This window comes from Gordonia phthalatica (genome assembly GCF_001305675.1).
Lineage (GTDB): Bacteria > Actinomycetota > Actinomycetes > Mycobacteriales > Mycobacteriaceae > Gordonia > Gordonia phthalatica.
Map to the genome: position 1 here is coordinate 3,313,564 of NZ_CP011853.1, position 115,343 is coordinate 3,428,906.

The following is a 115,343-nucleotide window of genomic DNA, read 5'->3' on the forward strand; positions in this document are numbered from 1 at the left end:
TTCACCGCCGGCGACACCGACCTCGTCGAGTTCGTGCTGCAGAAGCTGGCGTCGATGCGGTCGTACATGCGCGATGTGAACCTCGGGCGGGAGACCAACCCGAAGATCCCGGAGAGCGTCGGCATGACCGAGGAGGAGATGTACGAGATGTACCGCCTCCTCGCGATCGCCAAGTACGACGAACGGTACGTGATCCCGACGGCTCACCACGAGCAGGCGCACAAGCTGGAGGAGACCGCCTGCCCCGTGGACTACGACGACGAGTTCAGCCACTACGGTTCGGGTGCGTTCGGGGAGATGAGCGGGCGCTCGGTGCCGGTCTCGGTGGAGACCTTCGAGGCGCTCAAGCAGCGGCAGACCACCGACGTCCCGGCGGGCGACTCGGTTCTCCGCGGCCGCACCAACCTGCTGAACTGGGACGGCAACGGTGTCCCGGACGGCATGTTCCCCCACGATGGATCGGCAGCGAACGGAACGAAACCGTGAAACTCCTGTCCCGCCGCCGTTCCCCCGCCCGCGTCGACTGGCGCGTGGTCCATCAGGTGTCCGCGTGGTGCCTGGGCTATCCGGACGACAACCTGTTCGGTCGCCTGGATCTGATGCGGGCCGCGCTCGACGAGCAGCCCGGCACTGAGGCCGCGACGGCGCTGCGTCGATTCCTCGACCACGTCGCGGGCGGCGACCGCGCCGAACTGGCGCAGCACTACACCGACGTCTTCGACATGTCGCGCAAGCGGACCCTGTACCTGTCGTACTGGGCCGCGGGCGACACCCGCCAGCGCGGCGCCGTGCTCGCCGAGTTCAAGCAGCTCTACCGCGACAGCGGGTTCCTGGTGAACCTGCAGGGCGAGCTGCCCGACCATCTGCCGATCGTCCTGGAGTTCACCGCGCTCGCCGACCCCGAGCGCGGCATCAAGGTCCTCACCGACAACCGCGCCGCCATCGAGCTGGTGCGCTTCGGCCTGATCGACATGGACTCCCCGTACGCCGACGTCCTGGCCGCCGTCTGCGCGACGCTCCCCGGCCAGTCGCCGCCCGACCGTGCGTCCGCGATGGCGATGAGCTCCGTGACACCGGCGGTCGAGGCCGTCGGACTGGAGCCGTACGGCACGTGGGCGCCCGGCACCCGCGACGACGGCTCCCAGGCGCCGCGCCTGCTTCCCCTCTTCACCGAGACCGAGCTCACCGACACTCCGGAGGCCTTCCGATGAGCATCTTCCTGTGGGGCGTCCTGCCGTACATCACGCTGCTGTGCGTGATCGGCGGAACCATCTGGCGCTACCGCTACGACAAGTTCGGCTGGACCACGCGCTCGTCCGAGCTGTACGAGTCGCGTCTCCTGCGGATCGGGAGCCCGCTGTTCCACTACGGCATCCTGGCCGTGATCGCCGGGCACGCGATGGGCCTGATCATCCCCGAATCGTGGACCGACGCCGTCGGCATCAGCGAGACCACCTATCACTGGATCGCCGCGGGCGGCGGCATCGTCGCCGCCATCGCCGCCGTGGTCGGCGTCGCGATTCTCATCTACCGGCGACGGACCATCGGACCGGTCTTCGTCGCCACCACCCGCAACGACAAGCTGATGTACGCCGTCCTCGTCGCCGCCCTGATCGCGGGCACCTACATCACGATCGTCGGCATGATCGACCCGCACGGCGAGGGCGTCAACTACCGCGAGACCGTCTCCCCCTGGTTCCGGTCGGTCTTCGCCTTCCAACCCGACATCGACGCGATGGAGGCCGCACCGCTGCGGTTCCACATCCACGCGGTGATCGGCATGATCATGTTCATCCTCGTGCCGTTCACCCGGCTGGTGCACATCTTCACCGCACCGCTGCACTACCTGTTCCGCCCGTACATCGTCTACCGCAGCAAGGACTCCCGCTCCGCCCCCGGCAACGCACCGAGCCGCCGCGGTTGGGACCCGATCGGAGTGAAGGACCGCGACTGATGACTGCCGCCGCCCAGATCGACAAATCCGCCCAGACTCGCAACCTCGTCCTCGCGACCGTCGCGTTCACCATCACCTTCTGGGCGTGGAACCTCATCGCCCCCCTCGCCACCTTCTACGCGGGCAGCGAGCAGATGTCGCTCGACGCCACCCAGAAGTCCATCCTGATCGCCGTGCCGATCCTCGTCGGCTCGCTCGGCCGGATCGTCGTCGGTGTGCTGACACCGCGCTTCGGCGGTCGTGTCATGTTCACGGTGCTGCTGCTGATCTCCGCGCCCTTCGTCCTGCTGGTCGCCGTCGCGGGCAGCCTGAAGTCGTTCCCGATGATGATCGTGATCGGCTTCTTCCTCGGCATCGCGGGCACCAGCTTCGCCGCGGGCATCCCGTTCCTCAACAGCTGGTATGAGGCGCACCGCCGCGGTTTCGCGACCGGCATCTTCGGTGCGGGCATGGGCGGCACCGCCCTGTCGGCGTTCTTCACGCCGCGCTTCCGCGAGTGGTTCGGCTACTTCCCCACGCACGTCGTCATCGCCGTCGCCCTGGTCGCGATGGCCGCCGTCTGCTGGACGTTCATGCGCGATGCACCCAGCTGGTCGCCGAACACCGAGCCGGCCTTCCCGAAGCTCTTCGACGCCATGAAGCTGCCGATCACCTGGCAGATGTCGTTCCTGTACGCGGCGGCGTTCGGCGGCTTCGTCGCCTTCTCCACCTACCTGCCGACCTACCTGGCCGACGTCTACGACATCGTCGACCTGAAGTCGGCGGGCGCCCGCACCGCCGGGTTCGCGATCGCCGCCGTCATCGCCCGCCCGCTCGGCGGCGTGCTGTCGGACAAGTTCGGCCCGCGCATCATCACCGCGATCTCCTGCGGTGGCGCCGCCGTCCTCGCGGTCTGGATGATCTCCAAGCCCGACGTCCACACCGGTCTGGCCGCCGTCGACTTCATCCTGATGGCGCTGATGATGGGCATGGGCTCCGGTGCCGTGTTCGCGTGGGTCGCCGTCGCCTCCCCGCCGGCCCGCGTCGGTGCGGTGACCGGTGTCGTCGGTGCCGCAGGCGGTCTCGGCGGATTCTTCCCGCCGCTCGTGATGGGTGCGACGTACAACGCCGACGCCCACTCGTACACCATCGGGCTCGCCCTGCTGGTGGCCTTCGCCGCCGTCGCCTGCCTGTTCACCCTGTTCGGCATTCCCCGCAGTGCCGACGAGAAAGAGAAGGCCGCAGCATGACCGATGTGAATCTGACCGAGCTCACCGCGGAACTGCTCGACGAGGCGCGCGCCGCGAAGTCCGGTCGCGCCGCCCAGACCGTCCGCGGGCACACCGAGCACCGGCTGCGGCACACGGTGATCGCCCTGACCGGCGGCTCCGAACTCGCCGACCACGAGAGTCCCGGCGAGGCCACCCTCCAGGTGCTGTCGGGCTCCGTCCGCATCACCGCACCCGACGGTGAGTGGTCCGGCGCCGCCGGCGCCCTCGTCGACATCCCGCCCGTCCGCCACGGCCTCATCGCCGACGAGGATTCGGCGGTCCTGCTGACGGTCGCGCTGTCGGAGTAGCACCCGAATCGGAGACACCTCCGCCATTGCACTTGTATCTGAATCCACCTACAGTTACAAGTGAAATTGGAGGCGGGCGATGACGACGATCCCAAACAGCTCTGCGACATTCACCTCGCCCGAGCAAGCAGCCCAGGCGCGACGACTACGCCCGGCGTTGGCGAGCGCCCACAACCCCGAGTTCACGCTGCTGACCTCTGCCGAATCGGCACCCATTGCCATTCCAGAGGACCTCGCCACCGTGTTACGTTCCGTCGTCGATGCGATGTCACAAGGCGTGGCGATCACGATCACCCCCTTGCCCGACGAGCTGACGACAACGGTCGCGGCGCACGAATTGGGCGTCTCGCGCCCGACACTCATGAAGCTGATCGCAGACGGAAGACTGGAGGCCCACAAGGTCGGGTCCCACACCAGATTGATGACCGCCGACGTCCACGCGCTCCGACGACAGCGACGCCATGAGCAGCGTCGAGCCTTCGACGAGTTGAGGCGTTACGAGCGCTCAATCGGGATCGACGAATAAAACTACCCAAACGAGACATATCATCCGGCTTCTCTGTACGCTCGCGACATGGCATCTGGCGCACTCCGAGTCCTGCCCGACGCCAACATCTGGTTCTCCAGAACCCTCCGAGACTGGTTGGTGCTGATCCAACTCGAGCGAGACCGCCAACCCGATCCTGAACTACCGGGACCCGAAGGATGCGCACATTCACGCTGCGGCAGTCCAGCACCGCATCGACGTCGTCATCTCGAATAATGTGCGAGATCTCCGAAGGCACGGAGACACCGCGTCGGAGTTCGCGGTTCTAACCGCGGACGAGTTTCTGACCCTGGTCGACGACACCTCACCGAGCCTGGTTCAGGCCGTCACCAATCGCCAGCGCCGGTACTGGGCCGACCGACGACCGACCGTCACCCTGACCGCCGCGCTAGTCAGCGCCGGCGCACCAGAGTTTGCGAAGCGCGTCGAACGCCATCTCGAATCCAACGCGTGATCGGACCTCTTCCGCAGCCCCGTCCCCGTTCGGTCGAGCGAGACCGCGTATCGAGGCCACACCCGGACGGGACCGAGCGCACCGTCATCGTTCAGCCCGACCTATCGATATTTGCGTCCCCCTGACGCCGGTCCGAGGGCAAATCGCCCTCGGCTCGGTGCCACGGGGACGCAAATATCCGTACCGCCTGCGCGCGCCGCCAGCACCCGCATCTCCGTCGGCGTCAACCACACCCGCTCCCCCACGCCGGGCAGGCCCCCGCCCAGCGGGACCTCTGCGACCAGCCCGCTCTCGCTCTCGATCCGCACACGACCGCCGTGCATCGACACCGACCGCACGCGAGTGCGAACCGCGCCCGACGTCGTCGACAGCGTGACCTCATGCGGCACGACGATCCCGAACGCCTCTGCACCGTCGGCGATCTCGTCCGCTGCGACGCCGGGCAGCACGTCGTCGCCGACCACCAGCGCACCGTCGTCCCACCGGCCGTGCACCACGCAATAGCCGGCGAGGGCCGCGGTGAAGGGATGCCGCGGCGACGACGCCAACTGGGCGGGCGTCGCGTCGTCGACCACTGCGCCGCGATCCAGGACGAGGCAGCGGCTCGCCGACTGCCACGCGTCCGACAGCTCGTGCGTCACCAAAACGCTGGTGGTTCCGGTCCGCGACAGTTCCTCGGCCAGCATCCGGCGGATCGTCGGGGCGCTCTCGGCGTCGAGCGCCGCGAACGGCTCGTCGAGCAGCAGCACCTCCGGTTCTGCGGCCAGTGCCCGCGCGATCGCGACGCGCTGCTGCTGCCCGCCGGAGAGTCGCGCAGGCTTCCACGAGCCGACACCCGGCAGTCCGATCCGCTCCAACCAGCCCTCGGCGACGGCCCGCGCCTCGCGCCGCGACCGGCCCTGCGACCGAGGCCCGAACGCGAGGTTGTCGAGCACACTCAGGTGCGGGAACAGTCGCGGCTTCTGCTCCAACAGGGCGATCCGACGCTGCTCGGGCGGGACGTGTGCGGTGCCGTCGAGCACCCGGTCGCCGACGCGGATCTCGCCCGTCATCGGCACCAGCCCGGCGAGCGCGCCGAGGATCGTCGACTTGCCCGCCCCGTTGGGGCCGAGGATGGCGAGGCAGTCGCCTGCGGGCACGTCGAACGCGGCGGACAGCGCGAAGCCGGCTCGGTCGACGATGATCTGCGCGTGCAGCGGGCGCCCGGTCATCGGATCGCGTCCTGTCGCCACGACCGCAGTCCCAGCACGATCACCGCGGTGCTCACCAGCAGGAGCAACGACAGTGCGACGGCCGAGTCCTGGGTGACCCCGACCCCGTTGAACGCGGTGTAGATGGCCAGCGGCATGGTGCGGGTGACGCCGGGTGCGTTGCCTGCGAACAGGGCCGTGGCACCGAACTCGCCGAGCGCGCGGGCGAACGCCAGGGCGGCGCCCGCCGCCAGGCCCGGCAGGACCAGCGGCAGCGTGATCCTGCCCAGGACGCGCCAGCGGCCTGCACCGAGGGTGGCGGCGATCTGCTCGTAGCCGCAGTCCGCGGTCCGCAGCGCGCCGTCGAGGGTGATGACGTAGAACGGCATCGCGACGAAGGCCTGCGCCACCACCACCGCGGCGGTCGTGTACGGGAGGCTGTAGCCGGTCGCCTCGAACAGCGGCTTCCCCACCAGACCCGACCGCCCGAGCAGGGCGAGCAGCGCCAGGCCGCCTACCATCGGCGGCAGCACCAGCGGGATCAGGACCACCGCGCGCAGCACCGATGCGCGACGTCGTGCTGCGCGCGCGATCACCACGGCGAGCGGGGTGCCGAAGAGGACGCAGACGACCGTCGCGCACGCCGCGGTCACCAGCGACAGTCCCAGTGCGGTCATCGACGCGGACGAGAAGAGATCGTCGCCGAGGGTGCCCCACCGGACCCGCGACACCAATCCGATGATCGGTGCCACGAGCAGCGCCAGCGCGATCAGCGCCGGCACGTAGAGGGGCTTGGGAATGGTCACGGCAGGCCGAACCCGTAGCGCTCCAGAACCTTGCGGCCGGCGTCGGAGAGGACGAAGTCCACGAACGCCTGCGCGGCCTTCGGAGCCTCGGCGTTCTTCGTGACCGCGATCGGGTACCGATTGACGACGGCGTCGGCACCGGCCGGGGTGATCCCGGTCAGGGCGTCGCCGGCGGCGGCGACGTCGGTCTTGTAGACCAGCCCGGCATCGGCCTCGCCCTGCTTCACCCGGGTGACGACCGAGGTCACGTTGGTCTCCTCGCTGACCGGCTTCACGGTGACGCGGGCGGAGTCGAGCAGGGTGCGCGACGCCGTGCCGCACGGGACCTGCGGCGCGCACAGGACGGTCGCCACACCCGGCTTCGCGAGGTCGGCGAGGCCGACGATGTGCTTCGGATTGCCCGGTGCCACCGCGATCTGGAGCGTGTTGGTGGCGAAGATCGCGCCGGTGCCTGTGATGCCCTTCGCGGTGACCGGTTGCAGACTGGCCTCGTTGGCGAAGGCGACGACGTCGACGTCCGCGCCCTCGACGATCTGGGTGGCGAGCGCCTGCGAGCCGTCGTAGACGATCGGCGCCACCGAGTACTCGGGGGCCGCGGCGGTGAACTGCTCGGCGAGGTCGTCGAAGACGCCTTGCAGCGAGGCTGCGGCGAAGATGGTGATCCGGTCACCGGCTTTCTGGTCGGCGTCGTTGCTCGCGCATCCGGTCAGCACCAGCGCGAGCGCCGCGAGGAGCGCGAGGGCCTTCCTGTTCATCCGCGGGCCCCGCTCTGCGTCTCGACGATGACGGTCGTCGCCTTCACGGTGGCGGTCGCGAGGGACCCGATCTCCAGCCCCAGGTCACGGACGGCTTCGGTGGACATCAACGACACCACGCGGTGCGGTCCGCAGCGCATCTCCACCTGGCTCATCACCGGGTCGGACTGCACGTGGGTGACGATGCCGACGAACCGATTACGGGCACTGGTCGCACGGTCGACCGGATCGTGCTGGGCCGCGTCGTCGGCACTGAGGAAGGCGGCGAGGTCGGCTCCGTCGATCACCGTGCGCCCCGCGTCATCGGTGCCGGACGGCACGCGGCCCTGGTCGATCCAGCGGCGCAGCGTGTCGTCGCTGACGCCGAGCAACTCTGCCGCGTCACGCACCTTGAATACGGTCACATCTGAAGAATCTATCCGCAACTGCGGATCAACAGGGGGTCGACAGCCGCATTCGCGACCTTAGTCCCGGAATCAGCGGTCGACGACGGCCCCGTCGTACAGCTTGACCGCGTCGAGCAGGCTGAGCGATCGGTCGGTGACGCGGAGTCTGCGGATTCCGGCCGTACGGCTCTCCGCGCCGTCGACCACCTCGCGAACTCGATCCGCGGACCACACGACGTCATCGCTCGCCTCGGCCTCCGCCGCCTGACGACTCCGCGACCAGAAGCCGATCCCGACCGCCAGCAGGAGGACGGCGAAGCCGAACGCCTGCAGCCACTGCGCGCCGATCGCCGAGAACACCAGACCGATCGGCGACAGCACCAGGGCGGCGATCCTGCCCCACTTCTCGAGTCGATCGAGCATCACGCCACCTTCATCGGCCGGACTGACAGTGCAGACACCCTAGCAACAGCGAGGGCAGTCACGCCCGATTCGATGCCTTCCGCGATAGGGTTGTTTCATGGCTGCTGCCACTTTTTCAGGAACTCGATGATCACCGTCGACGAGCACCGCGCCCGCGTTCTCGCGGCCGCGCCGCCGCTGCCCGCGATCGCCCAGCTGATCTCCGACTCCACCGGCCTGGTCCTGGCCGAGGACGTCGTGAACCGTTGGCCCGTACCGCTTTTCGACAACTCCGGGATGGACGGGTACGCCGTGCACCGGGCCGACGCCACCGTCGGCGCCACGCTGCGGGTGGTTGCCGACGTCCCCGCGGGCAGCCCCGAGGATCCGGCGATGGCAGCCGGTGAAGCGGTCCGCATCATGACCGGCGCGCCGGTCCCCACGGCCGCCGACGCCGTCGTCCCGCTGGAGCACACCGATCTGGGCACCGCGATCTCCGAGGCAGCGCCTGAGACCATCACGATCACCGTGGAGCCGAAGGAGCACGCGCACATCCGTCGCACGGGCGAGGACACACCTGCCGGGTCCGTCGCCGTCGCCGCGGGAACCGTGCTGGGGCCGTGGCAGTTGTCGGCGATCGCGTCGGCCGGGCACGAGACCATCCTCGTCCACCGCAAGCCGCGCGTCGCGATCATCTCCACCGGCTCCGAACTCATCGACCCGTCCGGCACGCCCGAACGCGGGCAGATCCCCGAGTCCAACTCGGTGCTGCTCGCCGCCGCCGTCACCCAGGCGGGCGCCGAGGTCGCCGCGGTGACCCGTGTCCCCGACGACGAGCACGCCCTGCGCTCGGTTCTCACCGGCCTCGATGTGGACGCAGCCATCCTGACCGGCGGCGCCAGCGTCGGCGCCTTCGATATCGTCAAGGCCGTCCTCGACGGCACCGGGAGCATCGAGTTCACCACCGTCGCCATGCAGCCGGGCAAGCCGCAGGGGTTCGGACTCACCGAGTTCGGCGTCCCCGCGTTCTGCCTGCCCGGCAATCCGGTGAGCGTCGCGGTGTCGTTCGAGATGTTCGTGCGCCCCGCCCTCCGGCAGATGGCGGGCCTGCACGACATCGACCGTCCCCGCGTCATCCGCACCGCCGCCGCGTCGTGGCGCCGGAAGCCGGGCCGCGTGCAGATCCTGCCCGTGGTCTTCGACGACGAGACCGTCCGCCCCGCCTCGCGCGGCGGCAGCGGCTCGCACCTGGTGACCTCGCTGGCCGACGCCACCGCCCTCGCCCTCATCCCCGCCGACGTGGACCACGTGTCCGAAGGAGATCGCGTCACCGTGATGGTGCTGTCATGAGCAGTGACGACATGCGGCAGCCGTTCACGCATCTCGATTCGGCCGGTCAGGCTCGGATGGTCGACGTGACCGAAAAGCAGCCGACCGTCCGCAGCGCGACCGCCGCGGGCTTCGTCCGCTGCTCGGCGACCATCGTCGCCGCCCTGCGCGACGGCACCGTCCCCAAGGGCGATGTCCTCGCCGTCGCGCGGATCGCCGGGATCGCCGCCGCCAAGCGGACTCCTGAGCTGCTACCGCTCGCGCACGTCATCGGCGTGCACGGCGCGAGCGTCGACCTGGAGATCGTCGACGACGGTGTCACCGTCTCCGCCACCGTCCGCACCGCGGACCGCACCGGCGTGGAGATGGAGGCGTTGACCGCGGTCAGCGTCGCCGCGCTCGCCCTGGTCGACATGGTCAAGGGCCTCGACAAATCGGTCGAGATCGAGAACATCCGGCTGCTCCGCAAGACCGGCGGCAAGAGTGGAGACTGGATCCGATGACCGCAGCCATCATCCTCGCCGGCGGTCGTGCCAGTCGACTCGACGGCGCCGACAAGGCGGCCGTCGAGATCGGCGGACGTCCGCTGATCGACGCCGCGTTCGCCGCCGTGTCCGGAGCGTCGCCGGTCATCGCTGTCGGACCGGAGTCCGTCACCCGGAACGGCGTGACGGTGGTTCGGGAGGATCCGCCGTTCGGTGGGCCGGTCGCCGGGATCCACGCCGCCCTCGGCCACCTCGACACAGTCGGCGCTCCGACCGAGACCTGGCTGCTGGCCTGCGATCTTCCGCGCGCGGAGCTGATCGTCGCGCAGTTGCACGACGTGCCGATTCCCGAGGACGCCGACGGCGTGGTCCTCGTCGACGCCGACGGCCGCGAGCAGTGGCTGGCCGGGCGTTACCGGGTGGCATCGCTGCGGGCCTCGCTCGACGGTCTGCCCGATGTGCGCGACGTCGCCGTCCGACGCCTGCTGGCCCCGCTGAACCTGCACACCGTCACCGACCGCATCGGCGCGACGCTCGATCTCGACACCTGGGCCGACGTGAACAGCTACCGCAATCAGGAGGACCCCGTATGAGCACCTATCCGCCCGGGCTGGATCGATGGGCCGCCGAGGTGGCGCCCGCCCTCGGACTCGGTGACGCGCAGGTCCCGACCGGCCTGCTACTGGACGTCACCCGCGACGTCGCGCACTCGGTCCTGCGTCCCGCCGGACCCATCACCACGTATCTGATCGGCCTCGCCGTCGCGAACGGCATGAGCGCCGACGACGCCGCCGCAAAGATTCGCGAGTTGGTCGAGGCCAAGGAACTGGCCCGGGAGGAGACGCCGGAGTGATCATCCGCTACTTCGCCGGTGCCGCCGAGGCCGCGGGCCGCAAGGAGCAGCCCTTCGACGGCGACCTCACCGTCGCCGATCTGAAGTCGCGCCTCTCCGACGAGCACGGTCCGGAGTTCGCCCGTGTGCTGACCGCCTGCTCGGTCCTCGTCGACGGCACCCGCGCCACCGACGAGACCTTCGCCGCGACTGGAGCGACAGTCGACGTGCTCCCCCCGTTCGCGGGCGGGTAGGCACAGTCGCTTTTCACCCCGCTTCGACGCCGGTAGAGCGCGCCCTTCCCCACCGCTGGCCGAGGCGCGCGGCGACTCCACAGCCCCTCCACACGCTGGTCGAGCCGCTCGGGGACGAAGTCACAGAGCGTGTCGAGGCCGCCGCGGTCACTCAACCCGTCAACGTGGCAACACTCTGAGCCAGACGGTGCTACCGGTCCCCCTACCCGCCGATCGCCGACATCGGCCGGTCCGGCTGGAGGAACCCCGGATCGTCGATCCCGTGCCCCGCGCGCTTAGCAGTCACGGACGCGCGGATCATCGCCTCGATGTCGTCGACGCTCGCGCCGGACCGCAGGAGCGACCGCAGGTCCGACTCCTCGCGCGCGAACAGGCAGTTGCGGAGTTGGCCGTCGGCCGTCAATCGGACGCGATCGCAGGACCCGCAGAAGGGTGCCGTCACCGAGGCGATCACGCCGACCGTGGTGGGGCCGCCGTCGACGACGAACCGCTGCGCCGGATCGGATCCGCGACCCTCGCACGGTTCGAGGGAGAACTCCCCGGACAGGGTCTCGAGGATCTCCTTCCCGGTCACCATCTTCACGCGTGACCAGATGTGGCCTGCGTCGAGCGGCATCTGCTCGATGAACCGCAGCTGCGCCTCGTGCTGCTGGGCGAAGCGGACCAGGTCCACCAGTTCGTCGTCGTTGGTGTCGCGCATCGCGACGGTGTTGATCTTGAGCGGCTTCAGGCCGGTAGCCCGGGCGGCTTCGATGCCGGCGAGGACGTCGTCGAGCCGGTCGCGGCGGGTCAGCGCGGAGAAGCGGTCGGGACGCAGGGTGTCGAGGCTGATGTTGAAGCGCTCCAGCCCGGCGTCCGCGAGCGGCTGCGCCAGCTTCACGAGGCCGATGCCGTTGGTGGTGATGGAGATCCGCAGCGGGCCACGTTCGCCGCGGATCGCCGCGAGTCGACGGACCACGTCGACGACGTCGGGGCGCAGCAGCGGCTCGCCGCCGGTCAACCGCATTTCGACGATCCCGAGCCGCGCGAACACCTCTGCCAGGTTCACGATCTCATCGGTGGTGAGCAGTTCCGGGCGCGGGATCCACGGGACTCCCTCGGCGGGCATGCAGTAGGTGCAGCGGAGATTGCAGCGGTCGGTCAGCGAGATCCGCAGGTCGCGGTGCACGCGCCCGAAGGTGTCGACCAGTCCGCCCGAGACGCTCACGTCATCACCCGTCCGAGACCCACCCAGCTGTGCGAGCCGTCGCTCTCCACCTGCTTCTTCCACATCGGGAGTTCTGCCTTCACCCGCTCGACGAGCTCCCGATTCACCTCGAACGCCTCGGCGCGATGCACCGACGACACGGCGGCGACGATCGCGATGCCGCCGATCCCCAGGGTTCCGACGCGGTGACTGACCGCGATCCGGATGTCCGGTCGGTCGAGGCCGTCGACGATCTCCTGCAGGAACCGGTGGGCGTCCGGGTGGGCGCTGTACTCCAGTTCCACGACTCGACCGGCCGCGTCCGGATCGTTGTCGCGGACGGTGCCGACGAACAGTGCAGTGGCACCGGCGTCGGGGCGGTGACGGCGGTCAGGTGTGCGGCGACGTCGAGGTCGACGTCGCTGATGGCGGTCAGGGTGATCATCAGTGATCGCCTCCGACCGCCTGGTCGACGGCATGTGCGGCCACCTGCAGTACGACGGGGATCCCGTCGCGTACCGCGCCGGTCGAGCCTGCGAGGTTCACGACGAGGGCTCCGCGACGCATGCCCGCCACTCCGCGGGAGAGCATGGCCTGCGGCAGCGAGGCGATGCCGACGCGACGGATCTCCTCGGCGACGCCGGGCAGTTCACGGGTCAGCAGCGAGGCGGTGGCCTCCGGGGTCACATCGCGCGGACCGACGCCGGTGCCGCCGGTGGTGACGACGAGATCGGCGCCCGCCTCCACCACTTCGACGATCAGACCGGAGATCGCGTTCTGGTCGTCGGGGACGACGATCACCTCAGTGGACCAGCCTGCGGCACCGAGCAATTCGGCCGCGAGCGGGCCCGAGACGTCCTCGCGCTCACCGGCGTACGACCGGTCGGACACGGTGATCACCGTCGCGCACCTCTGGTTGGAATCCACACCTTCGAGAGTGCCACGTCCGTCCCGGTGGGGCGAAGTTTTGCGGCCGGGTCAGGACCTCAGTCCTCATTCTTCCGGCCGCGCACGGTGTACCACGGTCGCGGGCCGTGCCAACCGAACTTCAGGGACCCGATGCGCACCGCGATCACCGCCGCCGCGCACAGCAGCCCGATCCACGGGCGGTAGACGTCGAAGTGCAGCAATCCGGCGGTCAGCGCGGCACCGCCTGCCGCGGGGATCGCGTAGAGATACTCGTTCGGCCGGAGGACCACCGGCACCTGTCCGGACAGCGCGTCGCGGATGATGCCGCCGCCCACACCGGTCGTGAGGCCGAGCATCGCCGCGGAGGGGGCGGACAGGCCGTGCTGGTAGGCGGTCACCGTTCCGGTCACCGCGAACATTCCCAGACCGACGGCGTCGGTGATGTCCAGCGGCCATCGCGTCAGCCGCGCGGGCGGCTGCCAGACGAAGATCACCAGCGCCGTCGCCACGGCCGCCCCGAACAGCCACAGGTCGGTGAACGCGGTCGGCGGGATCTTGCCGATCATGACGTCGCGGATGATGCCGCCGCCCAGTGCGGTCGCCGCGGCCAGCAGCACGATCCCGACGATGTCCAGGTCGCGTCGTACCGACAGCAACGCGCCCGAGGCCGCGAATGCGACGACGCCGAGGAGTTCGCCGCCGACGTTCAACACCGATGCGGCGTCGTCGAAGCCCGGTGATGCGAGCAGCCAGTCGACCACGCGGCCCCTTCCTGCAGTAGCAGTCGGCGACACCGGACGGCGCCGAACCTCTGCAAGTTTATCCCGCGCGAGACGGCTGGAAGCCCTCCCTGTCCCCCGTCCGCGACGGCCCCCTGCCGCCACGCGTCCAGTCCTGCCAGACTGGACGCATGGCAATCAAGTTCACCGATCTCCCCGCCCCGGTCCGTGCCGGACTCATCGTCCTCGCCGGCGTCGACGCGAGTCTGCGTTTCTGGGCGATCAAGGACGTCCGCTCACGCGAGCAGTCGGAGATCAACGGGTCCAAGAAGCTCTGGACGCTGGGCCTCGCATTCGTGAACTCGGCCGGCGCTCTGCCGATCGCATATCTGGTGCGGGGCCGCCGGAAGCCCACCGACGAGGCCTGACGACGAAGGCTCCGCCTCCCCCGACGGGGAGGCGGAGCCTTTCGTGTTCAGCTATGCCTTATCGGCAAGAAGTCACCAGCTGGACTTCTGCACGCCCGGCAGCTCGCCGGCGTGTGCCATGTCGCGGAAGCAGACGCGGCACAGGCCGAACTTGCGGTACACCGAGTGCGGGCGGCCGCACTTGTTGCAGCGTGTGTAGCCCCGCACGGCGAACTTGGGCTTCTTGTTGGCCTTGTTGACCAGAGCCTTCTTTGCCATGTCAGTTGTCCTTAGCTTCGTTGCTCTTGAACGGGAAGCCCAGGGCGCGGAGCAGCGCACGGCCTTCGTCGTCCGTGGTGGCCGTCGTGACGACCGTGATGTCCATACCGCGCGGACGATCGATGCTGTCGATGTTGATCTCGTGGAACATCGACTGCTCGTTCAGACCGAACGTGTAGTTGCCGTTGCCGTCGAACTGACGGTCGCTCAGGCCGCGGAAGTCACGGATACGCGGGAGGGCGATCGACACGAGGCGGTCGAGGAACTCCCACATGCGGTCACCGCGGAGGGTGACGCGGGCGCCGATCGGCATGCCCTCGCGCAGCTTGAACTGTGCGATGGACTTGCGTGCGCGGCGGATCTCCGGAGCCTGACCGGTGATGAGCGCCAGGTCGGCGACGGCACCGTTGATCAGCTTCGCGTCACGGGCGGCGTCGCCGACGCCCATGTTGACGACGACCTTGACGACGCCGGGGATCAGCATGACGTTGGAGTAGTTGAACTCCTCGTCCAGCTTACCCTTGATCTCCTCGCGGTACTTGGCCTTGAGGCGGGGCTGGACCTTCTCAGAGGTGGTCATATCAGATGTCCTTCCCGGTCTTGCGGGAGATACGGACGTTCTTGCCGGTCTCCTCGTCGCGGCGGTAGCCGACGCGGGTCGGGTTGCCGTCGGCGTCGACGATCATCACGTTAGAAACGTGGATCGGAGCCTCCTGCGTCACGATGCCGCCCGACTCCGCACCGCGCTCGTTGGCCGAGGCGCTGGTGTGCTTCTTGATGCGGTTGACGCCCTCGACGAGCACGCGCTCGCGCTTGGGGTAGGCCTCGATGACCTTGCCCTTGGCGCCCTTGTCCTTACCCGCGATGACGATGACAGTGTCACCCTTGTGAATCTTCATGAGTTAGATCACCTCCGGTGCGAGCGAAACGATCTTCATGAACTTCTTGTCGCGCAGCTCGCGGCTGACCGGTCCGAAGATGCGGGTGCCGCGCGGGTCGCTCTCGTTCTTGAGGATGACGGCCGCGTTCTCGTCGAACTTGATGTACGAACCGTCCGGGCGACGGCGCTCCTTGACGGTGCGCACGATGACGGCCTTGACGACCTCACCCTTCTTGATGTTGCCGCCGGGGACGGCGTCCTTCACGGTGGCGACGATGACGTCGCCCACGCCGGCGTAGCGGCGCGACGATCCACCGAGCACGCGGATGCAGAGGATTTCCTTTGCACCGGTGTTGTCGGCGACGCGCACCCGCGATTCCTGCTGAATCACTGCGTAGTCTCCTTGACCTGGATACTTATGTCCGCCGGATTTCCGACCCGACGCACACGGTCTGTCACCATCGAAACAGGTGCCTGCCTGGGACTTCCCCGAGAATTCGGTTCGGTTTCAGTGGGTTCACCAGTCGACTCGCAGCGCACGCGCTGCAGGCAACCGCTCTAGTGTAGGCCACCGACCGCTCCCCCACAAAATCACTTCGCCTCCCCCAAAACGGGTGGACCAGCACAAACGTGGTCAGTCGATGGTGGTGTCGGTGAGATCGTCTGTGCGGAACTCGATCCGACGGACCTGGCCGTCCTCCGCGATGGCGATGGTGCCGACGAGGTCGCGTCCCTCAGGCATCAGCCGCACGGTGACCTGAGCTTCCGAACGAGCACCGACGAGCGCGCCGACGGCCGCCGTGCGGACTCTCGCCAGACGCGAGGCGTCATCGCCCCAGCGGGGACTGTCACGGTCGTCCAAGAGCAGGACCCGTACGCCGCGGGCCCGCGCATCCCAGGCGGCCTCGGCGACGTCGGGGACGTCGAGGCCGGGCGCCCGGATCCGATCGCGCAGCCCCGCCTCCACCAGGCGGCAGACGGCCACCTGCTCCTCGGTCAGCGGCTCACCGGAGGCGATGTGCTCCAGAAGCGGCCGGACCTGACCTTGGAGGCGGGCGACGCGCGCGTCCCGCACCAGCCGGACGCTTTCGGGACCGCGGTCCCGCTCCGCGCGTCGCCGCAGGCTACCGATCTGCTTTGCACGCGGACGGACGAGAATCGCGAAGAAGGTCGCCATGATCAGCACGCCGATGTTGCCGGGAACCGCCACGGCGGCGACGGCGGCGACATCGGCGCCGCGGATGACGGCCACGCCGATGATGCCGATGCCGCCGGCGATCATCCCGGCCCAAGCGACGGCGATCCGCCCTCTGAAGGCGAGCATCGCGAAGGTGACCGCGGGTGCGGCACCGAGCGCGAGGAGCACCGCCCGGTCCGTGGGATCGGTCGCGACGACGGACAGGACGCAGGCGACTGCACCGCTCGCCGCCGTGGCCGCCGCGTCGCGCACGCGCATCGGATCCCCGGGCGACCGGAGGATGAGCGCCCACCCGACGCCGAGTGCGGCGAATCCGAGCAGATACACCACCGGAATGTTGATGCCGCCGCTCGCGACGCCGAGGAAGAGGAAGGCCAACCACGCGGCCGACGCGACGACGGTGCCCGCGGGGCTGCGGAGCCCGAGGATCGTCGCGACGTCGTCCACCTCGGACGCGGGGGCGGGAATCATGACTGCTCGCGGGCCTGCGACGGCACCCAGCGCAACCGGACCGTGCACCCGCCGCCGGGTGTGCTGATGACGGCGGCGTCGCCACCGGGCAGGGTCCCCACCCGATGGCGGATGCTGAGGGCCACGCCGAGCCGATCGCTCGGCACGTCGCCCGGATCGAAGCCGTGACCGTCGTCGGTCACGACAACCTGCACCAGGTCTGAGGAGACGCCGATGAACACGGCGCGCTGGGCGTCGGGGCCGGCGTGGGCGATGCTGTTGCGCGTGGCCTCCGCAGCGGCCTCGGCCAACGCGGCCACCACGCCGACGGGGCTGAGGGCGGCGTCGTCGGAGGTCTCGACGGTGACCGACAGATCACCGTCCACCCCGGCGAGGACCGCGCGCAGGCGGGCGACCACTTCGCCCGCGTCGATCTCGACGGTCTCATCATCGTGATCGACCACGCTGTCGAGTGCGTCCAACGCACCGCGCGCCTGATCCACCAGGCGGGGGTCGTACCGATCGGCCGAGACGGACACGAAGGTGGAGAGCACGTGGTCGTGGATCAGCGCGTCGACACGGGCGAGCTCGACGTTGGCGACGTCGCGCGCCATCATCTTCTCGGTCGCGGCCCGCGATTCGTCCAGTTCCGAGCTCATTCGCAGCACCTGATTGACCAGGAGAATGAACACCGTCGAGAAGACCATCCCGAACAGTGCCTCCTCGATAGCCGACCAGACGTCCGCGTCGGCGACGTGGGTGATCGCGACCGCTGAGCCGAGCAGTTTGCCGGTCGCCAGTGCCACGATCGCGACACCGACCGGCCGCCAGAGGACCAGGGTGATGCCGACCAGTCCGGCGAAGTCGAGGATCCACACCGACTCGTGATCACTGGATCCGTCGGCGAAGGCCAGCCAGAGCGCGGCGGCCGCGATCAACCCCGCGGTGCAGGCGTCGATCAGGACCGGCATCGCCTGATGCCACTTCGGGATCATCGACACGATCAGCAGTGCGATGCCCGGGCCGAAGGCGAGGACCGCACCGACCGGTGGATACCAGGCAGGCACCACCCCCGCCGCCTCGGTGACCATCTGCGGAATCACCAGCAGCGCGTAGACCACGTACCCGCCGCCGACGAATCGAGACAGGGAGATGCGGACGCGATCGAGTTCGTTGGTCGCCGGCACCGTCGAACGCATGAAATGCTGCCGCCCGCCGTCCCGAAAACCGGGCAGCGGGCGGTCACTCTTGGAGAAGGTGCGGGTCACCACGCTTCCAGTGTGGTGTATCCGTCCTGAAGCGCGCGAACCAACAGATGAGTCTTGGTCGGCGCGGGACGGCCGACGGCGGCGTACTTGGCGCGGATCCGCGAGATGTGCGTGCTCACCGTCGACTGTGAGATGAACAGCTTGTTGGCCGCATCCTCCTTCGACTCGGTGGCCATCCACGCGAGCAGCACCTCGACCTCGCGGCTCGAGAGCGACGGGCGCGGCAGCGGGGCAACGGTGAGATGTGACGACACCTTCGTCCTCTGCGACAGGGGCTTGCTCCCGTGCGGGACGAGACTCTCGCTGACCCCGACCTCGAGTTCGGCAATGCTCACGATCTACCTCCAGTGCAAGTACCCGACCGAATGAATTAACGTCCCGAAACTGAGAATCGCTCAGGATTGATGAAAACGTTACGAACTTTCCGCGCACCCCGGTAGACCCAGAAATGGGGACACCAGATCTGTTGACACCCGAACGGACCGACCCGCGACCGACCGCGGGTATCACCGCAGGTCAGGACTGAGTTTCGATGCTCGTCTCGCGGCCCGACGCGTCGAACTCGAGTCGGACGACGCCGTCGTTCCGCGCCACGGACACCGTCGCGAGACGCGATCGTCCGCGCGGGAGCAGTCGCGCAGTCACCTCGTCGCCGTCCTCGGCGTCGGCGAGCACGGCCACCACACGGTCGACGACGGCGCGGAGAGCAACGCTGTCGGGCATGCCGACGGCGACGTCGAAGTCGTCGAGCAGCAGAACTCGGACGCCTCGCGCACGCGCACGCCACGCGGCGTTCGCCACGCCGGGAGAATCGAAGCCCGGCGCGCGGATCCGATCGCGGAGTTGGGCCTCGACGAGGCGACACCGCTGGAGTTCACTCCTGTCGAGTCGGCCGCCTGCCGCGATCCGATCGAGCAGCGGGCGGGCGCCGTCGTCGAGCCGCGACAACTGCTGGTCGCGGACTGCGAGAGTGGCCTCCTCAGCGGAGCGGAGAGCGGTCTCACGTTCGGTCTCGCCGCGCAGGGCGTAGATCTGTCGCGCCCGGGGCCGCACGATGGCCGCGAAGATGGTCGCCATCAGCAACACCGCGAGGTTAGGCGCCTGCGCCCCGATCAACGCCGGTTGCGGACCGGCGAAGGCATCGGCCAGCAGCGCGACGGCCAGCCCCAGTCCGTACCCGAGCCAGGCCGCGACCGTCCGTCCGCGGACGGCGAGGAAGGCGGTCACAATGATGCTCATCCCCGTCAGGGTCCCGTACGCCAGGCCCGGGCGGTGTGCGAGACCGGGGATCGCGATCGTGATCGCCAGGGGCGGTGCGAACACGATGAACAGGGTCGCCCACATCGCGACGGGGTCGCGAGGTGCACCGAGGAGGACGCCGGCCGCCACCAGCAGCACGAGCATCGCCCCCACATACAGGAGGGGGTTGAGGACACCGCCCGCTGCGAAGCCGAGAACCACGGACACCGCCCAGATCACGAGCCCCAGCGCTACAGCCGCGCTGGTCTGCATGCCCATGATGGTGGAGGCGTCGTTCCGGGGCGACTGGCGCCACCAGAGGCGAGTCGGGAGCGTCAGCATCGTTCCCACGCCATCTGGACCGTGGTGCCTTCACCGGGCGCGCTGCGCAACCGAGTCTGGGCGCCAGGCAGTTCACGGAGACGCTGCCTGATGCTGACCTCGATGCCGAGGCGTTCGGGAGGCACCGAGTCGAGGTCGAAACCGATGCCGTCGTCGGCGACGGTCACCCGCAGGACGTCTGTGCCGATCTCCACGAGCACCGCGCACTCCGCGTCGGGACCGGCGTGACCGACGCTGTTCCGGACCGCTTCACCCACCGCTTCGGCGAGAGCGCGCACCACCACCGCCGGATACTTCACGTCGACGTCGGCGACATCGTCACGGCGCGTGACGACGGTGATGTCGGGATCGACCGCGGTGACCACCGCGCGCAGTCGTCCGAGTGCTTCCGCTCCGCCGACATCGGCGTCGGCGTCGGCACCGGTGGCCAGGGTCTGGAGTTCACCGAGCGCATGGGCCGCCTGCTGCGGCAGACGCGCTTCGTCGGGGTTGCTGTACGCCGCGACGAGGGTGGCGATCACATGATCGTGGATCAGCGCGTCGAACCGGGCGCGTTCGGTGTTGCGTGCCGCGACGGCAGCCGTGCGGCCTGCCGCCTGGACGGCATCGGCGCGCGTCTCATCCAGCAACCGCCCGGTGCGGACCACCCGCCCGGACGCGAGCATGAACGAGAGGGTGAAGACGATGCCCCACAGCGACTCGATGAGAACGTTGGAGGTGATGGTGTCGGCGCGGCCGGTGTCGGTGATCAACGCAGCAAGCCCCGCACAGGCCACCAGGACGGCTACCGCTTCGCGCGCCGGACGCACCAGCACCCACGCGAGGCTGGGGAGCCCGGAGAAGCTCATCAGCCACGTGACGTACTCGGTGTCCGCCTCCCAGCCGTTCCAGGCGAGGAACCACAGTCCGCAGGCCGCGAGGTAACCGACGGTGCAGGAGACCGCGACAGTCGGGATCATCCGGTGGTAGCCGGGAATGAAGGAGATGATCAGCAGGACCAACCCCGGCCCGTAAGCGGCCGCCATTCCGATCGGGGTGAACCAGTCGGCGACGAGGCCCGCCGGTCGGCCGAACATCGGGATCGACGTCAGGAGGTAGGCGAGAAACCCCGCGCCGACGAAGCGCGCCATGGCGACGAGGATGCGGGAGTGTTCGCTCGACGCAACGAGCACATCGGCGTGCGTTCGTGGTTCGTCGGCAGCGGCGACATCAACGGCCGTGTCCAATCCGCTCGCCCACCTTCACGCTCGATGTCGCGCGCGGATCCCTGGCGTGCCGCGTCGCGAAACCGAACATATCGCGGGATTCGCGGGTGGTCACGGTCGCGAAGCGAAGTCCGTCCGAACGACCGAACGGACGCTGAGCCACGGGCAGTCGCCGCAGTCGCGGTCAGTCAGTCGCCGCGGCCGCGGTGCGGCATCGGCAGCCAGCCGTCCTCGACGGCACGCTTGAAGAGGTCGAGCTTGGTGCGCGTCGGACGGCCGGCGTCCACGTACTTCTGACGGATGCGTTTCAGGTACTCGTTGACGGTGTCGGGAGCGACGCCGAGCTCGTGACCGACGCTCGCCGATGTGCCGCCCGAGGCGTACAGGGTCAGCACCCGCTGCAACTGCGGACTCAGGTCGACGGCGTCGAGGTTGGGGTCGCCGTCGATCGCGGCCGCCCATTCGGTGGTGAGGACCTCCTCGCCGGAGGCCGCGGCACGGATCGCACTGAGGATCTCCTCTTCGGAGGCAGACTTCAGGACGACGCCGAGGGTGCCCGCGCGGGCAGCGGACCTCAGCAGATCCGGATGCTCCCCCGAGGTGTAGACCACGGTCACGATGCCGTGTTCAGAGAGTGTGTTGACGTTCTCGCGCGGCGTGGTGCCGTCGTTGAGGCGAAGGTCGAGGATCACGACATCGAGGTCGGAATGAGCAGCCAGGAGTTCGGCGACGGTCGGCGCGGAGCCGACGAGGGCGAGGTCCTCCTGGCGTTCCAGGATCCGCTCGATGCCCCAGACGGGCGACTGATGGTCGTCGACCATGCCCACGCGAACCGTGCCCGACCGAGTGGTCGTCGTGTCGCGGTCGTTCATCACACTCGTCATCCTCACTCCCCTGCGCCCACCTTTCGGGCCCGCATTTAAAGTATCGGACTCCTCCGACAAATCCGGGGGCTGTTCACCCGTTCATAGGACGAAAGTCTTCCACTGTTACGTGCCGGTCACGCGCCGATCGGCCGGTCTCGCTGCGCGAACTCTCGTAGCGTGACGCCCATGACAGCCTCTCCCGTCCATCAGGTCCTCGGGTCGACGATCACGATGCCGGTCCGAATCCGTTCGGCGCGCTGCTTCGTCGCCGCTTTCACAGCCTCCTCATCCGCCGTGACCGCCGCGATCGCGCGCCGCGGGGCCACCGCACTCGCACCCCTGGAAGTCCGGCGAGGACGCTCGGTCTGCATGCTGGTCTTCGTCGACTACGTGGACGGCGACCTGGGGCCCTACAACGAGTTCGGCGTGTGCTTCCTGATGCGTCCGCCGGGAACCGCAGCCTCTCCCCTGCGTGCACTGCGGTCGCTCGGCTCCGGCGACGCGCACGCCTTGATTCACGAGCTGCCGGTGGACGGTGAGTTCACCATGGCCGCCGGCCGCGGCATCTGGGGCTTCCCGAAGATTCTGGCCGACTTCGACGTGGACCACTATTCCGCGACGAAGCGCGGACGGGTCAGCCGGGACGGCGCGCTGATCGCCGACCTGCGCGTCGCACCCGGGATCCCGGTCCCCGACAGCGGGGCCGACACGGTGCTGCAGGCCTACTCCCAACTGGACGGCGTGACCCGCCGGACCCCGTGGCGATTGGACTCCACCTCAGGCACCCGCACCCGCGTCGGAGGAGCACGACTGACCCTCGGCGACCATCCGATCGCCGACGAGATCCGCCGACTGAGTCTGTCCCGGACCGCGTTGATGGCGAGCTCGGTGGCCGACCTCGCCATGACGTTCGAGGATTCGACCGTGTTCACTCCGAAGGCCTGACCACCGATTACCCTGTTAGGCTTGCCTAACCACTAAGGCCGAAACCTCAGGAGAGTCATGACCGTTTCCCGCAAGCTCCGTCGTCCTGCCGCCGCCGTCGTCGCGGTGGCCGCCGTCGCCACCGTGCTGACCGCGTGCAGCGGATCCGACGACACCGCTGCCACCACTGCCGCGACGACGACCACGCAGAGCGCCGCGGCCACCGAGACCGCTGCGGTCGAGGGCCTCGACGCCGCGAAGGCGCAGGAGATCATTCGTACCGCGGTCAGTGCCGACACCTCGATCGAGGACTTGAAGAAGGTGCTGGACACCTCGCTGCCGGGCGTCGCCGAGGCCCTCAACGGTTTCGTCAAGGGCGCCGCCAAGGCCGGCTACACCCCCGACGTCTACACCGTGAAGAGCGTCCGTGCCGACGGTCAGGACAAGGCCATCGCAGTCACCGCGATCAAGTCGCCGCACGCCCCCGAGCCGGTGGATCTGGATCTGGCGATGGTCCGCAAGGACGGCCAGTGGAAGCTCGCCGGCCCGGCGGTCACCACGCTCACCTCGATGGGTCGCTGACGCCGACGACCGTCACACGGCCCCGCCGTCGGGGTCGCGGTTCCACTCCGGCCGCCCCGCTTCGCCGGCGCGGCAGTACCGCCGACGGACGTCGTCGCCGTCTTGCGTGACGATGACGGCGATCGCGTCGCGGCCGCGCGGCAGCATTCGCGCCGTGACCGCTCCGCGGTCTGCGGCCCGCAGCGCGGTGAGAAGTTCGCCGCGCAGGACCTCGCAGTCGATCGTCGACGAACCGCCGGGGCGGTCGTCGAAGAGCCGAACCTCGACGCCCCGTTGTCGCGCCTGCGCGACGGCCTCGCGAACCGCGGGCGACATCCATCCCGCGCCGCGGACGCTGTCGCGCAGGTCGTGCTCCAGAAGTCGCGCCCGGACTGCCTCCGTCGGGCTGATCTCCTCGCCGGCCGCGATCTTCTCCAGGATCGGCCGGACCTCGCCGTCGAGCGCTGCAGCTTGACGCCGTCGCTGCTGCGCGGTCGCGGCCTGTGCGGCCTCCTCGGCGACCGCGACCACCTCTCGGCGATCCAGGACTCGGGCGAACAGCAGCAGCGGCCTGACGAAGAGCATCACGAGGGTCACCGGCACCAGGGAGACCAGCATGCGCACGGCCGCCTGGGCCGCCGTCCCGCCGCCCCACCCCCAGACGATCCCCGCGGTCGCGGCGGTGGCCGAGACCAGAATGAAGCCGCACCAGGCCCACGCGATCCGCCCGCGTATCGCCAGGAGTGCCATGGCGATCGTGTAGGCGACGAACGGGGCGCTCGGTCGGATCCAGTTCATCGGCCCCGCCGGGATCGACCACCAGATGGCTCCTGCGGACACGCCTCCCAGGAGGACCGCCGCCACTGTCGCACCCAGCCCGATCGGATCGTCGTCGCCCCGTGCGGCCAGCCACAGGGACACGGCCAGACCGACGGCTCCGATCGTCGCCACCATTTCATGGCCCGAATCTTCGCCGAGATGCGGCAGGATGACGCCGACGATCACGTAGACGACGATCACCATCGTCAATGCAATCCGGAAGCTCAGACGATTCAAGCCGAACATCGTGACCATGGTCTGCGGTGACTGCTGTGTCCTCATCGCGGCCTGCTCCATTCCAGCGACACCATGGTCCCCTCCCCGACCGCCGACTGCACCCACGCGCCGCCACCGGGTTCAGCGTGCATCCGCCGGCGGATGCCGAGTTCGATGCCCGCGCAGTCCGGCCGCACACGCAGCGGATCGAACCCGGATCCGTCGTCGACGATCCTGATCCGCACCAGTTCCGATCCGAAGACACCGATCACGCCGCGCGACGCCTCGGGACCCGCATGGTGGACGGCGTTTCCGATCGCCTCCACGGAAGCGTCGACCAGGGCTTCCCCCAACCGGTACGGATAGCGCGCATCCGGATCCTCCACCTGAACGTCGATCTGTGTGTCGTCGCCGAAGGCGTTCACCGCTTCACGCAGCCGCAGAACAGCCTGCGCCGCCGTGAGTTCTGTGGAACGCGATGTCGAGACGCCGTCGAGGCCGAGCCCGTCCAAGGCCGACAGCGTCACCTCTGCCTGTGCACGATGGCGGTCGTCGGGAACGCCTTCGGTCACAGCGCGCAGCGTGGCGACGACGTGATCGCGGACCACCTCACCGAGCCGTTCGCGTTCGGCAGCGCGTGCGGCGCGACTGGCGGCTCGCGCGCTTGCGGAGAGGACCTGCTCGCGCCTGGCGTCCGCGGCACGCACCGCGTCCATCACCGCGTAGACCATCACGATGAACACTGCGACCAACGACGCTGTCATGAGTCCGTTCAGGTAGCCGAGATATCCGAACTCACCACGCTTGACGTACTGTTGCGCGGTCCCGAGCAGCAGGATGGCGCCGACCGCGTAGACAATCGGCACCCGGGGTCTGTAGACCGTCGCGAGCACGATCGCGGGCAGCACGATGGTGTTTGCCGACCACACCGGCGGCGACCCGATGGTCGACGGCGCCGCGACCCCCTTCCATGCGATGAGGTACAGGACCAGACCGCCCACATTCGCAGCCCCCAGCACCAGCGCCAGAGGACCGATCCACCGGCCGGATCCGCGCATCGCCTCGACGAGCAGCGCCGCGGCTGCCGCGACGACCGTCCCGACGCTCGCGGGCACCCACCAACCGGCGACGAGGAGGGTGGCCTGCCCCCAGTTCAGCGGGATCAAGGCGGCGACGATCAGGGTCGTCACCGCCATGCACACCGCGGCGCCGCGCTGCATCCGGAGTTCGTTCATACGCGGACCACTCGCGCGACGAAGCCGTCCGGCCCGAACTCGACCCTTCGGCGGATGCCGCGCCATGCGACGGTCACCATCGCCATCGGCGATCGACCCGGCGGCATGACCCGCGCGATCAGCTCGCCCTCGGAGAGGGCATCCAGTTCTGCCACCAGCAGCGGCAGAAGCGTGGACAGAAATGCCGCGGTGTCGGCTTCCGGGAGGGTACGCAACCCACCGTCGTCGAGCAGGGTCACCGACACTCCGCGGGAACGCGCACGCCACACGGCTTCGCGCATCGGCGCCGTGTCGAGGGCCGGCGCGCGGATGCCGTCGCGGAGTCGGGCCTCCATCAGCCGAGCGACGATGACGTCGTCGCCGGTGACGACGCCGCTGTTGAGAATGCCCTCCAGCACGGGACGCACCCGGTTGTCGATCCGCTCGAGGCGCTGTTCACGGCTGGTGAGAGCTGAGGTGTCGTCGGCCCGCTCCTGTGCGACTCGCCGATAGCGGATGGCGAGAGCGTCGATCTCACCGAGGAGCGGCATGATCGCCAGTGATGCCGCCGTCACCACGATGAGGACCACGATGCTGGTGGTCTGCAACGCAGTCCACCACTCCACGGCGCCCGTCCGCGGCCCCAACAGCAGGGTCGCGGTCAGCCCCACCACGGCGCCGCACCAGGCCACCGCGAGCGCGCTGCGGAAGATGATCATCACGTACAGCACGTACGCCGTCACGACCAGTGGTTCATACGCGACCACCGTGGCCGATTGATCAAGGACTGCCGTCCCCCAGGTCAGCGTCTGCGCGGCGACGACCAACCCGGTCGCGGCAACCGCGGAACGGCGCGAGAAGGCACCCGGGCGCGGCATGAGGACGACGGCGAAGGCACCGCTGTAGAGCAGCAGCGCGCCGACGGTGCCACCCCAGAACCACGGGCCGTGGCCGTTGAGAACGCCGCCGAGGAGTACTGCCACCGTCAGGACGACGAGATATCCGATCACACCGACGGTCAGCGCGACGCCGCCGAGGATGGGTTCGGCGAAGGACCTCCGTTTGAAGGACAGGCGCACCGGCATCAGCGGTCACCGGCCGATGCGGCCCACGACAGCTCCACCCTCGTGCCGACTCCGGGCTCGCTCTCCACGCGGCCGTCGCCACCGGCCAGCACATGCATCCGTTCGACGATCCCGAGCGCGACCCCGATCCGGTTGGCCGGAACGTCGCGCGGCTCGAAGCCGACCCCGTCGTCGACGATCACCACGGTGATGGCGCCGTCGCGGACATCGCAGAGAACGGCGCAGGCGGCATCGACTCCGGCGTGCCGATGAAAGTTGCGGACGGCCTCACCCACCGCGTCGATGATCGCGTCGCTGGCATCGGCCGGGTAGTCGGCGTCGGGGTCGCCGTCGATCGCAATCTCCACGCGTTCATCGATCTCGTCGAGCGATAGCCGAAGCCGCTGGGCCAAGTCCGCTGCGGACACCCGCGTCGGTCCCGGGCCGTCTTCGCTGCGCCAGTCTGCGATCTCGTCGAGCACGCTGGTGATGGCCTTCCGCCCACCCGGGCTCACCGGTCCCGGGCGCAGAGCCAACAGGATGGCGATGAGGCGGTCGTGGACCATGGCATCCAACCGACGCTGTTCTGATCCTCGGCTGCGGTCGTGCAGCCGACGAACCGCTTCGGCTGCGACTGCGGCTCGCTCGGCGTCGTAACGCCGCGCGCCGGCGATCACTGCCCAGGTGATCACCTGGTAGAGGCTTATCAACGCCAGGAGCCAGACCGCTTGGACCGCTTCTCTCCATTCACCGTGCCCGGAGGCCGCAACGGTCAGCCCCAGGCTGAGGCCACCGGCGACGACCACCGTGCCGAGTGCCTGCATGAGCCGTCCACCCATCACCAGCACGCAGCCGAGGATCTGTGGGATGAAGATGACCCAGAGGTCCAGTCCGTTCAGGTCGGGCAATTGCGCAGTGGCACCGTTCCAACCGGCGAGCCACAGGACCAGCACCCCTGTATAGGCGAGCGCTGCAACCGATCCGACACTGCCGAGAAGGTCAGTGCGGCGGCGGATGCCGATGGTGACCAGCGATGCCGAGGTTGCGACGATGACCGCGACCGCAGACCACGACCACCACTCCGAGGTGAGGGAAGCGAACTCCGCCAGGCGTCCGGGGTTGATTGCGAAGACCCCGAGACAGCAGATTCCGAGAATCACGCTGCCGTTGTTCTGAATACGGCTCAGGACGGTGTGACGGCTTCGGTGCCCGGAAACCGTCCCGCGCGAAGCGGGAGAAGAGAGTACCGGCGAGTCAGACCACCGAGCGAAGCGCGGCGGGCGCGACCGGAAGGTCGCGGCCGAGCCACTTGACGATCTCCTGCATCGACCGTGCGAGGTCGCGCGGCGGCATCTTGGCGAGGCCCGGCATGTTGTGCATGACGGACGCGGTCACTGCACTCTCCACGGACATGAACTCGGCGTCGACGACGCGACGGTATCCGTGCAGGGAGTCCACCAGGTCCCCGTAGGTCACACTGTCGCTTCCCACGCGAACGGCGGTCAACCACGGCGCATCGTCCGCACGATCAGCCAGGTGCACGCTCAGATTGCGGATCCACTCCTTGCGATCGACGCCGTAATTATTCATTGTCCGACCCTTCCGGGTGTCGTCATCCTCGAATCTAAGGGTCCTCCAAGTGGGGGATCCGCGACTACCACAGTATCGACATCTGCCCGATCGCGTAAGGGTCTGCCCGACCAAATGACGATAACGTGCCTCATCGGTAATCGATTCGACATCCAAGAAGGGCTCTCAACTGCGAGTTCGTCGACGATTCGTCGTCGGAAAGACCCTGAAAAACTATAGAGATGTGCGTCACATTTCAATCGAATTCGCGCGAGTGTCACACGTACTGATGCGTTCAACCGATTATTGTGCGCCCGTCATCCCACTGATCGATGCTCCACCACGGTGCGCGGAACATCGCGTCCGATCCATTCGACGATGTCGAGAACCATCTGCGCCAAGCGCTCAGGAGGCAGGGCAACGATTCCCGGAAGGCACCTGACCACCGCGGCCACCAGCGAACTCTCCACCGACATGCACTCCATGCCCGCTGCGCGGCGCTGCGCCTGTACGGCGTCCGCGAGCTGCCCGCAGGTGACCGCCTCTCCCCCGACTCGCACCGCTGTCAGCCACGGTGTCACATCCGCCCGATCATAGAGTTCTTCGAGGACCGCGCCGATCCACTCACCCCGCTCACGTCCTTCCACCATCGCCACCGCCCCCATTCCCGTCCCTGTGTCACCTGTTCGGACTACCGATGGACTGAGCGTAACCGAGTTCACGGAGTCTCGCGAGGCGAGCGAAGACAGCGGGACGGCGGCATCGGATCCGATACCGCCGTCCCGCTCCCCCGAGGGGTTGTCTGCGCTGTCGAGCGACTAGCCTTCGCGAGCCGCCTTGTCCGCCTCCATCGCGTCGATCAGGCTCTGCGGACGCAGGTCGGTCCAGTTCTCCTCGACGTACTTGAGGCAGGCCTCGCGGCTGTCCTCGCCGAACACCTTGTTCCAGCCGGCCGGGATGTCGGCGAACGTGGGCCACAGCGAGTGCTGGTTCTCGTGGTTCACCAGCACGTAGAAGCGCCCGTTTTCGTCGTCGAACGGGTTGGTCATGATTAGCAGTCCTTTCGTGACTGGGCAGTCTCGCCCATGATTGTCTCATCGTCGGGCCGCAGCAGAGTGCTACGGGCCCCAGGTTCACTCATTCGGTCGGGATGCGCCTGCCTCCTCGAGTGCCGCGGCGAGCACCGGTCCGATCACGGTCAACGCATCGGCGTTCGCCATCCCCAAGTGGTGGGTGTCGACGTCGACCTCGACGATCTCGCCGCCGATGAAGTCGCGCCAGGCCTCGGCGACCTCTTCCGGCTTCTCCTTGTCGGCGGTTGCGACGAAGATGTGCAGGTCACCGTCGAACACGTCCGGCGTGAATCCGATCACGACGTCCTGAGCCGAGGCGAAGCTCTCCATGATGCGTCCCACCTGGTCCTCACTGAAGAGCCCCATGCCCGCGATCTGCGCGCGCACGACCTCGGTGACCTCTTCGGCGCTGGACGCGTGCAGATCGTCGCCCAGATCGAACAGTTCACGCCAGCCGCCGAGCAGGTCGGCGACCACCTCCCCGTCGTCGTTCGAGTCCGTCTCGAGCGATTCGGTCTCGGTCGCCTCGATCGTCGCGACCGCCGACGGCTCCTCGCCGTCGACGATGCTCTGCACCATCTCCGCGGGCACCGGCGCAGCGTCCATGACGCCGAGGTACGCGACCTCCTCGCCGGCGGCACGCAGTCTCGTCGCCATCGCCTGCGCGATCACGCCGCCCACCGACCAGCCCAGGAGGTGGTACGGACCGCTGGGCTGCACCGTCCGAATCTCCTCGAGATAGCGATCGGCGAGCTGCCCGGCATCGTCGCGGACGTCCTCGCCCGCGGTGACGTGCGGATCCTGCAGACCGTACAGCGGACGGTCCTCCAGGTACGGCGCGAAGCCTCCGTAGAACCACGCGAGACCGCCTGCCGGATGAACACAGAACAGCGGTGCGCGGGAGCCCTCTGTCCGAAGCGCCAGCAGGACGCCGTTCGCCGCCGCAGTCTCCGACTCCAGGTGAGCCGCGACCCCGCGGACCGTCGGATCGGAGAACAGCGCCGCCAACTCCACGTCCGCTGCGAGCTCCACGCGCAGGCGTTCGACGATCCGCACCGCGGACAGCGAATTGCCGCCCAGCGCGAAGAACGACGCCGTCGCCGACACCTCGGGGAGCCCGAGGACCTCCGCGAAGACCCGCGCGATCACCGTCTCCCGAACGCCCTCCGGCGCCACGAACGCTTCAGCGGTCGCGGTCGGATCCGGTGTCGGCAGGGCTGCGCGATCGATCTTCGCCGCCGCATTCATCGGCATCTCGTCGAGCGCCGTCCACACGGCCGGAACCATGTACGGGGCCAACTCCGCCGAGACCGACGCCCGCACCGCGGCGAGGTCGACGGTGTCCGGCGACACGAAGCCCGCGAGGAACTGGTCGCCGCCGGCCGTCGTCTCGAGGGTGACCACGGCGTGGACCACACCCGGCGCGCGGCGCATCGCCGATTCGATCTCGCCCAGTTCGATGCGCTGACCGCGCAGCTTCACCTGGAAGTCGGTCCGGCCGAGGTAGTCGATCTCGCCGTCCGCCGTCCACCGCACCAGGTCGCCGGTTCGGTACAGGCGACCGCCCGGCTCGAACGGGTCGGCGACGAACCGCTCGGCCGTGAGGCCCGGTCGCGAGGAGTATCCGCGTGCCAATTGAACGCCGCCAAGATACATCTCACCCGGCACCCCGATCGGCACCGGCCGCATCCGAGCGTCGAGAACCCACGTGGTCAGGTGGGAGACGGGACGACCGATGGTCACCGGTCGACCGGCTTCCACCGGCTTGTACGTGGCCACGATCGCGGCCTCCGTGGGTCCGTACAGGTTGTACGGTTCGGAGTCCGGCCAGACTGTCATCAGCCGCTCAACCAGTGATTCCGGGAACGCCTCACCGCCGACGTCGAGGTGCCGCAACGATGCCAGCACCGCGAGCTCCTCGTCGGTCAGGATCTCGAGCATCGTCGAGACCACCGACGGAACGAGAATCGCGGAGGTGACTCGATTGCGCCCGAGCTCCACGGCCAGGGCCCGCGGATCCTGATGGACACCCGGCGCCAACACCAGCAGCGCACCGCCGGAGACGACGGGGCGGTAGTACTCGAGCACCGACGGGTCGAAGGTCGACGAGACCACCTGTCCGAAGACGTCGCGGGCCGTGTAGCCGTGCACCAGCGCGTCATGCCTCAGCTGGGACACGACTGCGCGGTGGGACACCGCAACGCCCTTCGGCGTGCCGGTGGATCCCGACGTGAAGAGGGTGTACGCGGCGGAGTCGACGTGCACGGCCGGGCGTGCGCCCATCACCGAGCGCACTCGCTGCGACTCCGAGGACCGCGCAGCGGTCAGGACGTCGTCGTCCGAGAGCTCGACCGCCGTGATCCCCGAGGCCGCGGCGACCCGTCGCAGCTCGTCCGGACCGTCCGGCCGCAGAATGACGGCCCGGACACCCGCGGTGTCGATCATGTGCTGGAGCCGGTCGGCGGGCGCCTCCGGATCCATCGGCACGAACTGGCCGCCGACGACGACCGACGCGTGCACGGCCACGATCAGCGACGCCGATCGGGGCAGTGCGACGGCGATCGGCGTCTCCGCACCGACGCCGAGACCGGCGAGCCGCTCGGCCACCGAACCGATCGCGCGGTCGAGTTCGCCGTAGGTCAGCTCCTCGCCCTCCGGGGTGATCAGCGCGATCGCGTCGGGAGTCGCCTCCACCCGTTCCCACACCAGGTCGGCCAGGGTGTCGCCGACGTTCGCCGGCACGAGGTCCAGACCGTGCGACCACTCGTCGATACTCCCCGCCTCTGACGGGAGCACGATGTCGACCGCGCCGACCGCCTGCGTCGGATCGCCGACGAGGACCGTCAGCAATGCCACGAGTCGAGCCATCGTCGCCTCGACGGTGCCCGCGTCGAACAGGTCTGCGGCGTACTGCGCCGAACCGTGCCACGCCGTTCCCGGTGCTCCGATGGTGACGTCGACGACCAGATCCACCTGGATCGGGGCGCGGCCGTCGTTCAGCAGTTCGACGCGCAGATCGCCGATGACGGGCAGCACCGTCTGTCCCGTGTCTCCGCCGGACTGGCGGACCGACAGCCACACCTGGGCGAGTGCCGCGAACGCCTCCGACCGCACCGGGTTGATGGAGTCCACGACGGTCTCGAACGGCGCGACGCTGTGCGAGAAGGCCGCCAGGTCCACATCGCGCACCTGGTTCAGCAGGGACTCGAACGTGTCCTCGGCACCGACCCGTGTGCGCAACACCAGGGTGTTGACGAACATGCCGATCAGCGGGTCGAGAGCAGCCTGACCGCGGCCCGCCACGGGCGTGCCGATGGCGATGTCGTCGGATCCCGCGAGTCGCGACAGCAGGACCGCCAGCGCGGAGTGGACCACCATGAACGGGGTCGTCCCCGTGGCCCCGGCGAAGGCGGCGATCTGATCGGCCAGATCCGCTGGGATCTCGAAGTCCACCCGTGCGCCGCGCTGCGAGGCGACCGCCGGTCGCGGGTGATCGGTCGGCAGCGCCAGGAGATCCGGCATCCCTGCCAGCTGGTCACGCCAGTACTCCAGTTGCGAGCCCACCACCGAACCCGGGTCGTCGGGCGACCCCAGCTCGCGGTGCTGCCACAGCGCGAAGTCGGCGAACTGGACCGGCAGCGCGGCGATGTCGGGCGCCTGCCCGGCGCTGCGCGCCGTGTACGCGACGACCAGGTCGGAGAGCAGCGGGCCGAGCGACTCGCCGTCCGCGGCGATGTGGTGGACGACGACCGCGAGCACGTGCTCGTCGGGCGCGATCTCCCATACGCGGACGCGGAGCGGCCACTGCTCGGCGAGCACGAAGCCGGTCATGACCGCCGTCTCGACGGCCTCCTGCCCGTCGACCAGCGCCCAGTCGAATCGGTCGGCGATCGAGTCGATCGGATCGACCACCTGCACCGGCTCCCCGTCGACGACGGGGAATGTGGTGCGCAGGATCTCGTGCCGGACGACAACGTCGATCAGCGCCGCACGCAGTGCTTCGACGTCCAGTGGTCCGGACAGTCGCAACACCGCCGGGATGTTGTAGGCCGCCGACGCGGCGTCGAACCGGTTGATGAACCACATCCGTTGCTGCGCGAACGACAGCGGGATGCGATCGGGTCGGGGCTCCACCGCTTCGATCGGCGCGAGTCCGGCACCGTGCGTCCGGGAGAGGGCCGCGAGGCCCCGCACCGACGGCGCGTCGAACACGTCACGGACCGCCAACTCGACGCCGAGGGCGTCACCGACCCGCGCCGCCAGGCGCATCGCGGACAGCGAATTGCCGCCGAGATCGAAGAACGACTCCGTGACACTGACCTGCTCCACGCCGAGGACGTCGCTGAAGACCGCGGCGACCGCTTCCTCATCGGCGTTCTCGGGCACGGTGAAGACGGCTGCGACCGAACCGAAGTCGGGCGCCGGGAGCGCCTTGCGGTCCAGCTTGCCCGCCGAGTTCAGTGCGATGTCCTCGAGGACGGACCACACCGTGGGCACCATGTACCCCGGGAGCGCCAGCGACACCGCGGACTTGACCCGGTCGAGGTCGATGCGCTCGCTTCCGCCCGACACGTAACCGACGAGGTGCTGGGACCCACCCGGCCCATCGACGACGGTCGCGGCCGCGTGGACCACGCCCGGCGCGGACGCCAGGACGGACTCGATCTCACCGAGCTCGATGCGCTGACCGCGCAGCTTCACCTGGAAGTCGGTGCGGCCGAGGTACTCGAGCCGCCCGTCGCCGGTGCGGCGGACCAGGTCGCCGGTCCGATACAGCCGCTCGCCCGGGTTCGCCGGGTCGGCGACGAACCGCTCCGCAGTCAGGTCGGGACGAGCCGCGTACCCGCGCGCCAGCTGGACGCCGCCGAGGTACAACTCGCCGGCCACCCCGTCGGGGACGCGGTGCAGTCGACCGTCGAGGACCACCGCGGAACTGTTCCAGACCGGCAGACCGATGGCCACCGACGAGGCGCCCGCATCGACGGTCTCGATGCGTTCGTAGGTGATCTCGACCGCGGCCTCGGTCGGCCCGTACAGGTTGTAGAACAGGATGTCCGGCTGCGCGTCCCGCAGTTCCGCGGCGACGGTCGGAGGCAGCGCCTCACCCGTGGTCGACACGATCCGGAGAGACGACATCGCGGCGATCCGCTCGGTGCCGACGATCTCGCAGAACACCGACAGCATCGACGGCACGAAGTGCACCATCGTCGCCCGGGACTCCTCGATCACTTCGGCCACGTAGAGCGGGTCGATGTGACCGCCCGCCTTGAGGACCACCAGCTCGGCGCCCACCGTCAGCGGCGCGAACAGCTCGGGGACTGAGCAGTCGAACGTGTACGGCGTCTTCTGCAGCACCACGTCGGTGCGGTCGATCGGGAGCTCGTCCAAGCCCCACCGCAGGCGGTTGACGACGGCCTCGTGAGTCAGGGTGACGCCCTTCGGCCGCCCGGTGGATCCGGAGGTGAAGAGGGTGTAGACCGCGTGGTCCGGTCGCAGCGGAGACAACCGCTCGGCGTCGGTGACGGGCGAACCGACATCGACGGGGTGATCGGTGTCGACCTCGATGACCGTGACCTCGCCCTGCCCCGTCGACACGGTGCCGCCTGCGGTCAGTATCACCCGCACGCCCGCCGTCTCCAGCATGTACTCGACGCGCTCGGCGGGTGCTTCGACGTCCACCGGCACGTACTGTCCGCCGGCCGTCACAACCGCATGGATGGCGACCATCATCTCGACGGACCGGTCGATGATCACCGCGACGGCGGTCTCCGGACCGACGCCTGCGGCGATGAGCCGCCGTGCCAGTTCGTTGACGCGCGCACCGAACTCCGCGTAGGTGACCTCGCGGCCCTCATACCGCAGCGCCACAGCGTGCGGCGTCCTCGCGATCTGATCGGCGACGGCGTCGGCGACGGTCTCGGCGTCGACGGCGATCGACGCGCCCCGCTCCAACGCCGCGATGCCGTCCTCGTCGGCACCCAGCACATCGACGTCGCCGACGATCAACGACGGCTGCGCGGTCACCTCGGTCATCATCGTGACGAGTCGCGAGCCGAACGACTCGATGGTCGACGCGTCGAACAGGTCGGTCGCGTACTCGACGGACACGACCCACTCCTCGTCGCGAGCGCCCACCGAGACCTCGAAAGTGAGGTCCGCGCGAGCGGTCCCGACCGGTGCCGAGACCGGTTCCACCGTCAGCGCGTCGGCCGACGACGACGCCGAACCGGTGTCGACGCTCCGCTCGTTGAAGAACAGGAGGATCTGCGCGAGCGGCGCGAAGGCCTCCGAACGCACCGGGTTCAGCGCGTCCACGAGGACTTCGAACGGCAGGTCCGCGTTGGCGAAGGCGTCCAGATCCCCGACACGGACGGCGTCGAGCAGCCCGTCGAAGGAACTGCTCGCATCCACCGCGGTGCGCAGCACCAGCGTGTTGACGAACATGCCGACGAGCGGGTCCAGAACGGCTTGTCCGCGACCCGCGACCGAGGTGCCGATCGCGATGTCGTCGCTGCCCGACAACCGGGACAGGAGCGCTGCGAGCGCGGCATGGAAGACCATGAACGGTGTCGCCGCGTGCGCCGTCGCCAGCGTGTGCGCGGCGTCGACCACGTCGCTCGGAATCGAGAACGACACCCGTGATCCGCGCTGGGACGCCACGGGAGGCCGAGGTCGGTCCGTCGGCAGCGCCGACACGTCGGGAAGACCGGCGAGTCGCTCGGTCCAGAACGACAGTTGGCGTCCGAGCGGCGACTGCTGGTCGTCGGCGGCGCCGAGCACCCGATGCTGCCACAGCGCGAAGTCCACGAACTGCACCTCGAGCGGCGTGAACTGCGGTTCGGCGCCTGCCGAACGCGCGGCGTACGCGGTCACCAGGTCGGTGACGAGCGGTGCCAGCGATTCGCCGTCCGCCGCGATGTGGTGCAGGACCAGCGCGAGGACGTGCTCGTCGGGGCTCACCGGCAGCAGGCGGACGCGCATCGGCCACTGTGCGGTGACGTCGAAGCCCGCCTGCACGGCGGACAGAACCGCGTCCTGATCGGCGACGATCCGCCAATCCAACTGGTCCGCGACGACGTCGGCGCCCGCTATCTGCGCGACGGCCTCACCGTCGACCGCTGGGAACACCGTGCGCAGCACCTCGTGCCGCACCACCACGTCGACCATGGCTGCTCGCAGCGCGCCGACGTCGAGCGGGCCGCGCAGGCGCAGCACCGCAGGGATGTTGTAGGCCGGCGACTGCGCGTCGAACTGGTTGATGAACCACATGCGCTGCTGAGCGAACGACAGCGGCAGTCGTTCCGGTCGCGGAACCACCGCGGTCACCGGCGCCAACGCCTCACCGCGACCCACGATCAACGCCGCGAGTTCGCGCACCGTCGGTGCGAGGAACAGATCCCGGACACCGACCTGGGTCTGCAGAGCAGACGCGATCCGCGCCGCCAACCGCATCGCCGACAGCGAGTTGCCGCCGAGATCGAAGAAACTGTCGGTCACCGACACTCGGTCCAGTCCGACCAGATCCGCGAACAACGACGCGATGACCGTCTCGCGCTCGCCGGCCGGCGCCACGTACTCGGTCTCGGTACCCGCGAAATCAGGGGCGGGCAGCGCCCGACGGTCGATCTTGCCCGCGGTGTTGAGAACCAGATCGTCCACGACAGTCCACACCGTCGGCACCATGAACGCCGGCAGTCGCTGCGCGACCGCGGACCTGACGGTCTCGACGTCCACCGTTCCCGGTGACACGAACGCCACCAGGTGCTCGGCCCCGGCCGGGGAGGTCGCCACCGTCGCGGCGGCATGCACCACACCGGGCGCTGCGGCCAGCGACGCCTCGACCTCACCGAGTTCCAGACGCTGGCCACGCAGCTTCACCTGGAAGTCGGTGCGCCCGAGGTACTCGATCTCACCGTCCGTGGTCCACCGCACCAGATCGCCCGTGCGATACAGCCGCGACCCCGGCGCGCCGAACGGATCGGCGACGAACCTCTCCGAGGTCAGGCCCGACTGCCGCGCATAGCCGCGCGCCACCTGGCGTCCGCCGATGTACAGCTCGCCCGGCACACCCGCCGGAACCATCTGCAGTCGATGATCGAGAACGTAAGTCTGCGACCCGGCGATCGGCGTGCCGATCGTCACCCGACGCGCGCCGGGCTGGTAGGTCTCGACGGTCGAGAAGATCGTCGTCTCGGTGGGACCGTACTGGTTGTGCAGCTGGGCGGTCGGCCACAGCGTCACGACTGCCTCGGCCACCGCGTGCGGCAGGGCCTCGCCGCCGGTGTTCAGGTGCCGCAGGGTCGCGACCCACGCCGGGTCCTCCCCCGCGAGGACCTCGGTCATCACCGCCAGCATCGACGGGACGACGATCGCGCACGTGACGCCGTTCGACGCCACCGCGTCCTTGATCACGAACGGATCCCGGTGCGTGCCCGGCTCCAGCAGAACCAGACGACCGCCGGACATCAGCGGGCGCACGAATTCCAGCACCGACGGGTCGAAGGTGTACTCCAGCACCTGGAGGAAGACGTCGCTCGACCGGAACCCGTAGTAGCCCTTGTCGGCCATCGACTCGGTCATCAGCGCCCGATTCGACACCGTCACGCCCTTCGGCCGTCCGGTGGAACCGGACGTGAAGATCGTGTACGCAGCGTTGTCCGGACCCGCCTGACCGAGTCGCTCCGTCGACTCCAGCAGCGGAGTCGGGTCGGTGTCCGACGACGCGTCGACCACCGTGATCTCGATGCCGCGGGCTCGCGCCGCGGCCACGGCCTGCGTGTCCTGCGACGCCGCCGACACCAGCATGAGCACCGCGCCCGAGGTCTCGAGCATGTAGTCCACTCGATCGGTCGGTGCGGCCACGTCGATCGGCACGTACTGTCCGCCCGTCGCCATCACCGCGTAGATCGCGACCATCATCTCGACCGATCGCGGGACCGCGATCGCCACCGCCACGTCCGGGCCGACGCCCGCAGCGATCATCGCCCGCGCCGACGCCGAGACCCGAGACCCCAACTCGCCGTAGCTGACCTGACGGTCGCCCGCCACCAGCGCGATCGACTCCGGGGTCGTCCGCGCCCGCGACAACAGCAGGTCCATCGCCGTGGCCGGCCCGTCGGCCGGCGCCTCGGGCTGCGACCACTGCCGCACCTGAGCGGCCATCGTCTCGTCGAACAGCGCGATCTCACCGATTCGGGTGTCGACCGACTCCGCGACCTGATCCAGGACCCGCTGAATCACCCGCAGGAAGATGTCGACCTGCTCCCGGGTGAACACCTCCGGCAGGTACTTGATCTTCATGCTCAGGCGGTCGCCCGCGAGCTGGGTGCCCAGGTTCAGCGGATAGTGGGTGAAGTCCTGACCGGTGACTCCGCGCATGTCCAGGCCGTCGTCGCCCGCATCCACCTGCGACAGCGAGTCGGTGTCCACCGGATACGACTCGTGCACCGTCAGGGTGTCGAACAGAACGCCATGCCCTGCCACCGCTAGGATCTCCGGCAACGCCAGATGCTGGTGATCGAGCACCCGCACCTTGTCGTCCTGCAGACGACGCAGCACCTCACCGATCGTCGCCTCCGGATCCACGTCCACCACGGCCGGCAGGGTGTTGATGAACAGGCCGACCATCGCCTCGACACCGTCGAGGTCGGCTGGACGGCCCGACACCGTCTCGCCGAAGGTCACCACGCGGCTCTCGGTGAGACGCGACAGCAGCACTGCCCAGACGAACTGGGTCACCGTCGCCACGGTCACGCCCAACGACCGCGCCGCGTTCTGGAGTCGCACAGTCGTGGCGGCATCGATCAACACGCGTTCATCACGTGAGAGCACCTCGATGGCGTCACCGCGCGCCGCAGCGACGAGCGTCGGCTCGGTCACCGGTGCCAGCACCGACCTCCAGGCGTCCAGGCTCGCCGCCTTGTCCTGTCGACCTATCCGATCCAGGTACACCGAGAAGTCGGTGGCGGGCGTGTACGGCGCCCCCGTGGTGTAGGCGGCCATGATGTCGGCCAGGACCAGCGGGCCCGACCAGCCGTCGAGAATGATGTGGTGGTTAGTGACGACCAGCGTCGCCAACTCACCGTGACGCACCAGCATGAACCGCATCAGCGGCGCCGTCGCCAGATCGAACGGCGTCACCCGCTGCTCGTGGGCGAGCTCGGCCATCCGCGCGGCGGCGTCGTCCTCCGACGCCTGTCCGAGGTCCACCACCGTCCAGGGCAGCGTCACCTCCTCGAACACCAGGCTCACCACGGCGCCGCTCCCGGTGGCCGCGAAGCCCGACCGAAGTGCGCTGTGGTGGGCGACGACCTTCTCAATCGCCGCTCGCAGCCGGTCGTCGTCCACGCCCGCACCGAGCGTCACCGACACCTGTGCGACGTAGACGTCGACGGCGTCCTGGACCTGAGCCGCCAGCTGCGACTGGAAGAACAGGCCGCCCTGCAGCGGCGACAGCGGCAGCACCGTCGCCGCCGGATACCGCTCGGCGAGCCGGTCCAGGTCGTCCTGGGTCACACCGGAGCCCGGCACGTCCGACGGCGACAGGCCGACGTCGGGACCGCTGGCCGCGATGGCCGTCAGCTCCTCGGACCAGAGGTCGAGCAGTTCGGTCATGTCGTCGTCGCCGAAGGTGTGCTCGCCGAACATGATCGACATCGCGAGACGTCGTTCCCCGTCGATCACCCGACCGCTGACCGACACCGTCAGCAGTGCCTGAAGCGCCATGCCTCCGTTGGGCGACGGGGAGAATCCCGGACCGCCCGCGGGCATGAACGGCAACGGCGCGGCGTCGTTCGCGTCGCCCGAGGCCGCCGAACCGGCGCCGAAGTAATTGAAGACGATCGGCGGCATCGGCCGCGCGGAGAGGTCGGTCTGCACACCGTAGCGGAGCAGACCGAACCCGATCCCGGAGTCCGGCTGCGACAGCCGCTCCTCCTTGGCCGACTTGACCGCGTGGACCACGTCGGCGGCGGGGTCCACCGACATCGGCGCGATGGTGGTGAACCAACCGACCGATCGCGACAGGTCCGCACGAACCGGATGCGCTCCGGACGCCAGGACCTCCTCGTAGCGTCCGTGTCCCTCGAGCAGAACCGACACCGGTGCCGTGTCCGCGATGCCGCGGGCGGTCTGCCAGGACCGCACGGCCCGGGCGAGCCCCGCGAGCAAGACGTCGTTGACGTTGCCCCCGTAGGTCTCGGGAACCGTGGTGAGCAGCGCTTCGGTGACGGTCGCGCCGACCAGCGACCCGACGGACGTCATGGTCCGCATCCGGTCGCGCTCGCGCTCGAGGCGCACCCCGAGGTCCGTGGACTGCTCTGGCACGCGCTGGAGCCAGTAGTCGAGTTCCCCACTCCGATCCTGCGCCGCGAGGGCGTCGGCCCACGCACGCTGGGAGGTCGTGGTGTCGCGGACGCGCTCGGGATGTCCGGCTTCGCGCTGCGCCCACACCGTGACGAGGTCCTCGATGACGACGCGCCAGGAGACGGCGTCGATCCCGAGGTGATGGATCACGACGACGATCCGGCCGGCACCGTCCGGATCAGTGACCAGCGCGACCTGCACCAGTCGCCCGAACGCCGGGTCCAGTCGGCTCGCTGCGTCGGCGTGCGCGGCGACCAGATCCGCATCGAATTCGGGCGATCCCGCGCGGTGCGCGGAGGCCGCCTCGGTGACCGCGGACACCGGATCGAACGGAGCGCCTGCGGCCAGCCGCCAGACCCCGTCGTCGTCATGCGTCAGCTGTGCGGTCAGCATCGGATGAGCCGCGACCACCGTGGCCAGCACGTCGCGGAGGCTCTCCGACGTCAAGCCCTCGGGAGCGAGCAGCACATTCGACTGCGAGAAGTCGGCGAAGTCGGCCGGGGTGTCGGAGTACTCCAGCATCCACGACACGACCGGCGGCAGTGCGACGGGACCGACCGCTCCGCCGGGAAGCTCCGGCAGGTCGGGCAGGGCCTCGCCGGACTCGGCGATCACGCGTGCGAGGGCCCGGACGGTCTTGTGCTCGAAGATCTCGCGCGGCGAGAGCGCATGACCTGCCGCACGCATCGCGGAGGCCAACTGAATCGACATGATCGAGTCGCCGCCCATGGCGAAGAACGACTCGGTGACCGAGACCTGCTCGATGCCGAGGAGGGCTGCGATGCTGGTCGCGAGCTGCTCTTCGAGTTCTCCGCTCGGCGCCACATAGGTGGTCGCCGCGGAGCCGAAATCGGGGGCGGGCAACGCACGGCGATCGATCTTGCCCGCACTGTTGAGGACGAGGTCGTCGACCACGGTCCACACCGACGGCACCATGTACGGCGGCAGCGCCTGTTCCACCACGGCCGTGATCGTGGACACGTCGACCGTCGCGGGCGAGACGAACGCCGCGAGGTGTTCTCCGCCCGACGGCGCGACCACCACGCTCACGGCGGCCTTCACCACGCCCGGCGCGCCCGCGAGAACGGACTCGATCTCACCGAGCTCGATGCGCTGTCCGCGCAGCTTCACCTGGAAGTCGGTGCGTCCGAGGTATTCGATCTGACCGTCGACGGCCCACCGGACCAAGTCTCCGGTGCGGTACAGGCGCGCGCCTGCGGGCCCGTACGGGTCGGCGACGAATCGCTCAGCGCTCAGGCCCGGGCGTGCAGCGTACCCGCGCGCCACCTGGACTCCGCCCAGGTACAGCTCGCCGGGAACGCCGACCGGAACCGGCCGGAGTCGTGCATCGAGGATCAGCGCGCTGGTGTTCCACACCGGTGCGCCGATGGTCACGACGCGCGGGGCGTCCGACACGTCGGCCCACGTCACCTCGACCGCGGCTTCGGTGGGACCGAACAGGTTGTGGATACCGACGTGCGGCCAGGCTGCGTGCGCCTTGGCCACGACGGCGGCGGGCAGGGCCTCGCCGGAGGCGAAGAGCCACTTCAGCCGTGTCAGCTGCGCCAACCGTTCCGGTTCGACAACATCCAGGAACACCGACAGCATCGACGGCACGAAGTGCACCGAGGTCGCCGCTGATTCCTCGAGGAGTTCCACCAGGTAGTCGGGGTCGGCGTGTCCGCCGGCCCGAGCGACGACGATCGTCGCACCCGACATCAGCGGTCCGAAGAGTTCGGGGACCGACACGTCGAACGTGAACGGCGTCTTCAGGATGATCCGGTCGCCGCGCGACCAGCCGAAGGTGCCGTATCCCCACGCGAGACGGTTGACGACCGACCGGTGCGAGACCGTGACGCCCTTCGGCCGCCCGGTGGAGCCCGAGGTGAACAGCGTGTACGCGGCATTGTCCGGTGTCAGCGGAGCAATCCGGTCGGCGTCGCCGACCGGATCGGTCTCCGGATCCACCTCGCCGGAGCAGTCCACCGTGACGAGCGTCGGTCCGACACCGGGCAGGTCCGTCATCGCGCTCGGGGCGTCCCCGGCCGCGATCAGGACGGTTCCGACGCCCGCGGTCTCCAGCATGTAGGCCACGCGATCGTGCGGTGTCTCGACGTCGATCGGGACGTACTGACCACCCGCGGTGAGCACCGCGTGGATCGCGACGACCATCTCGACGCTGCGGTCGATGCACACTCCCACCGCGGTCTCCGGTGCCACTCCGAGTGCGATGAGATCGCGCGCCAGCGCGTCGACCCGGGCCGCGAACTCGCGATAGGTCAGCTCGCGTCCGTCGGCCCAGAGCGCGATGCGCTTGGGCGAACGACGGACCTGCGCCGCGATGGCCTCGGGCAGGGTCACCTGCGGAACCGCCGTGGTCTCCCCCGCGGACGCGGCGAGCACCTCGCGCGTGGCCGCCTCGGTCAGCAGGCTCGCATCGCCGACCGCGCGGTCGGGCGCTGCGACGAGGTCGCCGAGCAGCCGCACGAAGGTCTGCGCCATCCGATCCGCGGTGCTCTCGTCGAACAGGTCCGCGGCGTAGGTGAGCTCGCCGGACCAGTCCGCGTCGGATTGCGAGACCGTCATCGTCAGGTCTCGCTGAGCGACGACGTCCGGCCGCTCGACGGGTGCGATCGTGAGATCGCCGAGTTCCATCTGGACGCCGTCGAGGGAGGCGCCCGGGTTGAACGACAGCATCACCTGGGCGAGCGGTTCGAAGGCCTGCGACCGCACCGGATCGAGGGCGTCCACGACCGATTCGAACGGGACGTCCGCGTGGGCGTAGGCGTCGAGGTCGCCGCCGCGGACCTGCGTGAGCAGCGACTCGAACGACATGTCGGGCTCCACCTGGGCACGCAGCACCAGCGAGTTGACGAACATGCCGACGACGGGTTCCAGCACCCGCTGTCCTCTGCCCGCGGTCGGGGTCACGACGGCGATGTCGTCGGTCCCGGACAGGCGCGCCAGCAGCACCGACAGCGCCGCGTGCACCACCATGAACGGGGTGACGTCGTGCGCAGCCGCCACCTCGACGGCCGTCGACGCGATCTCGGCGGGAATGGTGAAGGACACCCGACCGCCGTTGGAGGTCGCCACCTGCGGTCGCGGACGATCGGTCGGCAGGGTGAGGACGTCGGGCAGTCCCGCGAGGCGAGTCCGCCAGTACGCGAGTTGTCGGCCGACCACCGAGTCGGCGTCGTCCGGTGCGCCGAGCACCTCGTGCTGCCAGATCGCGAAGTCCGCGAACTGCACGGGCATGTCGCCGAACTGCGGCTCGTCACCGGCGGCGCGCGCGGCGTACGCGGTCAACACATCGGTGAGCAGCGGTCCGGTCGACTCGCCGTCGGCGGCGATGTGATGCATGACCACCGCGAACAACGTGGTCTCCGCGTCCACGCGAGTCAGTCGGACGCGGATCGGGAACTCCGTCGTCAAATCGAAGCCGCGGAGCAGGTCCGCGACCACCGCGTCCGAGGAGTCGAGGACGCTCCAGTCCAGGTACGTCGAGACCTCGTCGACACCCCAGATGCGCTGGGACGCACCGGTCCCCGACTCGGGGAACGTGGTCCGGAGGACCTCGTGACGGGCCACGACGTCGACGACGGCGGCGCGCAGCACGTCGAGGTCGACGGCGCCGGTCAGTGTCAGCACCACCGGCACGTTGTACGCCGCGGACTCGGGATCGAGGCGGTTCAGAACCCACATGCGCTGCTGTGCGAACGACAGCGGCACGGTGGCAGGCCGCGGATCCACCGCGACGATCGGTGCCGCACCGGCGTCGCGGCCGCCGACCGCGGCGACGAGCTCGCGGACCGACGGAGCCTCGAAGACGTCGCGCAGCGACACGTCGACGCCGAGCACCTCACCGACGCGAGCGGCCACCTTGGTGGCCGACAGTGAGTTGCCGCCGAGGTCGAAGTAGGAGTCGGTGACCGACACGCGGTCCAGACCGAGCGCGTCGGCGAACACGTCGGCAACGGCGCTCTCGGCTCCGGGCAGCGGAGCGATGTACTCGCCCTCCTCGATGACCGGCTCGGGCAGGGCGTCCTTGTCGAGCTTGCCGACCGCCGTGAACGGGAGCGCATCCAGAACCATCACCGACGCGGGCACCATGTATGCGGGCAGTCGTTCGCCTGCGAACCGCTTGAGTTCGGCAATGTCGAGATCGGCCCCGGGCGCGGGCACCACATACGCCGCGAGCGCCGTGGCGACCGAGCCGCCGACACCCACCACCACCGCGGACTTGACCGCCGGGGAGTCGGTGAACACCGACTCGATCTCACCGAGTTCGATGCGGAGACCACGCAGCTTCACCTGATCGTCCGCGCGACCGGAGTACTCGAGGACCGGCGTGCCGTCGGCCGCCGAACGCCACCGCACCAGATCGCCGGTGCGATACATCAGGTCGCCCGGCGTGCCGAACGGGTTCGCGACGAAGGTCGACGACGTCTGTCCCGGCCGCTTCAGGTAGCCGCGGGCCAGGGCGCCGCCCATCGCGTAGAGCTCGCCGACGGCGCCGGCGGGGACCGGTCGCAGTCGTGCGTCGAGCACGGCCAGGCCGATTCCCGCCAGGGTGCTGCCGAGGGTCACCGGCTCGCCGATCGCCATCGGCTGCGACCCGGTCAGTGCCACCGTCGCTTCGGTGGGACCGTAGAAGTTCTGGATCCGGCGGAACTGCGCCCACTGGTCCTTGAGCGCCTGGCTGATGGCCTCGCCGCCCACGAACACCATGCGCACGGTGGGGACCAGTGCCGGGTCGAGCGTCGCGAGGACGGTCGGCGTCAGGAACATGTGCGAGACCGCTTGCCGCGTCAGGAAGTCCTGCAGCGGCTGACCGCCGACCGCGTCGTCGGGACGGAACACCAGGGTGCCGCCGGAGATGGTGGCGACCAGGTACTCCAGGACCGACGCGTCGAAGCTCGGCGAGGTGAAGCCCAGCATGCGGGTGTACTCGTCCGCGCCGGAGCGACGCACGAGTTCGCGGCCGAAGGTATGGACGCCCCAGTTGGTGACCGCGACTCCCTTCGGACGACCGGTGGAGCCGGAGGTGAAGATGACGTAGGCCACGGTGTCCGGACGGACCGGGCCGGTCCGCTCGACATCGGTGATCGGGGCCGACGAGACGCCTCCGATCTCCTCGACGAACACCGGATCGTCGAGCGCGATCAAGTCGAGGTCCACGTCGTCGGGTTGCTCGACGCCCGACATCGTCAGGCAGAGCGGCGCGTCCGAGTCGAGGAACATCGCCCGACGGCGTTCCGCAGGGTACTCCGGATCCACCGGGACGAAGCCGGCTCCAGTCTTGGCGACCGCGGCGATGGCGGTCAACAGCGCAGTCGATCGACCCATCGAGATGCCGACCACCGACTCCGGCCCGATCCCGCGGCCGATCAGCAGCCGGGCAAGTCGGTTCGACTGCTCATCCAGCTGCTGGTAGGTCAGCGAACCGCCCGACGCGTCGACGACCGCCTGGCGCGGCCCCCACGCGAGGGCCGACTGCGCGAAGATCTCCCCCATGGTCAACGGTTCGTCTGCTGCGCCACCCGAGACCACGGCGTCCGACGACACGATCGTCTTGGCAGCCAGCGGACGCGCGGCCGGCGGCCGCGGCGTCGTCGAGCGGCCGCCGGCCACACCGAGGGCGATGTCGCCGACGGAGGCGGTCGGATCGGCCAGCGTGGCGGTGAGGACCGCGATCAGTTGATCGGCGAAGGTCTGCACCGTCGCCTCGTCGAACAGATCTGTGGCGTAGATCAACGATCCGTGCCACGGCCCCGAGTCGACGACACCGACGGCCACGACCAGGTCCGTCTTGGCCGCGACCTCGCCGGTCGCGACCGGCTCCACCGTCAGCCCGGCGATCTCGCCTGCGGCGAGGTTCGCCCCCGCCAGCTCCGGAAGATCGCTCTGGTTCAGGGTCAGCCACACCTGCGACAGCGGCGAGTACGCCTGCGAACGACCGACGTCGAGCGCATCGACGACCATCTCGAAGGCGACGTCCGCGTTGGCGAACGCCTGCAGGTCGGTGGTGCGCGCCTGGGCGACGAGGTCGTCGAAACTGCCCTCACCGTCGATGCTGGTGCGCAGGATCAAGGTGTTCACGAACATGCCGATCAACGGATCCAGGACGCGGTGCCCGCGCCCGGCGATCGGAGTTCCGATGGCGATGTCGTCGACGCCGGTGAGCCGGGACACCAGCACCGCGAGCGCGGAGTGCAGCACCATGAACTGCGTGGTCCCGGTGGCGCCCGCGTACTCGCCGATCCGTGCGGCGAGGTCCGCCGGGATCTCGAACGGCAGCTGCGCACCACGCTGGCTCGCGACCGCGGGTCGGGTCCGGTCCGCGGGGAGTTCCACCAGCTCCGGCAGACCCGTGAGGTTCTCCCGCCAGTACTCGAGTTGCTTCCCGGACACCGACTCCGCGTCGTCCGGCGAGCCCAGGACCGAGTGCTGCCAGATCGCGTAGTCGGCGAACTGGACCGGCATCGGGGCGAAGGTCGGCGTGCGGTCCTGCAGGTGCGCGCTATACGCGGTCACCATGTCGGTGATCAACGGCGTCATCGATTCGCCGTCGGTGGCGATGTGATGGATGACGACGGCGAAGACGTGGTCATTTTCGCCCGCCTGCCAGACACGCACTCGGATCGGCCACTGCTTGGTGACGTCGAATCCGGTGGTCGCGGCCTCCTGCAGCTCGGCGAGGTCGTCGACGACATCCCAATCGAGCTTGGCCGCGATCATCGACGCGCGGCCGATCTTCTGGTGCGGCGAACCCTCAGCCGACGGGAAGGTGGTGCGCAGGATCTCGTGCCTGGTCACGACGTCCACCACGGCGGCGTGAAGCGCCTCCAAGTCCAGATCACCGGTCAACCGCAGCGCTGCGGGAATGTTGTAGGCCGCGGAGGTCGGATCGATCTGGTTGATGAACCACATGCGCTGCTGCGCGAACGAGAGCGGAATCCGATCCGGACGGGGGTCGACCGCGGTGATCGGCGCCAACGCCACTGCATTGCCTGCCACGGTGGCAGCCAGCTCACGCACCGACGGCGCATCGAAAACCTCGCGTACAGACACCGACACGCCGAGCGCCGACGTCGCTCGCGCGGCCAACCGCATCGCGAGCAGCGAGTTGCCACCCAGATCGAAGAACGACTCGACCACGCTCACGTGATCGCGACCGAGCAAGTCCGCGAACACCTCTGCGACGGACTGCTCGTCGGAACTCGACGGTGCGACGTATTCGGCCGTGCCGCCAACGAATTCCGGGGCGGGCAGTCGCTTCCGATCGAGCTTGCCCGCCGAATTGAGAAGCACCTCGTCCAGCGCCGTCCACACCGACGGCACCATGTAACTCGGCAGCATCCCTTCGACAACAGCCCGAACCGACTCGACATCGACAGACGACGGGGCGAAGTAGCCGACCAGGTGCTCGGTCCCTCCCGGCCCCTCGACCACGGCCGCCGCAGCATGGACCACGTCCGGCGCAGAGGCCATCGCCGACTCGATCTCGCCGAGCTCGATGCGCTGACCACGCAGCTTCACCTGGAAGTCGCTCCGGCCGAGGTACTCCAGCTGACCGTCGCCGTTCCACCGAACCACGTCGCCGGTTCGGTACAGACGGGCACCTGGCTCACCGAAGGGATCGGCGATGAACCGCTCGGCGGTCAGATCGGCACGCGCCGCGTACCCGCGCGCGAGCTGCGCGCCACCGACGTACAGTTCGCCCGGCACACCGACCGGAACCAGACCCAGACGGCCGTCCAGAACGAAGGCGTCCGTGTTGGCGACCGTGGATCCGATCGGCACGACTTCTGCCCCAACCGGAACTGGGAACGCGGTCACGTCGACCGTGGTCTCGGTGGGCCCGTACTTGTTGACGAGTACAGCACCCGGGATGACGTCGCGCGCGCGGTCCAGAACCGCGGCGCTGACTGCTTCACCGCCGGTGAGGACGTGGGTCAACGACGTCAGGGCGGGATCGTCTGCGTCAAGCCCTTCCAGGAACACGGCCAGCATCGAGGGCACGAACTGGACCGACGTCACGCCCGAATCGCGGATCAGGCGTCGGAGGTACGCGGGATCCCGGTGTCCGTCCGGCGAGGCGACGACTGCCGTCGCGCCGCCGGCGAGCGACCAGAAGAGCTCCACGACAGAGGCGTCGAATGTGTAGGGAGCCTTCAGAAGAATCGACTGTCCTTCCGCGGCACCGAACACGTTCTCGAGCCACGACAACAGATTCACGACAGCCCGATGAGGTACCGTCACACCCTTCGGAAGTCCCGTGGAACCCGATGTGAACAGCGTGTACGCAGCCGTGTCCGGAGTGATCGGTCCTCTCCGATCGGCGTCCGTGATGGGCCGAACGGTCGCATCGAACGAGCCCGCACAGCTGACCTCGATCCGCTTCGTGAGCGAATCGAGATCGGCGACCGGGGCGGGGTCCGTACCCGCTGCGATCAAGACGATCTCGGCTCCCGATGCCTCGACCATGAAGGCCGCGCGGTCGGCGGGCGCGTCGGTATCGATCGGCACGTACTGTCCGCCGGCAGTGACCACCGCATGGAGCGCAACGACCATCTCGACAGATCTGTCGATGCACACGGCCACCGGGACCTCCGGCCCCACACCGACTCCGATCAGATCACGAGCCAGTTCAGCGACACGTGCACCGAACTCGGAGTATGAGACCAGGCGCCCCTCGAACGACAGCGCATTCGCGTTCGGCATCGCCGTAATGCGCTCTGCGACCAAGTCGGCGATCGACGTTGTGGTCAGGTCCACGACTGCTCCGCGGCCGTATCGCAGCGCTGTGGTCTGTTCGTCGTCCGATGCCAACGCGACGGCGCCGACAGCAGTCTCCGGCGCGGTGGTGAACGCATCCAGCAGTCTGACGAACCGCTCGGCGAATCGCTCGATCGTCTCCGGATCGAACAGATCCGTGGCATACCGAACAGACGCAGTCCAGTCCGTCTCGCCCGAGAACACTGCGATCGTCAGATCCCGATGAGCGGCCGCCAACTCCGCGTCCGACACCTCCTCGATGACCAGATCCGCGACCTCGACCGTCCGCTTCTGCGCAGAAGCGGACGGATCGAACGACAACATCACCTGGGCCAGCGCAGCGAATGCTTCCGACCGCACCGGATTCACCGCATCCACCACAGCCTCGAAGGGAACATCGGCATGCGAGAACGCATCCAGATCCACCCGCCGAACCCGCTCCACCAAGCTCGAGAACGACTCATTCGCATCCGTGGTCGTCCGCAGCACCAACGTGTTGACGAACATGCCCACCAACGGATCGAGCACTTCCTGCCCACGACCGGCCACCGGTGTCGCCACAGCGATGTCGTCTGTCGCCGTCAAACCCGCCAGCGTCACCGCCAGTGCCGCGTGCAACACCATGAACGGCGTCGCGCCCGTCATCCGCGCCACATCCTCGACCCGCGACGCCACCTCCGCCGGAATCCGGAAGGCAGACTCGGCGCCGCGATGAGACGCGACCGCCGGGCGCGGCCGATCCGCGGGCAACTCCAGAACGTCGGGAAGATCAGCAAGCTGCGAGCGCCAGTAATCCAACTGCCGCGCCACAACCGAGTCCGGCTGATCCGGTCCGCCCAGCACCTCGTGCTGCCAGATCGCGAAGTCAGCGAACTGTACCGGCAACGGCGAGAACGACGGTGCGCTACCGCTCGTTCGTGCCAGATACGCGACAGTGAGATCGGTGATCAACGGCAGCATCGACTCACCGTCGGCCGCGATGTGATGCACCACCACCGCGAGCACATGCGAACGGGTATCCGCCGGATCCGTCCACACGCGTACACGGATCGGCCCCTGTACCGCGACGTCGAATCCCTCCATCACCGCAGCGATCAACGCATCCTGCGACTCGCAGACATCCCACACGTCGTCGTCCAACGGCTTCCCCGCCGGCGCGACCACCTGCATCGGAACACCGTCGACCGACGGATACGTCGTTCGCAGGACCTCATGGCGATCGATGACATCGGCCACCGCTCGACCCAACGCCGCGACATCCAGAACGCCGGTCAACCGCAGCACACCGGGAATGTTGTACGCGGCATTCCTCGGTTCGAACTGGTTGATGAACCACATCCGCTGCTGTGCGAACGACAACGGAATCCGGTCCGGACGCGGCACTACCGCCGTAATCGGTGCCAGGGCTCCACTGCCGACCACGACGGTCGCCGCCAACTCACGCACCGACGGCGCCTCGAACAGGTCCCGCACGGACACGTCGGCATCGAGCGCCGCGGACACCCGCGCGGCGACGCGCGTCGCCGCCAGCGAGTTGCCGCCGAGATCGAAGAACGACTCGACGACGGACGCCTCGTCGAGGCCGAGCACCTCGGCGAACACGGCTGCGATCGTGGCCTCGGTGTCGTTCGCCGGTGGCACATACGCAACTTCGGCGATCTCGGCGGCCGGCAGCCTGCGTCGATCCACCTTGCCGGAACTGTTCAACGGCATCTCGTCCAACGGCATCCACACCGTCGGGCGCATGTACTCCGGGAGCCGGGTGGCGATGTCGGCCTTGATCAGTTCCAGATCGATCTCACCCGACACGTAGCCGACGAGATGCTCGCCCGCCGCGAGCGTCGAGACCGCAGCGGCGGCATGGACCACGCCCGGTGCTGCGGCGAGCACCGCTTCCACCTCACCCAGTTCAAGGCGCTGACCGCGGAGCTTCACCTGGAAGTCGGTGCGGCCGAGGTACTCGATCTGACCGTCGGACGTCCAGCGAACGGCGTCGCCCGTGCGGTAGAGACGTTGCCCCGCCGTTCCGAAGGGGTCGGCGACGAACCGGTCGGCCGTCAGGTCCGGGCGGGATGCGTACCCGCGCGCCAGCTGGAGGCCGCCGAGGTACAGCTCGCCGGGCACGCCGACGGGCACCATCTGCAGAGCCGCGTCGAGGACGACGGCGGAGACGTTCGGAACGGGTACGCCGATCGGCACCCTGGTGTCGCCGCGCCGGACCTCGTAGGCGGTGACGTCGACGGCGGCCTCGGTGGGGCCGTACAGGTTGATCAGTCGGACGTCCGGCAGCGCGCCCAGCACCGACTGGGCCAGCGCACTCGGCAGCGCCTCGCCGGAAGTGATGACGTAATCGAGTTTCGTCAGCGTCCCGACGCGGGCACCGAGGACGCCCTCAAAAGCAGCGAGCATGGACGGGACGAAGTGGATGGTGTCGACCTCGTGGTCTGCGACGATGCGAGCCAGGTACTCCGGGTCACCGTGCCGGTCGGGTTCGGCGACGACCAGTCGGGCTCCGACGATGAACGGGAGGAACAGTTCCCACACCGACACGTCGAAGGTGATCGGGGTCTTCTGCAGGAAGACGTTGTCGGCGGTGAGGTCGTACCAGTCGCGCATCCACTCGAGACGATTCGCGACCGCCGCATGACTGACGGTGACGCCCTTGGGCCGTCCGGTGGATCCGGATGTGAACAGCGTGTACAGGGCGTTGTCGGGGTGAAGCGGCGCCCGCCGTTCGGCGTCGGTGATCGGAGCGATGGTGACATCGACCTCGCCGGCGGCGTCCACATCGACCACAGCCACCGAGGCGGCGAGTCCGGTGAGCGGGGCATCAGCACGCTGGAGCACCACCTGTGCGGCCGACGTCGCGAGCATGTACTCGATGCGATCGACGGGTGCCTGCGGATCGACGGGCACATACTGTCCGCCGGCCGCGACCACCGCGTGAATCGCCACCATCATCTCGACGGATCGATCGATGCACACCGCGACCGCGACGTCGGGCCCCACCCCGAGGTCGATCAGGCGCCGGGCCAGAGTCGCCACACGTGCGGAGAACTCCTGGTAGCCGACCTCGCGTTCACCGAAGACCAGGGCTACCTGGTCGGCTTCGCCGGCTACCCGAACAATCTCAGACACTATGCAATGCTCCTTCGTACCCATGCTTCAGCCAGCGACGAGCGCTGACCCGCCAGATCTATCATCGCCTATGGCGATGAGTCAGTTACCGTCATCCTTCGAACGAAGGACTTGGGAGGCGTCGGTGATCCGCCTCCGCTCCACAACCATCTCGGCACCTGCCGACCAATCCGCCAACCGTTCCCGTTCCCCATCGTCCAGGAGTCCGACGAGTCCGACGGCACCGTCGGTGTCCTCGGTCAGCCGATCCAGAAGGATGACGAGGCGACGCGCGAACACCGCCATCGTCGATTCGTCGAACAAGTCGGTGGCGTAGACCAGTGACCCGGTCCATGCTCCGCCGTGGACTGCCTCGAGATTGACCGACAGGTCGCGCTGAGCGAAGACCGCCGGTGCCTCCAGCGGCCGCACCGAGATGTCGCCGACGGTCACTGATTCATCCGCCGTCGTGTCCGCCATCGTGTGCACGAGCGTCAGCATCACCTGCGCGAGCGGCGCGAACGCCTGCGAGCGTGCCGTCGCCACCGCGTCGACCACCGCTTCGAACGGCACATCCGCCGTCGCGAAGGCTTCGAGGTCGACCCGTCGAACCTGATCCAGCAGATCCGTGAAGGTGGTGAACGTCCCCACCTTCGTGCGCAGCACCAGGGTGTTGACGAACATGCCGACCATCGGGTCGAGCACGCGGTCGCCGCGACCGGCGATCGGCGTCGCGACCGCGATGTCGTCCGTCGCGCTCAGACGAGCGAGCAACACCGACAGCGCGGCGTGGACCACCATGAACGCAGTGACGCCCGAGTCTGCGGCCACCTGCTCGATCCGCGCCGACACGTCGCGGGGGATCTCGAAGGGGTACGCCGCGCCGGTAGGCGAGGCCACCAGCGGTCGGGGTCGATCTGCGGGGAGTTCCAGGACGTCCGGGAGGTCCGCGAGCTGTTCGGCCCAGTACCCGAGTTGCCGACCTGCGACGGACGACTCGTTCTTCGGGTCGCCGAGCACCTCGTGCTGCCACACCGCGTAATCGGCGAACTGCACCTCCATCGGCGCGAACTGCGGCGTCGCGCCTGCAGCGCGTGCGGCGTACGCGGTCACCAGATCACTGATCAACGGGCGCATGGACTCGCCATCGCCTGCGATGTGGTGGATGACGGCGAGCAGGACCCATTCGGTGTCGGCCTCGCGGAAGAGACGGACGCGGAACGCAGCCTCCCGAGCGACGTCGAAGCCGCGGCTCGCGGCGTCGGCGAGCTCAGCGGCCGACTCGACGACACCCCAGTCGAGGTGCTCCCGAGCCCACTCGATGTCGTGGATCTCCTGCCTCGGTTCACCGTCCGCAGACGGGAACGTGGTTCGGAGGATCTCATGCCTCTGCATGACGTCCTCGGCTGCGGCACGCAAGACCACCGGGTCGAGGTCGCCGGTCAGACGCACTCCGACCGGAATGTTGTAGGTGGCCGCTGCCGGGTCGAACTGGTTGATGAACCACATGCGCTGCTGCGCGAACGACAGCGGAATCCGATCCGGACGCGGCTCGACGGCGGTGATCGGAGCCAACGCGGCCGCTACCGGCGACAACCGCCCCCGCCAACGCCCGCACCGACGGCGCCTCGAACAGGTCCCGAACGGACACCTCGACACCGAGCGCCTCCGCAGCGCGCGCCGCCAACCGCATCGCGGACAGCGAGTTGCCGCCGAGGTCGAAAAACGACTCGACGACCGACACCTGCTCCACGCCGAGCAACGTCGGCGAACACCTGTGCCAGCGCTTCCTCGTCGGCGGACTCGGGAGCGACGAACTCCGCGGCCACCGCCGCGAAATCCGGTGCGGGCAGGGCCTTGCGGTCCAGCTTGCCCGCACTATTGAGAGCGATGTCGTCCAGCACCATCCACACCGAGGGCACCATGTAGCCCGGCAGGGACTCACGTGCCGCGGTCTTCACCGCTTCCAGGTCGATCTCGTCGCCCGCTCCGGACAGGTAGCCGACCAGGTGCTGCGACCCGCCCGGACCGTCGGCGACGGTCGCGGCCGCGTGCACCACACCCGGTGCCGCCGGCCAGGACCGACTCGATCTCGCCGAGTTCGATGCGCTGACCGCGCAGCTTCACCTGGAAGTCAGTGCGTCCGAGATACTCGATGCCGCCGCCGGCAAGCCGTCGCACCAGGTCGCCGGATCGGTACAGGCGTGCGCCGGGTGCGCCGAACGGGTCGGCGATGAACCGGTCCGCGGTCAGATCCGGACGCGCAGCATAACCACGCGCCAACTGCACACCGCCCAGATACAACTCACCGGCGACCCCCTCGGGCACCCGATGCAGACGACTGTCCAGCACGACCGACGAGCTGTTCCACATCGGAACACCCACCGCCACCGACGACGCCGACGAATCGATCTTCTCGATCTTCTCGTAGGTGATCTCCACCGCGGCCTCCGTCGGGCCGTACAGGTTGTAGAACAGCACCTGCGGCAACGCCGCACGCAACTCCGCCGCGACCGCAGGCGGCAACGCCTCACCGGTACACGACACGATCCGCACCGACGTCAACGCCGCAATCCGCTCCCGACCGACGACCTCGCAGAACACCGACAGCATCGACGGCACGAAGTGCACCATCGTCGCCCCGGTCCGCGCGATCTCCTCGGCGACGAACACCGGCTCCAGATGCCCACCATCACGCAGCACCGTCATCCGCGCACCCACCATCAACGGCGCGAACAACTCCGGAACCGAAACATCGAACGTCGCCGGCGTCTTCAACATCACCGTGTCCGACGCATCGATCGGCAACTCGTCCAGACCCCACCACAACCGGTTCAACACCGCCGCATGCGACAACGTCACACCCTTCGGGCGTCCCGTCGACCCCGACGTGAACAACGTGTAGACCGCATCATCGCCCCGCAACGGCCGACAGTCGTTCGCCCGCAGCGAACAACGCCACACCGCGATCGACAGCACCCGAACAATCCACCTCGATCACCCGAGCACCGCGCTCAGCAGCAACCCGAGCCGCAGCACCGTCCGCCGTCGACTCGCCGACCAGCACCACACCGACCGACGCCGTATCGAACATGTAGCCCACGCGCTCGGCAGGAGCCTCCACATCGACCGGCACGTACCCGCCACCGGCAGCGACGATCGCATGAATCGCCACGACCATCTCCACCGACCGCGGAATCGACAACGCCACCGCGACATCAGGCCCGACACCGGCAGCCACCAGCTCCCGCGCCAGCACACTGACCCGAGCACCGAACTCCTCATACGAGAGCTCACGACCACCGAACTCCAACGCCGCAGCATCCGGAGTCCGCACGACCTGCGCCGCCACCGACTCCCACACCGTCTCCACTGCAGGAACCGTGACGGCAGCACCCGACTCCGACGCGGCGACCACCGCCACCTCGGGAGCCCCCAGCATCGGCACATCACCCACCGGCAACGACGCATCGGCGGTCACCGCATCCAGCACACCCACGAAGCGAGCCATCATCGACTCGACCGTGCCCGCATCGAACAGATCGGTCTCGAACACCACCGAACCCGACCAGGCCTGCCCGGCCTCCGCCGTCGACACCGTCACATACAAATCCAACTGCGCCGGAACCTCCTCAGGCTCCACCGCAGCGATCTGCAACCCCGCCACCGACGCGTCCAGACCCGACACCGACGCACCCGGATCAAACGACAGAATCACCTGCGCCAACGGCGCGAACGCCTCCGACCGCACCGGATCAACCGCGTCCACCACCGTCTCGAACGGCACATCAGCATGCGCGAACGCATCCAGATCCACCGCACGCACCCGATCGAGCAGACCCGCGAACGACGACCCCGGATCCACCGCAGTCCGCAACACCAACGTATTGACGAACATGCCGACCAACGGATCCAACACCGCCTGACCACGACCGGCGACCGGCGTACCAATCGCAATGTCATCACCAGCACTCAACCGCGACAACAACACCGCCAACGCCGCATGCACAACCATGAACTCGGTCGCACCCGCAGAACGGGCGACCTCACCGATCCGGCCCGCCACCGCCGCCGGAATCTCAAACCCGACCCGACGACCACGATGCGACAACGCCACCGGCCGCGACCGATCCGCAGGCAACTCCAACACATCAGGCAGACCGGCCAACTGCTCACGCCAGTACCCCAACTGACGACCCACCACCGACGACGCATCCTCCGGCGAACCCAACACCTCGTGCTGCCAGATCGCGAAATCAGCGAACTGCACCGGCAACGCCACGAACTCCGGCACCGACCCCGCCGACCGCGCCACATACGCCGCCAACAGATCAGTCACCAACGGCAACAGCGACTCGCCGTCGACTGCAATGTGATGAGCGACCACAGCGAGCACGTGCTCATCCGGCGCAGCAGCGAACAGCATCACGCGCAGCGGCCACTGCGAGGCCACGTCGAAGCCGGCCATGACCGACTCGACGAGTTCCGCCTCACTGCCCACCGTCCGCCACACGGCACGGTCATCGAACTCGGCGACATCACCGACCAACTGATACGGCTCGCCCTCGAACGCCGGGTAGTTCGTGCGCAGGATCTCGTGGCGAGACGTCACGTCGATCACCGCGGCACGCAGCGCAGTCGGGTCGAGCGGTCCCGTCAAGCGAAGGACGGTCGGCAGGTTGTAGACCGGAGAACCCGGCTCGAAACGGTTGATGAACCACATCCGCTGCTGCGCGAACGACAACGGAATCCGCTCCGGACGCGGCACCACCGCCGTGACCGGCGCCAACGTCGACGCATTCGCCGCCGTCGCCCCGATCAGACCACGCACCGACGGCGCCTCGAACAGATCACGAACACTGACCTCGACACCCAACGCCGAACCCGCACGCGCCGCCAACCGCATCGCCGACAACGAATTACCACCCAAATCGAAGAACGACTCCGTCACCGACACCCGATCAACACCGAGCACCTCCGCGAACACCGCCGCCAGCGCCGCCTCCGACTCCCCCTCCGCCTCGACGAACTCCTCCGACACCGCACCGAAATCCGGCTCCGGCAGAGCCCTACGATCAAGCTTGCCCGCCGAATTCAACGCGATGTCATCAAGCACCATCCAGACCGTCGGCACCATGTAGCCAGGCAACGCCTCCCGGGCCGCAGCCTGCACGGCATCCAGATCTACATCCTCGCCGGCACCCGAGACATAACCCACCAGATGCTGGGATCCACCGGGACCGTCGGCGACAGTCGCCGCCGCGTGCACCACCCCGGGCGCTCCGGCCAGAACCGACTCGATCTCGCCGAGCTCCACACGCTGACCACGCAACTTCACCTGGAAGTCGGTGCGGCCGAGGTACTCGATCTCACCCGCCGTATTCCACCGGACCAGGTCACCTGTGCGATACAACCGCTCGCCCGCCGACCCGAACGGATCGGCGACGAATCGTTCGGCGGTCAGATCAGCGCGGGCCGCGTAGCCGCGCGCCAGCTGAACGCCGCCGAGATACAGTTCGCCCGGCACTCCCGCGGGCACTCGCCGCAGACGGGAGTCGAGGACGACGGCCGAGCTGTTCCAGATCGGCTGACCGATCGGCACGATCAGCGAATCCGACGACACCGCATCGATCCGCTCCGCCGTGATCTCGACGGCGGCCTCGGTCGGGCCGTACAGGTTGTAGAACAGGACCCCGTCGTCGGGGCCTGCGACCTCAGTCGAGGGCAGCGCGGCACGCAATTCGGCCGCGACGGCAGGCGGCAGTGCCTCGCCCGTCGTCGACACGATGCGGATCGACGACATCGCCGAGACCCGCTCGGGTCCGACGACCTCGAGGAACACCGACAGCATCGACGGCACGAAGTGCACCATCGTCGCCCGGGTCTCCTCGATCACCTGCGCCACGTACAGCGGATCGACATGGCCCTCGGGCTTGAGGACGACGAGTCTGGCTCCGACCATGAACGGCGCGAACAGTTCGGGAACCGAGCAGTCGAACGTGTACGGCGTCTTCTGCACCACGACGTCGGTGCCGTCGATCGGCAGTTCGTCGAGGCCCCAGCGCAACCGGTTGATCACGGCGCGGTGGGTCAGCGTGACGCCCTTCGGGCGACCCGTCGACCCCGACGTGAACAGGGTGTAGACGGAGTTGTCGAGCCCCAGCGGCGCCAACCGCTCGACATCGGTGATCGGCGTCGATCCCGAAGGCACGTCCGCGGAGGCATCGACACGTTCACAGCGCAGGCCGAGATCTCCGGCGGCCGCGAGGACTCCCGCGGGATCGCTTCCGACCGCGGTGAGGACCACCTCGACACCCGCGGTCTCGAACATGTACTCGACACGATCAGCGGGCGCGTCCACGTTGACGGGAACATACTGACCACCGGCCGCGACGACCGCATGGATCGCGACCATCATCTCGACCGAACGCGGCATCGAGACCGCAACGGTGGACTCCGGTCCCACGCCCAGAGCGATGAGCTTGCGGCCGAGCGCGTTGACGCGGTCGCCGAACTCGGCGTAGCTGACTGCGCGTCCCTCGAACCACAGCGCTGTCGCATCGTAGTTCGTCGCGACCTGCCCGGCCACCACATCGGCGACCGTCGCTGTCGAGAGCTCGCGAACCTCGCCGTTGTCGTCGACTGAGACGACCTCGATCGCGGAGTCCAGGGAGATGTCGGCCACAGACGATTCCGGGGCAGATGCGATGCCGCGCAGGATGTCGAGAAGGGCCGCCGCGAACACCACGATCTGCTGATCTGCGAACGCTGCGGGCAAGTACTTCAGCCGAACCGTGAGGCCGTCTCCGGCCGGTTCGGTGACCATGTTCAGCGGGTAGTGCGTCGAGTCCCGGATCTCCGCACCGTGAATCGCCAGTCCGCCGTCGACGGTGCCGGACTCGGTGAGCGAGTCGGCGTCGACCGGATAGGACTCATGGATGGTCAGGGTGTCGAAGCCCAGCGGCGCGGTCGTCACGGCCGCGATCTCGGGCAGGCTCAGATGCTGGTGGTCGAGGACGGCGACCTTGTCGGCCTGGATGCGTTCGAGGACCTCGGCGACCGTGGAGGTCGGATCCACATCCACCACTGCGGGCAGCGTGTTGATGAACAGACCGATCATCGACTCGACACCCGGCAGGTCGGAGGGTCGGCCCGACACGGTCTCACCGAAGGTGACGACCTGATTGCCGGTCAGTCGCGACAGGAACACCGCCCAGCCCAGTTGGAGCACGGTGGAGAGCGTCGCGTTGTGAGCACGAGCGACCGATTCGAGGTCGGCCAGGAGATCCGGCGCGACGGTGATCTCGTGATCACGCGGCGCCATGTCCCGGGTCGCAGCGACGCCGGTGCTGACCAGCGTCGGTCCCTCGATGCCTGCGAGGACTCGACGCCACGCGTCCAGCGCCTCGCTCTTGTCGCGGCCGGCGACCAGGCGGAGGAAGTCCCCGAAATCGCCCGTGGCGGCGCCCGCTGCCTGCGAGGTGTACGTGGAACCCGTCGCGTAGACCGCGAGCACGTCGGCCAGGACCAGCGGGCCGGACCAGCCGTCGAGGATGATGTGGTGGTTGGTGACGACGAGGGTCGCGGTGTCACCGTGCCGCACCAGCACGAACCGCAGGAGCGGCGGCGCGGTGAGATCGAACGGGAGCACCCGCTGCTCGTCCGCGATCTGCTGGATCTGCGCAGACACGTCGGTGGAGGCGGCGTCGAGGACGATCTCGGTCCACGGCAGGTCGACGTGGGCGGGGACCACGGCGGCCACGGCACCGCTCGGTGTCGGCACGAAGCCCGACCGCAGGACGCGGTGAGCGTCGAGCACGGTCTCAGCGGCGGCCTTCAGCTTGGCGCCGTCGACGCCCGTGCCGAGTTCGAGCACGGCTTGGGCGACATAGACGTCCAACGCACCCGACGTCTCGGCGGCGAGCGCGGACTGGAAGAACAGGCCGCCCTGAAGCGGCGACAGCGGCCAGACCTCGGCCCCGGGGAAGCGGTCGGCGAGCACGTCGAGGTCGGCCTGGGTGAGCTCGGCGCCGGGAACGTCGGATGGCGACAGTCCGACGGGGGCGCCGGCGTCGACAACGTCGGCGAGCTGATGCAGTTCGTCGGACCAGCGGTGCGCGATGTCGGTGATGTCGTCGGTCGACAGCACCGCTTCCGGGGCGCTCATCGACACGACGAGGGTGCGGGCGTCGTTCTCCTGCCGCACGCTCACATTGATGGTGAGTGCCGCCTGGGCACGCATTCCGCCCGCGGGCGACGACGCGAGGATCGGTGCTTCGACCGCGGTGAACGAGGGAGCGTCACCGGACCCCGCAGCGGCGGTGCCGAGGTAGTTGAAGACGATCGACGGCATCGGGCGCTCCGAGAGCCCGGTGTCCCCGTGGTAGCGGAGCCAGCCGAATCCGAGTCCGGAGTTCGGCTGCGAGAGACGTTCTTCCTTGGCGGCCTTGACCGCATGTGCGACATCGGTCGATGGATCGATCGAGACCGGAGCGATGGAGGTGAACCAGCCGACCGAGCGGGAGAGGTCGGCGCGGACCGGCGCGTCGCCGGTCGACAGCACTTCTTCGTAGCGTCCGTGGCCCTCGACGAGGACGGTGACCGGTGCGGCGTCCGCGATCCGGTGTCCGATCTGCCAACTGCGGACGGCACGCGCCAGCGCGCCGAGCAGAACGTCGTTCACATTGCCGTTGAAAGCGGCGGGGGCCGTGACGAGCACGTGCTCGGTGACGTCCGCGTCGACCCGATGCTCGATCGAGTGTGCGGTCGCCTGGCGATCGCGGGCCGGGTCCAGCGCTGTGCCGAAATCGGTCGGCTGCTCGGGAACGCGGGCCGACCAGTAGGCCGCTTCGGCGGCGGCGAGTTCGGGCAAGCGGTCGGCGATGGCCGCGAACCAGGTGCGGGCCGAAGTGGTGTTGTCGCGGAGTACGTACTCGACACCCGCGGAGCGCTGCGCCCACGCGGTCGCGAGGTCCTCGATGATCGCCCGCCACGAGACGGCGTCGACGCCGATGTGGTGGATCACCAGAACGATGCGCCGACCGCCGTCGGCGGCGTCCACGATCGTCGCCTGGACGAGTCGGCCGGCCGCGGGGTCGAGTCGACCCGCGGCACGGGCGTGCGCCGCGACGAGGTCGGCGTCGAACGCCGCGCTGCCCACGGCGCCGTCCGAGGATGCCGCGTCGGCGAGGCCTGCGACGTCGACGGTGTTGCCCGCCGTGAAGCGCCACGCCCCGTCGATCTCGGCCAACGATGCCGAGAGCATCGGATGGTGGTCGATGACGACGCCGAGGACCTCGGCCAGTCCGTCCGCCGTCAGGTCCTGGGGCGCGGCGAGGACCAGTGCCTGCGAGTAGTCGGCGAAGTCTGCTGCCTGGTCGGAGTATTCGAGCATCCACGACACGGTCGGCGGAACCACCGTGTCACCGGCCGCTCCGCCCGGGAGCTCGGGGAGCACGGGCACCGATGCGGTACCGGTCTCGAGCGCGGCCGCCATGTCGCGCACGGTCTTGAGTTCGAAGATCTGTCGTGGCGACAGGTCGTGCCCGGCGGCACGCATGGCGGACGCCAACTGGATCGACATGATCGAATCGCCGCCGAGCGCGAAGAACGACTCCGTGACGCTGACTCTCTCGACACCGAGCAGACCCGCGAAGACCGCGGCGAGCGCTTCCTCCGTCGCGGTCGCCGGCCCGGTGAATTCGGCGGTCGCGGTGCCGAACTCCGGCTCCGGGAGTGCGCGGCGGTTCAGCTTTCCAGCTGAGTTGAGCGCGATGTCGTCGAGGACCGTCCAGACGGTCGGGACCATGTACGACGGCAACGACCGTTCGAGCGACGTCCGGATCTCGTCGACGTCGACCGACGACGGTGACAGGTAGGCCACCAGATGCTGGGCGCCTCCGGGGGCCGTCGCGACGGTCGCGGCAGCCTTCACGACGCCCGGAGCCGCCGTCAGGACCGACTCGATCTCGCCGAGCTCGATGCGCTGGCCGCGGAGCTTCACCTGGAAGTCGGTGCGGCCGAGGTACTCGATCTCGCCGACCGCGTTCCAGCGGACCAGGTCGCCGGTGCGGTATAGGCGCGCTCCCGGCGTGGCCACGAACGGGTCGGCGACGAATCGTTCCGCGGTGAGGCCGGGCTGCGCGGCATAGCCGCGGGCCAGCTGGACTCCACCGAGGTACAGCTCGCCGGGCACCCCCGCGGGGACCGGCCGCAGGCGGTCGTCGAGGACGTAGGTCGAGGTGTTCTCGACGGCACGACCGATCGGCACCTGATGCACACCGGGCCGCAGCACCGCGGTGGTCGCGTAGACCGTGTCCTCGGTGGGACCGTAGTGGTTGAAGGCGGTGGCCTGGGGCACGGTCGCCAGGATCCGGTCGGACACCGCGGGCGGCAGGGCCTCGCCTGCGATGTGCACGCGCTCCAGCGAGGCGAGTGCGTCCTCGCCCTCCGCGTGGTCCTCGAGGAACACCGACAGCATCGAGGGCACGAACTGCACGATGGACACGCGGTCGCGGGCGATCAGACCGCGCAGGTACTCCGGGTCGCGGTGACCGTCCGGTTCCGCGATCACCATCCGCGATCCGCGGATCATCGGCCAGAAGAGCTCCGGCACCGAGACGTCGAAGGTGTACGGCGTCTTCAGCATGATCGTCGGGTCGGTGACGTCGCCGATCACGCGATCGAACCAGTCGATCAGGTTGGCGAGTGCGCCGTGCGAAACGGTGACGCCCTTGGGACGGCCGGTGGAGCCGGACGTGAAGAGCGTGTACGCGGCGGTGTCGGGGTGCACGGGTCCACGACGGTCCGAATCAGAGACCGGTGGCGTCGAGACGTCGACGGGCGCGGACGCGTCGACGACGACCGTCACGGCATCCGCGGGCAGACTCGAGACGGCGTCCGGCACGGCACCCGCCCCGACGAGGACGACGCGCGCATCGGCGGTCTCGAGCATGTACCGCGCGCGTTCGCCCGGCAGCGCGGTGTCGACCGGAACGTATCGCCCACCGGCCGCGATGACGGCGTGCACCGCCACGACCATCTCGATGCTGCGATCCAGGCAGACCGCCACCGCGGTCTCCGGACCCACACCGAGGGCGATCAGTTCGCGCGCGAGGACCGCGACGCGAGCCGCGAACTCGCTGTAGGAGACCGTCCGGGCGCCCGACACGAGTGCGACGGCGTCCGGGGACTGCTCGCCGCGACGGGCGAGCCCGTCGACCAGGACACCCGCGGGCACCGACGACGACTCCCCCGCCGATCCGGCGAGCAGATGCGCAGATTCGTCGGCCGTGAGCAGGACCGCGTCACCGACGGCGCGCGACGGAGCGGTCACCAGTTCGGTGAGCAGCGCGACGAAACGATCGGCCAGCGTCGAGATGGTCGACGGGTCGAAGAGGTCGGTCGCGAACACCGCCATGCCGGTCCAGTCCGAGCCGTCCGTGCCCGAGCGGATGATCATCGACAGGTCGAACTGTGCGGGGACGGTCGGCGGATCGAGCTGTTCGAAGGCCACGCCGTCGACGGACACCTCGAGCCGGTCGACCGAGGCTGCGGGGTCGAACGAGAGCATCACCTGGGCGAGCGGCGAGAAGGCTTCACTGCGGACCGGGTCCAGGGCTTCGACGACGGATTCGAAGGGGACGTCGGCGTTCGCGAAGGCGTCCAGGTCGACGGTCCGCGCGCGGTCGAGCAGGTCCGTGAACGAGTCGCTCGCGTCCACCGTCGTGCGCAGCACCAGGGTGTTGACGAACATGCCGACGAGGTGGTCGAGCGCCGACTGCCCGCGGCCGGCGATCGGCGTCGCGATCGCGATGTCGTCGGTGGCGCTCAATCGCGCCAGCAGAACGGCGAACGCTGCGTGGACCACCATGAACGCGGTGGTCCCGCTGTCACGGGCCACGTCGGCGATGCGTGCGCCGACCTCGGCGGGAACGGTGAAGTTCACCCGGTCACCGGCGTGGGAGGCGGTCTTCGGCCGAGGTCGATCGGCCGGGAGGTCGAGCACCTCCGGGAGTCCGGCGAGCTGCTCGCGCCAGTATCCGAGCTGCTTGCCCAGCACCGACTCGGCGTCTCGCGCGGATCCGAGAGCCTCGCGCTGCCACAGCGCGTAGTCGGCGAACTGCACCGACAACGGCGCGAACTGAGGTGCCGCGCCCGCGGCGCGCGCGGTGTACGCGGTGACGATGTCGCCGACGAGCGGGAGCATCGACTCGCCGTCGGCCGCGATGTGATGGACGACGAGGGCGAAGACATGCGTCCCCTCCCCTGCACTCCACAGACGGGCACGGATCGGCCACTGCTCGGCGACGTCGAACCCGGTGGCCACGGCTGCCGCCAGTTCGGTCTCCGAGGACACCACGGCCCAGTCGAGACCATCGGCGACGGCGTCGCGCGGGGCCGCCACCTGGACCGGAGTGCCGTCGTACGACGGGAAGGTGGTGCGCAGCACCTCGTGGCGCATCACCGCGTCGGCGACCGCTGCGTGCAGCGCGGCGACGTCCAGATCGCCGGTCAGCCGCAGAAGCGCAGGCAGGTTGTAGGTGGCCTCGGTGGGATCGAACTGGTTGATGAACCACATCCGAGCCTGCGCGAACGACAGCGGCACCACTGCCGGTCGGGGGTCGAAACGGGTGATCGGGGCCAGGCCCGTGCCGACGGAGCCTGCGCGTTCGGCGAACGTGCGCACCGTCGGTGCCTCGAACAGGTCCCGGAGGTTCAGCTCCACGCCGAGCTCATCGCAGGCACGACCGACGATGCGGGCGGCGAGCAGCGAGTTTCCGCCCACGTCGAAGACCGACTCCACCACACTGATCTCGTCGAGCCCGAGTACCTCGGAGAAGATCTCGGCGAGGACCGTTTCGGTGCGGGTCTCCGGAGCCACGAACTCCGCCGTCGCGGTGATCACCGGCTGCGGCAGCGCACGACGGTCGAGCTTGCCGCTGACGTTCAGCGGCAGCTGGTCGAGCAGCATGATGATGTCGGGGACCATGTAGTCGGGCACCTTGGTGCCGGCGGTGCGACGGATCTCGGCCGGATCGAGTTCCGAGCCGTCGGCCTTGGCACCGACCACGTAGCCGACCAGCTGGTCGGGGAACCCGGGTCGGCTCTTGATCGCTGCTGCGGCGGCGTTCACTCCGTCTGCGGCCAGCAGACCGGCCTCCACCTCACCGAGTTCGATCCGGTAGCCGCGAAGCTTCACCTGGCCGTCTGCGCGACCGAGGAACTCCAGGCTTCCGTGGCGGAAGATCGCGACGTCGCCCGACTGGTACATCCGGTCGCCCGGCTCGCCGAAGGGATCGGCGACGAATCTGGTCGCGTTCAGCTCGAACCGTCCCGCATAACCGCGCGCGAGCTGATCGCCCGCAAGGTAGAGGTCGCCGGGCACGCCGTCCGGGGTCTTCGCGAGACGCGAGTCGAGGACGTACATGCGCGAGCCGGTCAGCGCCATGCCGACGTCGCTGGCCAGCGTCGCGGCGACGAACTCGGGTGTCAGAACGCGGCGGGTCATGTAGACGGTCGCCTCCGTGGGACCGTACATGTTGTTGAGTTCGGGGCCGTCGTTGCCGTCGTAGCGCTGTCGGTCGGCGAACCATCGCCGCACCTGCTCGAAGTCGAGTGCCTCGCCGACGAAGATCATCGAGCGGACCGACGGCGGCATGACGCCCGGAGCGGGTTCGCGGACCGCGCCGGCCAGCTGGTAGAACGCCGACGGCGTCAGGTTGACGATCGTCACCGACTGCTCCGCCAGCACTTCCACGAACCGGTCGGGTGTGCGCGTGGTCAGGTAGTCCAGCACCACCAGGCGGCCGCCGAAGCTGAGCGCGACCCAGATCTCACCGACGGACACGTCGAACGCGTACGACTGGAACATCGTCCACACGTCGTCGGGCGAGTAGTCGTACTCCCGGCCCATCGCCGACAGCAGAGTCACCACATCCGCGTGGGTGACGACGACGCCCTTCGGCTTGCCGGTGGAACCCGACGTGTACATCACGTAGGCCGGGTGCGATCCGTGCACGCGCGTCGGGATGCTTGCGCGCGTGGTGTCGGTGGCGCGCTGCGAGACCTCGTCGACCGTCGCCAACGGGACGTTCAAGTCGGACCACTCGTCGACCATCTGCGTGTCGGTCAGCGCGATCACCGGACGCGCATCGTCGACGATCGATGCCAGGCGATCGATCGGGTGCGAGCGGTCGAGCGGCAGGTATGCTGCGCCGGCCTTGGTGACGCCGAGCAGAGCGATGATCAGTTCCGCATTGCGGGCCAGCCCAACGCCCACCAGACCCTCGGGTCCCACGCCCGACGCGATCAGCCCCGCGGCCAGCTCGTCGGAAACGGCGTCGAGCTCGGCGTAGGTCAGTTCCGCACCCTCCATGTCGGTGAGAGCGACACGGTCGGCGAACCGCCGCGCAATCGACCGGAAGATCCCCGGCAAGGAGTTCAGGTCGAAGGTCTGCGCCACCTCGAGCGCTGCGTCCCTGATGCTCGCGATCGCGGCCGCGGTGGCGTCGGCGATCTGGTCCGGCGCCGATCCCGCGGCGACGGCCGGCGTGACCGCGGCGCCCACCGCGGCTTCGGGGTCCAGCCCCTGCGCGACGAACACCCCCGCCATCGCGGCGACCTGCGCGTTCAGGGTCGCGAACGACACCGGGCCGTTGCTCCCGGTCAGCGCGACCGCGTCCGGACGCGCGTGGGCGGCGAAGGCGATGAGTTCGACAGTTCCGGGGTCGGCGCCCCAGATCCGAGCGAATGCACCAGCCAACGATTTCAGATCAGACACAGAACCCTGCCCACTCAGTTTGTCGAATTGATGTTCATCACCGCGTCCGCGGCCTCTCGAACGGCTTCCAGTGCCGAACCGAGGGCCGCCGGCCCATCGGTCGCGAGCGGCGGCACCAGGCTCATCAGCGCTGTCACGAGCGCCGAGTCGGCGTCCGGGAGGACGGCGGCCATGGCCGCCGTCGTCGTCGCCAGGGTAGCGAAGTCGACCGACGCTCCGCCGTGCGTCAGCGCAACGGCTTCCGGAGCCACCCGCCCGGCGTCTGCGACCAGGTCGGGCAACGGCACTGTCGCAGCGCTGGTGTCCGAGGACACCGCCAGGTCAGCGCTCGTCGAGATGGAGATGTCGCCGACGATCACGTCGGGGTCCGCCGCGATCTGCGTCAGGATCTGCAGGTAGCGCTGCGCGTGCTTCTCGATGGTCGCTTGATCGAACAGATCGACCGCGTACATCAGCTCGGCTCGCATCGGCGCGCTCCGCCCACCGGCGCCGGAGAGGTCCGCCGGGTCCTGCGGGAACAGCGTCAATTGGAAGTCGACCTTCGCCGCTGCCAGTTCCTCCGAGACCGCCGAGATCGCGAGATCACCCAGCGTGACAGACGGGAACTCCAGGTTCTGGAACCAGAACATCGCCTGGAAGACAGGGTTGACGGCAGCGGTTCGCGAGATCCCCAGCGCCGACGTGACCTCGTCGAAAGCGACATCCGCGTTCGCCAGATCGGTGAGGGAGTCGGCACGGACGCGAGCCAGCAGCTGGGTGAAGGCGACGCTCGGGTCGACGACGGTCCGCAGCGCGAGCGTGTTGACGAACATGCCGATCACATCGTCGAGCGCCGCATCGCTGCGTCCGACGTACGGGCTTCCCACCACCACGTCGGTGGAGCCCGACAAGCGGGTCAGCAGGATCGCGTACGCCGCCTGGGTCAGCATGAACAGCGTGCTGTTGTTCGCCTGCGCGAGCGCTTCGAGCTCGGCGACGAGATCCGCGGGGATCTCGAACGGCAGCACGGCGCCCTGGAAGCTCGGCACCGGCGGCCGCGGTCGATCCGTGGGCAGCGCCAGAATCTCCGGTGCCCCCGCGAGCCGCTTCTTCCAGTAGTCGAGCTGCTGCTCTTTACGCGTCTTTCCCTCGGCGTCGGTCTCGGCGAGCTGCTCCTGCTGCCACAACGCGAAGTCCGCGTACTGGACGCGCAGGGGCGACCAAGCGGGCACCGCCCCGGCCACTCGGGCCGCGTAGGCCGACATCAGGTCGCGCGCCATCGGCGCCATCGAGGCGCCGTCCGCGCTGATGTGGTGGATCACCAGGACCACGACGTGGTCGGTCGGTCCGAGACGGAGGAGTGCGAGGCGGACAGGCGGAGCCTGGGTGACGTCGAAGCCCACTCCGGTGACAGCGCGAATCGCATCCTCGACGGAGCCGGTCACGTCGACAGGCGCCAAGTCCAGGCGGTTCATCACGGCGTCGACCGGACCGATGAGCTGCGACGGCTCGCCGTTGATCATCGGATAGCTGGTGCGCAGCGACTCGTGTCGGCCGATCAAGTCCTCGACGGCCGTTCGCAGTGCGTCGACGTCGAGATCGCCCTCCAACTGGAGCGCCAGCGCGATGTTGTACGCGGGCGACGCCGGGTCGGCGCGGTTCAGCAGCCACATGCCGCGCTGCACACCGGACACGGGCACCACTTCGGCGCGCGGTCGCGGTCCCAGCGGGACCGACGGCCGACCGCCCATCAACTCCGCGGCGCGCACCGCGAGGGCGCTCACCGTCGGTGCTTCGAACAGCACGGCGACGGGCACCTGCGAGTCGATGACGGCGCCCAGTCGTGCAGCGACCTTGGTGGCCGAGAGAGAGTTGCCGCCGAGATCGAAGAAGTCGTCGTTGGCGCTCACACGATCCAAGCCGAGCAGCTGCCCGAAGATGTCGGCGACCACCGACTCCATCTGGGTCCGCGGCGCTTCGAAGGCCGCGGACGAGGAGAAGTCGACGGGAGGCAGCTTGCGCCGATCGATCTTGCCGATAGGGGTCCACTCGAACTCGTCGACGATGGTCAGCGCCCGGGGCACCAGGAACACCGGCAGTCGCTGGGCGATGTGCTCGCTCAGGTCTTCCTCGGTCAGCGTGCTGCCCGGCACCAGGGTCACGTACGACACGAGAACGGTGTCGCCTGCCGGCCCCGGCACGCCCAGGCTCACCGCGTTGGTCACGTCGGGATGATTGAGCAGTTCGGCGTCGAGCTCACCCGGCTCGATGCGCTGACCACGGATCTTGAGTTGGAAGTCCTGGCGGCCGTGGTAGAGGAACCGACCGTCGGTCCGCCTGGTGACGCGATCCCCGGTGCGATACATCACGGCTCCGGGGGTGAACGGGTTCGCGACGAAGCGCGTCGCGGTGAGGTCGCTCCGGCCGAGGTAACCGCGTCCGACCTGATCCCCGAACACGTACATCTCACCCATGACGCCGTCCGGGACCGGCCGCAGACCGCTGTCCAGCACGACGGCGCCGACCCCGGTGCCCAACGGTCCGATGGTGACCTCGTCGTGGACACCGTACGGACCGTCGCACGTGACCCACACTGCGGCTTCGGTGGGGCCGTAGATGTTCATCATCCGACGGTCGCCGAGTGCGGCCCAGCGATGCACCATCTCCGGCGGCAGCGCCTCGCCGCCACAGGCGATGGACACGAAGGTCGGCACGTTGACCGGATCGAGCGTCGAGACCGCCGCGGGCGTCATCATCGCGTGCGTCGCTCCATGCCGGGCGATGAAGTTCTCGAGGTCCAGTCCCGCAAACGTGTCGAAGTCGGCGACCGCGATCCGTGCGCCGGCCAGCCAGGCCGTCGCCAGTTCGCCCGCCGCACCGTCGAAGCTCGGTGCACCCACGTGCAGCATGCACGACTGCGGCCCCATGTCGAAGAGCTCGACCGAGTTCGCAGCGACGTTGGTGATGGCGCGATTGCTCACGACGGCGCCCTTGGGCTTGCCCGTGGAACCCGACGTGAACAGGATGTAGGCGGCGTTGTCGGGACCGACGGGACGCACGAGTTCATCGTCGTCGATCGGTCGGCCGCTGTGGCCCGCGAGCTGGAGTTCGTCGGCCTCGCTGTCGATCGTGATCCAGTCGATCCCCGGAATCGGGTCCGGTGCCGCGGTCGACGTGAGACCGAGCACCGCGCCGGATTCGACGACGAGCTCGGTGCGGCGCTCCACCGGGTGTCGCGGGTCGATCATCAGGAAGGCGGCACCGGTCTTCGCCACCGCGACCTGCGCGACGACGGAGTTGCCCGAGCGCGGGATGCTGACCGCGACCACGTCCTCGGCGCCGATCCCCCGCGCGATCATCTCGCGCGCGAGCTGGTTGGTCCGCGATGCCAGGAGCCGGTGCGTCAGCGTGCCGTTGCCGACGATCGCCGCGCCGAGCGGCGCCGCCTGCGCGGCTCCGGCCGCGATGAGGGCGCGCAGGGTGTCGGGTCGCGAGACCTGCTCCAAGGGCTCGGACAGCGCGGCGATCTCGCGTTCGCTCAGCAGGTCGATCCGACCGATCGGAGCGTCCGGACGCTCGATCATCGCGGTGACGACGGACGCGAACTGGTTCGCGAGCAGTTCGATGCGGTCGCGGTCGAACAGGTCGGTGGCGTAGCAGAACTCGAGTGACATCGGTTCGTCGGCGACGCCGAAGCGCTCGGTCACCGCGACTTCGAGGTCGACCTTCGCCACACCGGGACGCGCATCGATCAGACCGCCGCCCACGCTCTCGACGGCTGATTCCGCCTCCGCATCGTGGTTGAGGGTGAACGTCACCTGGAACAGCGGGCTGTGCGTCCGCGATCGGTTCGGTGCGACGGCGTCGACCACCTGCTCGAACGGGACCTGAGAGTGCGCCAGAGCTCGTGTCCGAGCGCGGTGCGCCGCGACGATGACGTCGGAGGTGCTGTCCGACGGCTTCAACGGCGTCCTGAGGACGACGGTGTTCACGAACATGCCGATGAGATCGGCGGTCGCGGGCTCGTCTCGACCGGCCACCGCTGTGCCGATCGCGACATCGTCCTGGTCCGCGAGCCGACCGAGGACCACCGCGAGCGCGGAGTGCAGGACGGTGAAGGTGGTGACACCCAGGGTGGCCGCCAGTTCGCGCACCCTCTCGACGGTGGCCGCAGGCAATTCGGTGTCGACGTAGGCACCGCGGCCCGACGGTGTTCGCGGACGGGTCCGATCCGCGGGCAGCTCCAGGATCTCCGGCATCCCGGCGAGCTCGTGCTCCCAGAAGGCAGTCTCGGTGCGCAGCCGGGACTCCGGGTCGTCGGCTTCGCCGAGCATTGCGCGCTGCCAGAGCGCGTAGTCCGCGTACTGCACCGGCAGCGGCGGCCACGCGGGCGCCGCTCCCGAGTGCCGTGCACCGTAGGCCGTAAGCAGATCGCTGATCAGCGGGCGCAACGAGGCACCGTCACCGGCGATGTGGTGAAGGACCAGGACCAGGTAGTACTCGTCATCGGCGCGCAGCAGGGTCGCGCGGAACGGCGTCTGCGCGATCAGATCGAATCCGCGCCTGGTCTCGGCCACCACCGTCGGCGCCAGGTCGTCGGCCGCCACGTCGATCACCGGAAGTGAGAACTGCTCCGCGAGGTCGCCCACCGCGAGGATCTCCTGCGAGGGCTCGCCGTCGATCGCAGGGAACCGGGTCCGCAGACTCTCGTGCCGTTCGAGCACGTCGAGGGCCGCGGCGCGCAGCGCCTCGAGATCGACGTCGGCGCCGAGCCGCACGGCGCCGGGCATGTTGTAGGTGGCCGCGGCGGGGTCGAGGCGGTTGATGAACCACAGTCGGGTCTGCGCGTAGGCAACCGGGAGCGGTGTGGGCCGCACCATCGGTGCCAGCGCGAGACGACCGACGACCTCGGGCGAATCGTCCATCCGGGCGGCGAGCTCGGCGAGATCCTCACTCTCGAACACGTCCGCGAGGCCGAGGTCGACCCCGCACTCGTTCCGCAGTCGTGACGCGAGACGCGCCGCGGTCAACGAGTCCGCGCCGAGCGCGAACATGTTGTCGCGCATACCGATCTTCGGTGCATCGATGAGGTCGCTCAGGACGGAGATCAACTGCTTCTCGGTGTCCGTGGCCGGCTCGACGTACTCGATCTCGGCAGCGGTGTCGTACACCGGCGCAGGCAAGGCGGCCCGGTCCAACTTGCCCGAGGCGTTCACCGGGAACGCGTCCAGCAGGACCAGCGCCGACGGGATCATGTAGCGCGGAAGGTGTCGACGACACCAGCGCAGCAACCTGTCGGTCAGCGCGGTCGCATCGGCACCCGTGGCGCTGGACCGCACGTAGCCGACGATCGCGGGCGAACCGGCGTCGGTGCGGACGATCACGGTGACGGCCTCGACGCTCCCCTCGCTGAGGAGGGTGGCCTCGATCTCGCCGAGTTCGATGCGCTGGCCTCGGATCTTGACCTGGAAGTCCGTGCGTCCGAGGTACTCGATGTCACCGTCCGCGTTCCGCTGGACCAGGTCGCCCGTGCGGTACATCCGCTCGCCGTCGACGAACGGATCGGCGACGAAACGCTCCGCCGTCAATCCCTCCTGGTCGAGGTAGCCGTCAGCGAGCTGCCTGCCCGCGAGGTAGAGCTCGCCCGCAACACCCACCGGAACCCGCCGGAGGCGGGCGTCGAGCACGTAGGTCGAGGTGTTCGGCACCGGCCGACCGATCGGGATCACCTCGTCGGTGCCGCGGACACGGTACTCCGTCACCTCGATCCCGGCCTCGGTGGGTCCGTACAGATTGTGCATCTGCGCATCGGAGTCGTTGACGACCCGCTGTGCGAGATGAGCGGGGAGTCCCTCGCCGGAAGTGAAGACCCGACGCACCGAGGCGGGCATCACCGGATGCCCCGGCGCCCCGGCGTCGACGAACACGTCGAGCATCGATGGCACGAAGTGCACGACGGTGATCTCGTGGTCGGTGATCAGGGTCCGGAGGTAATCCGGATCGCGGTGCCCGCCGGCTTTCGCGATGACCATCCGCGAGCCGACCTGCAACGGCCACAGGAGTTCCCACGCGGAGACGTCGAAGGTGAACGGGGTCTTGTACAGAACAGCGTCAGACGCCCCGATCGGGTGATGGAGTTGCATCCACGCAAGCCGGTTCGCGACGGCGGCGACAGGAACGTCGACGCCCTTCGGCACACCGGTGGACCCCGAGGTGAAGATGACGTAAGCACTGTGACCGACGGAGTCGGGAAGTTCGGCCGGTTCCATTGCGGTGCCGGGCGCCGTGGTGAAGGCGATTGCGTCGAGGTAGTCGTCGTCGATCACGAGTGACGGTCGTGCGGTCTCCAGCACCGCCGCGGTACGGACGACGGGTGCGTTCGGGTCCACCGGAACGTACGCCGCGCCCAGGGTCAGCACCGCGTAGATCGCGACCACCTGCTCGACGCCCCGGTCCAGACGGACCGCGACCCGGTCGTCGGCACGAACTCCGTCGTCGTGCAGCGCTGCGGCCAGTCGGCATCGCAGTGTGTCGAACTCGCGGTACGTCCAGTCGCGGGTGTCGTCGCTCACCGCGATGCGATCGGGATGCGTCGCCGCCTGCTCGGCGAACAGATCGACGAGCCGCCCCTCGGTCGGCGCAGGCATCGTGGGTCCGGACTCGATCGCTTCGATGCCCTCCGCTTCGCCGGGAAGGAGCAGATCCACGTCGGCCACGCGCGAGTCGAGTCGCTCGATGAAGTCGGCGACGAAGTGCAGGAACCGGCGGTGGTGCGTCTCGACCTCCCCCTGCGAATACAGGTGCGGGTTGCCGTGCAGATCCACGACCATGGGTGCCCCTGGGCTCGCCTGGTAGAGGTTGACCAGGAGGTCCTCGAGGACTCCCGAGGTGAGGATGCGGTATTCGACGGTGGCCCCGTCGAGTTCGATGGCCTCGTCGAAGAACACCATGTTGATCCGGGGTCCGAAGCCCATCGAACTTCCGTCGAGGCCGGCATCGCGCTTGATGTCGTCGGACCGGTATCGCTGGTAACGGAGCGCGCCGGTGAGCTCGAGTTGGGTGGCCGCCACCAGGTCGCGGACCGAGCCGCCGAGGACGTGCTGCAGACGGATCGGCAGAATGTTCGAGACCATGCCCGCGGATCGTTTGATGACCGCCGTCGACCGACCGGTGACCGGCAGGCTCAACACCACGTCGTCGGTCCCGGTCATCCGTGCGAGGAAGGCCCCGAACGCCGAAGTCAGCAGCACCGCCATCGACGAATTGCAGTCGCGCGCAACCTCTTCCAGCCTCTGCTCCAGTGCCGGGTCGAGCCGTTCGCTGACGACGATGTTGTCGAGAACACTCGGCGCAGCGCCCGAGGCGTGCGAGAGCGTGACCCCTTCGGGGAGGTCTTGAACCCGACTCAGCCAATGCTTCCGATCAGTCTCTCGCCGAGAACTGGTCTGGTAGGCGTCCTCATAGGCGATGATCTCCGCCATCGAGGCCGCCGGCTTGACGACGAGTTCGCGCCCCTGCCGTCTGGCGTTGTACACGCCGACGACCCGGCGCATCATCGCGAGTGCCGCGTAGCCGTCGATGATGATGTGGTGGCACCGGCTGTACCAGAACGTTTCGGTGTCGGAGATCTGAATCAGTGCCATGACGATGAACTGATCGGTCAGGAGGTCGACTGGACGTCGGTAGTCCGCCTGCATCCATGCGAGTGCCGTGGCCTGCGGATCGTCCTCGCCGCGGAAGTCGAGAACATCGACGTGCTGGTCGAAGTCGACGTCGACGTACTGCATCGGAACACCGTCGACCTCGGTCAACCGGACGTACGGAGACTCGACTTCCTTGCCGACGTCCTCACAGCACTCCACGAACAGGTCGAGATCGAATCCGCCCACCTCGTGGGTGAAGTCGAGGTAGTGCGCGATGTTCACCGAGTAGCCGTGCGCCAGTGACTCCGCGAACCACATCCCGCGTTGTGCGGGCGTCAATGGCAGCAGCTTCGCCGAACTTCTCGTCCCCTCCGACCCAACCATCGAACTCCAACCTCTCTCGCTCGCCCGCACTCACCGTCCATCCGACAACGTCAGCGGCAGCTTCTTCGTGGATGCTCCAACTACCGACACCTTCCGTTCGTCGGGTCTGTCTGCGCAGCTATCGAGTGTCCACTGATCCTATTCGATCCACATCGCACACTTTCGGCAATGCCCCCAAAAACGGCCACCGCGCCCCGGTCGATTATGATACGGAGCTCACGATGACCAGGCTGGTCAGGCGTCGATGAGTTCGACGACGCGGGGGTCCTTCAACCCGCTGCCGACGGGCACATCGGCGGGATCGTGGCCTTCGGTGAGGACGCGGTTGTGTTCGTCGACGAAGACGACGTTCGGCTGGTACTCCCGCAGTTCTGCGGCGTCGAGAACACCGTAGGCGATGATGATGACGAGATCGCCGGGATGAACGAGGTGCGCTGCCGCGCCGTTGATTCCGATCACGCCGGAACCGCGCTCGCCCGCGATCGCGTAGGTGACGAGTCGCGAGCCGTTGTCGATGTCGACGATCGTCACCTGCTCGCCCTCAAGCAGCCCTGCGGCGTCGAGGAGGTCCTCGTCGATGGTCACCGAACCCACGTAGTGCAGGTCGGCCTGGGTGACAGTAGCTCGGTGAATCTTCGACGACATCATCGTGCGCAGCATGCTTGAATCCTCTCGGTCTGCGTCTCTGAATAGGTCTATCGTCCCCCATCCCCCGTCCCGTTACAAAACGGCAACAGGCCCCACCTGGGGAGATGCAGGGCTTTCCAGCAGGGAATTCATCCGTTCGATCGTTCGACCAAGAGCGCTCCGTGTGCAGTCGGCGGCCTATCGCCCGACAGCCGCCTTGCGATAACCGCGGAGCGCCGGGTACGCGCTCAGCCCGATGATCACGACCACCCAGACCGCGACTTTGACGAGGTTCCCCGCGACGGGACCACCCGCGGCGAACGCCCGCATCACCTCGATGGCCGGAGTCATCGGCTGGTTCGCAACGATCGGCTGCAACCAGCCCGGGTACATGTCGACCGGGGAGAAGCCCGAGTTGAAGAACATCATCAGGCTCGACAACAGACTGAGGTACTGCACCAGCGGCGCACCCGGTGAGGTGTTCACCGCGAGCGCGAGGACGAGGACGGAGAACGCGGCGCCGTACGCCATCGCGACGCCGATGATGCCGAGAGCCGGCCCGACTCCCTGCGTGAAGCGGAATCCGATCAGATGCCCCGCCGCGAGCAGGATCAACGTCGTGACCAGGATCCGGACGAGCTCGGAGATCACGCGCGACGTCAGGTCTGCCGCACGGTTGATCGGCAGTACGTAGATGCGGTTCAGCAGACCGGACTGCCGTTCCATGTTCAGTCGGACCGCCGTCGCCAGGGAACCGAACATCGCGCCGATGAGAATCACGAGCGGCACCGTCCCGAAGGCGCTGTCCATTCCGCTCGCGGTTCCGATGGCGTCGCCGAGCACCACCTTGAACATGATCATGGCGAGCGCGGGCATCAGCAGCGACTGCAGCAGCGTCGGCACATCGCGGGCGTACACCAGGATCTGGCGCCCGGCGAGAATCGACGAATGCCTCACGAAGCCCGACCAGGTGCCTTCGGCCACCCGCCCTGCGGGCAGGAACGCGAAGTTACGCGGTGCGGTGTCTGATCGAGTCATGCGCCCGTCCTCCTGCGATAAGTGGCGAAGAAGATCACGGCGGCTGCCAGAAGGCCCACGGTCCACAGGATCGACGGCAGCATGACCTGCCACGTCATCGCCCCCGCCTCCGCTGCTCGAAGCGCCTCGACGAACTGTGACACGGGCTGATTGCGTGCGAACCCGCGAATCCACTCCGGGAACCGCTCCTCCGGGACGAACCCCGTCGACAGCATGCCGAGGATCAGAATCGGCAGGCTCATCGCCTGGCTCGTCGACTGCGGGCTTCCAGCGAGGAGACCCAGACCGTCTGCGAGCAGTGCCAGAACGATCCCAATGACTCCGGACACCAGAAAGACCATGAGAAGTCCAGGCAGCCCGTTGTCCGGTCGCCACCCGATGAGCACGCACGCCACCAGAGCGCACACCAGTGACACGACGAGCAGCACGCAGTTGGTGACCAGTCGCGACAGCATCGGCACCCAGGCCGACATGGGGAGCACGCGGAACCGGGTGTTGATTCCCTGGCTGCCGTCGATCGAGGACCGCATCGCCGCAGACGAGCCGGCGAACCCGACCGACTGCAGCACGATGATCGGCATCAAGAACTGCCCGTAGTCCATTCCCGGGTACAGATCCATCACCTTGCGGAGCGGGATGTAGAAGCACACGGCGAGGAAGACCGGTGAGATGAACGCGTAGATCACCTCACCGTTGCGGAAGACCTTGGTGATGCCTCGTGAACTGAGCGCCGCGAGTTGGCCGAACGGATTCGGCGCCGACCCGATGGTCTCGGGAACCGTCTCAGAGGTCGCCATCGGCCGCCTCGCCGTCTGCTTCCGGCTGCCCCGTCAACGCCAGGAACACCTCGTCCAACGACGGCCGGCGCAGCGCGATGTCCGCGAGCGGAATCCGCGCGGCCTCAGTCCGCCGGATCACCTCGGCGAGAGTCTCCGGCCCGTCGGGTGCCGGGACCGCGATGGCGCCGGTCGCCTCGTCGGCCTCCCCGCTCGCGGACCCGAGCAGATCCGCGAGCTTGCCGCGCAGTCGCGGAAGGTAGGCCGGGTGCACCGGGGTCACCTCGCAGTAGGCTGCGCCCGTGGCCTCCTTGAGCTCGTCCGACGTGCCCTCGGCGATGACCCGTCCACGATCGATCACCACGATGCTGTCGGACAGCATGTCGGCCTCTTCCAGGTACTGAGTGGTGAGGAGGACGGTGACGCCGTCCTCACGCAGCTTCTCGACGAGCGACCAGACCTCCTGGCGGCTTCGCGGGTCGAGGCCGGTGGTCGGTTCGTCCAGGAACACGACCTTCGGCTCGGTCACCAGACCGCAGGCGATGTCGATGCGACGGCGCATGCCGCCCGAGTACTGTCCGACCTTCTTGTCGGCGGCGGGCACCAGCGCGAAGGTCTCCAGGAGTTCGCCGGCGCGCTTCTTCGCATCGGCCTTGTGGAGCCCGAGCAGTCGGCCGAACAGGACCAGGTTCTCCCGCCCCGTCAGGGATTCGTCGAGCGCCGCGAACTGACCGGTCAACATGATCGACCGCCGAACGCCCGCGGCGTCGTCGACGACATCGCAGCCGTCGACCGTTGCTGAGCCGCCGTCCGGACGCAGCAGGGTGCACAGCATGTTGACGGTGGTCGTCTTTCCTGCGCCGTTCGGCCCCAGCAGGGCGACGATCTTGCCCTTGGGCACCTTGAACGAGACGCCGTCCACGGCGACCATGTCCTTGAACACCTTGCGCAGGCCGTCGACCTCGATCGCGTACTCGACGTCGACGTCGTCCGCGCCCAGCGGAACCAGGTCCAGCGCGGGGAACGCCACCGTGCGGGCGGCCGCGTTCGCCGCCTCCGCGGGGCTGACCCGGGAGGCGTGCCGTGACGGCTCCGACGAGATCACGTCCCAGGCGGAGTGCCGTCCCGTCGGCAACGGACGCGACTCCCGCGGCGGATGCACATCGATCAGTTCGGGCTCCGCACGGCGACGCACGAATCCGCTCAGCGGCCACGGCGCGCTCGGCGGCTGCGAATGCGCCGCGCGGCGCCCCGTGGCTGCGGGATCGACGTACCTGGCCTGCGGCTCGGGACGAGGCTGATCGCGCTGCACGGCAGTGGGGGCAGGTGCGGGCCTTCCGCCTTCGTTCCGCCCGGGTTGCGCAGGCACCGCCACGTCTGAGCGATCATCCGCCGCAGCTCCGGCCGTCTCCGGACCGAGCTCCTTGCGCCACGCCTTCAGCTGTGCGGCGACAGGGTCGTCGAACGACCATGCCGCGGTGTCGCGCAGCGGATCGTGCGGCGGCCGACCACCCGCGTTGTCATCGTTTCGACTGCGGTCAGAGTCCGCCATGACTTCCTTACGTCCGAGATCAGATCGGCCACAGCGGGCCCTTTCGGGGCCTGCACCGAGCCTCTCACCTTATCGATACCAACCGTCCGAGTGTTTCCACTGCGCACACCTGTCTCATCCAACGCGACAATATCAACTTGGACGGCTGATACGACGAACCGCCCGCCCCGAGTCTCCTCGGGAACGGGCGGTTCGCCTGTCTGGATTACGTCGCTTGGAAGCGCCGATCGGGCCTACTTGGCCTTCTCGAGCACCTCGACGAGACGCCAGCGCTTGGTCGCCGACAGCGGTCGGGTCTCCATGATGCGAACGCGGTCGCCGATACCGGCGGTCTCGTTCTCGTCGTGCGCCTTGACCTTGCTGGTCGTGCGGATGATCTTGCCGTAGAGCGGGTGGCTCTTGCGATCTTCCAGCTCGACCGTGATGGTCTTGGTCATCTTGTCACTGACGACGTAGCCGATCCGCTCTTTGCGGCTGGCGCGATCTTCGGTCACCTTCTGGTCCTCACTCATGCGTCTTCACCCTCCGGTCCGGACGCGAGGCCCAGCTCACGCTCACGCATGACGGTGTAGACGCGTGCGATCTCCCGGCGAACGGTACGCAGCCGGCGGTTGTTATCGAGCTGGCCGGTGGCCATCTGGAAACGAAGGTTGAACAGCTCTTCCTTCGACTCCTTCAGGCGAGCGACCAGATCGGCGTCGCTGAGCTCGCGGAGCTCAGAAGCAGCAACTCCGAGTGCCATCAGAACTGCTCCTCTCGGGTCACGATACGGGTCTTGATGGGGAGCTTGTGCTGTGCGCGGCGCAGGGCCTCGCGAGCGGTCTCCTCATTGGGGTAGCTCATCTCGAACAGCACGCGGCCCGGCTTCACCGGGGCCACCCACCACTCGGGCGAACCCTTACCGGAACCCATGCGGGTTTCGGCAGGCTTCTTCGTGATCGGGCGGTCCGGGAAGATGTTGATCCAGACCTTGCCGCCACGCTTGATGTGGCGGTTGATCGCGATACGAGCCGACTCGATCTGTCGGTTGGTGATGTAAGCACCTTCCAGAGCCTGGATGCCGTAGTCACCGAAGGTGACCTTGGTTCCGCCCTTGGCCCGGCCCTTGAGGCTGGGGTGGTGCTGCTTGCGGTGCTTGACCCTGCGAGGGATCAACATGGCCTCAGCCCTCCTGGTTCTCGGCAGGCGCCGCGGCCGGCGCGGTGGCGTCGGCGGCAGGAGCCTGCGCAGCGTCGTTGCGACCGCCCTGGCCACCGCGCGAGTCACGGCGCGGACGGCTGGGACGACGCGGTCCGCGACGGTCCTCGGACGGAGCGGCAGCGGCCAGCTCACGACGGCCGCCGACGATGTCGCCCTTGTAGATCCACACCTTCACGCCGATGCGGCCGAAGGTGGTGCGTGCCTCGTAGAGCCCGTAGTCGATGTCGGCGCGCAGCGTGTGCAGCGGGACGCGACCCTCGCGGTAGAACTCCTTGCGGCTCATCTCGGCACCGCCCAGACGACCCGAGCACTGGACACGGATGCCCTTGACGCCCGGCTGACGCATGGCCGACTGGATGGCCTTGCGCATCGCGCGACGGAACGCCACGCGGTTGCTGAGCTGCTCGGCCACACCCTGTGCGACGAGCTGTGCGTCGGCCTCGGGGTTCTTGACCTCGAGGATGTTCAGCTGGACCTGCTTGCCGGTCAGCTTCTCCAGGTCGCCGCGGATGCGATCGGCCTCGGCGCCGCGGCGGCCGATGACGATGCCCGGACGAGCGGTGTGGATGTCGACGCGGACGCGGTCACGGGTGCGCTCGATCTCAACCTTCGAGATGCCTGCGCGCTCGAGGCCGGTGCTCAGCAGCTTGCGGATGGCGACGTCTTCCTTGACGTAGTCCGCGTACTGCTTGTCGGCGTACCAACGCGAGCTCCAGTCGGTGGTGATGCCCAGACGGAAGCCGTGCGGGTTGATCTTCTGGCCCACTGTTTAGGCTCCCTTCTTCTTCTGCTGCTGGCGACGCCCGGATCCCGCGTTCTCTCCGCCGGCGACGACCACGGTGATGTGGCTGGTGCGCTTGCGGATACGGAAGGCGCGGCCCTGTGCACGCGGCTGGAACCGCTTCAGGGTCGGGCCCTCGTTGGCGAAAGCCTCCGAGACGGCCAGGGTCCGGCGATCCAGACCCAGGTTGTTCTCGGCGTTGGCGACGGCGCTGGCAAGCACCTTGTAGACCGGCTCGCTGGCGGCCTGCGGGGCGAACCGCAGGATGTCCAGGGCCTCGTCCACGTTCTTGCCGCGGACCAGGTCGAGGACGCGGCGTGCCTTCATCGGGGTGACGCGAACGAACTTCGCGGTCGCCCGTGCGCTCTGCACTGCGTTATCAGTCGTAGTCATGGTTACCGGCGCTTCGCTTTCCGGTCATCCTTGATGTGACCCTTGAAGGTACGGGTGGGGGCGAACTCGCCCAGCTTGTGACCCACCATCGACTCGGACACGAACACGGGCACGTGCTTGCGACCGTCGTGGACCGCAAAGGTGTGACCGATGAAGTCGGGGATGATGGTCGAGCGGCGCGACCAGGTCTTGATGACCTGCTTGGTGCCCTTCTCGTTCTGAACATCCACCTTCTTCAGGAGGTGGTCGTCGACGAACGGGCCCTTCTTCAGGCTGCGTGGCATTTTTTACCTCCTCCTAATTATCGCTTGTTCTTGCCGGTACGACGGCGGCGGACGATCAGCTTGTCGCTGGCCTTGTTCTTGCGGGTGCGACCCTCGGTCTGACCCCACGGGCTGACCGGGTGGCGACCACCCGAGGTCTTGCCCTCGCCACCACCGTGCGGGTGGTCGACCGGGTTCATCACGACACCGCGGACGGTAGGACGCTTGCCCTTCCAGCGCATGCGGCCGGCCTTGCCCCAGTTGATGTTGCTCTGCTCGGCGTTGCCGACCTCGCCGACGGTGGCGCGGCAGCGCACGTCGACGCGACGGATCTCACCGGACGGCATACGCAGCGTGGCGTAGGGGCCTTCCTTGCCCAGCAGCTGGATCGACGCACCGGCCGAACGAGCCATCTTGGCGCCACCGCCCGGACGCAGCTCCACGGCGTGGACCTGGGTACCGGTCGGGATATTGCGCAGCGGCAGGTTGTTGCCCGGCTTGATGTCGGCGTTGGGGCCGGATTCGACGACGTCGCCCTGCTTCAGGTTCTTCGGCGCCAGGATGTAGCGCTTCTCGCCGTCCACGTAGTGCAGCAGCGCGATGCGCGCGGTGCGGTTTGGGTCGTACTCGATGTGCGCGACCTTGGCGTTGATGCCGTCCTTGTCGTTACGACGGAAGTCGATCAGACGGTAGGCACGCTTGTGGCCGCCACCCTTGTGACGGGTGGTGATGCGACCGTGAGCGTTACGGCCACCAGTGCTGTGCAGCGGGCGCACCAGCGACTTCTCGGGGTGCGAACGGGTGACCTCGGAGAAGTCGGCGCCGCTCGAACCGCGACGACCCGGGGTCGTCGGCTTGTACTTACGAATTGCCATGAGTCTTAGTCCCTACTCTTCTTCGCGGGCGGTCAGGAGACCGCGCCCCCGAAGATCTCGATGGGCTTGCTGTCAGCGGACAGCGTCACGATGGCGCGCTTGGTGTCCTTGCGCTTGCCGTAGCCGTAACGGGTGCGCTTGCGCTTGCCCTGACGATTGGCGGTGTTGACGCTCGAGACCTTCACATCGAAGATCGCTTCGACGGCGATCTTGATCTGGGTCTTGTTCGAATCCGGGTGCACCAGGAAGGTGTACACGTTGTCTTCGATCAGCCCGTAAGCCTTCTCCGAGATCACCGGCGCCAGGATGATGTCACGCGGGTCTGCCTGCGTAGCCATTCCTAGGCCTCCTTCTTCTGGTTCTGCTCGATGAAGGCGTTCAGGGTCTCAACGCTGAACACGACCTCATCCGAGTCGAGGACGTCGTAGGTGTTGAGCTGATCCGGCGCGATCGGCTGGACGTTGCCCAAGTTGGCGACGCTCTTCCATGCGGTCTGGTCCTCGCGCGAGACGACGACCAGAAACTTGCGACGGTCGCTCAGGAGCTCGAGGAACTTGCGAGCGGCCTTGGTCGACGGGGTCTGGCCGGCGACGAGCTCGGTGACGACGTGGATGCGCTCGTTGCGAGCACGGTCCGACAGTGCGCCGCGGAGAGCAGCAGCCTTGACCTTCTTGTTGACCTTCTGCGTGTAGTCGCGCGGCTGCGGACCGTGAACGGTGCCACCACCGGCGAACTGCGGTGCGCGGGTCGAACCCTGACGTGCGCGGCCGGTGCCCTTCTGGCGGTACGGCTTGGCGCCGCCGCCGGAGACCTGACCACGGGTCTTGGTCGAGTGCGTGCCCTGGCGGCCTGCGGCCTGCTGGGCGACGACGACCTGGTGCATGAGCGCGATGTTCGCGGTCACGTCGAACAGGTCGGCGGGCAGGTCGACGGTGCCGTCGGTGCTGCCATCAGCCTTGCGGACGTCGAGCGTCAGCTTGGTTGCGGTTTCGGTGCTCACTTCTTGCCACCCTTCACTGCGTCGCGGACCACCACGATGCCGCCCTTGCGGCCGGGGATCGCGCCCTTGATCAACAGCAGACCGGCTTCAGCGTCCACCTTGTGGACCGTCAGGTTCTGCGTGGTAACGCGGTCGGAGCCCATGCGGCCTGCCATGCGGGTGCCCTTGAAGACGCGACCCGGCGTGGCGCAGCCACCGATGGAGCCCGGCGAACGGTGCACGCGGTGGGCACCGTGGCTGGCGCCCAGACCCTTGAAGCCGTGACGCTTCATGACACCGGCGTAGCCCTTGCCCTTGGAGGTACCGGTCACGTCGACCTTCACACCATCGGTGAAGATGTCGGCGCCGAGCTCCTGGCCGACCTCGAAGGTCGAGATGTCGTCGATGCGAATCTCGGTGAGGTGGCGGCGCGGGGTGACTCCGGCCTTCGCGAACTGGCCGGCGACCGGCTTGTTCACCTTGCGGGGGTCGATGGCGCCGTATGCGAGCTGGATGGCCGTGTAGCCGTCGCGGTCTGCGGTACGCAGCTGCGTGACGACGTTGGAGCCGGTCGCGATGACGGTCACCGGGACGACCCGGTTGTTCTCGTCGAAAACCTGGGTCATGCCGAGCTTGGTGCCCAGGATTCCCTTGGTTGCATTCTGATTGCTCATTTAGTCAATCCCCCGTCACTGAATGTTGACGTCGACACTGGCCGGGAGGTCGATGCGCATGAGCGCGTCGACCGTCTTCGGCGTCGGGTCGAGGATGTCGATGAGTCGCTTGTGCGTGCGCATCTCGAAGTGTTCGCGGCTGTCCTTGTACTTATGCGGCGAACGGATAACGCAGTACACATTCTTTTCGGTGGGCAACGGCACCGGGCCGACCACACGTGCACCCGTGCGGGTCACGGTCTCCACGATCTTGCGCGCAGAAGCGTCGATCGCCTCGTGGTCGTAGGCCTTGAGCCTGATGCGGATCTTCTGTCCCGCCACGCTGTGTCCTCTTCCGTCTGTTCATCTCTCGACAGCACAACACCGGCGTGACTTCACACCTGCGGTAATGAATCGCAGGCGGCAACTGATGCCACATGACCACGCCATGACATTTGGCGGATCGACGCTGTTCTACTGTCGTTGTACGGTGCCGAACTCTCGTCCGGCTGCCGGCTTTCGCCGACTTCGCCTCCGGCACCCGCGGTCGGGCGTGTCGGTCCGGATCCTCCGGCACAAGTGCCGTCGGCCCCGTCGAACGGGGTTCCGCGTTACACGCCCAGCTCCACGCTTTGTGGTCCTGGAAGTTGGTCTGCCCCTCGCGGGGCAACCTGAATAGTATGCAGCAGGTCGCGGCGTGGATCAAATCCCTGCCGTGCGTGATCTTGGTCTCGGCGTGCGACGACGTCGTTCCGCCTCCGGCTCAGCCATCGTCACACCCTCGATCGCTCGTCACCCCATCAACTGACGCTGTGACAAGGAGTTGAGGTGGTGACGTGCTGACATCAGCGCATCGGCAACCGGTCGAACCGCTCCAGCCAGTACTGCACTCGCGGGATCATCCGGTTGTTCTCCAGATCCGACCAGATCCAGCGGATCACCATGATGCCGATGCTGCGCAGGCGGTCCTCGCGTTCCTTCTCCCGCATCACGGCCTGCTCGATCGTCTCCCCGGGCTTCCGCAGGCGGCCGTACTTGACCTTGCCGTCGAACTCGCCGACGAGTCGGCACTCCCAGTCGAAGTCGGAGCGGTACTCGTGCCCCTCTGCGATGTGGGTGCACTGGAGCACGGGGAAGCGGATGTCGGCGTCGATCATCTGGGCTCGACTCCACGACTCCCCGACCGACTCCGAGAGACTGGACGCGAAGTACAACGCGCGACGGGCCGTCTTGACGCCGCGATTGCGGCGGCCCGCCAGCATCTCGGTCATCACCTCGCGCGACGCCCCTCGCGCCAGCGCCATGTCGAACACAGTCAAGGCTTGAGCGAACGTCGCTCCGTCGGTTGCGACGTCGACCGCCGTCCGCTCCATCGACGTGACGCGGAAGCGACCGAGGTCGACGACGTCGCAGTCGGGAAGCGATACAGCGTGGAGCTGCCGTTCCGCCCGACGACCGCCCCCGCTTCTCGCATCGCGCGTCACGTGGACGTATCTCGTGTCGGATTTGAGCAGCGAGATGCCATGTTGGGCAGCTGCCGACTGATGGCTCAGCACCACCCCGTTGCCGCACCTCTCCGACGTGACCGCAGCCAGTCCCCGCAGTCGATACAGTTCGTCGCGCCCGGCGGATTCTGTGACGAACCACGGGTTCGATCGCACGTAGACGCCCGGGGCAAGATGGATCAGTTCCCCACGGCGGACGGCAGCGATCAGCCTGGTGTCCGACCACCCCGCGTCGAGCGCCGCGGCCCGTCGGATCAGACCGAACTCGTCCACCGGCAACTCATCGACTGCAAGCATTGCTCCCCCTCAACGACTACGGTCCATCGTCGGGCGACAGCCCGAAAAGGGCGAATACGTTATCCACAGATCTGCGAATTGAGGGTCAACACCGCCTCAATCACTCGTCACCCCATCAACTGAGGTGGTGACGAGAAGCCGAGGTGGTGACGTGGCCGGATCGAGCGATTAGCATCACCAGACATGACTGCAACTTCGAGTAACACCAACAGCTCGACTTACGCGCTGCGCCGTCGTCTGCCCGACGGCAAGGTCGGCGACGTGCTGTTCTCGCTGGGCCTGATGGCCAAGGCGCCGTACTTCGCGACCATCATCCCGATCGTGGAGGAGATGGAGCCCGGCTATGCCCGCGTCAAGGCGCCCATGTGGTTCGGCATCCAAAACCACATCGGCACGTTCCACGCGATCGCCGCGTGCAACCTCGCCGAGGCCGCGATGGGCGTGCTGATGGAGGCGACGACGCCCGACACCCACCGCTGGATCCCGAAGGGCATGCAGACGCAGTACCTGGCGAAGGCCACGACCAGCCTCACCGCCCACGCCGAACTGGCCGAGCCCGTCGACTTCGCCGAGATCACCGAAGGGCGCGACGTCGTCGTCTCGATCCGGATCCTCGACAAGGCGGGCACCGAGGTGGTTCACGCCGACATCACGACGTGGGTGACGCCGAAGTGAGCAGACTCCGCACCGTCGCCGCCGGCGCCTTCGCCGTCGCGGCGCTCCTCGCCGGTTGCGGCGTGGACGGGACCGCGGTCAAGGCCTCAGGCGACTCCGGCACGCCGACGTCGACCGGCACGTCGACACCCGGTTCGACGACACCGGGCTCGAGTCCCGACACCACGACCGCACCCGACGGCGCGTTCCGCATCGCGAAGTCCGACAACGTCCGGGTGGTCGTCACGGTCGTCGAAGACATGGCCTGTCCCGCGTGCAAGGCCTTCGAGGCCGCGTACGGCTCGGTGCTCGACGAGATCTCCGATCTGCCCGGCGCCGCCGTCGACTACCGCATCATCTCGTTCCTGGATCGCATGAGCGACGACAAGTACTCGTCCCGCGCGGCCAACGCGTCGTACTGCGTGTGGAACCGCTCCGGCGACGCCGCGCAGAAACAGGACGTGTGGCTCAAGTTCCAGACCGCGGCGTTCCGCGATCAGCCCCGCGAGGGCGGTCCCGGCCTGCCCGACTCGAAACTAGCGGATCTGGCCGCGTCGGCGGGCGCCCCCGATGCCGCGTCGTGCATCACCACCGGCAAGTACAAGGCCGACGTGGCGAGCAACTCGGCGAAGACCCTCGCCGATCCGTCGTTCGAGGGGACGCCGACGATTCTGGTGAACGGCGAGAAGGTGGACCTGCGGTCTGCGGCCAGACTCCTCGACATGGTCGAAGAGCTGCTGCCGAAGTAGACCTTCGACTCAAAGCGGTGTTCCTGTAATGAGTTTCTTAGGTGACGGCAAGTAGGGTTGCTCGGGTAACGACCGTGCGCGTATGCGCGCGAGCGCTCGACGCGAGTCAACAAGCGGAGGAAGAACTATCGTGGCGCAGAAGAGTAGGACCGTCGTCAACCCGCGGGAAGCGGAACGCCGCCGGTCCCTGATGTACAAGATCGGCGCCGTCGTCGTGCTGATCATCATCGCCGCGGGCGTCAGCTACTGGGCGATCAACCACAACAAGGACGGCGCGTCGACCACCGGCGGTTCCGCGGTCCCCACCGTGATGACGAATGACACGATCCGCATCACCACGGCACCGAAGGGCACCGAGCCGAAGGCCGTCGTGACGCTGGTCGAGGACTTCCAGTGCCCGGCATGCCGCGACTTCGAGAGCACGTTCGGCTCCACCGTCGAGGAATTGGCGAAGAACCCGCAGGTCGCCATCGACTACCACCCGATCGCCTTCCTGAACCGGATGTCGACCACCGACTATTCCAGCCGCGCGATGAACGCGTCGGTGTGCGTGGCCGAATCGACCGCCAAGCAGGGCGACTGGTCCATCTGGCGCAAGTTCCACGGACTCCTGTTCGCGAAGCAGCCCGCCGAGGGCGGCTCGGGCCTGCCGGACAGCGACCTGATCTCGATGGCCCGTGAAGCCGGCGCCAACGGCATCACCGACTGCATCAACAACAATCAGTTCGGCCAGTGGGTCACCAAGGCCACCGAGAAGGTGACCTCGAACCCCGACTTCCAGGGCACCCCGTGGGTCCGCGTCAACGGCACCACCTTCAACCCGCAGGAAGGCCCGGAGGGCCTGAAGAAGGCCGTCGACGCGGCCCTCGCGAAGTAAGGAACAGCGCATGAGCGACGACGCCGCCGACACCACGCAGGTCACCGACCAGGCCGACTCCCCCGCCGAGCCGACCGGCGACTTCTGGACGCAGCCGCGTTCGACGCCGATGCTCGCGGGCTGGGTGCTGCTGGTGACCGGCGTGCTCGGCATGGCGGCGGCGATCGCGCTCCTGCTGGACCGCATCCAGCTGCTGATCGATCCGAGCTTCGTGCCGGCGTGCAGCATCAACCCGATCATCTCGTGCGGTTCGGTGATGGTGACCGAACAGGGCAAGTTCTTCGGATTCCCGAACCCGATGCTCGGACTCCCCGCGTTCGCCGTGATCCTGGTGACCGCCGTCCTCACCCTCGGTCGGGTGCGACTCCCCCGCTGGTACTGGCTCGGCCAGGCGATCGTCACGTTCCTCGGGCAGATCTTCGTCGGCTACCTGATCTTCCAGAGCCTCTACCGGATCCACGCCCTGTGCCCGTACTGCATGGTGGTGTGGACGATCGTGCCGATCATCTTCATCCTCAGCCTGTCGCGGGTGCTGCCCGACGGCGACCGCGGCCGCTCGATGCGCGAATGGCTGTGGATGCTGCTGCCCGTGTACTACGTCGTGGTGGTCGCGATGATCGCCATCGAGTTCTGGGACTACTGGAGCACGCTGTTCTGACGCACTCTTCCAGGAGTGCGCCGCACCGGCGCTGACATCTTCTGAACGATGGCGACATAGTCGGGTCTGGGACCCGGGTATGTCGCCATCGTTCTGTCTGCGGGACGGTTACGGCCTAGATCGCCTCCGCAATCAACCCCGCCACGGCCATCACGCTCGCGTGCGGACCCGAGCGGAGCGGCGTCGGGAGGACGGAGCCGTCGGCGACGTGCAGGCCGTCGAAGCCGTGGACCGCGCCGTCGGGGCCCACCGTCTCGCCGAGCGGCAGGGTGCCCCAGGCGTGCGACGACAGGCCGGGCTTCGTGTCTCTGCGGAGGGAACCGGGTTCCACGAGGTCGGCGAACCCCGGGCCCTTGAGCATCGATGCCACGATGCGGGCCCAGAGAACCAGCTCGGACATCTCCCTCGAATCATCTCCGAGGTCCACGCGTCCGTCCCGGTACAGCGTCCCATTGGTCCCGGCGACCATCTCGGTGACGCCGACCGCGAGACCGGACCGGGGAACCCCGTCGATGAACGACGCGAAGTCGTCACCGTAGAAGCGCAGTTCCAGCCCGTCCCGGGTATGCGCCACGGTCTGCAGCAGGGCCGGGGCCTCGACCGGGATCCTCGGTGTGAAACGCAGCAGCAACTCGGCGTGCTCGTGTATCGGCCGGTCGCCGAGCAGTCTCGCCGCGAGCCTCCCGCTGCCCAGGGCGCCCGCCGTCAGGACGACGGTGTCGGCGTCGATGCGGCCCCGCGAGGTCTCGCCCCCGGTGATGCGACTGCCTTTCGAGACGAGCGCGATGACCTCGGTGTCACCGACCACGTCGAGGTTGGGCCGCGGCGCGGAGAGGAACGCCTCGGCCGCCGTGACCCGATGGCCGTCCCGGCGGTTGCTCCGAACGCGGTTGAGGCCGAAGGCGGCGAATCCGCCGTCGTCGCTGAGTGGGCGGGCGAGGCCGGCGCCATCCCAGTGCGCTTCGACGGCCCTCGCGAAGGTACCCAGTTCGTCGTCGCGGAAGGCGCTGACCGACATCGCCTGTTCGACGGCGTCGAACTGGGCGGCGATCTGCTCGATGGGCCACGGCCAGGAGACGTAGTCGTCGCGGTGGCCGCGGAGGAAGTAGCCGCCGTTGATGACCGACGAACCGCCGAGACCGAAGCCGCGGACCACATCGCGACCCCGCACTTCCGGGTAGCGCCGGGCGCGGGGTGCGCCGGGGTGGATCGGCAGTCGGGTCAGTCGAGTCTCGGACGCGGGCGCGGCGGTCGCGGGACCGGCGTCGAGGAGCAGGATGCGACGTGCGGGATCGCGGGAGAGTCGTTCGGCGACCACGCAGCCCGCGCTGCCCGCACCGACGATGACGACGTCGGCGGTGGCGACCGCAGGCACGACCATCAGCGCGTGACGACCGGGCGGAGGGCGGCCCAGTCACGGCCGGCGATCACGCCCTGCCACAGTCCGAGGCCGTAGGCCAGGTCGTCGAGCCGGTGCATCACCGAGTAGCCCAGGGGCTCCACCATGGGCGAGGACGGGTCGTCGAGCCGGGTCCGCAGCCAGGTGGCGACGGCTTCGGCGACCGCGGCCTCGACGAACCAGCGTCGGAAGCGGGCGGAGAAGATCAGTCCCAGCAGGGACAGCGGCCAGTAGTGCCGCAGCACCGCCGACCACACCTGCAGCACGCCGAAGCCGAGGGCTCGGCCCACGTTGCGCGCGGCGATCGCGTCGCGCGCGGGCACTCCGGCGAGCGGAACGCGGAGGCGGGTGAAGATCCAGCCGGACAGGATCGCGGCGACGGCGAACCCGATGCGTGTCCGCGACAGCAACGCGATCACGGCGACCGCCAGGGGCACGCTCGTCATCACCGGGGCGACGAGCCCGCCGTGGCGGCTCGCGAGCTGCGCGGCGCCGGTGCCGTAGAAGCGACGACGGTCCAGGAGGCCGCGAAGCGACTCGCGGTGGTCGTGCGCGACGTGCGCGATCGGGTCGTACCGCATCACCCACCCGGCGGCGTGGGTGCGCCAGCACAGGTCGACGTCCTCGGCCACGCGCAGGGTCTCGTCGAACCGGCCGAAGGCCTCCCGCCGCACCACCAGCGCGGCGCTGGGCACGTAGGCGATCGGAGTGCCCGGGCGCACGGGGCCCTCGTGCGTGCCCATGTCGAGGGACGAGAACTGGTTGGCGTACGCGGAGACCGGATTGCGGCGGCGGTGCCGACCGCGTTCCAGGCCGACGATCCGCGGCGCGACGATCCCGACCGCCGGATCAGAGAAGTGGCTGAGGAGCATCATCAGCCATTCGCCGCGGGGCACGGTGTCCGAGTCGAGGAAGGCGACGAACGGGGTGTCGGCGGCGTCGAATCCCGCATTGCGCGCGACGGCGGGGCCGCCGTTGACGTCGAGGCGGATCACGCGGCAGCGGTCGTCGTCGGGGACCGTCAGCGGGGTGGGTGATGCGTCGTCGACGACGATCACCTTCAGTCCGGGCAGGGCGGCGATGAGGCGGTCGACATTCGCCTGGTTCTGGTACGCGGGGATCACGACGGTGACGTCGTCGGCCTGCGGACCGGTCATGGGACGCGGGTGGGCGATGCCTGCGTCGAGCAGCTTCCGGGCGAGCGCGCGGGTATTGGCGTCGCAGACCTCGATGCGGCCGTCGTCGGAGGTCATGCCGAGCGCCGCGTCGGAGAGCTTCAGCACACGCAGGGGCGAGCCGCCGACCAGGGTCCGGAGATCCCCGCGACGCACGTAGCGGTGATCGATCTGGACCTGGAAGCCGACGGGCAGGTCCGTGGTCGACGGTCCGATCACCGAAGCCTCCCGGAGGCGTCCACGGTCCAGGTGCGCAGGGAGTCTGCGAGGGCTGAGGCCAGGCCGTCGAGGAGTTCGACGCCGTGGGCCGCCGATGCGTCGGTCGGGTCGCCGAGCACCCCGTTGGGCGAGACCTGCGCGACGCCGCCCGCGCGGAGGTCGTCGAGGAGGTCGGCGATGGGCGCGGTGTTGCCGACGGCGAGTTCGCGGTCGCGGACGTCCGACGGTGTGAGCGCCTGCACCACGCTGGTCTCGGTGCGACCTGCGTGGGCGTCGGCGTCGGGGAAGGCGCACGGGAACCAGGCGGCGTCGCGCCCTTCGTAGCGGAGTCGAGCGACGGCGGTCGCGACCGCGTGGGCGTTGCCGCCGTGTGCGTTGACGAACACCAGACGACCGGCCCAGCGCATGGCGCTGCGCCCGTACTCGAGGATCAGCAGTTCGAGTGCCTCGCGGCCGATGGAGATGGTGCCGGGGAAACCCTCGTGCTCCCCCGACGCGCCGTAGGAGATCTCGGGCGCCACCAGGGTCTGTGACGAGTGATCCACGGCAGCAACGGCTTTGCGCGCGACGGCGACGGCGATCCGACGATCCGTGTCCAACGGCAAATGAGGGCCATGCTGTTCGACAGCCCCCACGGGCACGACTACCGTCGGCTCCGCCCCGACAAGCTCGCGCCACGTCCGGGACGCCAATTCGGTCACCGGTGTCATTGCGCCAACGCTACCGATGCGACCGGTCGGAGGGAACGGCTGGTCACGTTTTCGCGGCCCGTGAAGCCCCAGGTGAACCATCGACCCCACGAGCACCGTTCCGGTACACGTGTATAGTGGCGCTTCGAAGCGTGATCCACACCACGACTGCCTCCCACCGAGCCTTCTGTGATCGGAGTTCTCATGACCTCTCCCGCCACCCGCAAGCCGTCCGGCCGCTCCGGCCCGCTCGCCGGAATCCGCGTCATCGAGTTCGCGGGCATCGGCCCCGGCCCGCACGCCGCGATGCTCCTGGCCGACCTCGGCGCCGACGTCCTCCGCGTCCAGCGCCCCGGCCAGCTGCCCGATCCGAACCGCAACGCCGACGCTCTACTGCGCGGCCGTCGCGTCGTCGAGGCCAATCTGAAGAACCCGGCCGACCGCGAGACCATCCTCAACCTGGTCGGCAAGGCCGACGTGATCCTGGAGGGTTTCCGCCCCGGCGTAATGGAGCGCCTCGGCTTCGGTCCCGACGATCTCCACGCCGTGAATCCCGCCCTGATCTACGGCCGGATGACCGGCTGGGGCCAGACCGGCCCGCGCGCCGAGCTGGCCGGTCACGACATGAACTACATCTCGCTCACCGGCATGCTGCACGCGATCGGCCGCCCGGACGAGAAGCCGACCCCGCCGCTCAACCTCGTCGGCGACTTCGGCGGCGGCTCCATGTTCCTGGTGATGGGCGTCCTCGCAGCCCTCGTCGAGCGCGCGGCCTCCGGCAAGGGCGAGGTGATCGACGCCGCGATGTGCGACGGCGCCTCCGTCCTCGGCCAGATGATGTGGGCGTTCCGCGGCACCGGGATGTGGCAGGACCGTCGCGGCGTCAACCTGCTGGACACCGGCGCCCCCTTCTACGAGGTGTACGAGACCTCCGACGGCAAGTGGATGGCGGTCGGTGCCATCGAGCCGCAGTTCTACGCCGAACTCCTCAAGGGTCTCGAACTGGATCCGGAGACCATGCCGCATCAGATGGACTTCTCGAAGTGGGACGAGCAGCGGCAGATCTTCATCGACACCTTCAAGACCAAGACGCGTGACGAGTGGGCCGCGATCTTCGACGGCACCGACGCCTGCACGTCGCCGATCCTCGACTACACCGAGGCGCCGGCCGACCCGCACCTGGCCGCCCGCGGCACCCTGGTCGAGATCGACGGCGTGATGCAGGCCCAGGTGGCCCCGCGCTTCTCCCGCTCGACCACTGAGACGCCGACCGGCCCGGCTCGCGAGGCGACCGATCCGGCGACGGTCTGGCAGGACTGAGCCGGCACCCTGCCGGCCGAGTAAGCATGCGAGCGCAGCGAGCCTGCGCACCGAGGCCGCCGCACGCTGGGATTCCAGTGTGCGGCGGCCTCGTTCGCGTTCGGGGCCTGCGGTCGGCGAGACCCGGCCCGCGGCGATCTCGATACGGCCTCGGCTATCGCCTCGGTCTACTCGATCAGCGTGAGGAGACGTCCGCCAACCGCCGCAACCACGACGCCAACAACGCCGTCTCCTCCTCGCCCAGCACATCCGGCCGCGCCACCGCGTAATCGAGCGCGGCGAGCAGCGCCGACCGCTTCGAGGCGTCGTCGCCGTTCACTCCGGTGATGCCTGCGATCACGGCCTCCCGGACGGCGACTGAGAGCTCCGGGTCCGGCTTTGCCAGCACGATCAGCCTCAGCGTCAGCCCGATGTTGGTGGCGAGGATGTGCGCCGTCGCCTGGTCCGCGGAGACCGCGAGACGCCCCTGATCCTCGGCCACGCCGGTGAGGTTGCGGAGCATCTGCGTCGGTCGAGCCATCGCAGGCCGGACGTCGCCCGGCCGCACCTGGCCGTACATCAACGTGTAGAAGCCCGGGTTCGCCAACCCGAACGCGACGTGCGCGTCCCACCCGTCGCGAAGGTCCTGAATCGGATCGCCGCTGGACTCCTGGGCCGCCTTCGCCGACAGGTAGAGCTCGAAACCGTGCTCGACGACCGCGTCGAGCAACCCCTCCTTGTTGCCGAAGAAGTGGTACAGCGTCGGCATCCGGACGCCCACGCGGTCGCACACCGCCCGCAGCGAGATCTCCTCGCCGGGCGACGCCGCGATCAAATCGGCGGCGGCCTCCAAGAGCCGTTCTCGTGTATCGCCTCGCGCTTTCTCTGTCACTCCGCTACAGTAACTCCATATCGACGATATAGAAATCCATACCGTCGATATATTGGCAACACAGGGACACCATGAAGGGGAATCACATGACTCAGGATCTGACCGGCAAGACCGTCCTCGTCGCGGGAGGCGGCAAGAACCTCGGAGGCCTGATCAGCCGCCTCGCCGCGGAGGGCGGCGCCGACGTCGCCGTCCACTACAACTCCGAGTCGAGCCGCGCCGAAGCCGAGCAGACCGTCGCAGACGTCCAGGCCAAGGGCCGCAAGGCCGTTCTGCTGACCGGCGACCTCACCGATCCGAACGCCGTCGAGAAGCTGTTCGCCGACGCGAAGGCCGAGCTCGGCGGTATCGACGTCGCCGTGAACACCGTCGGCAAGGTGCTGCGCAAGCCGATCGTCGAGACCACCGAGGCCGAGTACGACTCGATGTTCGACATCAACAGCAAGGCCGCCTACTTCTTCATCAAGGAGGCCGGCCGCAACCTCAACGACAACGGCAAGATCATCACCATCGTCACGGCACTGCTCGCCGCCTTCACCGACGGCTACTCCACGTACGCCGGCGGCAAGAGCCCGGTGGAGCACTTCACCCGCGCCGCAGCCAAGGAGTTCGGCACCCGAGGCATCTCGGTCACCGCGATCGCGCCCGGCCCGATGGACACCCCGTTCTTCTACGGCCAGGAGACCCCGGAGCGCGTCGAGTTCCACAAGTCGCAGGGCATGGGCAACCGCCTGACCAACATCGAGGACATCGCCCCGATCGTCACCTTCCTGGCGACCGACGGCGCGTGGATCACCGGCCAGACCATCTTCGCCAACGGCGGCTACACCACCCGCTGACCGAGAGGGGATTCTCAGATGAGCACCGAACTCAACGCACCCGTCGACGCCTTCGTCGCGGCGGTCAACAACCACGACGAGGCGGCCGTCCTCGACGCCTTTACCGCCGACGGCTTCGTCGACGACTGGGGTCGCATCTTCACCGGCCGCGACGCGATCAAGGCGTGGAGCGACAGGGAGTTCATCGGAGCCAAGGGCACGATGACCGTCACCGACGTCCGGCACGACGGCGATACCGTCGTCGTGATCGCGGACTGGCGCAGCTCGTGGGCCAACGGCCTGAGCAGCTTCGCCTTCCGCACGGCGGGCGACAAGCTCACCGCGATGATCATCCGCGGCGCGGAGTGATCGTCTAGGACGACTACGCACAAAGGCCGCCGCGCGCTGGGATTCCAGCGCGCGGCGGGCTTGTGCTTTTGGCTAGACCTTCGTCGCACCCATGTCGATCTGGAACTCCGAGCCGGTGACGGCCGCGGCAGTCGAGAGGTAGAAGACGGCGTCGGTCAGGTCGTCGACGCTGGCGACCGGGTAGTGGTCCATGATCGACGGGAAGTGACGACCCCACTTCTGGAAGGCCTTGAGGCCCTCGGGGTCCTCGACGCCCATCGGGGTGTTGACGGCGTACGGGTGGACGGTGTTGACGCGGATCTTCTCCGGGCCGAGCTCCTTGGCCGCGGTCTGCGCGAGGCCGCGGAGACCGAACTTCGACGCCGAGTACGACGCCTGCGCCGGCATCGCCTTCATGCCCGCGCACGAGGAGATGATGACGATGCTGCCGCCGTTGCCCGCCTCCAGCATGGCCGGGATGGTGGCCTTGAGGGTCTTCCACGTGCCGACCAGGTTCACGTCGACGACGTCGGTGAACTGTTCTTCGGTCAGCTCCCAGGTGAGACCCCAGGTGAGGATGCCCGCGTTGGCGATGACGTGGTCGAGGCGACCGAACTGCGCGACGCCGTCTGCGACGAGCTGCTGCTGGAAGGCGAGGTCGCGAGTGTCGCCCTGGCGGGCGAGGATCTTGCCGCCGGCCTCTTCGACGAGGCGGACGGTCTCGGCGAGGTCGTCGGACGTGGCCGGCGGGTACGTCATGTGGTCGGCGACGCGGTCGGCGATGTCCATGCCGATGACGGCGGCGCCCTCCTTCGCGAAGCGGAGCGCGTGATTACGTCCCTGACCGCGGGCGATGCCCGTGATGTACGCGACCTGACCGTCGAACTGTCCCATTGCCGTAACGCCTTCCTGAAGCACACTAGAGTCGCCGAACTGTAACACGTTCTAGTGTGTCGGATCGGCGTGCTCGATGGCTAGACACGTTCCCGCTGGGTGGACCGCAAAGTTCGTCCCCGTGAACGGCACTCTCCGGCAATATGCCCGGGAGGTCGCGTCACGGGGACGAAGTTTGGAGTGGGCGGTGTCTAAGACCCAGCGATCGTCACCTGGTCTCGACCGACGCCTCGGCTAACGCCTCGGACGTCGGCTCGACCTGTCACTCCGTTCCATAGACCCGCTCGAAACCCTCCGGAATGATGAGGTCCTCGCGGGAGAGGTCGGCGACGTCGGACTTGCCGAGACCCATCAGGGCGGAATCGACGCCCATGCGCATGAGGTCGAGGACGTTCTCGACGCCGGTCTGGCCGTTGGCGGCCAGACCCCACAGGTAGGCGCGGCCGATCATGACCGCCTTGGCGCCCAGCGCGAGGGCCTTGACGACGTCGCTGCCGCGGCGGATGCCGCCGTCGAGCAGGACGTCGAGGTCGCCGCCCACGGCGTCGGCGATGGGACCGAGGACGCGGATGGTGGCGGGTGTGCCGTCGAGGTTGTTGCCGCCGTGGTTGGAGACGGAGATGGCGGTGGCACCGATGTCGACGGCACGCTTGGCGTCGTCGAGCCGGGTGATGCCCTTGACCATGAACTCGCCGTCCCACTGCTCACGCAGCCACTGCAGGTCTTCCCAGGTGGGCGGCGGGGTGTTCATCCACTGGCCGTACACGTCGAAGAACGTGGGGCCGGGCTCTCCCTTGTGCGCGATGTTCGGCGCAGACAGGTCGGGGATGATCAGCTTGCCGTCGCGGAACCAGCTCATCGCGTAGCGCGGCTTGGTGATCATCTCCGGTGCCAGCTTGGCGACGGCGTTGAAGTCCACCTGTTCGGGGATCTCAGGGCTGCCCCAGTCGCGGCCGACGTTGAAGACCCAGTCGGTGGTGACGATCAGCCCCTTGCAGCCGGCCTCCTTGGCGCGCTGCGCGCGAGCGAGGATGTCCTCCTTGCTGCCGAGCCAGTAGATCTGGAAGAAGATCTTGTCGTTGACCGCGGTGACCTCTTCCACCGGCTTCGACGCGAAGCTCGACAGCCCCATCGCAGTGCCGCGGTTGGCAGCGGCACGGGCGACGGCCACCTCACCGTCGGGATTGACGGCCTGCACGCCGGTCGGCGAGATCATCACCGGGAACGGCAGCTCCTGCCCCATCACAGTGGTGGTCAGGTTGCGCTCCGGAGTGGTCCCGATGACGTGCGGCGCGAAGCCGAGCTCGCCGTACGCCTCGACGTTGTCGGTGAGCGTGATGCCCGCCTGCGTGCCGGCGATCAGCGACGAGTAGACGGTCTTCGGCAGTCGCTTCTGCGCGCGACGCTGCGCCTCCCCGACCGTTTCGAACCAGGGGTTCCGACGCCAGGGGTTCTTCTCCATGAGCTCGGAGAACTTGGACATGAGTGTTCCTTCGGGGTTTCAGGTCGATCGAGTAGGCCGCGAGCAGGGCCGGCTCAGCAGGACGAGCAGCCGGAAGCGGTCGTGGGCATGAACCCGGCGAGCGGGTTCTCGTCGCAGTCGCGCGACGGCGGCCTGGTCATCAGGGTCAGCGGGACGCCGCGGGAGTGGTCCTTGTTGGCGGTCGGCTTCGATCGCTCACCGGCGAGCAGCTGTTCGCCGTAGCCCTGGACGCACTCCGGGTCGGGGCCGTCGAGCGGCAGACCGGTGAAGAACTTGGCGGCCATGCAGCCGCCGCGGCAGGCGTCGTAGTGGTTGCAGCTGGAGCAGGCGCCGGCGCTCTGCGGTTCGCGGAGCTCGGTGAACAGGTCCGAGTGCTGCCAGATCTGCTGGAAGCCGCCGTCGGTCGTGATGTTGCCGGCGAGGAAGTTCTCGTGGATCGCGAACGGGCAAGCGTAGACGTCGCCGATCGGGTCGATCAGGCACACCACGCGTCCGGCGCCGCACAGGTTGAGGCCCGGCAGGCCGCTGCCGCCGCCCTGGCTGAACGCAGAGAGGTGGAAGAAGGAGTCGCCGGTGAGGACGCGATCACCGTGTGCGACGAGCCAGTCGTAGAGCTCCTTCTGCTGCTCCGGCAGCGGGTGGAGGTCGTCCCAGACGTCGGCGCCGCGGCCGGACGGACGCAGTCGGGTGATGCGCAGGGTGGCGCCGTAGCGGTCGGCGAGCGCCTTGAACTCGTCGAGCTGGGCGACGTTGTGGCGGGTCATGACGACGCTGATCTTGGCGTCGCCGAAGCCCGCGTTCTTCAGGTTCTCCAGGGCCTTGACCGCCATGTCGAACGAGCCCTTGCCGCGGACGGCGTCGTTGACCTCGGCGGTGGCGCCGTCGAGGGAGATCTGGACGTCGACGTAGTCGGAGGCTGCGAGTCGCTCGGCGACCTCGGGGGTGATCCGGAGACCGTTGGTGGAGAACTTGACGCCCACCTGGTGGTCGGTGGCGTAGTCGACGAGCTCCCAGAAGTCGGGGCGGACCGTCGGCTCGCCGCCGCCGATGTTCACGTAGAAGACCTGCATCTTCTGCAGCTCGTCGATGATCGACTTGCACTGCTCGGTGCTGAGTTCGCGCGGGTCGCGCTTGCCGGAGCTCGACAGGCAGTGCACGCACGAGAGGTTGCAGGCGTAGGTCAGTTCCCACGTCAGGCAGATGGGGGCGTCGAGGCCGCGCTCGAACTGGTCCACCAGGCGCCCGACCTTGGGCGGCGCGGGGACGGTCAGCGGCGGCGTGGTCGACGGCATGCCGAGCAGTTCGGTGCCGGGGCGGGTTTCCACGGATGTCACGGGGTCACTCCTGGGTCGTGTGCGCGTCGGACGTGACCTCGAGGATCATCCCGGACGTGCTCAGGGCAGAGAGGGCTTGCAGGTACAGCGGTCGCTCGCTGTCGGCGATGCCGACGGCCGCCATCGCGGCGTCGGCGCTCGGATGCTCGGTCAGGGCCTGGACCAGGTCGACGACGACGAGGTTCTTCAGGAACGAGAGCTTGCGGGTGCCGAAGTGGTACAGCAGCGCGCCGAACGGTTCCGGACGCAGCGCCACCTTGGGGTTGAGCGCCCAGGCGCGCGTCGGATCGAATGCAGATTCCGGGGTACCGCTTCCGGCGGCCGCGGGGCCGCCGGAAGCAGTGGTCGATGGAGCCGTCATCAGTAGACGCCACACATCCCGTCGATGGACACTTCCTCCACCAGCGACTCAGCAACGAGATCCTGCTGGGTCGAGTTCGCCTGATCGGCCATATGAACCATCCTCCTTCACGAGTACTGATGTGGTTCGCCTCACACCATAATGGCACTGAGTGCAGAATGGCTAGAGCCTGGCAGAAAATTGTTTGTCGTAGCATCGTGACCGGCGGCTTTACGCCATCACGCGGCCGAGAGAGTGAGCTTTGATGACCAGATCGGGACGCAGCGGAGTCCTCGGAGGGCGGCCGGCGGCCACCACCCGCGGTCGACTCAGCAGCATCGCGATCGACCTGTTCACCACTCGCGGATTCGACGAGACCAGCGTCGACGACATCGCCACCGCCGCAGGCATCGCGCGGCGCACCCTGTTCCGGTACTACCCGTCGAAGAACTCGATTCCGTGGGGCGAGTTCGACGAGCACCTCGACGGTCTGCGCGACCTCCTGCGCGCCAGCCCCGCCGACGCGCCGCTCGGCGTCACCCTGCGCGACGCCCTGATCGCGTTCAACACCGTCCCCGACTCCGAGCGCGCCGAGCATCGACAGCGGATGTCGCTGCTGCTGGGAGTGCCTGCCCTACAGGCGCATTCGATGATCATGTACGCCGACTGGCGTCGCGTGATCGCCGATCACTGCGCCGCCCGACTCGACGTCCCGGCCGAGTCCCACATCCCGCAGACCGTCGCCTGGCTGACCCTCGGCACCGCCCTGGCCGCCTACGACCAGTGGCTGCTGGACGACGACGCCGACCTGACCGCCCTGCTCCGCGCGGGCAGCGACGTGTTGATCCACGGAGTGTCGTCGCTGACGGCGTGACCGCCGATCAACAGTGTTCGATGTGACCAGACCGTGGTCACAGAGAACACCGTTGATTCAGGCGACGGAAACAGCGCACTCCCGCTGTCCGGAACAGCCCCTATGGCACACTCACCAACGCTGATATTCTTTTATAGAACACGTTCTAATTTTGCTCGACCCCCGTCGAGCCCGATTCCCAGAGAGTCAACTGCGATGACCGACCTGACCCCGCACAGCGCACGCAGCGCCATCCTCACCGTCTCCGAGGTGATCGATGAGACCGCTGACGCGTGCAGCGTCGTCTTCGAAATCCCCGACGTGCATGCGGACAAGTTCGCCGACTACCAGCCGGGTCAGTTCCTGACGCTGCGGATCCCCAGCGACCAGACCGGATCGGTGGCCCGCTGCTACTCGCTCGCGTCGGCACCGGTGCACGACAAGCTGCCGAAGGTCACCGTCAAGCGCACCAAGGACGGTTACGGCTCCAACTGGATCTGCGACAACCTCAAGCCCGGCGCGCAGATCGAGTCGCTGCCGCCGTCGGGCGTCTTCACCCCCGACAACTTCCACACCCCGCTGCTGCTCATCGCCGCGGGATCCGGTGTGACGCCGGTGATGTCGATCCTGAAGCACGCGCTGAAGACCGGCACGCATCGCGTCACGTTCTTCTTCGCCAACCGCAGCGAGTCGGACGTCATCTTCGCCGAGGAGCTGCGCGAACTGCAGTCGCAGTACCCGGCACGACTGACCGTTCTGCACTGGCTCGAGTCGATCCAGGGCCTGCCTAGCGACCGCACGCTCGCCACCCTGTTCGCGCCGCTCGCCGCGACCCACACCGCCTACATGTGCGGCCCCGGTCCGTTCATGGACGCTGCCCACAGCGCTCTCTCGAAGGCCCGCTTCCCCACCAAGAACGTGCACGTCGAGATCTACAACTCGCTCTCCGGCGACCCGTTCGCAGATGTCGAGCTCGAAGAGGTCTCGGCCGAGGAGGCCGCCGCGGCCGCCGAGGTCGAGGTGGAGCTCGACGGTGAGACCCACACCCTCGCGTGGCCGCGGTCGCGCACCCTGGTCGACATCATGCTGGCCGCCGGCCTCGACGCCCCGTACTCCTGCCAGGAGGGCGAGTGCGGATCGTGCGCCTGCACCCTCGTCGAGGGCTCGGTCGACATGGAGGTCACCGGCGCCCTGGACCCCGACGACATCGCCGACGGCTACATCCTCGGCTGCCAGGCACGACCCACCGCGGACAAGCTGAAGATCGAGTTCTGACCCGCGGTCCCCGCACGACGACCCCGTAGACTCGGGCCATGACGAATGATCGCCTGGCCCGAGTCTTGTCGTTGATCCTGCTGATTCCCGGCGTTCTGCATTTCGTGGCGCCGAAGCCGTTCGACTCGATCGTCCCCAAGGAGATCCCCGGCGACCCCCGCGCCTGGACCTACGCCTCCGGTGCCGCCGAGATCGGTTTGGGCGCAGCCGTTCTCAACCCGCGGACCCGCCATCGTGCGTCGGGCCTGGCCGCCCTGCTGTTCGTCGCCGTGTTCCCCGCCAACGTGAACATGATCCGCGAGTGGGTCGACAAGAGCCCCGCGCTGAAGACCATCGCCTGGGCCCGCCTCCCCTTGCAGATCCCGCTGATCGTTCTGGCGCTGATCGTTCGACGCGGCTCGCGGGCGAAGGCTGTGGAGGCCGCCGTCACGGAGTAGCGAGTCCATCGGATGCTTTGGCGGCGCGCCGGTCGAGCTCGCGCTGAAACCGCTCCGCCAGGCCGACCACCGCAAAAGCGGCGCATGCCGCCAGCGCCGGGAGCGCAATCACGCTGAGCCAGATCGTCGGCTGATCACGAAGAGCCGCCACACCGAGGACGGCAACCGCGACGACCAGCGGCAGCACCAGGACCATCGCCGACCGGACCGCCTTGCCCGACACCTCCCTGATCAGGATGCCGACCGCACTCGCTACCAGCGCCAGGAGCCAGAACACGACCACCATCGAGCCCTCGGGAGAGGTCAGTCCGGTCGCCTCGCCGCCATCCACGAAGACATCCGCATCCCCCGTGAGCATTTGGGTGTAGAAGTAGCCCGGGACCTGCAGGCCCAGCGCAAGAAGGAGACCCAACGCCCGAGCGAGGTCCCGTCGGTCGGGCGTCGAGATGCGCAATATCAGCACGAAGACCACGACGCCCGCGATCGCCGACAGCACCCAGCCAGCACCTGCACCGAGCGAAGCGACCACGCGATATCGCTCCACGTTCCGCGTGGTGAGTACCTCGCCCGCAACCGGTGTGAATGCGGCGGTCCCCGCCTGAATCGCTGCGCGGATCACCCACAACCCCACCACGGTGGCGAGCATGGCCACGCCGTCGACCGTCGGCGACTTCGCAGGCCGCCTTCGTCCCACCGTCGTCAACGCTTCGACCGGGGTCACACCGACTCACCGCCCCACCAGCGTCGGATCCCAGCGCGCGCGGCACCCGCGCCGACCGTCAGGGTCGCAAGCAGCAGGGGAACCCAGATCGACGATGTCACCTCGCGGTCGGGGTTGAGCGTGAAGATTCCGACGAGCGCGAAGATCAACGCCAGCGGGGCAGTCAGAGCGCCGATGACACCGACAGTGAGCCCGCCGGAATAGTGCCAGGCGACGACCCCGACCAATGCCGTCACGCTGATCGCCGTCATCATCCAGCCGAGGCCCAACTCGGTCGACGCGCGAATGGACTCCTCATCTTCACCCCGCCAACGCGGGTCGGTGAACCGTGTGACGCACAGGCCGGGGATCTGGAGCAACACGGCGAACAGCAGGGCGAGGCCACGAACATTTGCGTCCCCGTGGCACCGTCTCAAGGGCTATTTGCCCTCGGAGAGGCGCCGCGGGGACGCAAATGTTGATAGCTGTGCGGGGATCAGCTCAACATGCCGCCGACGATGTCGCCGAGACCGCCGGTGCTCGACAGCTGGCCGTCGGACGAGCCGAGACCGTTGGAGTCCATGCTGCCGCTGATCGCCTCACCGGCGTTCTGGCCGCGGATGTTGGTGCAGACCGCTCCGACGGCCACTTCGGTCACGGTCGGCGCCGGCGTGGCGTTGATCGCCGCTCCGCGGCTCACGAACTGGGTGCCCGCCTTGATGCTGCTCGGAAGCTTGTACGTGAACTCCGCGACGAACGCCTTACCCGCGAAGACCGCGTAACCGGTGTGGTCGATGCGCCAGCCGCCGCGGTCCTGATGGACGTTCGCGGGGTTGACGGTGCTCTTCTCGATGAGGTCGCCGAAAGCTCCGCCGCCACCGAGGATTCCCCCGATCAGCGTGAACGCCTTGACTTCGACCGTCGGCTTCACGTTCTCGAGAACCGTGGCGGGCAGGTCTCGCACCTTCTGCACGTAGGGGTTGCCGGAACCCGTGGTGCTGACCGCGACCGAGTACGTCACCGACGTGCCCTCACCGACCTGTGCCGGGACCGACTTCTGGAAGATGTAATCGGCGAACGCGTCCGACCGCTTGGTCAGAGACGTCTGGTTGCACTCGGCAGCCGACGCGGGGCCCGCCTCGGTGATGGTCGGGACGGCGAGACCGGTACCGAAGACGGCGGCGGTGGCGACGGCACCGGCGATCCGCCGGCGGAGGGTGTGTGTGGACATGGGGTGCTCCATTTCAAAAGGGTTGTCTGGGTGACTTTTCGGGTGGAATCGGGGGTCTAGGACGCCGCGCAGGTCGCGGTGTCGATGGTCTTGACGTGTCGCCGTTCTGCACGACGACGGTGTTGCCGCTGATGGACGGCTGGTCGCCCTCGGCCAGCGGGGTGTGGCACACCTCGTCGCCGTCGCGGTAGATCAGCAGGACGCGCTCGCCGCCGGCCACGCCGACGCCGAAGGTGACCTTCGGTTCGGCAGGAGTGCTGGACGACGGGGCCGCGCTGGACGGCGCCGCACTGCTCGGAACCGAGCTGGGAGCTGCGGAACTCGTGGGTGCCGGGCTGCTCGGGGTCGTGGAGGTGCTCGGAGTCGCAGAACTGCTGGGAGCGGCAGAACTGCTCGGGGCCGCGGATTCACTCGGCACTGACGCGCTGGACGTCGGCGCAGACGATTCGGCGGGCTCGAGCGGAAGAACCCTGTCGACCTGGGCACGACCACCGCGCATCATCGGTGCGGACGGCGACCACTGCGCCGACTCCTCCCAGGAGGCGTTGGCCACTCGGCCGGCACCGCCCTGACAGGTCGCATTCCGCTGGCCGTTGCTGCCGACCTTGTGCACGAGGCGGCCCGACGAGACCTGGCGACTGGCGTCCGTCGATCCGCTCGCGAGGTTCACGGTCTGAATCGTCACCGTGTAGTTGTTCCAAGCGATGTTGTAGTTGACGGCGAACGTCCAGGACGTGCCGGTCTGATACCACGCCCCGCGTTCAACCGACGTCGCAGCCTCGTTCCAGAGGGTCAGGCGGTAGCCGTATCCGGGGCCTGCACTCGGCCACGACACCTTGGCTTCATGGAAGCCTGCGCTGCCGGACTCACTGCACGTTGGGTTGCCTGCGGGCAGCGGCGTCGGGAAGAAGTTCTCGCTCGCGATCTGCGATACCTGAGCGGTGGCGGAGTCGGTGCTCGCGGCGAGGGTGTCGGTGCCTGCGAGGGCGCCGACCATCACGGCGGCGGCTCCGCCGACGGCGAGCGCCACCCGCACCGACGGGAAGCGGAGTCGAGAAAGCTTAGACATGGAGGGGCTCCTGATGCTGCGCCGACTCGTCGTCGGGCTGGACAGAGGAAGGTTCGTCGGCACGGCGCGTCGGACCGAACGCGAGCATGAGCACCACACCGGCGACGATGCCGCCGAGGAACACGGCGGTCTTGCTGGAGAGCCAGGCGACCACGTAGCCGAGCAGCGGCACGCTGACCAGGACGCGGTCGGCGTCGGTCACGAGGTATGGAACCGGGTCGGGCCTCGTGTTCGCGTCGCCCTTCAGGGTGAGAGCCACCTGATCGCCGACGTCCTGCAGTCCCACCACGCGGTGCGTGATGCGGGTGCCCGCCTGGTTGTCGACGCTGACGACGTCGCCGACCCGCAGATCCGCGGCGGGCACCGTTCGAGCCAGGGCCAGCGCGCCCGTGGAGATCTGGGGTGCCATGGATCCGGAGCGCAGCACCAACGGGGTGATCCCGAAGAAGACCGACGCGAGCGTCGCGAGGATGCAGACGGCGCCTGCGACGGCGCCGACGTTGAGGGCGAGTTCGCGCCGTGAACGGCGCGGTGTCATCGACTGGTTCATCGACTACTCACGCCTGTGTGGCCGCGAACTGGAAGCCGACGCTGAGCGCCGACATGCGAGCTGCGAGCGGGGCGTCTGCCTCGAGTGCCACCTGGAAGCACAGTCGGTCGGTGTCGCCGACCGCGATGCGGCGCGACGTGGACACGATGTCGGTGGTTCCGAGGGCCAGCGCATTCGACGAGATCTGCGTGCCGCCGCTGCAGGTGGCGCCGTCGGTGGTGCCCCCGCTGAACACGGTCACGGTGAGGTTCTGGGCGAAGACGCCCGCGTTCGCCGATCCGTAGCCCGCGGTCCCCTGATCGGCGGTGACGGCCTTCGCGACGTAGTCGAAGTCGGCGTCCCCGGTGTTGTTGACCGGAAGCATCCCGGCCACCGAGGCCCCGCGCGCCAGGTTGAGCTTGTCGAGCGCCTCGAACGCGTACGTGGGGTGTTGGCTGTTGAGTTTCAGTTCCACGTTGACGGAGCCGGTCGAGAACATGCCGGTGGTGGCGGTCGCTGTGTCCGACCAGGCAGCCATCGTGCCGACCGCACCGAGCCCGAAGACCATGCCGAGGGACAGGACGGCGCGGGTGCGGGTCCAGGCTAGTTCGCCCAGCCGGCCACGCGTGTTGTGAGGGGAAGACATCTGTTCTGCCTTAGTGGTTCGTGATGGGGATGGGTCGGGTGATCTCGGTGTCGTCGGCGTCCGCGGGGCGGTCGTGCGATGCGGGGACGTCGCGCTTCGCACTCCGGCGGTCGCGCAGGCCGCTCCCCCACATCCACAGCGCGTACGCGCCGAGGCCCGCCGCGACCAGGAACAGCGCGATGCTGCGGGCCGAACCGGGGATCAGCGAGGTCGCGCGCCCGACGTAGGGCACCGCGTACAGCAGGCGTCCTCGGATCTGGGGGTCGATGAGCTGGGTCTCGTCCTGCACCGTGTTGGCGTCGCCCTTGGTGATGAACCGACGCTGCCCCTGGTCGTCGAGGAAGATGCTGACGATGCGGTGGGTGACGACCGCCGGGTCGCCCGACTTCGGTTGGAAGGTGATGACGTCGCCGGCCGCGAGCTCGGCGCCCGGGGTGGGTCGGACGACGATCACCGTCCCGGGCGGGTACGCCGGTTCCATGGATCCGGTGAGCACCGTGTACGAGGTAGAGCCGGTGAGGCGGGGCACCACGACGAGTGCTGCGAGCAGTCCGACCGCCGCACTCAGCAACACCCACGACGCGATGGTCTTGATCCACCACGACACCGGTGTCGTCTCGTCGTGCACCGGGACGGAGAGGTCGCGCCTCGGCGTCCCGACATACCCGGGTGCTGGGTGGTGCCCGCCGCCGGTCATGAGTGCGGCACCGATTCCGCGCCGAATGTGAAGGTGGCCGCCGAACTCTTCCCGCGCGGGGCGTTCTGCGCAACGGTCATCCGCAGGCACAACACCTCCGTGGCACCGGCCTGCACGGTTCGCGCCGTGAAGTATCCGGTGTCCGCGGCACCGCTGTAGAGCTGGACGCCGACATCACCGGTCGGGGTGCACGCAGCCTCGTTCGGGACGACGGCGGCGCGCAGCAGCAGCGGGACGTCGCCGGTCACGGAGACTGAGTTCAGCTTGTACGACATACGCACGTCGCCGGAGTTGATGACCGGCAGCGCCTTCTGGACGCTGTCGAGCGGATCGGCATCGTCGAGGGCCAGTGCGCCGAGGTCGAATTCCTTCACGCCCTCGTCGCCCGCGGAGATGTTCAGTACGCCCGCGGTGATGGTGCCGCCGTCGCCGTTGTTCGCGTCCGAGCGCCACAGCGCACCGGTCTGCTGCAGGGAAACGAATCCCAGCAGCAGGACCGCTGCCGCTGCGAGCGCCCACTTGTACTGGGCTTTCACGTGGGCCTCGATCAGACGGCTTGCTGCAGGGTCACAGTGATGCCGGCCAGCGAGGCGTCTTCGCCCTGCCCCGCAGAACCCGTCGTGTCGCCCTTGAACGTGATCGCGGTGCCGATGGTCTTGGTCTGGACGGTGCCGTTCGGGGTGATGGTCTCCTCGCCGCCGACGGGCGTCACGTCGAGCAGGCTCGCGAGGTCACCGCTGATGCCTGCGACCGACGGCTTGAGGGTGGCGGTGAGATGCGTGCCGACCGCGGTGATCTTGTATTCGCCCACGTAGACGACGGTGTCGCCGGGGACCAGACGGTCGGTGGCGGGGTCGAAGGCGGCGCCGTCGGCGGTGTTCCAGTGCCAGGTGCCGGCGGTGCCGACCTGCTCGATGTTGAGCGTGCCCGCGGTGACGCTGCCCGAGCCGAGACTCGACTGCGAGTTCCACGCGGCCATCGTTCCCGCACCACCGGCGAGGATGGCTGCGGCAGCGGCCGCCGCGAGGGCGCCCTTGGTCATCTTGTTCATTGATTGCTCCTTGGGAGGGGTGCGCTCGGATCCGAGCGCGCGGGGAGGCACCGCCGGGGTCGGCGGCGTCGAAACGTGATGTGTTCGGGGTCGATCAGCGGGCTGCGACGACCGTCGGCGCCTTGAGCGTGGTGCCCGCGGACGCCGCCGAGCCGCTGCCGAACAGGCCTCCGACGAGGTCGCCGAGCGAGCCTGAGCTGCTGCCGGTGACGCCGTCGAGCGAGCCGGATCCACCCGTGCCGCCGTTGCCTCCCGGGTCGACCGGAGCATCGGCGGAGACCTCTTCGAGTGCGGTGCCCCAGTCGGGCGTGATGGTGAAGCCCTGCTGCGTGGTGGATGCGGGGATGCCGATGAAGAACTCGACGGAGATCGGCTTGTCCTTGGAGAGGCGCCCGGTCTCGACGAGGAGGATGCCGGGCGTACCCGCGAGTTGTTTGACCACGCCGCGCGCGGTGCCCGCGTTGGCCCTGACCGTCGCGGCGCCACCGTTCGAGACCGCCCAGTCGCCGGCGTACACCTGGAACTTGGCCGGGGTGTCGCAGATGTTCTTGACCTGGAACGCGGCCTGCCGGATCTCACTGCCGGGCACCGGACGGTCGGCCGTGTTCCAGGTGATGACCGTGGCGTCGCCCCAGGTGGCACCGCTGTCCTGGGAGAACTTCTGGCAGCTCCCAGGCAGGTTGTCGCCGACTGCAGCTGCGGACTCGCCTGCCGCGAGTCCGGTCAATGCGGCACCTGCCGCACCGACGAGAAGAGCCGTCGAGATCCCGCGTGCCGCGGTCGACGAGAGAACGCTGATTTCCATACGGCGTATCTTGATATGCCGCGTTCGAGAAAGTCCAGAAAGCGACCGGATCGATCGATCAAATGTCTCAAAAAAGACGCCTTCCCCACATAAGCGCACGTCGTTCATCGACGGGAATTCTCGGCGTCACGAAAGCGCCGCTTGGCACAGAATCGCCCCTTATGGGTGTTTCCGTGCCACCGACGGCACCAAAAGACCGATCTGACATCACGCAGTGTCATACATACGATTGTCGCAGTTCAGGGCTAATTCGACGCAGATCCTGCGGGAGGTTTCGACCCCGAACACCCCGGTCTTCACGCCACAGAACTGTCGGCGGAGACGCATTTCACACACCGCCCTGTAACTTGATCGATTGAACAGTTTCGTGCATTCGAAAGCCCCGGATAGTCTGCTCGTTAATTCTTCAGATTCCACACGACCGACGATTCTTCGCCGGAATTCTTTCAGTGCCCATAAGAATCTGTTAACTCACAGCCGGGTTCCCGACAACGATTCTTCTGCGGATTCGATCGACCCCATTGACGTCATTCATCAGTCCCCTTTCTCGACAAGGATTCACCATGATCGCAAGCACTTCCCGCGCCCGTGTCGCCGCAGTGGTCGGCGCCGGCGCCCTCGCCGCCACCATGCTCGGGATGACGGCGGGCACCGCGTCCGCGGCACCCGCGACCACGAGTGAGCCGTTCGAGAACACGCTCCTGACGATGACCGTCAGCGACACGACTCCGAACGTCGGCGACACGATCACCCTCCGCGCCGACTTCCAGCGCAAGATGTCGATGTCGCATGTCAGCAAGGTGAAGCAGTTGGTTCCGAGTTGCTTGACCTACGTCCCGGGCAGCGTGGCGTGGCAGGGCAGCCCGGTCGCGTCCGTCGAGAACCATGCGTCGACCGGGGCAGGCGACCAGGCCTACGTGCTGACCCAGTCTCCGGCGTGGGACTCGTGGAAGGTGACCGAGGGACTCTTCTTCACCTACGGCGACAAGGTCGGTCTAACGACGAAGTACGTCGTGACTCCGGACTGCGCCACCGGTGAGCCGCTGAGCACCAGCGTTCACTTCACGGCGACGATCGCGTCGGGTACCCCGCAGAACGCGGGGCCGTCGATCACGGTCGCCAAGGCGTCGACCGGTGGGGACAACGGCGGGGACAACGGCGGCGGGTCCGGCAACGGCGGCGACGGAAGCAGCGACGGTGGCGGAAGCAGCGACGGCGGCGGTTCGACCGGCGACGGACCCGATGCCGGCGGCTCCGTCCCGGGCGGCGCAGGCAGCAGCTCAGGCAGCCTCGAGAAGCTGTTCTGAGCCGTCCACTCACTCTCGCGGTGCCGCACCTCACCGGTGCGGCACCGCTCCCCTCCGATCGAGAAAGCGACACCATGACGATCGCCCGCATCGCACGACGGTTCTTGACTACGACGGCGACGGTCGCCGTCGCACTGGCCGCACCGATCGCGCCTGCCCTCGCCGCACCGATGACCTCCACTGTCACGAGCACGGGGCCAACCCGAATCACGTCGGTCGCCGATGCCGGACAACAGCGTCAGCTGATCACCGTCTTCTCTGCGTCGATGGGCCGCGACATCCCGCTCGACGTGCTGCGACCGTCCGATCGTTCCAAGCCCGCGCCGGTGCTGTACCTGCTCAACGGCGCAGGCGGCGGCGAGGACCGCGCGAGTTGGGCGAACCGCACCCGCTACCAGGACTTCTTCGCGCGCAAGCACGTCAACGTCGTCACGCCCCTGCAGGGCGCCTTCTCGTACTACACGGACTGGCAGAAGCCCGACCCAGTGCTCGGCGTGCAGAAGTGGCAGACCTTCCTGACGAAGGAACTGCCGCCGGTGCTCGACGCCTATTTCAAGTCGACCGGCCGCAACGCGATCGCGGGCATCTCGATGGCGGGCACCTCGGTGCTGAACCTGGCGATCGCCGCACCGAAGCTCTACACGATGGCTGCGTCGTACAGCGGGTGCGCGCGCACCAGTGACAAAGCCGGCGAGACCTACATCCGCACGGTGGTCGAGAGCCGCGGCAAGGCGGACGCCCGCAACATGTGGGGACCGTACGGCGGCAAGGGCTGGGTGCAGAACGATCCGTTCGTCAATGCCGCCAAGCTCCGCGGCACCAAGATCTACCTGTCGTCGAACTCGGGGCTGCCCGGTCAGGACGAGTCCGTTCAAGTCGGCAGCACTGCGAATCAGACCAGCGCACTGGCCGATCGGGTGGTCCTCGGCGGCGGCATCGAAGCCGTCACCAATGTCTGCACTCAGCAGATGGCGGGTCGCCTCGCCGAGTTGAGGATCCCCGCCCAGGTGGTAATCCGCCCGACCGGCACTCATTCATGGGGCTACTGGGAGCGCGAGCTGCACGCGTCGTGGCCGTCGATCGCGCGGTCGCTGCGGTAGCGCGATCTTCGTCCCCGTGGCATCGACTCCCGGACATATTGTCAGGGAGTCGCCGTCACGGGGACGAAGTCCGCACCGGGGCCTCCGCACGCGCGTCGCCCGCTGCTCTCCCTGCCTCCTTCTGGTGACCGTTGATGATCTCGACGGTGATGATCGCCAGCACGGCAGCCCCCACCGGGAGCACGACCGTGCCGACCGGGTTCGCGTCCGCGATCAGCGCATCTCCGACCGTCGCCGCGACAACCATCAGCGTGCTCACAGGCACGAACGCCACGACTGCGCCGACGAGCACACCCACCGTGATGGCCCGGGCGGAGAGTCCTCGCGCCACCGTCCATGCGACGGCGCCGACGACCCCTACCAGCCAGAAGGAGAAGACGAGCGAGCTCACCGTCGAGTATCGACCCGTCGCAAGCACTTCATTCAGCAGAGCGTTCGGCACGTACAGCAACGGGCCGAAGCACACCGCGAGCGCAGCCGTAGCAATCCGCCGACCAGGCCCAGCCCGAGTCCTCTGTTCGAATTCCCCACGCCGTCAGGATAGAGACCGATCCGAGCTGACTCAGTCGAGCAGATGACCGGTGCCACCGACATCTGCGTCCCCCTGACACCCTCTCAAGGGCTATTCGCCCTCGGACCGGTGCCAGGGGGACGCAAATGTCGGGTAGGTCACCGGAGCGCCCGGAAGTACCGCCGCTGCTCGGCGGGCAACCTCTCGATCGCGTACGACAGCGCCGCCCGCCCCATGCGTGCCGCGTTGGCCTCGAGGAAGTCCAGGAGCGCGGGCTCGTCGACACGCTTGCCCATCTCCCGGAGCATCCAGCCGAATGCCTTCTGGATCAGGTCGCGGCGGTCGTCGATCACCAGCGGCGCGACGGCCAGGATGGCATCGCTACGACCTCCGGTGATGAACGCGTGGGTGCCGACGATGCCGACGCGGCGCTCCCAGAGGTCGTCGGACGCGGCCCATCGCGTCAACTCGTCGACGTCGTCGGCGCGGCGGGCCCAGTCGCCGAGGATCGGTGCGGCGGAGCAGTCGACGAGGTCCCAGTTGTCGACGCGACCGGCGCGGACGGCGGCCCGATACTGCTCCACCCAGACCGCGGGTTCGTCGGCGCGGCGGTAGTTCTCGCCGAGAACGAGGAGCGCGAGCATGCGGATCTCGTGGAGTTCACTGCCGAGCAGGTCGTCGATCACCGCGGCCGGCGACCCGCGCAGGCTCCGCGCGAAGCGCCGGAGTTCGGGAACGGAGACGCCGATGAAGCGGTCGCCCTCCGCGTACTCTCCGGGACCGGTCTTGAAGAACTTCTGCGACGACGCCGCCCGCTCCGGACTACCCGCCGCCACGACCTCCGCGACGATCTCGGCCGCGGCGGAGTCGACGTTCACGCGGCGGACCTCACGCGTCGAGCAATGTCGCGATCGGCGTCGGGGTCAACAGGAACTGGCGGGCCTTCATCAGCTTGCCGACGCGACCGGCGCCGACGACACCGGTCAGCACACCGTCGCGGCTGTAGTAGGCCAGGAACTTGCGGCCGTCGTCGTCGACCACGTGCACCTGGTCGTCGGACTGCGGCGAGCCGAGCATCTGGAATTTGAGGCCGTACTGGTCGCTCCAGAAGTACGGCACGGTCTGGTGCGGGATCGTATGGCCGAGCAGTTCGGAGGCGACGAGCGCGGCGGCGTCGACGGTGTGCGTCCAGTGCTCGACGCGGTGCCCGGCCCAGTTGGCGCAGTCGCCGAGCGCGTACACGTCGTCGACGCCCGTCTTCCCGACGCCGTCGCAGGCGACGCCGCCGCCGGCGGACCGGTCGGCGAGCGCGATGCCGGAGCCGTCCAAGTACTCGAGATCGGGGACGCCGCCGATCCCCACGACCACCAGGTCCGCGTCGACGCGGGAACCGTCCGACAGCACCACCGCCACCGCCCGACCGTCCTCGGCGACGATCTCCTCGACGCCCACGCCGACGCGCAGGTCGACGCCGGCCTCGACGTGCAGGCGGGTCACCATCTCACCGATCCGGGAACCCAGCGGTCCCGACAGCGGCGACGGCGTCGGCTCGATGAGGGTGACGGGGACGTTCAGCTTGTGCAGACTCGCCGCCACTTCGCAGCCGATGAAGCCCGCGCCGATCACCGCGGCGCGCGTGGCGGAACCGGCGGCGGCACGCAGGGCGAGCGAGTCCTCGACGGTGCGGATCACGTGGACTCCGGCGACGTCGTCCGTGCCGGGGAACCGACGCGGCACGAGCCCGGTGGAGAGGATCAGCGTCCCGTACGACACCTGCTCGGTGCCGCCGTCGCGCTGCACGGTGACGGTGTGCGCGGACGGGTCGACGGCGACGACGCGCGCACCGGTCCGCAGGTCGATGCTCGCCTCGTCGAAGAACTCGGCGGGCTTGAGGTCGACGCGCTCCTCGTCGCCGGTGAGGACGGTCTTCGAGAGTGGAGGGCGGTCGTAGGGCGGGTGCGTCTCGGCGCCGAGGAGGATCAGTTCGCCGTCGTAGCCGCCGTTGCGCAGGTTCTCCGCCACGCGAATGCCGCCGAGCCCGGCGCCCACGATCACGACCGGAGTCTTCACCGATTCCACCACTGTCGTCTCCACCCCTGCCCTGTCCGCGATCTGTGAGGTCACTGCGGCGAGATGTTCTCCACGCGGGAGACTCGCCAATCCTGATCCACCTTAGTGACCGTGATCCACCGCGCAATTCCGACGCGTTCGGGGTAGCCATCACTTTGCCCGACGTGGATCTCCTGCGTCGCGAAGACGAGGACCGTCATGAAGTCGGCATGCTTCTCCCCCGGCGCCGCGCTCGACACCGTGGTCGTCATGGTCACCTTGGAGGCGACGGCGTTCGGGAAGACGACGTCGGCACCGCGCGCCTTGTAATCAGCAGCGATGCTGCCGGTGAGGTGCTTCGCGACCTCGGCGCGCTTCTCCGGGGAGTCGCCGGGAGCGAAGGTCATCAGCGCGGTGACACCGTCGACGGCGGCGCGAACCGCGGTGTGATCGGGATGCGCAGAGTCGGCACGCGATTGTGCTCCGACGGTGAAGCCGATCGCGGCGATCGCGATGGCGATCACGCTGACGACGAGCCACAGGGTCTGCCATCGGCGGTCGCCGGGCACCTGATTGCGCCACCGCTTCCACGGGTTCTTGGAGCCGCCGAGCGCGGTGGTCGACGGTGTCACCGGCACCTCCTGGTCTGCGTCGTCCGCCGAGTGCACGCCCATCACGACACCGCCTCCGTCTGCGCGACGAGCCATCGGCCGCCGACCTGCTTCATCGTCATCGAGACGCCGACCCGGTTCTGGGACGCGTCGCCGCCGACGAGTTCGGGGGTCGTGGTCTGTGCGACCACCAGCACGGTCACGTCCTTCTCCCCGGCACCCACGACACCGGATGAGACCACCTGCCCGGTGGCCGGTCGCGGTTGGGCTGCGACGAGTGCTTCGAGCTGCGCGCGGCTGCCCTGCACGCGGATC

Annotated in this window: 96 protein-coding genes and 2 pseudogenes (2 of these 98 only partly in view); 26 read left to right on the top strand and 72 right to left on the bottom strand. The window is 68.3% G+C overall.

Features of this window, described 5'->3' with window-relative positions; genetic code table 11:
• The 6 genes from narH to ACH46_RS20870 form a co-directional block, all read left to right on the top strand.
• A protein-coding gene (gene narH / locus ACH46_RS15545; RefSeq protein WP_062393722.1) for a nitrate reductase subunit beta crosses the window boundary here: on the top strand, window positions 1-486 show its 3' end. Its footprint begins 1,194 nt before the window's first position; the window shows 486 of its 1,680 coding nt (coding positions 1,195-1,680); its start codon lies beyond the left edge, outside the window; its stop codon occupies window positions 484-486.
• Window positions 483-1,211, top strand: coding sequence for a nitrate reductase molybdenum cofactor assembly chaperone (narJ, locus tag ACH46_RS15550; RefSeq protein ID WP_062393723.1), 729 nt, complete (start codon window positions 483-485; stop codon window positions 1,209-1,211). Before narH ends, narJ begins: the two co-directional genes overlap by 4 nt.
• A complete protein-coding gene (gene narI / locus ACH46_RS15555; RefSeq protein ID WP_062393724.1) occupies window positions 1,208-1,954 on the top strand; it encodes a respiratory nitrate reductase subunit gamma in 747 nt (248 codons plus the stop codon). Before narJ ends, narI begins: the two co-directional genes overlap by 4 nt.
• Window positions 1,954-3,183, top strand: coding sequence for an MFS transporter (locus tag ACH46_RS15560; RefSeq protein ID WP_062393725.1), 1,230 nt, complete (start codon window positions 1,954-1,956; stop codon window positions 3,181-3,183). The genes narI and ACH46_RS15560 overlap by 1 nt, the downstream gene beginning before the upstream one ends.
• Complete coding sequence (locus ACH46_RS15565) at window positions 3,180-3,512, top strand: cupin domain-containing protein (RefSeq protein ID WP_062393726.1); 333 nt, start codon at window positions 3,180-3,182, stop codon at window positions 3,510-3,512. The genes ACH46_RS15560 and ACH46_RS15565 overlap by 4 nt, the downstream gene beginning before the upstream one ends.
• A 79-nt stretch (window positions 3,513-3,591) precedes the next feature.
• Window positions 3,592-4,038, top strand: coding sequence for an excisionase family DNA-binding protein (locus tag ACH46_RS20870; protein ID WP_082399712.1), 447 nt, complete (start codon window positions 3,592-3,594; stop codon window positions 4,036-4,038).
• A gap of 576 nt (window positions 4,039-4,614) precedes the next feature.
• Here ACH46_RS20870 and ACH46_RS15580 read toward each other — a convergent pair.
• From ACH46_RS15580 to ACH46_RS15600, 5 genes are all read right to left on the bottom strand, one after another.
• Window positions 4,615-5,724 carry a sulfate/molybdate ABC transporter ATP-binding protein gene (locus ACH46_RS15580; RefSeq protein ID WP_082399926.1) on the bottom strand — a complete coding sequence of 370 codons (1,110 nt, stop codon included), beginning with the start codon at window positions 5,722-5,724 and terminating at the stop codon, window positions 4,615-4,617.
• Entirely contained in the window at window positions 5,721-6,509 is a 789-nt protein-coding gene (locus tag ACH46_RS15585) for an ABC transporter permease (RefSeq protein ID WP_062393729.1), read from the bottom strand. Before ACH46_RS15585 ends, ACH46_RS15580 begins: the two co-directional genes overlap by 4 nt.
• Complete coding sequence (gene modA / locus ACH46_RS15590) at window positions 6,506-7,264, bottom strand: molybdate ABC transporter substrate-binding protein (RefSeq protein ID WP_062393730.1); 759 nt, start codon at window positions 7,262-7,264, stop codon at window positions 6,506-6,508. Before modA ends, ACH46_RS15585 begins: the two co-directional genes overlap by 4 nt.
• Window positions 7,261-7,668 (bottom strand): TOBE domain-containing protein, encoded by a 408-nt coding sequence (locus ACH46_RS15595; RefSeq protein ID WP_062393731.1) that lies wholly within the window; start codon window positions 7,666-7,668, stop codon window positions 7,261-7,263. The genes modA and ACH46_RS15595 overlap by 4 nt, the downstream gene beginning before the upstream one ends.
• A 72-nt stretch (window positions 7,669-7,740) precedes the next feature.
• A complete protein-coding gene (locus tag ACH46_RS15600) occupies window positions 7,741-8,073 on the bottom strand; it encodes a hypothetical protein (RefSeq protein WP_062393732.1) in 333 nt (110 codons plus the stop codon).
• A 126-nt stretch (window positions 8,074-8,199) separates the two neighbouring features.
• Here ACH46_RS15600 and ACH46_RS15605 point away from each other — a divergent pair, with 126 nt between their 5' ends.
• Genes ACH46_RS15605 through ACH46_RS15625 form a run of 5 tightly spaced genes read left to right on the top strand, consistent with a single transcriptional unit; the run spans window position 8,200 to window position 10,952 of the window.
• Window positions 8,200-9,402, top strand: a complete 1,203-nt coding sequence (locus ACH46_RS15605) for a molybdopterin molybdotransferase MoeA (RefSeq protein ID WP_062393733.1) — start codon at window positions 8,200-8,202, stop codon at window positions 9,400-9,402.
• Window positions 9,399-9,884: a cyclic pyranopterin monophosphate synthase MoaC gene (gene moaC, locus ACH46_RS15610; RefSeq protein ID WP_226995644.1), complete on the top strand. Its 486-nt coding sequence runs from the start codon at window positions 9,399-9,401 to the stop codon at window positions 9,882-9,884. The genes ACH46_RS15605 and moaC overlap by 4 nt, the downstream gene beginning before the upstream one ends.
• Window positions 9,881-10,459, top strand: coding sequence for a molybdenum cofactor guanylyltransferase (gene mobA, locus ACH46_RS15615; RefSeq protein WP_062393734.1), 579 nt, complete (start codon window positions 9,881-9,883; stop codon window positions 10,457-10,459). Before moaC ends, mobA begins: the two co-directional genes overlap by 4 nt.
• Window positions 10,456-10,719 (top strand): DUF6457 domain-containing protein, encoded by a 264-nt coding sequence (locus ACH46_RS15620; RefSeq protein WP_062393735.1) that lies wholly within the window; start codon window positions 10,456-10,458, stop codon window positions 10,717-10,719. The genes mobA and ACH46_RS15620 overlap by 4 nt, the downstream gene beginning before the upstream one ends.
• Window positions 10,716-10,952, top strand: a complete 237-nt coding sequence (locus ACH46_RS15625) for a MoaD/ThiS family protein (protein ID WP_062393736.1) — start codon at window positions 10,716-10,718, stop codon at window positions 10,950-10,952. Before ACH46_RS15620 ends, ACH46_RS15625 begins: the two co-directional genes overlap by 4 nt.
• Window positions 10,953-11,154: 202 nt before the next feature.
• On the opposite strand, the gene moaA is transcribed toward ACH46_RS15625, so the two are convergent.
• The 4 genes from moaA to ACH46_RS15645 all read right to left on the bottom strand — a co-directional run bounded on the left by moaA (window position 11,155) and on the right by ACH46_RS15645 (window position 13,808).
• Window positions 11,155-12,159 carry a GTP 3',8-cyclase MoaA gene (moaA, locus tag ACH46_RS15630; protein ID WP_062393737.1) on the bottom strand — a complete coding sequence of 335 codons (1,005 nt, stop codon included), beginning with the start codon at window positions 12,157-12,159 and terminating at the stop codon, window positions 11,155-11,157.
• Window positions 12,156-12,617, bottom strand: coding sequence for a molybdenum cofactor biosynthesis protein MoaE (locus tag ACH46_RS15635; protein WP_226995645.1), 462 nt, complete (start codon window positions 12,615-12,617; stop codon window positions 12,156-12,158). Before ACH46_RS15635 ends, moaA begins: the two co-directional genes overlap by 4 nt.
• Complete coding sequence (locus tag ACH46_RS15640; protein ID WP_236995104.1) at window positions 12,583-13,038, bottom strand: MogA/MoaB family molybdenum cofactor biosynthesis protein; 456 nt, start codon at window positions 13,036-13,038, stop codon at window positions 12,583-12,585. Before ACH46_RS15640 ends, ACH46_RS15635 begins: the two co-directional genes overlap by 35 nt.
• A gap of 86 nt (window positions 13,039-13,124) precedes the next feature.
• Window positions 13,125-13,808: a trimeric intracellular cation channel family protein gene (locus ACH46_RS15645; protein WP_062393739.1), complete on the bottom strand. Its 684-nt coding sequence runs from the start codon at window positions 13,806-13,808 to the stop codon at window positions 13,125-13,127.
• A 149-nt stretch (window positions 13,809-13,957) separates the two neighbouring features.
• Between ACH46_RS15645 and ACH46_RS15650 the strand changes: the two genes are divergently transcribed.
• Window positions 13,958-14,194 (top strand): hypothetical protein, encoded by a 237-nt coding sequence (locus ACH46_RS15650; RefSeq protein ID WP_062393740.1) that lies wholly within the window; start codon window positions 13,958-13,960, stop codon window positions 14,192-14,194.
• A gap of 72 nt (window positions 14,195-14,266) precedes the next feature.
• Here the strand turns inward: ACH46_RS15650 and ACH46_RS15655 are convergent, their stop codons facing one another.
• From ACH46_RS15655 to ACH46_RS15700, 10 genes are all read right to left on the bottom strand, one after another.
• Window positions 14,267-14,452: a type Z 30S ribosomal protein S14 gene (locus tag ACH46_RS15655; RefSeq protein WP_006895617.1), complete on the bottom strand. Its 186-nt coding sequence runs from the start codon at window positions 14,450-14,452 to the stop codon at window positions 14,267-14,269.
• Window position 14,453: 1 nt separating this feature from the next.
• Window positions 14,454-15,032 carry a 50S ribosomal protein L5 gene (gene rplE, locus ACH46_RS15660; protein ID WP_062393741.1) on the bottom strand — a complete coding sequence of 193 codons (579 nt, stop codon included), beginning with the start codon at window positions 15,030-15,032 and terminating at the stop codon, window positions 14,454-14,456.
• A gap of 1 nt (window position 15,033) precedes the next feature.
• Window positions 15,034-15,351, bottom strand: a complete 318-nt coding sequence (gene rplX / locus ACH46_RS15665) for a 50S ribosomal protein L24 (RefSeq protein ID WP_006895619.1) — start codon at window positions 15,349-15,351, stop codon at window positions 15,034-15,036.
• Window positions 15,352-15,354: 3 nt separating this feature from the next.
• A complete protein-coding gene (rplN, locus tag ACH46_RS15670; RefSeq protein WP_062393742.1) occupies window positions 15,355-15,723 on the bottom strand; it encodes a 50S ribosomal protein L14 in 369 nt (122 codons plus the stop codon).
• Window positions 15,724-15,966: 243 nt separating this feature from the next.
• On the bottom strand, window positions 15,967-17,001 hold the full coding sequence (locus ACH46_RS15675; RefSeq protein ID WP_062395523.1) for a hypothetical protein: 1,035 nt from the start codon (window positions 16,999-17,001) through the stop codon (window positions 15,967-15,969).
• Window positions 16,998-18,251: a sensor histidine kinase gene (locus ACH46_RS15680; protein ID WP_082399714.1), complete on the bottom strand. Its 1,254-nt coding sequence runs from the start codon at window positions 18,249-18,251 to the stop codon at window positions 16,998-17,000. Before ACH46_RS15680 ends, ACH46_RS15675 begins: the two co-directional genes overlap by 4 nt.
• The gene (locus tag ACH46_RS15685) at window positions 18,245-18,520 is read right to left on the bottom strand and encodes a response regulator transcription factor (RefSeq protein ID WP_226995881.1); all 276 of its coding nucleotides are present in this window, start codon (window positions 18,518-18,520) and stop codon (window positions 18,245-18,247) included. The genes ACH46_RS15680 and ACH46_RS15685 overlap by 7 nt, the downstream gene beginning before the upstream one ends.
• Before the next feature lie 244 nt (window positions 18,521-18,764).
• Window positions 18,765-19,838 (bottom strand): hypothetical protein, encoded by a 1,074-nt coding sequence (locus ACH46_RS15690; RefSeq protein WP_157851072.1) that lies wholly within the window; start codon window positions 19,836-19,838, stop codon window positions 18,765-18,767.
• Window positions 19,823-21,055 (bottom strand): sensor histidine kinase, encoded by a 1,233-nt coding sequence (locus tag ACH46_RS15695; RefSeq protein WP_062393745.1) that lies wholly within the window; start codon window positions 21,053-21,055, stop codon window positions 19,823-19,825. Before ACH46_RS15695 ends, ACH46_RS15690 begins: the two co-directional genes overlap by 16 nt.
• A gap of 167 nt (window positions 21,056-21,222) precedes the next feature.
• A complete protein-coding gene (locus tag ACH46_RS15700; protein ID WP_120298742.1) occupies window positions 21,223-21,918 on the bottom strand; it encodes a response regulator transcription factor in 696 nt (231 codons plus the stop codon).
• Window positions 21,919-22,086: 168 nt separating this feature from the next.
• Between ACH46_RS15700 and ACH46_RS15705 the strand changes: the two genes are divergently transcribed.
• The gene (locus ACH46_RS15705; protein ID WP_062393747.1) at window positions 22,087-22,845 is read left to right on the top strand and encodes an acetoacetate decarboxylase family protein; all 759 of its coding nucleotides are present in this window, start codon (window positions 22,087-22,089) and stop codon (window positions 22,843-22,845) included.
• A 57-nt stretch (window positions 22,846-22,902) separates the two neighbouring features.
• The gene (locus tag ACH46_RS15710) at window positions 22,903-23,406 is read left to right on the top strand and encodes an MTB12 C-terminal domain-containing protein (RefSeq protein WP_062393748.1); all 504 of its coding nucleotides are present in this window, start codon (window positions 22,903-22,905) and stop codon (window positions 23,404-23,406) included.
• Between the two features lie 12 nt (window positions 23,407-23,418).
• Here ACH46_RS15710 and ACH46_RS15715 read toward each other — a convergent pair whose 3' ends face one another.
• The 29 genes and pseudogenes from ACH46_RS15715 to ACH46_RS15850 all read right to left on the bottom strand — a co-directional run bounded on the left by ACH46_RS15715 (window position 23,419) and on the right by ACH46_RS15850 (window position 86,329).
• Complete coding sequence (locus ACH46_RS15715; RefSeq protein WP_226995646.1) at window positions 23,419-24,486, bottom strand: hypothetical protein; 1,068 nt, start codon at window positions 24,484-24,486, stop codon at window positions 23,419-23,421.
• Entirely contained in the window at window positions 24,483-25,655 is a 1,173-nt protein-coding gene (locus tag ACH46_RS15720; RefSeq protein ID WP_062393750.1) for a sensor histidine kinase, read from the bottom strand. Before ACH46_RS15720 ends, ACH46_RS15715 begins: the two co-directional genes overlap by 4 nt.
• Window positions 25,652-26,719: a glutamate--cysteine ligase family protein gene (locus ACH46_RS15725; protein ID WP_062393751.1), complete on the bottom strand. Its 1,068-nt coding sequence runs from the start codon at window positions 26,717-26,719 to the stop codon at window positions 25,652-25,654. The genes ACH46_RS15720 and ACH46_RS15725 overlap by 4 nt, the downstream gene beginning before the upstream one ends.
• Window positions 26,719-27,858: a sensor histidine kinase gene (locus ACH46_RS15730; protein ID WP_062393752.1), complete on the bottom strand. Its 1,140-nt coding sequence runs from the start codon at window positions 27,856-27,858 to the stop codon at window positions 26,719-26,721. Before ACH46_RS15730 ends, ACH46_RS15725 begins: the two co-directional genes overlap by 1 nt.
• A 94-nt stretch (window positions 27,859-27,952) precedes the next feature.
• Window positions 27,953-28,288, bottom strand: coding sequence for a hypothetical protein (locus ACH46_RS15735; protein ID WP_062393753.1), 336 nt, complete (start codon window positions 28,286-28,288; stop codon window positions 27,953-27,955).
• Between the two features lie 296 nt (window positions 28,289-28,584).
• On the bottom strand, window positions 28,585-28,932 hold the full coding sequence (locus ACH46_RS15740) for a hypothetical protein (protein WP_062393754.1): 348 nt from the start codon (window positions 28,930-28,932) through the stop codon (window positions 28,585-28,587).
• A 153-nt stretch (window positions 28,933-29,085) separates the two neighbouring features.
• Window positions 29,086-29,316, bottom strand: coding sequence for an MbtH family protein (locus ACH46_RS15745; RefSeq protein WP_062393755.1), 231 nt, complete (start codon window positions 29,314-29,316; stop codon window positions 29,086-29,088).
• Between the two features lie 84 nt (window positions 29,317-29,400).
• Window positions 29,401-52,623, bottom strand: a pseudogene (locus ACH46_RS15750) (non-ribosomal peptide synthase/polyketide synthase); the annotation flags it as partial.
• An 81-nt stretch (window positions 52,624-52,704) separates the two neighbouring features.
• Complete coding sequence (locus tag ACH46_RS15755) at window positions 52,705-54,198, bottom strand: condensation domain-containing protein (protein WP_062393757.1); 1,494 nt, start codon at window positions 54,196-54,198, stop codon at window positions 52,705-52,707.
• Between the two features lie 58 nt (window positions 54,199-54,256).
• Window positions 54,257-54,547, bottom strand: a pseudogene (locus tag ACH46_RS21885) (phosphopantetheine-binding protein); the annotation flags it as partial.
• Window positions 54,544-55,581 carry an AMP-binding protein gene (locus tag ACH46_RS21805; RefSeq protein ID WP_335334145.1) on the bottom strand — a complete coding sequence of 346 codons (1,038 nt, stop codon included), beginning with the start codon at window positions 55,579-55,581 and terminating at the stop codon, window positions 54,544-54,546. The pseudogene ACH46_RS21885 and the gene ACH46_RS21805, both read right to left, overlap by 4 nt.
• Window positions 55,514-67,384, bottom strand: coding sequence for a non-ribosomal peptide synthetase (locus ACH46_RS15765; RefSeq protein ID WP_062393759.1), 11,871 nt, complete (start codon window positions 67,382-67,384; stop codon window positions 55,514-55,516). The genes ACH46_RS21805 and ACH46_RS15765 overlap by 68 nt, the downstream gene beginning before the upstream one ends.
• 14 nt (window positions 67,385-67,398) lie before the next feature.
• Window positions 67,399-75,345, bottom strand: a complete 7,947-nt coding sequence (locus ACH46_RS15770; RefSeq protein WP_335334146.1) for an amino acid adenylation domain-containing protein — start codon at window positions 75,343-75,345, stop codon at window positions 67,399-67,401.
• 279 nt (window positions 75,346-75,624) lie between these two features.
• The gene (gene panD, locus ACH46_RS15775) at window positions 75,625-76,050 is read right to left on the bottom strand and encodes an aspartate 1-decarboxylase (RefSeq protein WP_062393761.1); all 426 of its coding nucleotides are present in this window, start codon (window positions 76,048-76,050) and stop codon (window positions 75,625-75,627) included.
• A gap of 165 nt (window positions 76,051-76,215) precedes the next feature.
• On the bottom strand, window positions 76,216-77,055 hold the full coding sequence (locus tag ACH46_RS15780) for an ABC transporter permease (RefSeq protein WP_062393762.1): 840 nt from the start codon (window positions 77,053-77,055) through the stop codon (window positions 76,216-76,218).
• Complete coding sequence (locus tag ACH46_RS15785; protein ID WP_062393763.1) at window positions 77,052-77,852, bottom strand: ABC transporter permease; 801 nt, start codon at window positions 77,850-77,852, stop codon at window positions 77,052-77,054. The genes ACH46_RS15780 and ACH46_RS15785 overlap by 4 nt, the downstream gene beginning before the upstream one ends.
• Entirely contained in the window at window positions 77,839-79,383 is a 1,545-nt protein-coding gene (locus ACH46_RS15790) for an ATP-binding cassette domain-containing protein (RefSeq protein WP_062393764.1), read from the bottom strand. Before ACH46_RS15790 ends, ACH46_RS15785 begins: the two co-directional genes overlap by 14 nt.
• A 233-nt stretch (window positions 79,384-79,616) precedes the next feature.
• Window positions 79,617-79,895 (bottom strand): 30S ribosomal protein S17, encoded by a 279-nt coding sequence (gene rpsQ / locus ACH46_RS15795; protein ID WP_062393765.1) that lies wholly within the window; start codon window positions 79,893-79,895, stop codon window positions 79,617-79,619.
• Window positions 79,892-80,125, bottom strand: coding sequence for a 50S ribosomal protein L29 (rpmC, locus tag ACH46_RS15800; protein WP_062393766.1), 234 nt, complete (start codon window positions 80,123-80,125; stop codon window positions 79,892-79,894). The genes rpsQ and rpmC overlap by 4 nt, the downstream gene beginning before the upstream one ends.
• Entirely contained in the window at window positions 80,125-80,541 is a 417-nt protein-coding gene (gene rplP, locus ACH46_RS15805) for a 50S ribosomal protein L16 (RefSeq protein WP_009681027.1), read from the bottom strand. Before rplP ends, rpmC begins: the two co-directional genes overlap by 1 nt.
• A 4-nt stretch (window positions 80,542-80,545) precedes the next feature.
• Window positions 80,546-81,349 (bottom strand): 30S ribosomal protein S3, encoded by an 804-nt coding sequence (gene rpsC / locus ACH46_RS15810; protein WP_062393767.1) that lies wholly within the window; start codon window positions 81,347-81,349, stop codon window positions 80,546-80,548.
• 3 nt (window positions 81,350-81,352) lie between these two features.
• Complete coding sequence (gene rplV / locus ACH46_RS15815) at window positions 81,353-81,757, bottom strand: 50S ribosomal protein L22 (protein WP_062393768.1); 405 nt, start codon at window positions 81,755-81,757, stop codon at window positions 81,353-81,355.
• Window positions 81,758-81,759: 2 nt separating this feature from the next.
• Complete coding sequence (gene rpsS, locus ACH46_RS15820; RefSeq protein ID WP_026917259.1) at window positions 81,760-82,041, bottom strand: 30S ribosomal protein S19; 282 nt, start codon at window positions 82,039-82,041, stop codon at window positions 81,760-81,762.
• Between the two features lie 17 nt (window positions 82,042-82,058).
• Entirely contained in the window at window positions 82,059-82,895 is an 837-nt protein-coding gene (rplB, locus tag ACH46_RS15825; RefSeq protein ID WP_062393769.1) for a 50S ribosomal protein L2, read from the bottom strand.
• Between the two features lie 32 nt (window positions 82,896-82,927).
• Window positions 82,928-83,233, bottom strand: a complete 306-nt coding sequence (gene rplW / locus ACH46_RS15830; protein WP_062393770.1) for a 50S ribosomal protein L23 — start codon at window positions 83,231-83,233, stop codon at window positions 82,928-82,930.
• A 2-nt stretch (window positions 83,234-83,235) separates the two neighbouring features.
• Window positions 83,236-83,895, bottom strand: a complete 660-nt coding sequence (rplD, locus tag ACH46_RS15835; protein WP_062393771.1) for a 50S ribosomal protein L4 — start codon at window positions 83,893-83,895, stop codon at window positions 83,236-83,238.
• On the bottom strand, window positions 83,892-84,548 hold the full coding sequence (gene rplC / locus ACH46_RS15840; protein WP_062393772.1) for a 50S ribosomal protein L3: 657 nt from the start codon (window positions 84,546-84,548) through the stop codon (window positions 83,892-83,894). The genes rplD and rplC overlap by 4 nt, the downstream gene beginning before the upstream one ends.
• Before the next feature lie 15 nt (window positions 84,549-84,563).
• The gene (gene rpsJ, locus ACH46_RS15845) at window positions 84,564-84,869 is read right to left on the bottom strand and encodes a 30S ribosomal protein S10 (RefSeq protein ID WP_003938093.1); all 306 of its coding nucleotides are present in this window, start codon (window positions 84,867-84,869) and stop codon (window positions 84,564-84,566) included.
• Between the two features lie 503 nt (window positions 84,870-85,372).
• Window positions 85,373-86,329 carry a type IV toxin-antitoxin system AbiEi family antitoxin domain-containing protein gene (locus ACH46_RS15850; RefSeq protein WP_062393773.1) on the bottom strand — a complete coding sequence of 319 codons (957 nt, stop codon included), beginning with the start codon at window positions 86,327-86,329 and terminating at the stop codon, window positions 85,373-85,375.
• 183 nt (window positions 86,330-86,512) lie between these two features.
• Between ACH46_RS15850 and ACH46_RS15855 the strand changes: the two genes are divergently transcribed.
• From ACH46_RS15855 to ACH46_RS15870, 4 genes are all read left to right on the top strand, one after another.
• A complete protein-coding gene (locus ACH46_RS15855; RefSeq protein ID WP_062393774.1) occupies window positions 86,513-87,004 on the top strand; it encodes a hotdog fold domain-containing protein in 492 nt (163 codons plus the stop codon).
• On the top strand, window positions 86,986-87,732 hold the full coding sequence (locus ACH46_RS15860; protein WP_062393775.1) for a DsbA family protein: 747 nt from the start codon (window positions 86,986-86,988) through the stop codon (window positions 87,730-87,732). Before ACH46_RS15855 ends, ACH46_RS15860 begins: the two co-directional genes overlap by 19 nt.
• A 130-nt stretch (window positions 87,733-87,862) precedes the next feature.
• Window positions 87,863-88,609: a DsbA family protein gene (locus tag ACH46_RS15865; protein WP_062393776.1), complete on the top strand. Its 747-nt coding sequence runs from the start codon at window positions 87,863-87,865 to the stop codon at window positions 88,607-88,609.
• A 10-nt stretch (window positions 88,610-88,619) separates the two neighbouring features.
• Entirely contained in the window at window positions 88,620-89,267 is a 648-nt protein-coding gene (locus tag ACH46_RS15870; RefSeq protein ID WP_062393777.1) for a vitamin K epoxide reductase family protein, read from the top strand.
• A 115-nt stretch (window positions 89,268-89,382) separates the two neighbouring features.
• Here ACH46_RS15870 and mftG read toward each other — a convergent pair whose 3' ends face one another.
• The 3 genes from mftG to mftE are packed head-to-tail and all read right to left on the bottom strand — an operon-like array spanning window position 89,383 to window position 92,770.
• The gene (gene mftG, locus ACH46_RS15875) at window positions 89,383-90,648 is read right to left on the bottom strand and encodes a mycofactocin system GMC family oxidoreductase MftG (RefSeq protein WP_062393778.1); all 1,266 of its coding nucleotides are present in this window, start codon (window positions 90,646-90,648) and stop codon (window positions 89,383-89,385) included.
• Window positions 90,648-92,060: a mycofactocin biosynthesis glycosyltransferase MftF gene (gene mftF, locus ACH46_RS15880; RefSeq protein ID WP_062393779.1), complete on the bottom strand. Its 1,413-nt coding sequence runs from the start codon at window positions 92,058-92,060 to the stop codon at window positions 90,648-90,650. Before mftF ends, mftG begins: the two co-directional genes overlap by 1 nt.
• On the bottom strand, window positions 92,057-92,770 hold the full coding sequence (gene mftE / locus ACH46_RS15885; RefSeq protein ID WP_062393780.1) for a mycofactocin biosynthesis peptidyl-dipeptidase MftE: 714 nt from the start codon (window positions 92,768-92,770) through the stop codon (window positions 92,057-92,059). The genes mftF and mftE overlap by 4 nt, the downstream gene beginning before the upstream one ends.
• A 183-nt stretch (window positions 92,771-92,953) precedes the next feature.
• On the opposite strand from mftE, the gene ACH46_RS15890 reads away from it, so the two are divergent.
• Complete coding sequence (locus ACH46_RS15890; protein ID WP_062393781.1) at window positions 92,954-94,069, top strand: CaiB/BaiF CoA transferase family protein; 1,116 nt, start codon at window positions 92,954-92,956, stop codon at window positions 94,067-94,069.
• A gap of 175 nt (window positions 94,070-94,244) precedes the next feature.
• On the opposite strand, the gene ACH46_RS15895 is transcribed toward ACH46_RS15890, so the two are convergent.
• A complete protein-coding gene (locus tag ACH46_RS15895) occupies window positions 94,245-94,940 on the bottom strand; it encodes a TetR/AcrR family transcriptional regulator (RefSeq protein WP_062393782.1) in 696 nt (231 codons plus the stop codon).
• Between the two features lie 86 nt (window positions 94,941-95,026).
• On the opposite strand from ACH46_RS15895, the gene ACH46_RS15900 reads away from it, so the two are divergent.
• Together ACH46_RS15900 and ACH46_RS15905 are read left to right on the top strand one after the other, a co-directional pair.
• The gene (locus ACH46_RS15900) at window positions 95,027-95,779 is read left to right on the top strand and encodes an SDR family oxidoreductase (protein ID WP_062395526.1); all 753 of its coding nucleotides are present in this window, start codon (window positions 95,027-95,029) and stop codon (window positions 95,777-95,779) included.
• An 18-nt stretch (window positions 95,780-95,797) separates the two neighbouring features.
• Window positions 95,798-96,127 carry a nuclear transport factor 2 family protein gene (locus tag ACH46_RS15905; protein ID WP_062393783.1) on the top strand — a complete coding sequence of 110 codons (330 nt, stop codon included), beginning with the start codon at window positions 95,798-95,800 and terminating at the stop codon, window positions 96,125-96,127.
• A gap of 72 nt (window positions 96,128-96,199) precedes the next feature.
• Here ACH46_RS15905 and ACH46_RS15910 read toward each other — a convergent pair whose 3' ends face one another.
• The 5 genes from ACH46_RS15910 to mftA all read right to left on the bottom strand — a co-directional run bounded on the left by ACH46_RS15910 (window position 96,200) and on the right by mftA (window position 100,270).
• Window positions 96,200-97,000 carry a mycofactocin-coupled SDR family oxidoreductase gene (locus ACH46_RS15910; protein ID WP_062393784.1) on the bottom strand — a complete coding sequence of 267 codons (801 nt, stop codon included), beginning with the start codon at window positions 96,998-97,000 and terminating at the stop codon, window positions 96,200-96,202.
• Window positions 97,001-97,262: 262 nt separating this feature from the next.
• Window positions 97,263-98,483: a pre-mycofactocin synthase MftD gene (gene mftD, locus ACH46_RS15915; RefSeq protein WP_062393785.1), complete on the bottom strand. Its 1,221-nt coding sequence runs from the start codon at window positions 98,481-98,483 to the stop codon at window positions 97,263-97,265.
• A 53-nt stretch (window positions 98,484-98,536) separates the two neighbouring features.
• Entirely contained in the window at window positions 98,537-99,775 is a 1,239-nt protein-coding gene (gene mftC / locus ACH46_RS15920) for a mycofactocin radical SAM maturase (RefSeq protein WP_417935304.1), read from the bottom strand.
• A 46-nt stretch (window positions 99,776-99,821) separates the two neighbouring features.
• Window positions 99,822-100,178: a mycofactocin biosynthesis chaperone MftB gene (gene mftB / locus ACH46_RS15925; RefSeq protein WP_062393787.1), complete on the bottom strand. Its 357-nt coding sequence runs from the start codon at window positions 100,176-100,178 to the stop codon at window positions 99,822-99,824.
• Entirely contained in the window at window positions 100,178-100,270 is a 93-nt protein-coding gene (gene mftA, locus ACH46_RS15930; protein ID WP_120298744.1) for a mycofactocin precursor MftA, read from the bottom strand. Before mftA ends, mftB begins: the two co-directional genes overlap by 1 nt.
• A gap of 152 nt (window positions 100,271-100,422) precedes the next feature.
• Here mftA and mftR point away from each other — a divergent pair, with 152 nt between their 5' ends.
• The 3 genes from mftR (at window position 100,423) to ACH46_RS15945 (ending at window position 102,722) form a co-directional block, all read left to right on the top strand.
• Window positions 100,423-101,031 carry a mycofactocin system transcriptional regulator gene (mftR, locus tag ACH46_RS15935; RefSeq protein ID WP_062393789.1) on the top strand — a complete coding sequence of 203 codons (609 nt, stop codon included), beginning with the start codon at window positions 100,423-100,425 and terminating at the stop codon, window positions 101,029-101,031.
• Window positions 101,032-101,226: 195 nt separating this feature from the next.
• The gene (locus ACH46_RS15940; RefSeq protein ID WP_062393790.1) at window positions 101,227-102,285 is read left to right on the top strand and encodes a ferredoxin--NADP reductase; all 1,059 of its coding nucleotides are present in this window, start codon (window positions 101,227-101,229) and stop codon (window positions 102,283-102,285) included.
• 38 nt (window positions 102,286-102,323) lie between these two features.
• A complete protein-coding gene (locus ACH46_RS15945) occupies window positions 102,324-102,722 on the top strand; it encodes a DoxX family protein (protein ID WP_062393791.1) in 399 nt (132 codons plus the stop codon).
• Here ACH46_RS15945 and ACH46_RS15950 read toward each other — a convergent pair.
• The 10 genes from ACH46_RS15950 to ACH46_RS15995 form a co-directional block, all read right to left on the bottom strand.
• Window positions 102,712-103,374: a hypothetical protein gene (locus tag ACH46_RS15950; protein ID WP_062393792.1), complete on the bottom strand. Its 663-nt coding sequence runs from the start codon at window positions 103,372-103,374 to the stop codon at window positions 102,712-102,714. The genes ACH46_RS15945 and ACH46_RS15950 overlap by 11 nt on opposite strands.
• 65 nt (window positions 103,375-103,439) lie before the next feature.
• A complete protein-coding gene (locus ACH46_RS15955; RefSeq protein WP_062393793.1) occupies window positions 103,440-103,805 on the bottom strand; it encodes a hypothetical protein in 366 nt (121 codons plus the stop codon).
• Window positions 103,806-103,918: 113 nt separating this feature from the next.
• Window positions 103,919-104,653, bottom strand: a complete 735-nt coding sequence (locus ACH46_RS15960) for a hypothetical protein (protein ID WP_062395528.1) — start codon at window positions 104,651-104,653, stop codon at window positions 103,919-103,921.
• Between the two features lie 13 nt (window positions 104,654-104,666).
• On the bottom strand, window positions 104,667-105,722 hold the full coding sequence (locus tag ACH46_RS15965; protein ID WP_157851075.1) for a hypothetical protein: 1,056 nt from the start codon (window positions 105,720-105,722) through the stop codon (window positions 104,667-104,669).
• The gene (locus tag ACH46_RS15970; protein ID WP_062393795.1) at window positions 105,715-106,272 is read right to left on the bottom strand and encodes a signal peptidase I; all 558 of its coding nucleotides are present in this window, start codon (window positions 106,270-106,272) and stop codon (window positions 105,715-105,717) included. The genes ACH46_RS15965 and ACH46_RS15970 overlap by 8 nt, the downstream gene beginning before the upstream one ends.
• Window positions 106,273-106,279: 7 nt before the next feature.
• Entirely contained in the window at window positions 106,280-106,897 is a 618-nt protein-coding gene (locus ACH46_RS15975) for a SipW-dependent-type signal peptide-containing protein (RefSeq protein WP_062393796.1), read from the bottom strand.
• Window positions 106,898-106,907: 10 nt separating this feature from the next.
• Window positions 106,908-107,594, bottom strand: a complete 687-nt coding sequence (locus ACH46_RS15980) for a signal peptidase I (protein ID WP_082399727.1) — start codon at window positions 107,592-107,594, stop codon at window positions 106,908-106,910.
• Window positions 107,591-108,130: a hypothetical protein gene (locus ACH46_RS15985; RefSeq protein WP_062393797.1), complete on the bottom strand. Its 540-nt coding sequence runs from the start codon at window positions 108,128-108,130 to the stop codon at window positions 107,591-107,593. Before ACH46_RS15985 ends, ACH46_RS15980 begins: the two co-directional genes overlap by 4 nt.
• Before the next feature lie 11 nt (window positions 108,131-108,141).
• Window positions 108,142-108,645, bottom strand: a complete 504-nt coding sequence (locus tag ACH46_RS15990) for an alternate-type signal peptide domain-containing protein (RefSeq protein ID WP_062393798.1) — start codon at window positions 108,643-108,645, stop codon at window positions 108,142-108,144.
• A 94-nt stretch (window positions 108,646-108,739) separates the two neighbouring features.
• Window positions 108,740-109,450, bottom strand: a complete 711-nt coding sequence (locus ACH46_RS15995) for a hypothetical protein (protein ID WP_062393799.1) — start codon at window positions 109,448-109,450, stop codon at window positions 108,740-108,742.
• A 563-nt stretch (window positions 109,451-110,013) separates the two neighbouring features.
• Between ACH46_RS15995 and ACH46_RS16000 the strand changes: the two genes are divergently transcribed.
• Both ACH46_RS16000 and ACH46_RS16005 read left to right on the top strand, forming a co-directional pair.
• Window positions 110,014-110,757 carry a hypothetical protein gene (locus ACH46_RS16000; protein ID WP_062393800.1) on the top strand — a complete coding sequence of 248 codons (744 nt, stop codon included), beginning with the start codon at window positions 110,014-110,016 and terminating at the stop codon, window positions 110,755-110,757.
• 74 nt (window positions 110,758-110,831) lie between these two features.
• Window positions 110,832-111,857 (top strand): alpha/beta hydrolase, encoded by a 1,026-nt coding sequence (locus tag ACH46_RS16005; RefSeq protein WP_062395529.1) that lies wholly within the window; start codon window positions 110,832-110,834, stop codon window positions 111,855-111,857.
• A 55-nt stretch (window positions 111,858-111,912) separates the two neighbouring features.
• On the opposite strand, the gene ACH46_RS16010 is transcribed toward ACH46_RS16005, so the two are convergent.
• From ACH46_RS16010 to ACH46_RS16030, 5 genes are all read right to left on the bottom strand, one after another.
• Complete coding sequence (locus ACH46_RS16010) at window positions 111,913-112,248, bottom strand: hypothetical protein (RefSeq protein WP_157851076.1); 336 nt, start codon at window positions 112,246-112,248, stop codon at window positions 111,913-111,915.
• 278 nt (window positions 112,249-112,526) lie between these two features.
• A complete protein-coding gene (locus ACH46_RS16015) occupies window positions 112,527-113,246 on the bottom strand; it encodes a DNA alkylation repair protein (RefSeq protein ID WP_062393802.1) in 720 nt (239 codons plus the stop codon).
• 10 nt (window positions 113,247-113,256) lie between these two features.
• Complete coding sequence (locus ACH46_RS16020; protein WP_062393803.1) at window positions 113,257-114,447, bottom strand: NAD(P)/FAD-dependent oxidoreductase; 1,191 nt, start codon at window positions 114,445-114,447, stop codon at window positions 113,257-113,259.
• Window positions 114,448-114,488: 41 nt separating this feature from the next.
• The gene (locus tag ACH46_RS16025) at window positions 114,489-115,124 is read right to left on the bottom strand and encodes a hypothetical protein (RefSeq protein ID WP_226995647.1); all 636 of its coding nucleotides are present in this window, start codon (window positions 115,122-115,124) and stop codon (window positions 114,489-114,491) included.
• On the bottom strand, window positions 115,091-115,343 hold the 3' portion of the coding sequence (locus tag ACH46_RS16030) for a hypothetical protein (RefSeq protein ID WP_062393804.1). It continues 389 nt past the right edge of the window; 253 of the gene's 642 nt are visible here — the last part of the coding sequence; its start codon lies off the right edge, out of view; it ends in the stop codon at window positions 115,091-115,093. Before ACH46_RS16030 ends, ACH46_RS16025 begins: the two co-directional genes overlap by 34 nt.

Bases quoted from the DNA above. Each gene is read 5' to 3' on its own strand.
- ACH46_RS15790 (WP_062393764.1), bottom strand. From the start codon at position 79,383: ATGGCGGACTCTGACCGCAGTCGAAACGATGACAACGCGGGTGGTCGG.
- ACH46_RS15740 (WP_062393754.1), bottom strand. From the start codon at position 28,932: ATGGGGGCGGTGGCGATGGTGGAAGGACGTGAGCGGGGTGAGTGGATC.
- rpmC (WP_062393766.1), bottom strand. From the start codon at position 80,125: ATGGCACTCGGAGTTGCTGCTTCTGAGCTCCGCGAGCTCAGCGACGCC.
- moaC (WP_226995644.1), top strand. From the start codon at position 9,399: ATGAGCAGTGACGACATGCGGCAGCCGTTCACGCATCTCGATTCGGCC.
- ACH46_RS15980 (WP_082399727.1), bottom strand. From the start codon at position 107,594: ATGACCGGCGGCGGGCACCACCCAGCACCCGGGTATGTCGGGACGCCG.
- ACH46_RS15780 (WP_062393762.1), bottom strand. From the start codon at position 77,055: ATGACTCGATCAGACACCGCACCGCGTAACTTCGCGTTCCTGCCCGCA.
- mftG (WP_062393778.1), bottom strand. From the start codon at position 90,648: ATGGTCGTGCCTGCGGTCGCCACCGCCGACGTCGTCATCGTCGGTGCG.
- rplX (WP_006895619.1), bottom strand. From the start codon at position 15,351: ATGAAGATTCACAAGGGTGACACTGTCATCGTCATCGCGGGTAAGGAC.
- mftC (WP_417935304.1), bottom strand. From the start codon at position 99,775: ATGCCGTCGACCACGCCGCCGCTGACCGTCCCCGCGCCGCCCAAGGTC.
- ACH46_RS15960 (WP_062395528.1), bottom strand. From the start codon at position 104,653: ATGTCCACACACACCCTCCGCCGGCGGATCGCCGGTGCCGTCGCCACC.
- ACH46_RS15965 (WP_157851075.1), bottom strand. From the start codon at position 105,722: ATGTCTAAGCTTTCTCGACTCCGCTTCCCGTCGGTGCGGGTGGCGCTC.
- ACH46_RS15910 (WP_062393784.1), bottom strand. From the start codon at position 97,000: ATGGGACAGTTCGACGGTCAGGTCGCGTACATCACGGGCATCGCCCGC.
- ACH46_RS20870 (WP_082399712.1), top strand. From the start codon at position 3,592: ATGACGACGATCCCAAACAGCTCTGCGACATTCACCTCGCCCGAGCAA.
- ACH46_RS15705 (WP_062393747.1), top strand. From the start codon at position 22,087: ATGACAGCCTCTCCCGTCCATCAGGTCCTCGGGTCGACGATCACGATG.
- ACH46_RS15890 (WP_062393781.1), top strand. From the start codon at position 92,954: ATGACCTCTCCCGCCACCCGCAAGCCGTCCGGCCGCTCCGGCCCGCTC.
- mftB (WP_062393787.1), bottom strand. From the start codon at position 100,178: ATGACGGCTCCATCGACCACTGCTTCCGGCGGCCCCGCGGCCGCCGGA.
- panD (WP_062393761.1), bottom strand. From the start codon at position 76,050: ATGCTGCGCACGATGATGTCGTCGAAGATTCACCGAGCTACTGTCACC.
- rplW (WP_062393770.1), bottom strand. From the start codon at position 83,233: ATGGCTACGCAGGCAGACCCGCGTGACATCATCCTGGCGCCGGTGATC.
- ACH46_RS15905 (WP_062393783.1), top strand. From the start codon at position 95,798: ATGAGCACCGAACTCAACGCACCCGTCGACGCCTTCGTCGCGGCGGTC.
- rplC (WP_062393772.1), bottom strand. From the start codon at position 84,548: ATGAGCAATCAGAATGCAACCAAGGGAATCCTGGGCACCAAGCTCGGC.
- ACH46_RS15675 (WP_062395523.1), bottom strand. From the start codon at position 17,001: ATGATTCCCGCCCCCGCGTCCGAGGTGGACGACGTCGCGACGATCCTC.
- ACH46_RS15855 (WP_062393774.1), top strand. From the start codon at position 86,513: ATGACTGCAACTTCGAGTAACACCAACAGCTCGACTTACGCGCTGCGC.
- ACH46_RS15900 (WP_062395526.1), top strand. From the start codon at position 95,027: ATGACTCAGGATCTGACCGGCAAGACCGTCCTCGTCGCGGGAGGCGGC.
- rpsS (WP_026917259.1), bottom strand. From the start codon at position 82,041: ATGCCACGCAGCCTGAAGAAGGGCCCGTTCGTCGACGACCACCTCCTG.
- ACH46_RS15600 (WP_062393732.1), bottom strand. From the start codon at position 8,073: ATGCTCGATCGACTCGAGAAGTGGGGCAGGATCGCCGCCCTGGTGCTG.
- ACH46_RS15785 (WP_062393763.1), bottom strand. From the start codon at position 77,852: ATGGCGACCTCTGAGACGGTTCCCGAGACCATCGGGTCGGCGCCGAAT.
- ACH46_RS15580 (WP_082399926.1), bottom strand. From the start codon at position 5,724: ATGACCGGGCGCCCGCTGCACGCGCAGATCATCGTCGACCGAGCCGGC.
- ACH46_RS15975 (WP_062393796.1), bottom strand. From the start codon at position 106,897: ATGTCTTCCCCTCACAACACGCGTGGCCGGCTGGGCGAACTAGCCTGG.
- ACH46_RS15735 (WP_062393753.1), bottom strand. From the start codon at position 28,288: ATGAATAATTACGGCGTCGATCGCAAGGAGTGGATCCGCAATCTGAGC.
- ACH46_RS15970 (WP_062393795.1), bottom strand. From the start codon at position 106,272: ATGAACCAGTCGATGACACCGCGCCGTTCACGGCGCGAACTCGCCCTC.
- ACH46_RS15940 (WP_062393790.1), top strand. From the start codon at position 101,227: ATGACCGACCTGACCCCGCACAGCGCACGCAGCGCCATCCTCACCGTC.
- ACH46_RS16025 (WP_226995647.1), bottom strand. From the start codon at position 115,124: ATGGCTCGTCGCGCAGACGGAGGCGGTGTCGTGATGGGCGTGCACTCG.
- mobA (WP_062393734.1), top strand. From the start codon at position 9,881: ATGACCGCAGCCATCATCCTCGCCGGCGGTCGTGCCAGTCGACTCGAC.
- ACH46_RS15995 (WP_062393799.1), bottom strand. From the start codon at position 109,450: ATGGAAATCAGCGTTCTCTCGTCGACCGCGGCACGCGGGATCTCGACG.
- ACH46_RS15870 (WP_062393777.1), top strand. From the start codon at position 88,620: ATGAGCGACGACGCCGCCGACACCACGCAGGTCACCGACCAGGCCGAC.
- narI (WP_062393724.1), top strand. From the start codon at position 1,208: ATGAGCATCTTCCTGTGGGGCGTCCTGCCGTACATCACGCTGCTGTGC.
- ACH46_RS15715 (WP_226995646.1), bottom strand. From the start codon at position 24,486: ATGAGGACACAGCAGTCACCGCAGACCATGGTCACGATGTTCGGCTTG.
- ACH46_RS15635 (WP_226995645.1), bottom strand. From the start codon at position 12,617: ATGCCGTCGACCAGGCGGTCGGAGGCGATCACTGATGATCACCCTGAC.
- rplP (WP_009681027.1), bottom strand. From the start codon at position 80,541: ATGTTGATCCCTCGCAGGGTCAAGCACCGCAAGCAGCACCACCCCAGC.
- ACH46_RS15850 (WP_062393773.1), bottom strand. From the start codon at position 86,329: ATGCTTGCAGTCGATGAGTTGCCGGTGGACGAGTTCGGTCTGATCCGA.
- ACH46_RS15710 (WP_062393748.1), top strand. From the start codon at position 22,903: ATGACCGTTTCCCGCAAGCTCCGTCGTCCTGCCGCCGCCGTCGTCGCG.
- rplV (WP_062393768.1), bottom strand. From the start codon at position 81,757: ATGACTACGACTGATAACGCAGTGCAGAGCGCACGGGCGACCGCGAAG.
- rpsQ (WP_062393765.1), bottom strand. From the start codon at position 79,895: ATGAGTGAGGACCAGAAGGTGACCGAAGATCGCGCCAGCCGCAAAGAG.
- ACH46_RS15560 (WP_062393725.1), top strand. From the start codon at position 1,954: ATGACTGCCGCCGCCCAGATCGACAAATCCGCCCAGACTCGCAACCTC.
- rplE (WP_062393741.1), bottom strand. From the start codon at position 15,032: ATGACCACCTCTGAGAAGGTCCAGCCCCGCCTCAAGGCCAAGTACCGC.
- mftR (WP_062393789.1), top strand. From the start codon at position 100,423: ATGACCAGATCGGGACGCAGCGGAGTCCTCGGAGGGCGGCCGGCGGCC.
- ACH46_RS16005 (WP_062395529.1), top strand. From the start codon at position 110,832: ATGACGATCGCCCGCATCGCACGACGGTTCTTGACTACGACGGCGACG.
- ACH46_RS15650 (WP_062393740.1), top strand. From the start codon at position 13,958: ATGGCAATCAAGTTCACCGATCTCCCCGCCCCGGTCCGTGCCGGACTC.
- mftA (WP_120298744.1), bottom strand. From the start codon at position 100,270: ATGGCCGATCAGGCGAACTCGACCCAGCAGGATCTCGTTGCTGAGTCG.
- ACH46_RS16000 (WP_062393800.1), top strand. From the start codon at position 110,014: ATGATCGCAAGCACTTCCCGCGCCCGTGTCGCCGCAGTGGTCGGCGCC.
- ACH46_RS15620 (WP_062393735.1), top strand. From the start codon at position 10,456: ATGAGCACCTATCCGCCCGGGCTGGATCGATGGGCCGCCGAGGTGGCG.
- ACH46_RS15945 (WP_062393791.1), top strand. From the start codon at position 102,324: ATGACGAATGATCGCCTGGCCCGAGTCTTGTCGTTGATCCTGCTGATT.
- ACH46_RS15605 (WP_062393733.1), top strand. From the start codon at position 8,200: ATGATCACCGTCGACGAGCACCGCGCCCGCGTTCTCGCGGCCGCGCCG.
- ACH46_RS15565 (WP_062393726.1), top strand. From the start codon at position 3,180: ATGACCGATGTGAATCTGACCGAGCTCACCGCGGAACTGCTCGACGAG.
- ACH46_RS15745 (WP_062393755.1), bottom strand. From the start codon at position 29,316: ATGACCAACCCGTTCGACGACGAAAACGGGCGCTTCTACGTGCTGGTG.
- mftE (WP_062393780.1), bottom strand. From the start codon at position 92,770: ATGACACCGGTGACCGAATTGGCGTCCCGGACGTGGCGCGAGCTTGTC.
- ACH46_RS15990 (WP_062393798.1), bottom strand. From the start codon at position 108,645: ATGAACAAGATGACCAAGGGCGCCCTCGCGGCGGCCGCTGCCGCAGCC.
- rplB (WP_062393769.1), bottom strand. From the start codon at position 82,895: ATGGCAATTCGTAAGTACAAGCCGACGACCCCGGGTCGTCGCGGTTCG.
- mftD (WP_062393785.1), bottom strand. From the start codon at position 98,483: ATGTCCAAGTTCTCCGAGCTCATGGAGAAGAACCCCTGGCGTCGGAAC.
- ACH46_RS15720 (WP_062393750.1), bottom strand. From the start codon at position 25,655: ATGAACGAACTCCGGATGCAGCGCGGCGCCGCGGTGTGCATGGCGGTG.
- ACH46_RS15700 (WP_120298742.1), bottom strand. From the start codon at position 21,918: ATGACGAGTGTGATGAACGACCGCGACACGACGACCACTCGGTCGGGC.
- ACH46_RS15725 (WP_062393751.1), bottom strand. From the start codon at position 26,719: ATGCCGGTGCGCCTGTCCTTCAAACGGAGGTCCTTCGCCGAACCCATC.
- modA (WP_062393730.1), bottom strand. From the start codon at position 7,264: ATGAACAGGAAGGCCCTCGCGCTCCTCGCGGCGCTCGCGCTGGTGCTG.
- ACH46_RS15655 (WP_006895617.1), bottom strand. From the start codon at position 14,452: ATGGCAAAGAAGGCTCTGGTCAACAAGGCCAACAAGAAGCCCAAGTTC.